Origin of the sequence: Methylobacterium sp. Leaf85, assembly GCF_001422125.1 — a bacterium.
In the GTDB taxonomy this organism is placed as follows: Bacteria; Pseudomonadota; Alphaproteobacteria; order Rhizobiales; family Beijerinckiaceae; genus Methylobacterium; species Methylobacterium bullatum.
This window is the reverse complement of the sequence record NZ_LMME01000003.1, coordinates 1-115,343: the sequence shown is the minus strand read 5'-3', so window position 1 is coordinate 115,343 and position 115,343 is coordinate 1. Positions and strand designations below refer to the sequence as shown.

95 protein-coding genes and 1 tRNA gene (1 of these 96 running past the window's edge) are annotated in these 115,343 nt (G+C 67.5%); 49 read left to right on the top strand and 47 right to left on the bottom strand.

Annotated features, from left to right (window positions below; genetic code table 11):
* On the top strand, positions 1-206 hold the 3' end of the coding sequence (locus ASF08_RS03910; RefSeq protein ID WP_018043134.1) for an ABC1 kinase family protein. Its footprint begins 1,429 nt before the window's first position; 206 of the gene's 1,635 nt are visible here — the last part of the coding sequence; its start codon lies off the left edge, out of view; its stop codon occupies positions 204-206.
* Between the two features lie 19 nt (positions 207-225).
* Here ASF08_RS03910 and ASF08_RS03905 read toward each other — a convergent pair whose 3' ends face one another.
* Complete coding sequence (locus ASF08_RS03905) at positions 226-525, bottom strand: HigA family addiction module antitoxin (protein WP_056141591.1); 300 nt, start codon at positions 523-525, stop codon at positions 226-228.
* A gap of 325 nt (positions 526-850) precedes the next feature.
* Here ASF08_RS03905 and ASF08_RS03900 point away from each other — a divergent pair, with 325 nt between their 5' ends.
* Together ASF08_RS03900 and ASF08_RS03895 are read left to right on the top strand one after the other, a co-directional pair.
* The gene (locus tag ASF08_RS03900) at positions 851-3,871 is read left to right on the top strand and encodes a penicillin-binding protein 1A (RefSeq protein WP_056141588.1); all 3,021 of its coding nucleotides are present in this window, start codon (positions 851-853) and stop codon (positions 3,869-3,871) included.
* Positions 3,872-3,913: 42 nt separating this feature from the next.
* Entirely contained in the window at positions 3,914-4,981 is a 1,068-nt protein-coding gene (locus ASF08_RS03895) for a hypothetical protein (RefSeq protein WP_056141585.1), read from the top strand.
* Between the two features lie 10 nt (positions 4,982-4,991).
* Here ASF08_RS03895 and ASF08_RS03890 read toward each other — a convergent pair whose 3' ends face one another.
* Positions 4,992-5,198 (bottom strand): hypothetical protein, encoded by a 207-nt coding sequence (locus ASF08_RS03890; RefSeq protein ID WP_018043129.1) that lies wholly within the window; start codon positions 5,196-5,198, stop codon positions 4,992-4,994.
* Positions 5,199-5,436: 238 nt separating this feature from the next.
* On the opposite strand from ASF08_RS03890, the gene ASF08_RS03885 reads away from it, so the two are divergent.
* From ASF08_RS03885 to ASF08_RS03860, 6 genes are all read left to right on the top strand, one after another.
* Complete coding sequence (locus ASF08_RS03885) at positions 5,437-5,685, top strand: hypothetical protein (protein WP_026175816.1); 249 nt, start codon at positions 5,437-5,439, stop codon at positions 5,683-5,685.
* A gap of 399 nt (positions 5,686-6,084) precedes the next feature.
* The gene (locus tag ASF08_RS03880) at positions 6,085-6,888 is read left to right on the top strand and encodes a Crp/Fnr family transcriptional regulator (RefSeq protein ID WP_056141581.1); all 804 of its coding nucleotides are present in this window, start codon (positions 6,085-6,087) and stop codon (positions 6,886-6,888) included.
* Positions 6,889-7,153: 265 nt separating this feature from the next.
* Complete coding sequence (locus ASF08_RS03875) at positions 7,154-9,055, top strand: PAS domain-containing sensor histidine kinase (RefSeq protein WP_056141577.1); 1,902 nt, start codon at positions 7,154-7,156, stop codon at positions 9,053-9,055.
* A 342-nt stretch (positions 9,056-9,397) separates the two neighbouring features.
* Positions 9,398-12,388, top strand: a complete 2,991-nt coding sequence (gene uvrA / locus ASF08_RS03870) for an excinuclease ABC subunit UvrA (RefSeq protein WP_056141574.1) — start codon at positions 9,398-9,400, stop codon at positions 12,386-12,388.
* A gap of 497 nt (positions 12,389-12,885) precedes the next feature.
* Positions 12,886-13,854 (top strand): transporter, encoded by a 969-nt coding sequence (locus tag ASF08_RS03865; RefSeq protein ID WP_056141572.1) that lies wholly within the window; start codon positions 12,886-12,888, stop codon positions 13,852-13,854.
* A gap of 218 nt (positions 13,855-14,072) precedes the next feature.
* On the top strand, positions 14,073-14,645 hold the full coding sequence (locus ASF08_RS03860) for a fasciclin domain-containing protein (RefSeq protein ID WP_082473040.1): 573 nt from the start codon (positions 14,073-14,075) through the stop codon (positions 14,643-14,645).
* Between the two features lie 133 nt (positions 14,646-14,778).
* Here the strand turns inward: ASF08_RS03860 and hflX are convergent, their stop codons facing one another.
* The 4 genes from hflX to ASF08_RS03840 all read right to left on the bottom strand — a co-directional run bounded on the left by hflX (position 14,779) and on the right by ASF08_RS03840 (position 20,442).
* A complete protein-coding gene (hflX, locus tag ASF08_RS03855; protein ID WP_026175814.1) occupies positions 14,779-16,188 on the bottom strand; it encodes a GTPase HflX in 1,410 nt (469 codons plus the stop codon).
* A 144-nt stretch (positions 16,189-16,332) separates the two neighbouring features.
* A complete protein-coding gene (gene hfq, locus ASF08_RS03850; RefSeq protein WP_009866358.1) occupies positions 16,333-16,587 on the bottom strand; it encodes an RNA chaperone Hfq in 255 nt (84 codons plus the stop codon).
* Positions 16,588-16,753: 166 nt separating this feature from the next.
* Positions 16,754-18,124 carry a nitrogen assimilation response regulator NtrX gene (gene ntrX / locus ASF08_RS03845; protein WP_056141569.1) on the bottom strand — a complete coding sequence of 457 codons (1,371 nt, stop codon included), beginning with the start codon at positions 18,122-18,124 and terminating at the stop codon, positions 16,754-16,756.
* Positions 18,121-20,442 (bottom strand): sensor histidine kinase NtrY-like, encoded by a 2,322-nt coding sequence (locus tag ASF08_RS03840; RefSeq protein WP_056141566.1) that lies wholly within the window; start codon positions 20,440-20,442, stop codon positions 18,121-18,123. The genes ntrX and ASF08_RS03840 overlap by 4 nt, the downstream gene beginning before the upstream one ends.
* A gap of 234 nt (positions 20,443-20,676) precedes the next feature.
* On the opposite strand from ASF08_RS03840, the gene ASF08_RS03835 reads away from it, so the two are divergent.
* The 3 genes from ASF08_RS03835 (at position 20,677) to oxlT (ending at position 24,540) form a co-directional block, all read left to right on the top strand.
* A complete protein-coding gene (locus ASF08_RS03835) occupies positions 20,677-22,275 on the top strand; it encodes a gamma-glutamyltransferase family protein (RefSeq protein WP_056141563.1) in 1,599 nt (532 codons plus the stop codon).
* A gap of 52 nt (positions 22,276-22,327) precedes the next feature.
* The gene (locus tag ASF08_RS03830) at positions 22,328-23,203 is read left to right on the top strand and encodes a class I SAM-dependent methyltransferase (RefSeq protein WP_056141561.1); all 876 of its coding nucleotides are present in this window, start codon (positions 22,328-22,330) and stop codon (positions 23,201-23,203) included.
* 62 nt (positions 23,204-23,265) lie between these two features.
* Positions 23,266-24,540 carry an oxalate/formate MFS antiporter gene (gene oxlT / locus ASF08_RS03825; RefSeq protein ID WP_056141558.1) on the top strand — a complete coding sequence of 425 codons (1,275 nt, stop codon included), beginning with the start codon at positions 23,266-23,268 and terminating at the stop codon, positions 24,538-24,540.
* Between the two features lie 113 nt (positions 24,541-24,653).
* On the opposite strand, the gene ASF08_RS03820 is transcribed toward oxlT, so the two are convergent.
* The 7 genes from ASF08_RS03820 to dusB all read right to left on the bottom strand — a co-directional run bounded on the left by ASF08_RS03820 (position 24,654) and on the right by dusB (position 33,061).
* Entirely contained in the window at positions 24,654-25,034 is a 381-nt protein-coding gene (locus tag ASF08_RS03820) for an NUDIX hydrolase (RefSeq protein WP_338011738.1), read from the bottom strand.
* Positions 25,035-25,081: 47 nt separating this feature from the next.
* Positions 25,082-26,215, bottom strand: coding sequence for an MFS transporter (locus tag ASF08_RS03815; RefSeq protein WP_244474443.1), 1,134 nt, complete (start codon positions 26,213-26,215; stop codon positions 25,082-25,084).
* 683 nt (positions 26,216-26,898) lie between these two features.
* Entirely contained in the window at positions 26,899-28,626 is a 1,728-nt protein-coding gene (locus ASF08_RS03810; RefSeq protein WP_056141549.1) for a GGDEF domain-containing protein, read from the bottom strand.
* A gap of 171 nt (positions 28,627-28,797) precedes the next feature.
* Positions 28,798-29,409, bottom strand: coding sequence for a DUF6886 family protein (locus tag ASF08_RS03805; RefSeq protein ID WP_082473038.1), 612 nt, complete (start codon positions 29,407-29,409; stop codon positions 28,798-28,800).
* Entirely contained in the window at positions 29,406-30,869 is a 1,464-nt protein-coding gene (gene ntrC, locus ASF08_RS03800) for a nitrogen regulation protein NR(I) (protein ID WP_056141548.1), read from the bottom strand. The genes ASF08_RS03805 and ntrC overlap by 4 nt, the downstream gene beginning before the upstream one ends.
* 9 nt (positions 30,870-30,878) lie before the next feature.
* A complete protein-coding gene (locus tag ASF08_RS03795; RefSeq protein WP_018043113.1) occupies positions 30,879-32,018 on the bottom strand; it encodes a two-component system sensor histidine kinase NtrB in 1,140 nt (379 codons plus the stop codon).
* A complete protein-coding gene (dusB, locus tag ASF08_RS03790; RefSeq protein ID WP_056141544.1) occupies positions 32,015-33,061 on the bottom strand; it encodes a tRNA dihydrouridine synthase DusB in 1,047 nt (348 codons plus the stop codon). Before dusB ends, ASF08_RS03795 begins: the two co-directional genes overlap by 4 nt.
* A 134-nt stretch (positions 33,062-33,195) precedes the next feature.
* Here dusB and ASF08_RS03785 point away from each other — a divergent pair, with 134 nt between their 5' ends.
* Positions 33,196-34,485 (top strand): bifunctional 2-C-methyl-D-erythritol 4-phosphate cytidylyltransferase/2-C-methyl-D-erythritol 2,4-cyclodiphosphate synthase, encoded by a 1,290-nt coding sequence (locus ASF08_RS03785; protein ID WP_056141541.1) that lies wholly within the window; start codon positions 33,196-33,198, stop codon positions 34,483-34,485.
* A complete protein-coding gene (locus ASF08_RS03780; protein WP_056141539.1) occupies positions 34,482-34,991 on the top strand; it encodes a CinA family protein in 510 nt (169 codons plus the stop codon). Before ASF08_RS03785 ends, ASF08_RS03780 begins: the two co-directional genes overlap by 4 nt.
* 201 nt (positions 34,992-35,192) lie before the next feature.
* Here ASF08_RS03780 and ASF08_RS03775 read toward each other — a convergent pair whose 3' ends face one another.
* The 4 genes from ASF08_RS03775 to ASF08_RS03760 form a co-directional block, all read right to left on the bottom strand.
* Positions 35,193-35,453, bottom strand: coding sequence for a PepSY domain-containing protein (locus tag ASF08_RS03775; RefSeq protein ID WP_056141536.1), 261 nt, complete (start codon positions 35,451-35,453; stop codon positions 35,193-35,195).
* A gap of 223 nt (positions 35,454-35,676) precedes the next feature.
* Positions 35,677-36,132 carry a type II toxin-antitoxin system RatA family toxin gene (locus ASF08_RS03770; RefSeq protein ID WP_056141533.1) on the bottom strand — a complete coding sequence of 152 codons (456 nt, stop codon included), beginning with the start codon at positions 36,130-36,132 and terminating at the stop codon, positions 35,677-35,679.
* 6 nt (positions 36,133-36,138) lie between these two features.
* Positions 36,139-37,107 carry a lipoyl synthase gene (gene lipA, locus ASF08_RS03765; RefSeq protein ID WP_056141717.1) on the bottom strand — a complete coding sequence of 323 codons (969 nt, stop codon included), beginning with the start codon at positions 37,105-37,107 and terminating at the stop codon, positions 36,139-36,141.
* Between the two features lie 104 nt (positions 37,108-37,211).
* Positions 37,212-37,502: a GlsB/YeaQ/YmgE family stress response membrane protein gene (locus ASF08_RS03760; protein ID WP_018043105.1), complete on the bottom strand. Its 291-nt coding sequence runs from the start codon at positions 37,500-37,502 to the stop codon at positions 37,212-37,214.
* A 371-nt stretch (positions 37,503-37,873) separates the two neighbouring features.
* On the opposite strand from ASF08_RS03760, the gene ASF08_RS03755 reads away from it, so the two are divergent.
* Positions 37,874-39,085 (top strand): SDR family oxidoreductase, encoded by a 1,212-nt coding sequence (locus ASF08_RS03755; protein ID WP_244474442.1) that lies wholly within the window; start codon positions 37,874-37,876, stop codon positions 39,083-39,085.
* 88 nt (positions 39,086-39,173) lie between these two features.
* Positions 39,174-40,520, top strand: coding sequence for a PQQ-dependent sugar dehydrogenase (locus tag ASF08_RS03750; RefSeq protein WP_056141526.1), 1,347 nt, complete (start codon positions 39,174-39,176; stop codon positions 40,518-40,520).
* A gap of 435 nt (positions 40,521-40,955) precedes the next feature.
* Here ASF08_RS03750 and ASF08_RS03745 read toward each other — a convergent pair whose 3' ends face one another.
* From ASF08_RS03745 to ASF08_RS03710, 8 genes are all read right to left on the bottom strand, one after another.
* Positions 40,956-41,189, bottom strand: a complete 234-nt coding sequence (locus tag ASF08_RS03745; RefSeq protein ID WP_056141524.1) for a hypothetical protein — start codon at positions 41,187-41,189, stop codon at positions 40,956-40,958.
* Positions 41,190-41,301: 112 nt separating this feature from the next.
* A complete protein-coding gene (gene lpdA, locus ASF08_RS03740; RefSeq protein ID WP_056141521.1) occupies positions 41,302-42,741 on the bottom strand; it encodes a dihydrolipoyl dehydrogenase in 1,440 nt (479 codons plus the stop codon).
* Between the two features lie 9 nt (positions 42,742-42,750).
* Positions 42,751-43,200, bottom strand: coding sequence for an endonuclease domain-containing protein (locus tag ASF08_RS03735; protein ID WP_082473037.1), 450 nt, complete (start codon positions 43,198-43,200; stop codon positions 42,751-42,753).
* 172 nt (positions 43,201-43,372) lie between these two features.
* Positions 43,373-44,782, bottom strand: a complete 1,410-nt coding sequence (locus ASF08_RS03730; RefSeq protein ID WP_056141519.1) for a pyruvate dehydrogenase complex dihydrolipoamide acetyltransferase — start codon at positions 44,780-44,782, stop codon at positions 43,373-43,375.
* Between the two features lie 43 nt (positions 44,783-44,825).
* Positions 44,826-45,116 carry a DUF5076 domain-containing protein gene (locus ASF08_RS03725; protein ID WP_018043098.1) on the bottom strand — a complete coding sequence of 97 codons (291 nt, stop codon included), beginning with the start codon at positions 45,114-45,116 and terminating at the stop codon, positions 44,826-44,828.
* Positions 45,117-45,258: 142 nt separating this feature from the next.
* Positions 45,259-46,704 carry a pyruvate dehydrogenase complex E1 component subunit beta gene (locus tag ASF08_RS03720; RefSeq protein ID WP_018043097.1) on the bottom strand — a complete coding sequence of 482 codons (1,446 nt, stop codon included), beginning with the start codon at positions 46,702-46,704 and terminating at the stop codon, positions 45,259-45,261.
* Between the two features lie 136 nt (positions 46,705-46,840).
* Positions 46,841-47,926: a pyruvate dehydrogenase (acetyl-transferring) E1 component subunit alpha gene (pdhA, locus tag ASF08_RS03715; RefSeq protein WP_056141516.1), complete on the bottom strand. Its 1,086-nt coding sequence runs from the start codon at positions 47,924-47,926 to the stop codon at positions 46,841-46,843.
* Positions 47,927-48,060: 134 nt separating this feature from the next.
* Positions 48,061-48,372 (bottom strand): FtsB family cell division protein, encoded by a 312-nt coding sequence (locus ASF08_RS03710; RefSeq protein ID WP_026175812.1) that lies wholly within the window; start codon positions 48,370-48,372, stop codon positions 48,061-48,063.
* 114 nt (positions 48,373-48,486) lie between these two features.
* On the opposite strand from ASF08_RS03710, the gene ASF08_RS03705 reads away from it, so the two are divergent.
* Positions 48,487-49,422, top strand: a complete 936-nt coding sequence (locus ASF08_RS03705) for a LysR substrate-binding domain-containing protein (protein WP_187273487.1) — start codon at positions 48,487-48,489, stop codon at positions 49,420-49,422.
* 64 nt (positions 49,423-49,486) lie between these two features.
* Positions 49,487-49,939: a manganese-binding transcriptional regulator MntR gene (gene mntR / locus ASF08_RS03700; protein WP_056141711.1), complete on the top strand. Its 453-nt coding sequence runs from the start codon at positions 49,487-49,489 to the stop codon at positions 49,937-49,939.
* Between the two features lie 116 nt (positions 49,940-50,055).
* Here mntR and ASF08_RS03695 read toward each other — a convergent pair whose 3' ends face one another.
* From ASF08_RS03695 to ASF08_RS03680, 4 genes are all read right to left on the bottom strand, one after another.
* On the bottom strand, positions 50,056-50,652 hold the full coding sequence (locus ASF08_RS03695) for a hypothetical protein (RefSeq protein ID WP_156629437.1): 597 nt from the start codon (positions 50,650-50,652) through the stop codon (positions 50,056-50,058).
* Between the two features lie 455 nt (positions 50,653-51,107).
* Positions 51,108-52,409 carry a type III PLP-dependent enzyme gene (locus ASF08_RS03690; RefSeq protein WP_056141508.1) on the bottom strand — a complete coding sequence of 434 codons (1,302 nt, stop codon included), beginning with the start codon at positions 52,407-52,409 and terminating at the stop codon, positions 51,108-51,110.
* Positions 52,402-53,892 (bottom strand): AMP-binding protein, encoded by a 1,491-nt coding sequence (locus ASF08_RS03685; RefSeq protein WP_056141505.1) that lies wholly within the window; start codon positions 53,890-53,892, stop codon positions 52,402-52,404. The genes ASF08_RS03690 and ASF08_RS03685 overlap by 8 nt, the downstream gene beginning before the upstream one ends.
* A 54-nt stretch (positions 53,893-53,946) precedes the next feature.
* Positions 53,947-54,216 carry an acyl carrier protein gene (locus tag ASF08_RS03680; protein WP_238254079.1) on the bottom strand — a complete coding sequence of 90 codons (270 nt, stop codon included), beginning with the start codon at positions 54,214-54,216 and terminating at the stop codon, positions 53,947-53,949.
* A 274-nt stretch (positions 54,217-54,490) separates the two neighbouring features.
* On the opposite strand from ASF08_RS03680, the gene aqpZ reads away from it, so the two are divergent.
* Complete coding sequence (gene aqpZ / locus ASF08_RS03675) at positions 54,491-55,231, top strand: aquaporin Z (protein WP_056141500.1); 741 nt, start codon at positions 54,491-54,493, stop codon at positions 55,229-55,231.
* A 475-nt stretch (positions 55,232-55,706) separates the two neighbouring features.
* Here the strand turns inward: aqpZ and ASF08_RS03670 are convergent, their stop codons facing one another.
* Both ASF08_RS03670 and sseA read right to left on the bottom strand, forming a co-directional pair.
* Positions 55,707-56,567, bottom strand: coding sequence for an urease accessory protein UreD (locus ASF08_RS03670; RefSeq protein WP_056141497.1), 861 nt, complete (start codon positions 56,565-56,567; stop codon positions 55,707-55,709).
* Positions 56,568-56,595: 28 nt separating this feature from the next.
* A complete protein-coding gene (gene sseA, locus ASF08_RS03665; protein ID WP_056141496.1) occupies positions 56,596-57,444 on the bottom strand; it encodes a 3-mercaptopyruvate sulfurtransferase in 849 nt (282 codons plus the stop codon).
* A 186-nt stretch (positions 57,445-57,630) separates the two neighbouring features.
* On the opposite strand from sseA, the gene ASF08_RS03660 reads away from it, so the two are divergent.
* From ASF08_RS03660 to yciA, 6 genes are all read left to right on the top strand, one after another.
* The gene (locus ASF08_RS03660) at positions 57,631-57,873 is read left to right on the top strand and encodes a hypothetical protein (protein ID WP_027174009.1); all 243 of its coding nucleotides are present in this window, start codon (positions 57,631-57,633) and stop codon (positions 57,871-57,873) included.
* Between the two features lie 2 nt (positions 57,874-57,875).
* Positions 57,876-58,229 carry a hypothetical protein gene (locus tag ASF08_RS03655; protein WP_056141493.1) on the top strand — a complete coding sequence of 118 codons (354 nt, stop codon included), beginning with the start codon at positions 57,876-57,878 and terminating at the stop codon, positions 58,227-58,229.
* Positions 58,230-58,519: 290 nt separating this feature from the next.
* Positions 58,520-60,013, top strand: a complete 1,494-nt coding sequence (locus ASF08_RS03650; protein ID WP_018043082.1) for a DEAD/DEAH box helicase — start codon at positions 58,520-58,522, stop codon at positions 60,011-60,013.
* Positions 60,014-60,177: 164 nt separating this feature from the next.
* Complete coding sequence (locus ASF08_RS03645) at positions 60,178-60,363, top strand: YegP family protein (RefSeq protein ID WP_018043081.1); 186 nt, start codon at positions 60,178-60,180, stop codon at positions 60,361-60,363.
* Between the two features lie 179 nt (positions 60,364-60,542).
* The gene (locus ASF08_RS03640; RefSeq protein ID WP_056141709.1) at positions 60,543-60,842 is read left to right on the top strand and encodes a hypothetical protein; all 300 of its coding nucleotides are present in this window, start codon (positions 60,543-60,545) and stop codon (positions 60,840-60,842) included.
* A 172-nt stretch (positions 60,843-61,014) separates the two neighbouring features.
* A complete protein-coding gene (gene yciA, locus ASF08_RS03635) occupies positions 61,015-61,428 on the top strand; it encodes an acyl-CoA thioester hydrolase YciA (RefSeq protein ID WP_056141490.1) in 414 nt (137 codons plus the stop codon).
* An 18-nt stretch (positions 61,429-61,446) separates the two neighbouring features.
* Here the strand turns inward: yciA and ASF08_RS03630 are convergent, their stop codons facing one another.
* Positions 61,447-62,595 (bottom strand): zinc-binding metallopeptidase family protein, encoded by a 1,149-nt coding sequence (locus ASF08_RS03630; protein ID WP_056141488.1) that lies wholly within the window; start codon positions 62,593-62,595, stop codon positions 61,447-61,449.
* Between the two features lie 372 nt (positions 62,596-62,967).
* On the opposite strand from ASF08_RS03630, the gene ASF08_RS03625 reads away from it, so the two are divergent.
* Genes ASF08_RS03625 through ASF08_RS03615 form a run of 3 tightly spaced genes read left to right on the top strand, consistent with a single transcriptional unit; the run spans position 62,968 to position 69,691 of the window.
* Positions 62,968-66,237 carry a transglutaminase family protein gene (locus ASF08_RS03625; protein ID WP_147833298.1) on the top strand — a complete coding sequence of 1,090 codons (3,270 nt, stop codon included), beginning with the start codon at positions 62,968-62,970 and terminating at the stop codon, positions 66,235-66,237.
* Positions 66,234-68,777, top strand: coding sequence for a circularly permuted type 2 ATP-grasp protein (locus ASF08_RS03620; RefSeq protein ID WP_056141474.1), 2,544 nt, complete (start codon positions 66,234-66,236; stop codon positions 68,775-68,777). Before ASF08_RS03625 ends, ASF08_RS03620 begins: the two co-directional genes overlap by 4 nt.
* A complete protein-coding gene (locus tag ASF08_RS03615) occupies positions 68,774-69,691 on the top strand; it encodes a transglutaminase family protein (RefSeq protein ID WP_056141471.1) in 918 nt (305 codons plus the stop codon). Before ASF08_RS03620 ends, ASF08_RS03615 begins: the two co-directional genes overlap by 4 nt.
* A 250-nt stretch (positions 69,692-69,941) precedes the next feature.
* On the opposite strand, the gene nikR is transcribed toward ASF08_RS03615, so the two are convergent.
* Positions 69,942-70,460, bottom strand: coding sequence for a nickel-responsive transcriptional regulator NikR (gene nikR, locus ASF08_RS03610; RefSeq protein WP_200931822.1), 519 nt, complete (start codon positions 70,458-70,460; stop codon positions 69,942-69,944).
* 102 nt (positions 70,461-70,562) lie between these two features.
* Between nikR and ASF08_RS03605 the strand changes: the two genes are divergently transcribed.
* The 10 genes from ASF08_RS03605 to atzF all read left to right on the top strand — a co-directional run bounded on the left by ASF08_RS03605 (position 70,563) and on the right by atzF (position 83,921).
* Positions 70,563-71,579 (top strand): ABC transporter substrate-binding protein, encoded by a 1,017-nt coding sequence (locus ASF08_RS03605; RefSeq protein WP_082473034.1) that lies wholly within the window; start codon positions 70,563-70,565, stop codon positions 71,577-71,579.
* A 68-nt stretch (positions 71,580-71,647) separates the two neighbouring features.
* Positions 71,648-72,709, top strand: coding sequence for an ABC transporter permease (locus ASF08_RS03600; RefSeq protein WP_244474441.1), 1,062 nt, complete (start codon positions 71,648-71,650; stop codon positions 72,707-72,709).
* Positions 72,706-73,647, top strand: a complete 942-nt coding sequence (locus ASF08_RS03595; protein WP_056141467.1) for an ABC transporter ATP-binding protein — start codon at positions 72,706-72,708, stop codon at positions 73,645-73,647. The genes ASF08_RS03600 and ASF08_RS03595 overlap by 4 nt, the downstream gene beginning before the upstream one ends.
* A gap of 271 nt (positions 73,648-73,918) precedes the next feature.
* A complete protein-coding gene (locus tag ASF08_RS03590) occupies positions 73,919-74,695 on the top strand; it encodes a creatininase family protein (RefSeq protein WP_056141464.1) in 777 nt (258 codons plus the stop codon).
* Between the two features lie 17 nt (positions 74,696-74,712).
* Positions 74,713-76,086: a type III glutamate--ammonia ligase gene (glnT, locus tag ASF08_RS03585; RefSeq protein ID WP_056141460.1), complete on the top strand. Its 1,374-nt coding sequence runs from the start codon at positions 74,713-74,715 to the stop codon at positions 76,084-76,086.
* A 230-nt stretch (positions 76,087-76,316) separates the two neighbouring features.
* Positions 76,317-76,778: a cupin domain-containing protein gene (locus ASF08_RS03580; RefSeq protein ID WP_238254073.1), complete on the top strand. Its 462-nt coding sequence runs from the start codon at positions 76,317-76,319 to the stop codon at positions 76,776-76,778.
* Between the two features lie 96 nt (positions 76,779-76,874).
* Entirely contained in the window at positions 76,875-77,684 is an 810-nt protein-coding gene (locus ASF08_RS03575) for an urea amidolyase associated protein UAAP1 (RefSeq protein ID WP_056141457.1), read from the top strand.
* Positions 77,685-77,698: 14 nt separating this feature from the next.
* Positions 77,699-78,334: an urea amidolyase associated protein UAAP2 gene (locus ASF08_RS03570; protein ID WP_056141454.1), complete on the top strand. Its 636-nt coding sequence runs from the start codon at positions 77,699-77,701 to the stop codon at positions 78,332-78,334.
* Positions 78,334-81,996, top strand: a complete 3,663-nt coding sequence (uca, locus tag ASF08_RS03565) for an urea carboxylase (protein ID WP_056141451.1) — start codon at positions 78,334-78,336, stop codon at positions 81,994-81,996. The genes ASF08_RS03570 and uca overlap by 1 nt, the downstream gene beginning before the upstream one ends.
* 125 nt (positions 81,997-82,121) lie before the next feature.
* Positions 82,122-83,921, top strand: coding sequence for an allophanate hydrolase (atzF, locus tag ASF08_RS03560; RefSeq protein ID WP_056141448.1), 1,800 nt, complete (start codon positions 82,122-82,124; stop codon positions 83,919-83,921).
* A gap of 9 nt (positions 83,922-83,930) precedes the next feature.
* On the opposite strand, the gene ASF08_RS03555 is transcribed toward atzF, so the two are convergent.
* A complete protein-coding gene (locus tag ASF08_RS03555; protein ID WP_056141445.1) occupies positions 83,931-84,965 on the bottom strand; it encodes a GNAT family N-acetyltransferase in 1,035 nt (344 codons plus the stop codon).
* A gap of 577 nt (positions 84,966-85,542) precedes the next feature.
* Here ASF08_RS03555 and ASF08_RS03550 point away from each other — a divergent pair.
* Positions 85,543-86,085, top strand: a complete 543-nt coding sequence (locus tag ASF08_RS03550) for a sigma-70 family RNA polymerase sigma factor (RefSeq protein WP_018043062.1) — start codon at positions 85,543-85,545, stop codon at positions 86,083-86,085.
* 181 nt (positions 86,086-86,266) lie between these two features.
* On the opposite strand, the gene ASF08_RS03545 is transcribed toward ASF08_RS03550, so the two are convergent.
* Positions 86,267-86,342: transfer RNA gene (locus ASF08_RS03545), tRNA-Ala, on the bottom strand.
* 112 nt (positions 86,343-86,454) lie between these two features.
* Between ASF08_RS03545 and ASF08_RS03540 the strand changes: the two genes are divergently transcribed.
* Both ASF08_RS03540 and ASF08_RS03535 read left to right on the top strand, forming a co-directional pair.
* Positions 86,455-86,757: a YggT family protein gene (locus ASF08_RS03540; RefSeq protein WP_018043061.1), complete on the top strand. Its 303-nt coding sequence runs from the start codon at positions 86,455-86,457 to the stop codon at positions 86,755-86,757.
* A gap of 50 nt (positions 86,758-86,807) precedes the next feature.
* On the top strand, positions 86,808-87,854 hold the full coding sequence (locus tag ASF08_RS03535; protein WP_056141443.1) for a MaoC family dehydratase: 1,047 nt from the start codon (positions 86,808-86,810) through the stop codon (positions 87,852-87,854).
* A 9-nt stretch (positions 87,855-87,863) separates the two neighbouring features.
* On the opposite strand, the gene ASF08_RS03530 is transcribed toward ASF08_RS03535, so the two are convergent.
* The gene (locus ASF08_RS03530; protein WP_056141441.1) at positions 87,864-88,667 is read right to left on the bottom strand and encodes a TSUP family transporter; all 804 of its coding nucleotides are present in this window, start codon (positions 88,665-88,667) and stop codon (positions 87,864-87,866) included.
* A 61-nt stretch (positions 88,668-88,728) separates the two neighbouring features.
* Positions 88,729-89,265: a L,D-transpeptidase gene (locus ASF08_RS03525; RefSeq protein ID WP_051074377.1), complete on the bottom strand. Its 537-nt coding sequence runs from the start codon at positions 89,263-89,265 to the stop codon at positions 88,729-88,731.
* 1,067 nt (positions 89,266-90,332) lie between these two features.
* Between ASF08_RS03525 and ASF08_RS03515 the strand changes: the two genes are divergently transcribed.
* Together ASF08_RS03515 and ASF08_RS03510 are read left to right on the top strand one after the other, a co-directional pair.
* A complete protein-coding gene (locus tag ASF08_RS03515) occupies positions 90,333-91,514 on the top strand; it encodes an efflux RND transporter periplasmic adaptor subunit (protein ID WP_018043056.1) in 1,182 nt (393 codons plus the stop codon).
* A 3-nt stretch (positions 91,515-91,517) separates the two neighbouring features.
* Positions 91,518-94,679 carry a multidrug efflux RND transporter permease subunit gene (locus tag ASF08_RS03510; RefSeq protein WP_056141434.1) on the top strand — a complete coding sequence of 1,054 codons (3,162 nt, stop codon included), beginning with the start codon at positions 91,518-91,520 and terminating at the stop codon, positions 94,677-94,679.
* A 146-nt stretch (positions 94,680-94,825) separates the two neighbouring features.
* Here ASF08_RS03510 and ASF08_RS03505 read toward each other — a convergent pair whose 3' ends face one another.
* Both ASF08_RS03505 and ASF08_RS03500 read right to left on the bottom strand, forming a co-directional pair.
* Positions 94,826-96,508 (bottom strand): acyl-CoA dehydrogenase family protein, encoded by a 1,683-nt coding sequence (locus tag ASF08_RS03505; RefSeq protein WP_018043054.1) that lies wholly within the window; start codon positions 96,506-96,508, stop codon positions 94,826-94,828.
* Positions 96,509-96,698: 190 nt separating this feature from the next.
* Complete coding sequence (locus ASF08_RS03500; protein WP_056141432.1) at positions 96,699-97,598, bottom strand: DMT family transporter; 900 nt, start codon at positions 97,596-97,598, stop codon at positions 96,699-96,701.
* Positions 97,599-97,766: 168 nt separating this feature from the next.
* Between ASF08_RS03500 and ASF08_RS03495 the strand changes: the two genes are divergently transcribed.
* Positions 97,767-98,651 carry a YihY/virulence factor BrkB family protein gene (locus tag ASF08_RS03495; protein ID WP_056141417.1) on the top strand — a complete coding sequence of 295 codons (885 nt, stop codon included), beginning with the start codon at positions 97,767-97,769 and terminating at the stop codon, positions 98,649-98,651.
* A gap of 123 nt (positions 98,652-98,774) precedes the next feature.
* Positions 98,775-99,602 carry a transglutaminase-like domain-containing protein gene (locus tag ASF08_RS03490; RefSeq protein ID WP_056141414.1) on the top strand — a complete coding sequence of 276 codons (828 nt, stop codon included), beginning with the start codon at positions 98,775-98,777 and terminating at the stop codon, positions 99,600-99,602.
* Positions 99,603-99,648: 46 nt separating this feature from the next.
* Here ASF08_RS03490 and ASF08_RS03485 read toward each other — a convergent pair whose 3' ends face one another.
* On the bottom strand, positions 99,649-101,430 hold the full coding sequence (locus ASF08_RS03485; RefSeq protein ID WP_056141411.1) for a glucan ABC transporter ATP-binding protein/ permease: 1,782 nt from the start codon (positions 101,428-101,430) through the stop codon (positions 99,649-99,651).
* Between the two features lie 278 nt (positions 101,431-101,708).
* On the opposite strand from ASF08_RS03485, the gene ASF08_RS03480 reads away from it, so the two are divergent.
* Both ASF08_RS03480 and ASF08_RS03475 read left to right on the top strand, forming a co-directional pair.
* On the top strand, positions 101,709-102,482 hold the full coding sequence (locus ASF08_RS03480) for a motility protein A (protein WP_018043049.1): 774 nt from the start codon (positions 101,709-101,711) through the stop codon (positions 102,480-102,482).
* 21 nt (positions 102,483-102,503) lie between these two features.
* Complete coding sequence (locus ASF08_RS03475; RefSeq protein ID WP_056141408.1) at positions 102,504-103,334, top strand: OmpA/MotB family protein; 831 nt, start codon at positions 102,504-102,506, stop codon at positions 103,332-103,334.
* A gap of 13 nt (positions 103,335-103,347) precedes the next feature.
* On the opposite strand, the gene ASF08_RS03470 is transcribed toward ASF08_RS03475, so the two are convergent.
* Positions 103,348-103,845 carry a CAP domain-containing protein gene (locus ASF08_RS03470; RefSeq protein WP_018043047.1) on the bottom strand — a complete coding sequence of 166 codons (498 nt, stop codon included), beginning with the start codon at positions 103,843-103,845 and terminating at the stop codon, positions 103,348-103,350.
* A 36-nt stretch (positions 103,846-103,881) separates the two neighbouring features.
* Positions 103,882-106,524: a DUF3772 domain-containing protein gene (locus ASF08_RS03465; RefSeq protein WP_082473057.1), complete on the bottom strand. Its 2,643-nt coding sequence runs from the start codon at positions 106,522-106,524 to the stop codon at positions 103,882-103,884.
* Between the two features lie 676 nt (positions 106,525-107,200).
* Here ASF08_RS03465 and ASF08_RS03460 point away from each other — a divergent pair.
* A complete protein-coding gene (locus ASF08_RS03460; protein WP_018043045.1) occupies positions 107,201-107,749 on the top strand; it encodes an HNH endonuclease in 549 nt (182 codons plus the stop codon).
* Positions 107,750-108,124: 375 nt separating this feature from the next.
* Here ASF08_RS03460 and ASF08_RS03455 read toward each other — a convergent pair whose 3' ends face one another.
* The 3 genes from ASF08_RS03455 to ASF08_RS03445 form a co-directional block, all read right to left on the bottom strand.
* Complete coding sequence (locus ASF08_RS03455; protein WP_056141401.1) at positions 108,125-108,952, bottom strand: outer membrane protein; 828 nt, start codon at positions 108,950-108,952, stop codon at positions 108,125-108,127.
* A 218-nt stretch (positions 108,953-109,170) separates the two neighbouring features.
* A complete protein-coding gene (locus tag ASF08_RS03450; protein ID WP_056141699.1) occupies positions 109,171-110,028 on the bottom strand; it encodes an outer membrane protein in 858 nt (285 codons plus the stop codon).
* 226 nt (positions 110,029-110,254) lie between these two features.
* Complete coding sequence (locus tag ASF08_RS03445; RefSeq protein ID WP_056141398.1) at positions 110,255-111,106, bottom strand: outer membrane protein; 852 nt, start codon at positions 111,104-111,106, stop codon at positions 110,255-110,257.
* Between the two features lie 229 nt (positions 111,107-111,335).
* Between ASF08_RS03445 and ASF08_RS03440 the strand changes: the two genes are divergently transcribed.
* Positions 111,336-111,659, top strand: coding sequence for an MmcQ/YjbR family DNA-binding protein (locus ASF08_RS03440; protein WP_056141395.1), 324 nt, complete (start codon positions 111,336-111,338; stop codon positions 111,657-111,659).
* Here the strand turns inward: ASF08_RS03440 and glmM are convergent.
* Positions 111,656-112,996, bottom strand: coding sequence for a phosphoglucosamine mutase (gene glmM / locus ASF08_RS03435; protein ID WP_026175800.1), 1,341 nt, complete (start codon positions 112,994-112,996; stop codon positions 111,656-111,658). The genes ASF08_RS03440 and glmM overlap by 4 nt on opposite strands.
* Before the next feature lie 98 nt (positions 112,997-113,094).
* The gene (locus ASF08_RS03430; protein WP_056141392.1) at positions 113,095-115,173 is read right to left on the bottom strand and encodes a hypothetical protein; all 2,079 of its coding nucleotides are present in this window, start codon (positions 115,171-115,173) and stop codon (positions 113,095-113,097) included.
* Positions 115,174-115,343: the final 170 nt, after the last annotated feature.

Below are 115,343 nucleotides of genomic sequence, written 5' to 3'. Positions count from 1 at the left end.
AGATCGAGCTGAAGGGCATCGAGAAGCTCACCCGCGGCATCGAGCGCGCCGCCGCCCGCATCGCCGTGGCGCTCATCGTCGCCGCCTTCGCGACCCAGCTCGCCCCCCGCTTCATGGACCTCGGCACCCCGGCCTTCGTGACGGTGGGCGCGATGGTCTGCGTGATCGGAATCGGCTGGCTCGTGCTGCTGGGGCGGAACAAGTAGGCGGAGCTTCGGCTCCGCTCTACGGCGCCGGAGCGGTCTGGGGTCCGCAGGAGAGGATGGCGGAGTAGTCCATCGTCGCGCGTGCCTTGGATAGATCGTGCGCGTTCTGGAGGTTGAGCCAGAACCGGGGCGATGTGCCGAAGCGGACACCGAGCCGGATCGCCGTGTCGGCACTCACGCCACGCCGCTCGCGGATGATCTCGGACAGGCGGTTGGGGGGAACACCGATCTCGGCCGCGACCTGCCGGGCGGAAAGCCCGAGTGGGCCGAGGTAGTCTTCGGCCAGGACTTCACCCGGATGTGTGCGAATGCGAGACAAATCCGATCTCCTACGATTTTGCCTTTGCACGGAGGGGCGGCGCCTTAGGCTCGACGGATTTCACCCCGGAACACGGACCTTCCCGGTGGGGTTCCAAAGGCACGGGACGTCAAGCATCTCCTTAAATCAGCCGCGTTGTATGGCCCATCTCGGCTGCAGGATGACGCGCTTCCCTCCCCCTTGTGGGGAGGGATCGAGGGTGGGGTTGGCTCCGGACAGGTCTCACCATATTCGGCACCACCCCCACCTCCAACTCCTCCCCACAAGGGGGAGGAGAGTGCCTCGACCGACCCTGCTTGATTGAAACTCCGGTGCCCGCTCCTCGATGAACATCATCCTGATCAAGCTGTTCGCGACGGCGCTGACGCTCAGTCAGGTGACGACGCGGCCGGATGCCGTGAAGACGCAGTTCGATCCGGTGGCCGACAAGGCCCAGGTGGTGCAGATCCTGCGCGACGGTTGCGCCCATATGCGGAAAGCCTTCGACATCGAGGACATCAACCTCGACGAGCTGATCTCCACCGCCATGGAGGACCCCTCGGCCATCGCCGGTGCCTCCGCGCCGAAGCTCCTGCACGGGCTCGATATCGGCGAGCTCAACACGAGCTACCGCCAGTTCTGCAAGGGCGAGAACCCGGCGAACTCGCCCTTCGACGCGGCCGAGGTCATCGCCTTCTACAACAAGGCCGTGTCCGATCTGCCCTCGGCCCAGGACCTCAAGGACCGCAAGCTGCCCGGCGCCAGCCTGATCCTCGACGGGGCGGGCAAGCGCTACGCCGAGGCGTTCGAGGCCACCGGGCGCCGCCTCAGCGTGCCGATCTCCGACGTGCCGGTGATGGTGCAAAAGGCGTTCGTGGCCGCCGAGGACAAGCGCTTCGAGACCCACAAGGGCATCGATGAGCGCGGCGTCATCCGGGCCTTCATCGGCAACCTCGCCTCGCCGGGCCGGCCGGCCGGCGGCTCCACCATCACCCAGCAGGTGGTCAAGAACCTGTCGGTGGGCGACGACGTCACCTACGAGCGCAAGATCCGCGAGATGATCGTGGCCTCGCGCCTGGAGCGGATCCTCGGCAAACCGCAGATCCTCGAACTCTACCTCAACGGCATCTATCTCGGCCGCGGCTCCTACGGGATCGAGATGGCCGCGCGCAGCTATTTCGGCAAATCGGTGGGCCAGCTCACCGTGCCCGAGGCGGCGCTGCTGGGCGGCATGCCCAAGGGGCCGAACTTCTACAATCCGGACAAGTATCCCGACCGCGCCAAGGAGCGCCGCGCCTATGTCCTGGCGCGGATGAAGGACGAGGGCGTCATCACCGAGGCGCAGCTGACCGAGGCGGCCAACGCGCCCCTCGGGTTGAAGCCGATCGAGACCACGCGGCGGGATTCGGGGTTCTACTTCGTCGATCACCTCACCCGCGAGGCGCGCACCTTCGCGGGCATCGACTCGCTCACCTCCGCCTCCCACGTGGTCCGCTCCACCATCAATGCCGGCCTTCAGACCGCCGTGGAATCCGCCCTGCAGGACGGGCTCGCCAATTACGAGCGCGCCACCGGTCGCCAGCGCTACGAGGGGCCGGAATTCAACCTCGCCGACAGCATCGCCAAGCTCGGCGGGGCGACGCCCTCCGTGGAGGGATCGGTCCAGTCGGTGCCGCTCGTCGTCGGCGGCGAGGCGAGACCGAAGTCCGCGCCCGTCAAGCCCACGCCGGCGGCCGCTACCGGCCCGAAGCCGGTGGCGCAGAAACCCGTCTGGCAGCGCGCCCTGGAGAGCGCGCGGCCGGTGCTCTACGACGTGCATTGGCCGCTGGCCGTGGTGCTCGAATCCGGGCGCGGACCGGTGAAGGCGGGGCTCGCCGACGGGCGCATCGTCAGCCTCGATCCCGGCATCGCCAAGGGCCGGCTCCAGACCTACGACGTGGTGCGGGTGAAGCTGCGCGACCCGAAGGCCAAGGCTCTCCGCGCGGATCTGCGCGTGCGTCCCTCGGTCCAGGGCGCGGCCCTGGTGCTGGAGAACCGCACCGGGCGCATCCTCGCCATGGACGGGGGCTTCTCCTACCCGCTCAGCCAGCTCAACCGTGTGACGCAAACCGTGCGCCAGCCCGGTTCGACCCTGAAGCCGCTGACCTATCTCGCCGCCCTGAATGCCGGCCTCCAGCCCAATACCCTGGTGATGGATGCCGGCGTCACCCTGCCGCCCATCGGCGGCGTCGGCCAGTCCTGGAGCCCGAAGAACTACGATGGCGGCGGGTCGGGCGCGACGACCCTTCGGCGCGGCCTCGAATTCTCGAAGAACCTCGTCACCGCGCGCCTGCTCCAGGGCGGCATCGCCGACACCGCACCGGCGAGCCTCACCCGCATCTGCGACCTCGCGCTCGAAGCGCAGCTCTACGCCGAATGCGAGCGCTACTATCCCTTCGTCCTCGGCTCGCAGCCGGTCCGCATGGTCGATCTCGCCGCCTTCTATGCCGCCGTGGCCAACGAGGGCGCGCGGCCGGCGCCCTACGCGCTGGAGGCGGTGGAGCGCGACGGCAAGGTTCTCTACAAACGCGAGCCGAAGGAGCCGGTGCGGATCGGCTCGGCCGACAGGGTGGCCTTCTATCAGCTGAAGACCATGCTGCAGGGCGTCACCAACCACGGCACGGCGGCGGCCCTCGCCCGCTTCTCCAGCTCCATCGCCGGCAAGACCGGCACGTCCGAAAACGAGAACGACGCCTGGTTCGCCGGTTTCACCAACGAGATCACCATCGTGGTCTGGGTCGGCTACGACAATGCCGACGGCACCCGCCGGACCCTGGGACGCGGCCAGACCGGCGGGCATCTCGCGGTGCCGATCGCTGGCACGATCCTCCAGGCCGCCTGGGCCAACGGCGTGGCGCGCACCCCCCTCGCCCCGCCCTCCCCGGAGGCGAAACGCCTGCTCGCCGACCTGCCCATCGACCCTCGCAGCGGCGCGCGCGTCTCCGGCGGTGGCTTCATCGAGCATTTCCGGCTGAGCGACGGCCGCGTGGCCGATACGCAGTACCAGTTGCTGCCGCGCGAGGTGCAGACCGCCATGCGGCCGGATTCCGAGGACGGCGACACCAGCGGCCTCGACGACGGCGCCGACGTGGTGGGCGACCTGTACGGCAACCTCACCACGCGGCGCGAGCCCGAGCCGGATCTCTTCGACCCCTTCGGCGAGCGGCCGGCCCAGCCGCGCGGCCGCCGTGCTCAGGGGGAGGGCTACGAAGGGTCGCGGAGCCCGTCATGGCCGGGCACCCAGCGCTCGCCCTTCGGCGAGGACGAGCCGCCCCGCGCCCGGCGCCGCGATCCCGACTACCTGTTCGGCGACGACCCGCGCTACTGAGGCGCGGATCCCCTCCCCTCATCAGCAAACCGAGGCCCCGACGTGAAGACGCAACTTCCGGCGACACGTGTGCTTGCCCAGATCATCGCTCTCCTGCCCGTGCTGGCGCTTGGCGTCCCCGCCTCCGCGCAGGAGGGAATGAAGGTTCAGGTTCCCGCCGACCGGATCAAGGAGGTTCCCGCCATCGAGCCGTCGGGCCTTTCCGCCCTCAAGCCCGGCACGATCCTGTTCACCGACCACCGGGACAATCCGGCCAACCCCGAGAGCGGCCTGACGCCCTATCTCGAATGGCGAAAGCTGCGCCCGGCCGAGCAGGCGGCCCTGGCGCCCTACCCCGCCTATGCCGAGCCCGACTATACCGTGACGCTCAACGGCGTCTCGAAGCAGCGGCACGAGACCCTGAAGGTCTATGTGGCGCAGGGGCGGTTCGTGGTGGGAAAGCTCGCGGAGTCCATCGATCTGTCGGCCTTCGCCAATCTCGGCTTCGTGTCCAAGATGGACCCCGTCATCAAGCACAAGACCCTGAGCCCCGCCGAGGTGACGCCCACCAAGGATCCGGCCGCCGCCTTCGCCCGGCGCCCGGACCGGGCCTGGTGCGAGGGTGCCGCCGCCTGCATCGAATCCCGCTACGACCTCGAGGGCAAGCTGCCGCTGGGCGTGAAGCTCGCCAACAAGCTGGAGGACGGCGCCTCGAAGAAGGTAGCCGAGTTCGTCTCGTTCCAGAGCGAGTTGCGGACCCTGCCGGCGGCCGAGGCGGCCTCGCTCGCGGCGCTCACGCGGGTCGACACGCCGGTGGCCGGCGGCCTCGAACAGACGATCTTCTGGGTCAACCAGATCTTGCGCTTCGGCAAGTTCCTCGCCGTGTTCCAGCCGATGCCGAACGATCCCGGCAAGACGGTGGTGACGACCTACATGGCGCTGGCAATCAAGGCCGATGTCCTCGACCGCAAGCAGGAATACGCCCGCGTGCCGGTGCTGAAGAACCTGCTTCCGGCGCAGGTGCTCATGGGCAATTCGTCCTTCAACACCGGCACGTCGATCAGTGCCGGCCTGCCCACCTACGCCCGCAACCGCATGATCGCCTTCGCGGACGCCCTGGCGAAGAACTGAAGCAGGAGCCTCAGTTGCCGCGGCTGACGATGGAGGGCATCGACGGGGCGGTGTAGGCCCGGTTCACGTCGCGGCGGGTCTGGGTGCCGTTGGTGTCGTTGGAGCGGCGGTAATTCTCGGTGCTGAAGCTGTCCGAGAAGCCGCTGCGGTCGGCGCTGTTGCAGGCCCCGAGGGCACAGAACAGGCCGGCGGCGACGAGGAAGGCGGTGGGACGCATCGGAGGTTCCTGGGGTACTGATCCTGCTGGACCGATCGCCCCTGTCGTGGTGCCGGGGAGGTCGCCGCGTCAAGCACAAGGATAACGAAACGTCACGGCTTACCGGCAGAGTGATGTTCCCGCGCCACGAAAACGCTCACTACGCTTGACGACATTCGGGCATCGGAGGCGCAATCCTGCGGAATCGCCGCCCCTGGATCTGGTGCTCCGGCCCACCTTGGGCGACACATTGTCCGACATGAGCAACGTAGTCCCCTTCTCCCGCCCCCGCGCCGTTCCGGCGCCACAGATCAGCGACGTGGTTGCAGTCGCAGACGATCTGTTCGCCGCCCTGGAGCTGCTTCAGGGCGTCACCCATCGTGCCGCAGCCATGGGCCGTCCCCGCAGGGAGATGGAACTCACCGTCCGCAACCTGCGCGAGGCCGTCAGCGCCGTGGAGCGTGCGCTCGACTGCATCGGCGAAGGCGACGAGGCCGGCCAGGGCTGAGCCGAAACCGCTTCGGAGCGTGACGCGCTCGGGTGCCTCCTCGACCTGACGGGCGGGGCTACGGCATTCACATCGTTCGCGGGATGCGCCTCCCTGCCCTCCTCCCCAGCGGATCTCGGGCTTGCCCAAGATCCGTCGAGCTTTCGGGGAGGAGTTGGAGGTGGGGGTGGTTGGGTGACCCTCGGGTGCGGAGGCAAGCGGAGCCACCCCCACTCCTGACCTCTCCCCACAAGGGGGAGAGGGACGCGCTCTGCCTGCAAATGCAGATGTAGGAATGCCGTAGCGCGCGCCGAATTCCGCCGGGACGGTATATTTCTCTTCGCCTTCGTCCACTTGTGGACAGACGCTCCATTGATGATACGCTATGGCGCGAGACAGAAGGTGAACACCGCGTGTCCCATGCTCTCGACGACTGAGTCCTTCTTTGAAGGCAATCTCCTGCTGAAGGCTCTGTCCCCGGAGGATCGGGGACTGCTCGCGCCTCATTTCGAGCGTGCCGATGTTCGGCGTGGCGAGACCCTGTTCACCGTCGGAGCCAAGGTCTCGTTCATCTCATTTCCCTGCGAGCAGACGGTCATCAACCTCATCGTCTCGATGCGCGACGGGCGGAGCGCGGAAACCGCCACGATCGGGCGGGAGGGCGCCGTGGGCGGCGTCGTCAGCCACGGCAGCCTCCCGGCCTTCAGTACGGCCCTGGTGCAGATCGGCGGGCCGGTCCTGAGGCTCGATGCCGCCAAGCTGCAGGACGCCAAGCTCCGCTCGACCACCCTGCGCAACCTCTTCACCCGCTACGCGGACTGCCTTCTGGGACAGGTGCTGCAATCCGTGGCCTGCAACGCCCTCCACCCGATCGAGGAGCGCTGCCTGCGCTGGCTGCTGACGCTGCAGGACAGGATCGGCACGGAAACGCTGCCCGTCACCCACGAACTCCTGGCCAACATGCTGGGCGTCCAGCGGACCTATCTCACCCGGATCCTGCGGACCCTGCAGATCCAGGGGCTGATCGAGGTCGGGCGCGGCCGCATCACCATCCTCGACCGCGCCAGGATCCAGGAGGCGGCCTGCGAGTGCCACGGCGCCGTGGTGAGCCATTTCGAGACAGTGCTGGGGGCCGTCTACGATGCCGAGGGGCGGATGCTCTCCGTCGATCCTCCGACGCAGCCGGGCCAGGACGATTCCGTCCGTGCGGCGGAATCCGTCTGATTCCGGGATGGTGGAGCGCCGCGGGAGTGGACGAGGCGTGCCGCTCCGGTGGAGACTTGCCGGGCTCAGTCTCCGATCTCATATCCGTGACGGAAAGCGTGGGGGCAACTTGCGAAATCTGACGGCGAGACTTGTTCGCCGCAAGATCTGACCGCATCTGATGGAACGGCGACCGCCCGTGTCTGACCCGAATACGATGACCATTGCGAAAGTCCCGTCACCCCGCCGGGGGAGCCGTCGCGATCCTTCATCGCCGGTGCCGGCCATGGCCGTCGGCGACAGGCGGGACGGTGTCGGTGCGAATGCCGACGGCGACAAGCCGTGCCGTGAGCGGAACTCCATCGACGAGCGCTACCGGCTGGTGGCCAAGGCGACCAACGACGTCGTCTGGGACTGGGATCTGGAGCACGACGCCATCGTGTGGAACGAGGCGCTCGAGACGTCCTATGGCTGGCCGCCCGGCCATGTCGGCCCGGGCTCCGCCTGGTGGCTCGGCAACATCCATCCCGACGACAGGGGCGCGGTCTCCGCCGGCCTGAACGCCGTCTTCGAAGGGCGCTCGGACCTGTGGAGCCATCAATACCGCTTCCTGAAGGGCGGCGGTGGCTACGCGGACGTGCTGGATCGCGCGTATCTCGTGCGTGACGCTTCGGGCATCCCGCTGCGGATGGTCGGTGCGATGCTCGACATCACCGTGCGAACCCAGTTGGAGGCACAGTTCCGCGCGGTGTTCGAGGGCGCGAATATCGGGATCGTCCAGTTCGATCCCCGCAGCGTTCTGGCGCTCCGGGTCAACGCCAAGCTCTGCGAGATCTGGGGCGCGCCGGAATCCGAGATCGTCGGGTGCTCCCTCGCCCAATGGACGCCCGCCGAGGATGCGGGCGAGCGCGAGGCCCTTCACCGGCGCCTGGCCACCGGCGAGACCCTGCAGGACCGTTTCGAGAAGCGCTATCGCCGGCGGGACGGGCGGCTCATCTGGGCGCGGGTCAACCTGGTCTCGCAGACTCTCGGCGACGAAGTCCACGCCATGGCGATGATCGAGGACATCACCGAGGAAAAGCGCGCGGATGCACGCCGTGACGCGCTCTTGAGCCTCGGCGACCGCCTGCGCGAGCTGCGCTCGAACGCCGAAGTCGTGGCGATGACGGCGGAGATCCTGGGCCGGACCCTGGCCACGACGCGGGCCGGCTACGGCATGGTCGACCTGCCGGCCGGACTGGTGACGGTGGCGCATTCGTGGTCGTCCGACGGACAGGTCTTTCCGAGCCAGACCCTGCCGCTGGACGAGTATCCCGCCAGCATCGCCAGCCTGCGGCGCGGAGAGGTGCTCGCGGTGCCCGACCTCGCCTCCGCGCCCGAACTCGACACGGATGCGGCCCTCTACATCGCCCAGGGCGTCCGGGCGGTGATCTCCGTCCCCCTGCTCCGGCGCGGCCGCCTCGTCGGCGTGCTCTACGCGACGGAGGCGTCGCCGCGCGCCTGGACCCAGAACGAGATCGATTTCGTCCGTGACGTGGCGGAGCGGGCCTGGAGCGGGCTGACCCGGATCGAGGCGGACGAGCAGCAGCGCATCCTCAACCGCGAACTCAGCCATCGCATGAAGAACACCCTGGCGATGGTTCAGGCGATCGCCTCGCAGAGCCTGCGCAACGTCACCGACATCGAGGCTGCCAAGCATGCGCTCGCCGCGCGCCTGATCGCCCTGGGCAAGGCCCACGACATCCTGCTGACCGGACAGCGGGAGAGCGCGGAGATGGCGGCGGTGCTGACGAGCGCCCTGTCGCTGCACGACGACCAGCAGCCCGGCCGGTTCCACCTGTCGGGTCCCGACATCGTCATCGGCTCGAAGGCGGCGTTGTCCCTCGCCCTGATGATGCACGAACTCGCCACCAATGCCGCCAAGTACGGCGCCCTCTCCCGGCCTGACGGCCGCGTCACCGTGGCGTGGAGCGTGGTCGCGGCGGACGAGGACGACACGATCCACCTCACCTGGTCCGAGCGCGGCGGCCCGCCCGTGCAGCCCCCCACCCGGAAGGGCTTCGGCTCGCGCCTCATCGAGCGCGGCCTCGCCGGCGCGGTGGGCGGCGAGGTCTCCCTCGCCTACGAACCGGACGGCCTGGTGTGCCGGGTCATGGCGCCTCTGTCGGGGTTCCAGGGAAATTTCTAGCGGCGGAAAGCGTCCCGCTCGCGTGGCCGTTTCAATCGTGAAAGCTTCGCCGGGTTCCGGCCGGGGGCAAAATCCGACGCCGATATTGTAGCTGTACGCTTTTTGTTCTAGCTGGGTGACGGATATGCGTGGCGTGCGTCTTGCCCGCCCGGCCCGTGCGCCCGACATGGCGACCGGTGGCGGGGCCGTCGTCGTCGACCTCGCCGCATGACGTCCCGGAGACGATCGCCGCCGAGCGTCGTTGTCGACTGCCCGTTCCTGCAAGCCCTGCCGCCCAGGTCCTGCCGCCCAAGTCCTACCGCCCAAGTCCTGCCGCTCAAGCCCTGCCGCCGAAGAGACCCAATGGCCAAAGCAAAAGCCGCCGCCAAGACACCACGGGGCCTGAAGACCCAAGCCGCGCAGGCGCAGGAAGAGAGCGTCGAGGCGCGGATCGAGAAGCTGTTCGAGGGAAGCCCCGACCGTCGCGTCATCGCCGTGCGCGGCGCGCGCGAGCACAACCTCAAGAACATCGATCTCACGATCCCGCGCGACAAGCTCGTGGTCTTCACCGGCCTGTCGGGCTCGGGCAAGTCGTCGCTCGCCTTCGATACGATCTACGCCGAAGGCCAGCGCCGCTACGTCGAATCGCTCTCGGCCTATGCCCGACAGTTCCTCGAGATGATGTCGAAACCCGATGTCGATCAGATCGACGGGCTCTCCCCGGCCATCTCCATCGAGCAGAAGACGACGTCGAAGAACCCGCGCTCCACCGTGGGGACGGTGACCGAGATCTACGATTACATGCGCCTCCTCTGGGCGCGTGTCGGCATCCCCTATTCGCCTGCCACCGGCCTGCCGATCGAGAGCCAGACCGTGAGCCAGATGGTCGACCGTGTGCTGGCCCTGCCCGAGAAGAGCCGGCTCTATCTCCTCGCTCCCGTCGTCCGGGGTCGCAAGGGCGAGTACCGCAAGGAGATCGCCGAGTTCCAGAAGAAGGGCTTCCAGCGTCTTCGCATCGACGGCGAATACTACCCGATCGACGATGCGCCCAAGCTCGACAAGAAGCTCAAGCACGACATCGACGTGGTGGTGGACCGGCTCGTGGTTCGCGCCGACATCGCGGCGCGGCTGGCCGATTCCTTCGAGACCGCCCTGGAACTGGCCGACGGCATCGCGCTGATCGAATTCGCCGATCCGGCCGAGGGCGAGACCATCACCTTCTCGTCGCGCTTCGCCTGCCCGGTCTCCGGCTTCACCATCGCCGAGATCGAGCCGCGGCTGTTCTCGTTCAACAACCCGTTCGGCGCCTGCCCGACCTGCGGCGGCATCGGCCACGAGATGCGGATCGACCCCGAACTGGTGACCTCCGACGCCAAGCTCAGCCTCAAGCGCGGTGCCGTCGGCCCATGGGCGAAATCCACCTCGCCCTATTACGGCCAGACCCTCGACGCCCTGGCCAAACATTACGGCTTCAAGACCAGCGTGCCCTGGTCGGACCTTCCCGACACCGCACACAAGGTGATCCTCTACGGCTCCGGCCGCGAGTCGATCCGCTTTGCCTACAATGACGGCATGCGTGCCTACGAGGTGAACAAGCCGTTCGAGGGCGTCATCCCGAACCTGGAGCGGCGCTACAAGGAGACCGAAAGCGATGCGTCCCGCGACGACATCGCCCGTTTCATGAGCGAGACGCCCTGCGCCTCCTGCGGCGGCAAGCGCCTCAAGATCGAGGCCCTGGCGGTGAAGGTCGCCATGCAGGACATCGGCGACGTCACCGCGCTCTCCGTGCGCGAGGCGCATCGCTGGTTCTCCGAACTGTCGGAGAAGCTGACGCCGAAGCAGAACGAGATCGCCTTCCGCATCCTCAAGGAAATCCGCGACCGGCTCACCTTCCTCGTCGATGTCGGACTCGATTATCTCACCCTGGCGCGCGGTTCGGGCTCGCTCTCCGGCGGCGAGAGCCAGCGCATCCGCCTCGCCTCGCAGATCGGCTCCGGTCTCACGGGGGTGCTCTACGTCCTCGACGAGCCCTCCATCGGCCTGCACCAGCGCGACAACGAGCGCCTGCTCGGCACGCTGAAGCGCCTGCGCGACCTCGGCAATTCGGTGATCGTGGTCGAGCACGACGAGGACGCGATCCTCCAGGCCGATTACGTGGTCGATGTCGGCCCCGGTGCCGGCATCCATGGCGGCCGGATCATCGCCCAGGGCACGCCGGAGGAGGTGCTGAAGAACCCCGACTCCCTCACGGCGAAATACCTCACCGGCGAGATGAGCGTGCGGGTGCCCGCCGCCCGGCGCAAGACGAAGAAGGGCAAGCTCACCCTCGTCGGCGCGCGGGGCAACAACCTGAAGGACGTGAGCGTCGAGATCCCTCTCGGAACCTTCACCTGCGTCTCGGGTGTCTCGGGCGGCGGCAAGTCCACCCTGATCATCGACACGCTCTACAAGGCGGTGGCCAAATCCCTCAACGGCGCCATGGAGCACCCGGCCCCGTTCGAGCGCCTCGACGGGCTCGAGAATCTCGACAAGGTCATCGACATCGACCAGTCGCCCATCGGGCGCACGCCGCGCTCCAACCCGGCGACCTATACCGGGGCCTTCACGCCGATCCGCGACTGGTTCGCCGGATTGCCGGAGGCGAAGGCGCGCGGCTACCAGGCCGGCCGCTTCTCCTTCAACGTGAAGGGCGGGCGCTGCGAGGCCTGCTCGGGTGACGGCGTCATCAAGATCGAGATGCACTTCCTGCCGGACGTCTACGTCACCTGCGACGTGTGCAAGGGCCGCCGCTACGACCGCGAGACCCTGGAGGTGAAGTACCGCAACCATTCCATCGCCGACGTGCTCGACATGACCGTCGAGGAGGCGGCCGACCTGTTCAAGGCGGTGCCGACGATCCGCGAGAAGATGGAGACCCTGGCGCGGGTCGGCCTCGGCTACGTCAAGGTCGGCCAGCAGGCCACCACCCTGTCGGGCGGCGAGGCGCAGCGGGTGAAGCTGTCCAAGGAGCTCTCCAAGCGCGCCACCGGCCGCACGCTCTACATCCTCGACGAGCCGACCACCGGCCTTCACTTCCATGACGTCGCCAAGCTCATGGAGGTGCTCCACGAACTCGTGGACCAGGGCAACACCGTCGTGGTGATCGAGCACAACCTCGAGGTCATCAAGACCGCCGACTGGGTCATCGACATGGGACCCGAGGGCGGCGATGGCGGCGGCGTCGTGGTGGCCGAGGGGACGCCGGAGCAGATCGCCAAGTCGAAGGCGAGCCATACCGGCCGGTTCCTGCGCGATGTGCTGGCCCGCCGTCCCCTCGCCGAGGTCACCGCCAAGGGCCGGGACGCGGCGGAATAAGCAGCCCGCCCGGCCAAGGCCAAGCTCGATTCGACGGCACCTGGGAACGATGGCCCTGCTGCGGTGCACAGGCACCGGGCATGCGGGGATCGTGGTCCGCTGGCGATGCGCAAACTCCCGTCGTCGATTGCGCAATCGTCCTGCCGCATGGATCGGTCGCAACGGTTTGACTGATCAGCGTTATTTTGCAGACGCGTTGCTCAATGCGACGCCATGCCCGGCGGAATTCTGCTGAGAAAGTTAACAAAATCTTGCGCTGCACCGCGTCGAAATTGCGGCTTTTCCGCAACGGTTCGTTTGGAACTGCCTCGATCCGAAGCATTGGACTGTCAATCCGATCCGACCTGTAGAATAGTTCTCAGCGTTGAGACACGAATTCGGGCCGCAAGGGGGGCCCTACGCACTGGATGTCAGCAAGCCGCAACAATGCGGCACTCGGCACGATGGTTCGTAGGTCTGCGCGGCGAATGCCTGAAATCCTTGGGAAGGACGAGACAATGACGAAGAACTGGCTGGCCACCGGCGCACTGGCGCTGACCATGGGCATGACCGCCACGGCTTCCTACGCACAGACGACCACGATCCCCGGCGAGCAGGTCGGCCTCGCCACCGGCGCGCCGCTGCCCGAGGGCATCTACGCCCTGAACACCTTCGTGTTCCAGTCGCGTGACAACCCGTCGCCTCTCGATGTCGGCATCAACATTCCCGTGCTGGTCTGGTCGACCCCGCTGGTTCCGCTCGGCGGTCGCATCGAGCTCCTCGTGGCTCCCCCGACCGTGTTCGCCTTTGGCAAGCGCAGCGGCCCGGCTGGCCTGCGTGATCTCTCGATCAACGTCGGCACCTTCGTCGGCGGCATCTGGGCCTTCGACCTCGGCAACAACTTCGGCGTCAGCTTGCTCGGCGGTGCCTACCTGAACGAGTTGAACGGTGATCGTGGCGTCCTGCGCACGAATGCCGGCGGTCTCGTCGGTACTGGCACAGTATTGCCTCAGCTCTCGTCGAACACCTACCGCTTCGGCGTCGCCGGCAGCTACACCGGCGACGGCTGGAACATCACCGCCAACCTCACTGCCAACATCTACGACTCGCCCTCGTCCTTCGGCGGCGGTCGCGACTTCGGCACGATCTACTCCCTCTCCGACTCCCTCAACCTCGACCTGACCGCGACCAAGAAGTTCGGTAAGTTCGAGATCGGCGCCATCGCCTACGGCACCGTGAACTTCGATACCGGCGCCAAAGCCGCCGGCATCGTCAACGCTGCCCTCAACGATCGCGGCCGGTTCCTGATGGGTGGCCTCGTCGGCTACGACTTCGGCTTCGCCACCGCGCAGGTCTACGTTGCTCGCACCGTTGCCCGGAGCGCCGCCAGCTTCGACAGCACCGAGATCTCGGGCCGCCTGATCGTTCCGCTGTACTCGCCGACCCCGGTTGCCGCTGTCGCAGCCCCGATCATCCGCAAGTACTGATCTCGAGCTCAGCGGCGAGGGTCGTCCTCGCCGCCATGCGGATCACGAAAGCCCGTCCGACCTTCCGGTCGGGCGGGCTTTTGCTTTGGCGGAGGCGCTCGCGTTCCGCCATATCTCGCGCGAACACGGTTTTCCGCAGCGTTCCCGAAACTTTCCTCTTCCGGGCTCCGTAACGAGCGATGACCCCCGCGAAGGGGATAGCTCGAGAGGAACGCCCCATGACCAACACCCGTCGCCCCGTGGCCTCCACGTTCGCCGCCGTCGCCCTCGCCTTCAGCATGGGCGCCGCTTTCCCGGTGGCCGCGCTCGCCAAGAACCCGATGGTTGGCGGCGCTCCGATGTATGCGTCGAAGAACATCGTCGAGAACGCGGTCAACTCGAAGGATCACACCACCCTCGTCGCCGCCGTGAAGGCCGCCGGCCTCGTCGAGACCCTCGCCGGCCCCGGCCCCTTCACCGTCTTCGCGCCCACCAACGCGGCCTTCGCCAAGCTGCCGGCCGGCACCGTGGAGACCCTGGTGAAGCCCGAGAACAAGGCGACGCTGACCGCGATCCTCACCTATCACGTCGTCCCCGGCACCCTGACCGCCAAGGACCTCATGAAGATCGCCAAGGATGGCGGCGGTGAAGGCCAGATCAAGACCGTGCAGGGCACCCCGCTCGTGGTCCAGACCAAGGGCAAGGCCGTCTACCTCACCGACACCAAGGGCAACACCGCCAAGGTGACCATCGCCAACGTGATGCAGTCGAACGGCGTGATCCACGTCATCAACGGCGTTCTGCAGCCGTAAGACGTCTTTCTGGACCCGAAACTCATCCCCCGGCTCCCTTGGAGCCGGGTTTTTTTGTTGGGCCTCCGAAGCCTCCCGCGGTCGCGGATGGACGATCGCCCTTCCACTACTCCACCGGGAGGTCTCCCCCCTATCAGTCCGCGCGGCTGAGCTTGCGTGCGCTGGCGAAGCGGTTGAGGAAGCGCGGCTCCTTCTCCGGCGCCACGCGGATGGCGAGGTGGATCGTGCCCGCCTCTTCGGCGCGGCGATCGAGAACCTCGGCATTCTCGTAGAGCCAGTTGAGCGCCGCACCGTCCTCGGGCGCGAGGGTGACGGCGAAGGTGGAGCGGCGCTTGGCGATCCGTGCCTCGATCCGGCCCGACAGGGCCGCCAGGCCCTCGCCCGTGAGGGCGGAGACCAGGATCGGCACGTCGCTGTCCCGGTCGTTGCGCCCCTGGGCACTCAGGTTGAGGAGGCGCGTGCGCTCCGAATCGTCGAGCAGGTCGGCCTTGTTCCAGACCTCGATGATTCGCTCGGCCGTGGTTTCGATCCCGAGTTCGCGCAGCACGTCGCCGACATCCTCCGCCTGCGCCTCCGAATCGACGTGGCTCACGTCGCGGACATGGAGCAGGATATCGGCCTCGATCACGTCCTCCAGCGTGGCGCGGAAGGCGGCGATGAGGGCCGTGGGCAGCTCCGAGATGAAGCCCACCGTGTCCGAGAGGATCACCGTCTCCCCATGCGGCAGCTTCGTCGCGCGCGCGGTCGGGTCGAGGGTGGCGAACAGCATGTCCTTGGCCATCACCTCGGCCTTGGTCAGGGCGTTGAACAGCGTCGACTTGCCGGCATTGGTATAGCCGACGAGGGCGACGATCGGGTACGGCACCCGCGCCCGGCTCTCCCGGTGCAGGCCGCGCGTGCGGGTGACGCTGTCGAGCTCGCGCTCGATCTTCGTCATCCGCTCTTGGATCATCCGGCGATCGGCTTCGATCTGTGTCTCGCCGGGGCCGCCGAGGAAGCCGAAGCCGCCGCGCTGACGTTCGAGGTGGGTCCAGGACCGCACGAGGCGGCTGCGCTGGTAGGCGAGATGGGCGTGCTCGACCTGCAGCGTGCCCTCGCGGGTGGAGGCGCGCCGGCCGAAGATCTCCAGGATGAGGCCGGTGCGGTCGATGACCTTGCAGCCGAACGCTTTCTCCAGGTTGCGCTGCTGCACCGGCGACAGGGCGCAATCCATGACGACGAGGCCGATCTCCTCGGCCTTGATCCGGCCGGCGAGCTCTTCGACCCGGCCCTTGCCCAGATAGGTGGAGGGGCGGATGCGCGAGACCGGCGCGATGATGGCCTCGGTGACGTCCAGCTCGATGGCCACGGCGAGACCCGCCGCCTCGTCGATCCGCGCCTCGCTCGAGCGCGAGACGTCGGCCGGTCCGCCGCCCGTCCGGGGAGCGGCGGACCGGGTGAGATAGGGGCCGATCACCAGCGTATGGGTCGCGGCCGCGATCTCACCTTCGGGAGCGGCCATCGCCTGGAGCCGGGCTTCGCCCGGCGTTGTCATTTGCGTCATGAAATTCGGTTCGACCCTGTCCCCTGAAGATGAGGAGAATGGGCTTTTGCCGACGTCAAACAAGGGCAGTCTTCGGTCCTCGTCCGATGTTCGGCGTCAAACGTCTCTCAACGTCTCGTCATGGGCAAGACTGCCGACGTCGCTTCACGCCTTATCGGGGGCCGTCTCGTCCGGCTCGAACAACTGAACCGGGTGGCCGGGCATGATCGTCGAGATCGCGTGTTTGTAGACGAGCTGCGAATGCCCGTCCCGTCGCAGGAGGACGCAGAAGTTGTCGAACCAGGTCACGACGCCCTGAAGCTTGACGCCGTTGACGAGGAAGATCGTGAGCGGGATCTTGTTCTTGCGGACATGATTGAGAAACGTGTCCTGCAGGTTCTGAGCGCGTTCGCCCGCCATTTTTTATTAATCCTTCTTAAGAACCTGCCGCCCGCCGTGACTGGCGGGTTCTTGTTGGTTCGAATGCGTAGCAGACCGGTGAAAACAGACAACCTCGACTATTACACGGTCATTGTCACGCACATGCAAGGGGCACGCACATGTAAGGCGAAGGTCGCCCAGGCCTTCAGGGTCCGATGCCGAGCGACTTCAGTTTGCGGTGGAGGGCCGAGCGTTCCATGCCGATGAACTCGGCGGTGCGCGATATGTTTCCGGAGAATCGTGCGATCTGCGCGATCAGGTATTCGCGCTCGAAGATTTCCCTCGCCTCGCGCAGGGCCAGGCTCATCAGCTTCTCGCCCCCCGCGCCGTTCGGCGTCGTCGGAACCAGGGCGCCGATCTCGGTGGGGAGCATCTCGGAGGTCACCTCCTGCTCCGGGTCGGTATGGGTGAGGATCATCAGCCGCTCGACGTTGTTGCGCAGCTGGCGGATGTTGCCCGGCCAATCGTGCGATTGCAGCACCGCCATGGCGTCCTCGGCGATGCGCCGGCGGGCGAGGCCGGTGGCGGCCGAGATCTGCTCCATGAAGAAGTTGATGAGTTCGGGCACGTCCTCGCGCCGCTCGGACAGGGACGGCACCCGGATCGGCACCACCGAGAGGCGGTGGAACAGGTCCTCGCGGAATCGGCCGGCGGCGATCTCCTCGGCGAGGTCGCGCGAGGAAGAGGAGATGATGCGCACGTCCACATGGACGCGGGTGGTGCCGCCTACGCGCTGGAAGTTCTGGTCCACCAGCACGCGCAGGATGCGGTTCTGGGTCTCGCGCGGCATGTCGGCGATCTCGTCGATATAGAGGGAGCCGCCATGGGCCTCCTCCAGGGCACCGACCCGCCGGGCGCGGCCCTCGCCGGCCTCGACGCCGAACAGTTCCGCTTCCATGGTCTCGGGCGTGATCATCGCCGCGTTGATGACGACGAAGGGACCGCTGGCGCGGGACGAGGAGGCGTGGAGGGTCCGCGCCGAGAGTTCCTTGCCGGAGCCCGGCGCGCCCAGGATCATCACCCGCGCATTGGTGGGGGCGACCCGCTCCACCGTCTGGCGCAGCTGGTTGACCGCCACGGATCCGCCCACGAGCCGGCTCGCCTGGCCGGAACGCGCCTTGAGGTCGCGCACCTCGCGCTTGAGGCGGGAGGCTTCGAGGGCGCGTTCGGCCACCAGGACCAGCCGGTCGGCCTTGAACGGCTTCTCGATGAAGTCGTAGGCGCCCGCCTTGATGGCGGCCACCGCCGTCTCGATGTTGCCGTGGCCCGAGATCATCACCACCGGCAGGTCGGGATGCCCGAGCTTGATCTGGTCGAGCACCTGCAGCCCGTCGAGGCGCGAGCCCTGCAGCCAGATGTCGAGGAACACGAGGTGGGGGCGGCGCGACTCGATGGCCGCCAGCGCCTCGTCGGAGCCTCCGGCCGTGCGGGTGCGGTGACCTTCGTCGTCGAGGATGCCGGCGACGAGGTCGCGGATGTCGGCCTCATCGTCGACGATCAGGATATCGGCGCTCATGACGTCATCTCCGCGATTGGGGGTGCCGTCGGTGCGGCAACCTTCTCAGCCTGCGCGGAGGGTTTCCCCTCCGTCGTCTTGTCCCGCGTGTCGAGGGGAACGCGCATCCGCACGCATCCGCCCCTGCCCGTGGGGTTGTCGTTCAGTTCGATGCCGCCGCCATGCTCTTCGAGCACCTTGCTGACGATGGCGAGTCCGAGGCCGGTGCCGCCCTCGCGGGTGGTCATATAGGGCTCGAGCAGCCGCTGGCGCCCCTCGACGGGGAAGCCTTTGCCGTTGTCGGTGATCTCGATCACCGCGAACCCCTCCTCGACGAGGAGGCGCAGATCGACCCTGCCCTTGCCGAGTTCGGCCTCGGGCACGGCGGAGACGGCCTCCACCGCGTTCTTGAGGATGTTGGTGATCGCCTGCGAAAGCAGCCGGATGTCGAAGGCGGCGTGCAGGCGGTCCTGCCCGGCCTCGGTGAAGGCGAAATCCATGTCCGGATGCGCCACCCGCATCATGAACAGGTTCTGCTTGGCGATCTCGCTGAGATCGTTCCGGGCGATGGCCGGTTTCGGCATCCGCGCGAAGGACGAGAACTCGTCTACCATGCGCTTGATCTCGTCCACCTGGCGGATGATCGTCGCCGTGCACTGGTCGAAGACGTCCTTGTCGGCGACGATGACCTTGCCGTATTTGCGCCGGATGCGTTCCGCCGAGAGCTGGATCGGGGTCAGCGGGTTCTTGATCTCGTGGGCGATGCGGCGGGCGACGTCCGCCCAGGCCGAGGTGCGCTGGGCCGTGACGAGGTCGGTGATGTCGTCCAGCGTTACCACGAAGCCGCGGGCGCCCCCTTGAGCCTGCTCGCTGGTGACGCGCACGGTGACCGTGCGCTCGCGCCCGCCGCGGGTCAGCTGGATCTGCTGCTGGAGGGCGCGCAGGCGCCCCTCTCCGCCCTCGGGCAGGATGGCCTGGAGCTCGGGCACGGCCTGGACCAGCGGCTTGCCGATGATCGCATCCGCCTTGAGCCCCAATGTGCGCTCGATGGAGGGGTTGGCGATGGTGACGAGGCCGGCCGCGTCGACGCCGATGACGCCCGGCGAGACCCCGGCCAGAACCGCTTCGGTGAACCGGCGGCGCCGGTCGATGAGTTCGCTCGCCGCCGTCAGCCCATCGTGCTGGCGGCGCAGCTCCTGGGTCATCTTGTTGAAGCTCTCGCCGAGATGGGCGAGGTCGCCGTCGCTCTTGCGTGCCGGGACCTGGGCATAGAAATTGCCGGAGGCGACCTGATCGGCCGCGTTGATGAGCCGGCGGATCGGCGCCACGAACCGGTTGGCGAAGTTGAGGCCGAACCAGACCGCCGACAGCAGGGCGATCAGCGCGATCAGCACGAAGATCGAGGCGAAGCTGATCTGGATCGAGCGCTTGAGGGAATCGTAGGTGAGGTACTCGGCGGCCGCCGCCCGCGAGACGCCGGGGAAGTCGACGGCGAGCTGGCTCACCTGGCGCTGCACCAGCAGCACGGCCCCGTCATAGGCCGGCATCCGCAGCAGGGCGGCGAAGACCCTCCCCTCGCTCGGCCTCAGGCAGATCGTCTCGTTGGATTTGGCGGCCTCCTCGAAGGCCGCGGCGGAGGGCAGCCTGCGCTCCTTGAGGACATCGATCTTCGCCCGTGCCACGAGTTCGTTCGGTCCGCGCATGATCTCGGCGACCGGCAGTCCCAGCGCTGTCGCCCGCGTGGTGAGGAAGTTCTCGAACCACTCCCTGTTCACGTCGAAATTCGGCCGTGCCCGCGTGAGGTCGTCCGCGAGGATGCGGATCTCGCGGGCGAGCGACTGGCACTGATTCTCCTGGTAGGCATCGGCCACCTCGACGGATTTCAGCACCACGTCGCGGACGCGGTCGGTGAAGCCCAGCGAGAGCCCGCGATCGATCGTCACCGCCGCCACGACGGCCAGCAGCACGGTGGGCAGGATCGCGATGAGGCTGAACAGGCCGACGATGCGGGTGTGCAGGCGCGCCACCGCCGCATTGGCCCGGCGCGCATGCAGGAAGACCCGCGCCTCCCAGGCGATGATGACGAACAGGCTGAGGACCAGGAAGACGTTGATGCCCAGCAGCGTCAGGCCGATCGTCGGCGTCGGCGTCACCCGGATCACGCCGGCGAGGATCAGGAAGGTCGCGATGGCCGAGATCAGGGCCGTGGCGACGACGAGCGCGCCGATCCAGCCGGGGCCGCGCGGTGCCGCCCGGATGGTATGAGGTTCGGCCTCGCCTTCCCGTGAGACATCGTCTCCCGGGGCGGCCGATTGTTTGGAACGTCGAAGCCACGCCATGGCTGATGCGTCGCCACAACAGTGTGGCGAAATTAATACGAATCGGGCCATCGTGTCGGTGGACCCCATGGGCGCGGCACGCGCCGCGACGGCGCCTCACGCCGTGAAACCGATGGCACCGCAGCGATCTGCGACCGTTTCTTGCTTGGAAATCTCTCGGTCGACCGGCCGAGAAAATACATTATTCTCCAAGCCTCTCCTCAATCCTCCAAGCCTCCTCACACCGAGTTCGCGATGCCCGAGACGCCCGTCTATTCCTCCGCCGCCGTTGCCGCGCCTCACCATCTGGCCGCCACCGCCGGGCAGACCGTGCTGGCGCAGGGCGGCAACGCCATCGAGGCCATGGCGGCCATGGCGGCCACCATCGCCGTGGTCTACCCGCATATGAACGGCATCGGCGGCGACGGGTTCTGGCTCGTGCGCGAACCGGGCGGGCGGGTGCGCGGCATCGAGGCCTGCGGCCCGGCCGGGTCCCTCGCCACGGTCGAGCGCTATCGCAGCCAGGGCCACGAGACGATCCCCTCGCGCGGGCCGGATGCGGCGCTCACCGTGGCCGGCGCCATCGGCGGCTGGCGTCTCGCCCTCGACCTCGCCAGGGCGCTGGGCGGCCGGCTCCCCCTCGAGACCCTGCTGTCGGATGCGATCCGCCATGCGCGTCAGGGCTGCGCGGTGTCGCCCTCCGAGGCCCGCTATGTGCCGAAGGAGATCGACACGCTTCACGACCAGCCGGGTTTCGCGCAGACCTTCCTCGACGGGGGCAAGCCCTTCGCCGCCGGCGCCACGCGGCGCCTGCCGGCCCTGGCCGATACGCTCGAACAGCTGGCCCATGCCGGGCTCGACGATTTCTACCGGGGCGACCTCGGCCGCGAGATCGCCGCCGACCTCGACCGTCTCGGCGCGCCGGTGACGCGGGCCGACCTCGAAGCCTATGCGCCGCGGGAGCGGGCGGCCCTGTCGCTGCGCCGTCGCGACGCGGTGCTCTACAACTTCCCGCCGCCCACCCAGGGCCTCGCCGCGCTCATCATCCTCGGTATCTTCGACCGGCTGAACGTGTCGCGTCCCGAGAGCACGGCGCAGTATCACGGGCTGATCGAGGCGACGAAGCGCGCCTTCGCCATCCGCGACCGCACGGTCACCGATTACGACCGGCTGAGCGTCGATCCGGCGAGCTTCCTCACCCCGGAGCGCCTCGACCGCGAGGCGGCCCAGATCGACATGCGCCGCGCCGCCTCCGTGCCCCTCCGGGGACCGGGCGACGGCGATACCGTGTGGATGGGCGCCATCGACAAGGACGGTCTGGCCGTCTCCTACATCCAGTCGATCTACTGGGAATACGGGTCGGGGATCGTCCTGCCGAAGACCGGCATCCATTGGCAGAACCGCGGCACCTCGTTCTCCCTGGAGAAGGGTGCGGTGAACCCCCTGGAGCCGGGGCGCCGGCCGTTCCACACCCTGATCCCCGGATTGGCCGCCTTCGACGACGGCCGCGTGATGTCCTACGGCAGCATGGGCGGCGACGGGCAGCCGCAATTCCAGGCCCAGATTTTTTCGCGGTATGCCGACTATGGCATGAGCCCGGCCGAGGCGGTGGACGCGCCCCGCCTGCTCTACGGCCGTACCTGGGGTGCCGAATCCCTCAGCGTGAAGGTGGAGGACCGGTTCGATCCGGCCTGCATCGCCGAGCTGCGCTCCATGGGCCACGAGATCGAGGAACTGGGCGGTTCCTACATCGATTCCCTCGGCCATGCCGGCATGCTGGTCCGTCATCCCGGCAACGGGCGGATCGAGGCGGTCCACGATCCGCGTTCGGATGGCGGCTCGTCCGGCCTGTGAAACGGGTCCCCGCCGGGGACCGGACGATCGAGATCCAGAGACCGGAAGGTTCATGATGGCGGATGGCGCGATCACCCAGCGCGACTACTGGAACGGCGAGGTCGGCGCGCGCTGGGCGCGCAACCAGCGCAGGATCGACGCGGTCTTCGCGCCCCTCACCGCCGCCCTGTTCGAGGCGGCGTGCCTTCGGGTGGACGGCTCGGCGCTGGATATCGGCTGCGGCGCCGGTGACTGCGCCATCGCCGCCGCGCGCCGGCTCGGCCCGAGGGGACGCGTGGTGGCGGCCGACCTCTCGGCCCCCCTGCTCGCGGTGGCGCGCGAACGGGCCGGGATCGAGGCCCCCGCCCTGGCGCCGATCGCATTCATCGAGGCGGACGCCCAGACCCACGATTTCGGCGATGCCGCCTTCGAGCAGGCGATCTCCCGCTTCGGGGTGATGTTCTTCGACGATTCCGGCGCCGCCTTCGCCAACATCCGCAAGGCCCTGGTCCCCGGCGGACGCCTGACCTTCCTGTGCTGGCGGCGGATCGAGGACAATCCCTGGATCACGGTGCCGAGGAACCTCGTCCTGCCCCTGGTGCCGGAACCCGAACCCGGCCCCGCCGACGCGCCGGGGCCGTTTCGCTTCGCCGAGGCGGAAACCCTCAACGCGGTGCTGGCCCAGGCCGGCTTCCTCGACATCACGCTCGAGGCGATCGACCGGCCCCTCACCCTCGCGAGGTCCGGCGACGGCACCGCCCGAGATGCGGCGGAGGCCGCCGCGGATTTCGCCACCGAGCTCGGCCCGGTTTCCCGGCTCCTGCGCGATCAGCCCGCGTCGGTCCGTGCGGACGCCCTGAAGCGGGTGAGCGACGATTTCGCGGAACGGGCCGTCTCCGGCGCCGTGTCCCTGGATGCCGGCTGCTGGCTGGTTTCCGCGCGGCGCTGAAAGCCGGGCCGTGCAATCTGGTATACACTTTGCTTCTCCGTGCCCGCAGCATGGAGTGCATAATGGATACGAATCTTTCCCGGCAGCGCTGGATCCAGCTCGGCCTCGGCCTCGTCGCCATGATGGCGATTTCCAGCCCGCAATACGTCTGGACGCTGTTCACCAAGCCGCTGATCGCGACGACGGGCGCGAGCCTGCCGCAGCTGCAATGGACCTTCACGATCCTGATCGTGCTGCAGACCTTCTTCTCGCCCGTCCAGGGCTACCTGATCGACCGGTTCAGCCCCAAGCTGATGATCGCGCTGGGCGCCATCCTCTCGGGCCTCGGCTGGGTGCTGGCCGCCCGCGTCGACACGCTCTGGGGCGTCTACGCCACCTACGGCCTGTTCTGCGGTCTCGGCACCGGCATCGTCTATGTCGGCATCGTCGGCCTGATGGTGAAGTGGTTTCCCGATCGCCGGGGCTTCGCCGTAGGCGTGGTCGCCGCCGGCTACGGCATGGGCGCGATGCTGAGCACCTTCCCGATCAGCGACATGCTCACCGCCTCGGGCTACCGCCACACGCTGACGGTGTTCGGCATCGTCCTCGGCGCCGTGGGCGCGCTGGCCGCCCTCGGCCTCAGGGCTCCCCGCGCCGACGAGGTCCTGCCGGCCCCGGCCCGCAACCTCTCGACCTGCGTCCACGACACCGCCCCGAAGGAGATGCTGAAGACGCCGCTGTTCTGGCTGATGTTCGCGATGATGACGATGATGTCCACCGGCGGCCTGATGGTGGTGGCGAACTTCGCCTCCTTCGCCCGCGACTTCGGTGTGGCCGACGCGATCATCTTCGGCTTCGTGGCCCTGCCCTTCGCCCTGACCTTCGACCGCATCACCAACGGCCTCACCCGGCCCTTCTTCGGCTGGGTCTCGGACAAGATCGGCCGCGAGAACACGATGGGCATCGCGTTTGCCGCCGAGGCGGCGGCCATCGCCCTCCTGCTGGTCTTCCGCGAGAATCCCTATGCCTTCGCCCTGCTCTCGGGCGTCGTGTTCTTCGCCTGGGGCGAGATCTTCTCGCTGTTCCCCTCGATCCTCACCGACACATTCGGCACCAAGCACGCCACCACCAATTACGGCTTCCTCTACATGGCGCAGGGCATCGGCTCGCTCTTCGGCGGACCGATCGCCGCCTGGATCTACCTGGTCCAGGGCTCCTGGCTCCCGGTCTTCGCCATCATCATCACCCTCGACGTGCTGACCGCGATCCTCGCCTATTTCGTCCTCAAGCCCATGCGCCGGAACTGGCTCGGCCTCGGCGAGACGCGCGCCATGTCGGCCAAACCCGCCATGGCCTGACGCTCACGTCCCGACCCTCGCGGCCGGGTCGATCTTTCTAAGCGCGGACGGGGAAACCCGCCCGCGCTTCGTCGTATGGCGCCCATCGATCCGTCTGTTCGATGGATCGAGATTTACAATTTCGACAGTCGCATTCGCCGGGCCAGCGGCATGACCTCGTTGCACGTCAGGGGCGCGAGCTTGATCGTTGGCAGCATCGTTTCGGAAGCCCAGACGACCTCTTCGATTTCGGCTGCGGGAGAGACGTGCTGGTCGAGGAGGAAGCCGTAGAGTTCGGCGTCCACCCAGTGTCCGTCTTCGTTCGCGGCTTCCGCGACGAAACGGCCGAGATGAAACGCTTCGGGCGGAAGCTCCACACCGAGCTCTTCCTTCAGCTCTCGCCCTAAAGCCGCGCGCGGGGTCTCTCCCGGCTCGATCTTTCCTCCCGCCTGCATGAAGAACACGGACCCTCGCTTTCGGACGAGGAGCGTCCTGCCTCGCGAATCGAAAATCAAAGCTGCCGCGATGCGAATGACGGGCGCTGTGTCGGGCGGGAAGTTCGTCAAATCGGCTGTCTCCTCCGTCCTTGCGGTATCAGGGCGAGGCCCAGGGTCAGCATCGCGCCGATCCCGGCACCGAGCATGACGGTGAAGGGCCCCCATCGATCGAGCAGGACGGATCCCGCCACGGCGCCGATGCCGATCGCCGTGTTCAGGACGGCCGTGTGAACGGCTGCCGCTGGCGTCGCCAGCGGACCCGCCGCCTTCAGAATCCAGGTCTGCAGCGTCGCGAACAGCATTGAGATCGCCGCGCCCCAGACCACGAGGCATGCTCCGACGCCGGCAAGACCGAGGGCCGTGCTCGACGTTCCCATGAGGATCAGGGCCAGTCCCATGGCCGTGAGCGCACAGAGGATGACCTCGTGCAGGAAGCGATCGATCAGCAATGCGCCGAGAACGCTGCCGAGAAGCCCTGCCGCACCGAAGGCGAAGAGGAAGATCGGGACCGTCGTCGGCACGATGCCCGGAAGCGCCGCGATGAACGGTTCGGCAAAGGTGTAGGCCGCGAAATGAACCGCCCCGATCAGCGCGGTGATGGCGTAGATCGGGCGGAGTGTCCGCTCACTGATGGCATCGGCGAGCGTCGCCTCCCGGCCGCTCGCCGAGGTCGTCAGGTTCGGAAGCGTCACCACCATCGAGAAGGCCGTCAGCAGACCGAGCAGCCCGAGCGCGCCGAACGCGCCGCGCCATCCCATCACCTGCCCCGCCATGTTCACCGCCGGAACACCCATGACCGTGGCGACGGAAATGCCGCCGAAGACGATGGAGGTCGCCAGCCCCGTTCGATGAGGCGGGGCGATGTCCATGGCGAAGGCGGCGACCGTCGCCCAGAAAATGCCGTGTGCCATGGACCCGACGAAGCGGGCGAAGAACAGCGCTTCCAGGGACGGCGATAGGAGCGCGATCGCGTCCGAGGCGGCGATGACGAGCATCAGTCCGATCAGGAGAGCCTTGCGCGGGACGCGTCCGACGAGTGTCGGCGCGAGAAGACCGCTGAGGGCTCCGAACCAGGCGTAGAGGGTGACGGTGAGACCGATGGTGGCCTGGGCTTCCCCGAGATCGACGGCCATCTGCGTCATCAGCCCGATCGGGGCGAATTCGGTCGAGACCATCGTGAACGCGGCGATGCCGAGCACCGAGATCGAAGCCCATGTTCGGAAAGGAGAGCGAACACGATCCTCAGCCAAACGTTCTCTCCTCAGACAAACGTGTCAGGCGACCGAATAATGATTTTTTTGAACTTTATCGAGTGGCGTCCTGGGCACACTCAGTAAGCGTTTGTCGTCGATCGTTCGACTGATTAATTCAAAAATCGTATTTGACAATTTTCAGTAAAATCGTTCAACAGAAGAGAAATAAATAGAATCTTGAAGTAATTTTACATATTTTATTTTGAAATATGATGAGTCATAATTAATGATTGATCCGTTTAGTCTGCGAGATATCCGGCAAGTCATGACACATGATGCCGCGGACCATCATTCTTGGGACAGGGGCCGTCATCCACCCACGACAGACGTCCGCCTTACAACCCAACCATCACCTCACTGCACGCGAGCACCCGCGATCGGCTTCGGCGGTTCGCCCTTCGGAGCCACCCGGTCCTGCGTGTTCCCGAGACGGATGCCGCTCGCATGCAGGGTGGAGCGCCTGATCGCGGCCGGGGCCTATCTCCTCCAGGGCTCCTGGCTCGCGGTCTTCGCGATCCTCTCTCTGATCGACCCCGAGCAGGCCCCGGGACGATCCGCGCTCGGGCCGCTTGGCGATACGGAGAGGATGTCCGGGTTGGGGCGAGCCCTCGCCGAGTTGCGTCGAAAAATTATCCGGCCGCGACGCGAAGATGCGCCTGTGGGCTGGCCGGCCCTTCGCGGTCGGCACGCCAGCCCGATTGAACCGGAGCGACCGCGACCTGGTTTCGTCCGCCGTGCTTGGCGCGATAGAGGGCCGTGTCGGCTGCCTTGACGAGGTCGGCGCTGTTGCTCGACGTGCTCGGAAGGGAGGACACGCCCAGCGATGCGGAAACCTTCGCACCATGGCCTCCGGACAGAGCCTCTATCCGTTCCCGGATCTGTTCTGCCTTGAGCGCTGCATCCTCGAGGCTGCAATCGGGGAGAAACACGATCATTTCCTCGCCACCGTAGCGACAGGCGACATCGGTCTCCCGGAGCGCTCCGACGATCGCTGCCGCAGCCTCCCTCAGAACCGCGTCCCCCGTCGCATGGCCGTGCTCGTCGTTGAGACGCTTGAAGTGGTCGAGGTCGATCATGATCACCGAGACCTTCCGCCCCTCGCGCTCGGCGATGCGGACATATCGGTCGAGACTGTCTTCCATGTAGCGTCGGTTGTAGAGGCCCGTCAGCGGATCGCGGAGCGCCTGGTTGCGCAGCTTCTCGCGCAGCGCGATGTTGGACAGGGCGAGCGACATCGCGTCCCCGAGCGCCGAGCTCAGCGGCAGGATGGCAGCCAGGCGTTCCTCCGCGCCCGAACCCTGCGCGAAGACCTGAAGAAGGCCGAGATTCTCGCCCCGCGCGACCATCGGGATTTCGAGGGCGGCGAGACCGGAGGCATGGTGCTCACAGCAGAGGGCTCTGGAGCCGCTGCGGTTGATGTGCGGCTTGCCGCGCTTCATGGCCCAGCACTGGTTGATCGCGATCACTTCCGGCGGGGGCGATCCATCCTCGCACGCCCAGGAAGTCGAGAGGACGAGGCGGTCCCGTGAGTTGTTGAAGACGTAGAGCGCGCCGCTGAAGCCGCCGATCAGTTCGCCGGCGGTGGCTCGGAGGACCGCGTTCGCATCGTGATGGTCGGTGGCGCTCTGGAGCATGTCCGTCATCGCGAACAGATGACCGATCTGTGTTCTGGACGCGTCCATGTCGGCGATGGCCGTCGCCCGGGCCTGGGCATCTCGCGCGCTCGACCGGAATGCGAAGATCATGATTCCGGCAATCAGAATCTGCGAGAGCAACACGATGCTCTTGCCGATCTCGATGCGCGTCTCGTGATCGGCGAAGTGCGAGTTCCAGTCCGCCAGGAAGGCATCGAACGCGCGACGCATCGTGCCGATCAGAGCGGCACTCCTGCGTTCCTTAAGCAGGGACTGGGCCGCCTCCAGCCTTCCGGCCCGGACGAGTTCGAGAGCGTCCGTCCAGATGGCTTCGAGCGACTTGATGCTGGCGTCGGCGGACGTGCTGGTCCCGTCGGGCATCCTGAGGAAAGGATCGAGGCGAGCCAGATGCGTATCGCGGCGGCTATGGAGCGATTCGAAGGCGCGGCTGTACTCGCTGTATTCGGTGTCCCGGTCGCCGAGGGCTCTGTTGAGGACGTAGGCTTCCGCGCCCATGAGCGCTTCCTGGGCGATGCGCATCTGCCGCCCGCCCTCGCGCAGGTCGATGAGAGCCTGCTGGTGCCGGTTGGTGTAGAAGAAGCCCGAGAGCACGATCGTGATCATGACCACGACGAGACCGACCTGAGTGGCAAGGCGATGCCGGCCATTGCCGCGCCGGGTGCTTGCCGTCGCAACACCCGCTTCGCGCTCACTCAGTGCCATTGCCGGTCCTACGATATCGGAACCGACACGGATCGGCACGCGGGAGACAGAAAGGCACCAACCTCCTGTCTCCGCGTGAACGAAGATGGCTAAGAGATTGGTTTTTTGAGCCGCTGCATTTCGGGGGACGGTCCGGGGTTCGCTCCCGCTCGGCCATGGCGGAGCGTCCCCTCACCGCACACGAGCATCCGCGATCGGCTTCGGCGGCCCGCCCTCCGGAGTCACCCAATCCTGCGCGTTCCTGAGGCGGATGCCGCTGGCGTGGAGGGTGGAGCGCCAGATCGGCGCGAGCGGCGTGAGGCGAGGAAGGGTGCGAAGCTCCAGGCCCGCCGCCGCCATCGCACCGGGCAGGTCCCGGATCGTGTCGTGGCCGGTGGGGACGACCGGGCTCTTCGAGACCCAGGTGCCAAGCTCGCCGGTGGGTTCGAAGGTCTCGGGCGGCATGCGGTAGCGTTGAATCGCGGCGGTGGCGATCCGCTCCGCCCAATCCTCCTCTACATAAGCCACGGCGCGGCCGGTGACGTCGCCGAACCACCTGCGCCGGTCCTCCGTCGAGGTCCCATCGGTGGGCCAGATCACGATCCGGGGGCAGTCGCGCGGGAACAGGTAGAGCAGGCTGTGGGCGTCATCGATCGCCCAGACCAGGGGGCCGTTCAGCCAGGCCCCCGCCTGTCCGCGATCCACGCCGACGCGGACGGGGCGCGGCGCGAAGACCCGGATGGCCGGGTCTTCGCCAAAGTGGAACAGATCCTCCGGTTCGCCGGACGTGTCGCGCGGGCTCACCGCGCGTTGCGGAAGACCTGAAGGTCGAGGTCCCGCACCTTCTTGCGCAGGGTGTTGCGGTTGACGCCGAGCAGTTCCGCCGCGCGGATCTGGTTGCCGCGGGTGGCGGCCAGGGCCGCGCCGATCAGCGGGCCTTCGATCTCGCGCAAGATGCGGTGGTAGAGGCCGGGCGGGGGCAGCGTGTCGCGATAGCCGCTGAAATACTCGGCGAGATGGCGCTCCACCGCCCCGGAAAGGGTCTCGTTGTCGGCCCCGCCCGATTTCCTGGCGACCGAACCGTTGGCCTGCGGCTGGGCGAGGGGCAGCGTATCGAGCTCGGCCTCGATCACCGGTCCGGTGATCGTCTCCTGCGGATACAGGGCGGCGAGGCGGCGCACGAGGTTCTCGAGTTCGCGCACGTTGCCGGGCCAGCGATAGCGCTTCAGGCGCTCCATCGCTTCGCCGTCGAGCTGCTTGCGGCTCAGGCCCTCCTTCTCCACGAGGATGAAGAAGTGGCGGATCAGGTCGGGCACGTCCTCCGAGCGCTCGCGCAGCGCGGGCAGGCGCAGCGGCACCACGTTGAGCCGGAAGAACAGATCCTCGCGGAAGATGCCCTGCTGGATCGAGACGCGCAGGTCCTTGTTGGTGGCCGCGATGATGCGGACATTGGTCTTGATCGGCACCCGGCCGCCCACGGTGGTGTATTCGCCCTGCTGCAGCACGCGCAGGAGGCGGGTCTGGGCCTCCATCGGCATGTCGCCGATCTCGTCGAGGAAGAGCGTGCCGCCTTCCGCCTGCTCGAACCGGCCGGCCGAGCGCGAGAGCGCGCCGGTGAAGGCGCCCTTCTCATGGCCGAACAGCTCGGATTCGATGAGGTCGCGCGGGATCGCCGCCATGTTCACCGGCACGAACGGCCCGGAGCGGCGACGGCCGTAATCGTGCAGCGCGCGGGCCACCAGCTCCTTGCCGGTGCCCGACTCGCCGGTGATCATCACCGTGAGGTCGGTGGGCATCAGGCGGGCGAGCGCCCGGTAGATCTCCTGCATGGCCGGCGAGCGGCCCACCAGCGGGATGTCCTCGTTGCCGGGATCGGCGCCGGGGGCGGGCGTGCCGCGCGGTCGCGACAGCGCCCGGCCGACGATGGCGATGAGCTCTTTCAGGTCGAAGGGCTTGGGCAGGTATTCGTAGGCGCCGCGCTCGGAGGCGCGGATCGCGGTCATGAACGTGTTCTGCGCGCTCATGACGATGATCGGCAGTTCCGGCCGGACGCGCTTGATGCGCGGCAGCAGGTCGAACACGTTCTCGTCCGGCATCATCACGTCGGTGATGACGAGGTCGCCCTCCCCTTGCGCGACCCAGCGCCAGAGGGTGGCGCAGTTGCCGGTGGAGCGGACCTCGTAGCCGGCCCGCGACAGGGCCTGGTTGAGGACGGTGCGGATGGCGGCGTCGTCGTCCGCGACGATGATGTGGCCGTTGGGCATGACGCGACTCTATTGCTCCGCGGCCGACTCGCGCCCGTCACGGGCGCTCGACATGGGAAGGAGGAGACGGAAAGTGGTGCGGCGCGGCACGGGATCGCATTCGACGATGCCACCGTGATCGCCGATGATCTTGGCCGCAAGTGCAAGTCCGAGGCCGGACCCCTGCGCTTTCGTGGTCACGAACGGGTCGAACAGGTCGGGCAGGAGCTCGGCCGATACCCCCGGCCCGTTGTCCCGCACCGCCACTTCGATGGGCAGGCTCACCCGTTCCCGCGTGCCGGGCACCTGCATCTTCAGCCCGGTGCGGAAGGCGGTGGAGAGGGTGATCTCGCCGTCTACCGCATCGGCGCCGATGGCCTCGGCGGCGTTCTTCACCAGATTGAGGATGACCTGGATCAGCTGGTCGCGATTGCCCAGGACCGGGGGCAGCGACGGGTCGTAGGTCTCGACGAAGCGGATGTGCCGGGCAAAGCCCGACTGGGCCGAGCGCTTCACCTGATCGAGCACGCCGTGGACGTTGACCGGTCCGCGCTCCACCGGGCGCTCGTCGCCGAACAGCTCCATCCGCTCGACGATGCGGACGATCCGGTCGGATTCGTCGCAGATCAGCCGGGTGAGCAGGCGGTCGTCCTCGGTGCCCGATTGTTCGAGGAGCTGGGCCGCCCCGCGGATGCCCGCGAGCGGGTTCTTGATCTCGTGTGCCAGCATGGCCCCCAGCGCGATCATCGAGCGCGCGGCGCCGCGATGGGTGAGCTGCCGGTTCATCTTGTCGGCGATGGTGCGCTCCTGGAGCATCATCACCACCGCATCCTCCTCGTCGCCGAGGGGGGTCGCGAAGACGTCGACGTTGCGCTCCAGGCCGGAGCGCGGCTGGACCAGTTCGACGCCGTATTCGCTGACGCTCGCCTTGCGGCGGCGCACTTCGGCCACGAGGGCGCTGATCGGGGACGAGAACGGGATGATGTCGCGCAGGTGCCGGCGCTGCATCAACCGCGCGGAATGATCGAAGAACGTCTCCGCCGCGTGGTTCACATGGAGGATGCGGTCGTCGGCGCCGATGGTGATGACCGGCAGCGGCAGGGCGTTGATCACCGCCTCGCTCGTGGGCGGGGCGATGGTCCGGCCGCCATGTTCCTTGTCCGCGCTCACGCTGCCTCCTCGGTGACCAATGGTACGCGCGGGTGCCGCATCGCCCTCGACAGGAGGTCCGCTGCGATGGCCGGATCGGTGGTGGTGAGGAGCCGCGTCCGGTCGTCGGGGCCGAGCGCGCCGGACCCGTCCACGTAGGCCGCCAAGTGCTTGCGCGCGTGGCGCACGCCCATGGCGGGGCCGTAGAGCGCGAGGAGCCCCTGGTAATGCTCCAGGGCGAGGGCGGCCTTCTCCTCGGCGCCGAGGGAACGCGGTGCCCGGCCGGCGAGACCGGCGGCGATCTCGCCCACCAGCCAGGGACGACCCAGGGCCGCGCGGCCGATCATCAGCCCTGCGGCGCCCGAGGCGGCGAGGCAGGCCCGCGCCCCGGCGAGATCGACGACGTCGCCATTGGCGATGACCGGGATCGAGACCGCGTCCACCACGGCGCGGATGGCGGCCCAATCGGCCTGGCCCTTGTAGAATTGCTGCCGGGTGCGGCCATGCACGGTCACCGCCGCGAGGCCGAGCCCCTCGGCGCGCCGGGCGAGATCGGGGGCATTCAGGCTCGCATGGTCCCAGCCGAGGCGCATCTTGACCGTGACCGGGATCGCCACCGCCGCGCGGACGGCGGCGAGGATGCGCGTGGCCCCCTCGATGTCGCGCATCAGGGCGGAGCCCGCCTCCCCGCCGGTGACGGTCTTGGCCGGGCAGCCCATGTTGATGTCGATGACATCGGCGCCATTCGCCTCGGCCAGGCGTGCGGCCTCCGCCATCGATTCGGGCACGCAGCCGGCGAGCTGGACCACGTGGGGATCGACCCCGCCGCCCTCGGCCCGCAGGCGCGCCTCCTCCGCCCCACGGGCGAATTCGGCCGCCGCCACCATCTCCGAGACGACGGCGCTTGCACCCAGACGCCGCGCGATGCGACGCATGTGCAGGTCGGTGACGCCCGACAGGGGGGCGAGCAGGACCGGCACCGAAGCCGCGGCGCCTGCCTTCTCGCCGGCCTGCCCCTGGCCATCGCCCGAGCGCAGAACGCTCAAATAATCATCAGCTTTCATTGTGCCCAACAAATAGACAATCGCCGGGGCGACGCAAGCGCCTTGCGCGATTTGATTTCAGGCTATGCCCCGCTTAAACGACAGACCACCCCAGCCATCCACGCTACCTCGAACTGATGCGGGAGCACTTTTCCATGTCCGGCACCGCCTGGAACGCCGCGGTGGTCGTCGCAGCCGGCCGCGGGATCCGCATCGGCGGTGACGTTCCCAAGCAATATCGCAGCGTCGGCGGACGCGCGGTCCTCACACGGACCCTCGCCGCACTGGCGGCCCATCCCGACCTCGCGGTGATCCAGCCCGTGATCGCCGCGGACGCGGCCTCGTTCTACCACGCCTGCGTCGCGGAACTCGACCCCGTTCTGCGCGCCAAGCTCGCGGCCCCCGTCGAGGGCGGCGCCACGCGCCAGCAATCCGTCAGGTCTGGTCTCGAAGCCTTGGCCGGTCTCGAAGCCTTGGCCGGGAGGTCGGCGGTGACGGGCGCGCCGGGCCTCGTCCTAGTCCACGACGCGGCCCGCCCGCATGTGGACGAGGCGCTGATCGACCGCGCCCTCGTCGCCGGTCGTGACCACGGCGCGGCGGTGCCCGGCATCGCCGTCACAGATACGATCAAGATCGTCGAGGATCTCGGGACGGGGATCGGCCGGGTGCGCGAGACCCCCGCACGCGAATCCCTGCGCGCCGTCCAGACCCCTCAGGCCTTCGCCTTCGCGCCCCTCCTCGCCGCCCACCGCAAGGCGGCGGAGGCGGATCTCCACGGCTTCACCGATGACGGGGCTTTGGCCGAATGGGCCGGGCTCGACGTGGTGGTGTTCGAGGGCGACCCGCGCAACCGCAAGATCACCCAGCCCTCGGACCTGATCGAGGCCGACCGCGGCTTTTCCGGCAGCGATGCCCTGCTCTCCGAACCAGAGACCGATTCCATGACGACCTACGTGACCCGCCTCGGGACCGGCTTCGACGTTCACGCCTTCACCGAAGGCGACCATGTCTGGCTCGGCGGCGTGAAGATCCCCGCCGATCGCGGCGTGCTGGCCCATTCCGACGGGGACGTGGCGCTGCACGCCCTCACGGACGCCCTCCTCGGGGCGATCGCGGATGGCGACATCGGCACGCATTTCCCGCCGAGCGACGAGCAATGGCGCGGCGCCTCGTCCGACCGCTTCCTAGCCCATGCGGTGAAGCTCGTCCGCGACCGGGGCGGCCGGATCGACCATCTCGACATCACCGTCCTGGCCGAAGCCCCGCGCATCGGCGCCCATCGCGAGGCCATCCGCGCCCGCATCGCCGAGATCTGCGGCGTGAAGCTGAGTTCGGTCTCCATCAAGGCGACGACCACCGAGAAGCTCGGCTTCGTCGGCCGCGCCGAGGGACTCGCGGCCCAGGCGGCGGCGACGATCCGCCTGCCGGAAGACGACGCGGCGTGATCGACGACCCGGCGCTCCTCGCTCGCGCCGAGGCGCTGGTGGCGGCCTATGCCGCCGCCGGGCTTCGCGCGGCCTGCGCCGAATCCTGCACCGGCGGCCTCGTCGCCGGGCTGCTCACGGCCGTGCCCGGCTCCTCGGCGGTGGTCGAGCGCGGCTTCGTCACCTATTCCAACGACGCCAAATCCGAAATGCTCGGTGTGCCCGCCGACCTCATCGCGACCCACGGGGCGGTGAGCAAATCCGTGGCCCGCGCCATGGCGGAGGGGGCGCTCGCCCATTCGCACGCGGATGTGGCGGTCTCGATCACCGGCATCGCCGGCCCGGGCGGCGGCAGCGAGGCCAAGCCCGTGGGCCTCGTGCATTTCGGCCTCGCCCGCAGAGGCGCCGCGACCCGGCATATCGAACGCCGCTACGGCAATCTCGGCCGCACCGAGATCCGCCGCCTCGCTGTGGCAGAGGCGCTGGAGCTGTTCGGCAGGGCCGTGGAGCCGGTCGGTAGGGACTGAGTCGCCTATTTTAGGTTTTTTCCAAGGCTCTGCCTCATCCTGAGGTGCCGCGGAGCGGCCTCGAAGGAGGGCTCCAGGGATCGCGCGAACACTGGAGGGCTCCTTCGAGGCCCGCTGACACGGGCACCTCAGGATGAGGTGCTCTGGTTGGATGATCTGCTTCAGCGTGAGATTCGCTGAGGAATCCGATCAAACCGGCTCTCAATCGGCGACTTCGCCGAGGATCGCGCCCGTCTTCGGATCGGCATCGAACTTCATCTTTTGGCCGTTCTTGATGCCCTCGCCGTCCCAATGGCCGTCATCGGCCTCGAGCTTCGTGATCTCGGTGTAGCCCTCGGCCATCAGCGCCTTCTTGACCTGATCGACCGGCAGCCAGTCGGGGCCGGGCTGGTCCGCTACGGCGAAGCCGGCAAGGCCCGCATTCAAGGCGAGGGCGAAGGCGAGAATCGGGATCGGTCTCACGGGGGTGTTCTCCGGTGGCGTTGCGCACCTGTATCTAGGGCCCCGCCCGGCATTGTCCGCCCGTCTTATCTACGGCGCCACACATCTCGCGGGCAGCACGGATCCCCTCTCCTTTCAGGAGAGGGAGCCCGTCGCGCCTCATGTCGAACCCTCAAGGGTAGAGAAACGGCCGTCGAGCAGATGTGTGGATCCAGTAGCCTGTCAGAGAACGGGCACCGGCGCGTCAGGCGGCGCCGTACACCCGGTCCGCCCTGCCCTCGAACGCATCGGTGAACTTGCGGAAGGCGCGGTCGAACATCGTGCCCATGAGGAGGCCGAGGGTACGGCTCTTGAACTCGTATGTGATGAAGAAGTCGACGTCGCAGCCGCTCGGCGACCTCTCCTTGAAACCCCAGCGGTTCTCGAGGTGCCGGAACGGCCCGTCGATATATTCGGCGACGATCTTCAGGTTCTGCGGATCGAGGGTGACGCGGGTGGTGAAGCGCTCGCGGATCGCCTTGTAGCCCACTCCCATCTCGGCCACGAGGATCTCGGTGCCGTCCGGGCCGGGCTGGCGGCGCAGGACGCGCAGGGATTCGCAGAGCGGCAGGAATTCCGGATAGCGTTCCACGTCGGCCACGAGGTCGTACATCTGCTGCGGCGAGTGGCGCACCGCGCGGTTGATCCGGAAGGAAGGCATCGGCCCTCAGGCGTTGGCAGGCGCGAGGCGAGCGAGCCGGGCGGCCTTCAATCGTGAAAAATCCTCGCCCGCATGGTGCGAGGAGCGGGTCAGGGGCGTCGCCGAGACGAGGAGGAAACCCTTGGAATAGGCGGTGGTTTCAAGGGTCTTGAATTCGTCGGGCGGGACGAAGCGCTTCACCTCGTGGTGTTTCTTCGTCGGCTGCAGGTACTGGCCGATGGTGAGGAAGTCCACATCCGCCGAGCGCAGGTCGTCCATGAGCTGGACGATCTCGTTCCGCTCCTCGCCGAGGCCGACCATGATGCCGGACTTGGTGAAGATGGTGGGGTCGAGCTCCTTCACCCGCTGCAGCAGCCGCACCGAATGGAAGTAGCGCGCGCCGGGGCGGACGGTGAGGTAGTTGCCCGGCACCGTTTCCATGTTGTGGTTGAACACGTCGGGCCGCGCCTCCACCACCAGTTCCAGCGCACCGTCCTTGCGCAGGAAATCGGGGGTGAGCACCTCGATCGTGGTGGCCGGGCTGCGCTCGCGGATGGCCCGGATGGTGCGGAAGAAATGCATGGCCCCGCCATCGGCGAGGTCGTCGCGGTCCACCGAGGTAATGACCACGTGGTGCAGGCCGAGCTTGGCCACGGAATCGGCGATCTTGGCCGGCTCGTCCCCGTCGAGGGCGTTGGGCAGGCCGGTGCGCACGTTGCAGAAGGCGCAGGCCCGCGTGCAGGTGTCGCCCATGATCATGAAGGTGGCGTGCTTCTTCTCCCAGCACTCGCCGATATTGGGGCAGCCCGCCTCCTCGCAGACCGTGACGAGGCCATGCTCCTTCACGATGGCGCGGGTGGCGTTCCAGCCGGGCGAACCCGGTGCCTTCACCCGGATCCAGTCGGGCTTGCGCTGGATCGGGTTGTCCGGGCGATGCGCCTTTTCCGGGTGCCGGGGGCGCTGGTCGTTTCGCAGGAGGTCGAGGACGACGGCCATGGCATACCGGGCAAGCTGCGCCGGCAACGGGCCGGCGCTCGGTTCGAAAGGTAATGACTCGGCTCCCGCATCGCAAACGATCGGGAAACGATCCGCCGAACCTGTCAGTAGCTCATGCCGCGCCCGCGGATGGCCCTGTAGATGGTGATGATGATCACCGCCCCCGCCGTGGCCGAGAGCAGGTTGCGCCAGAAGCCGTAGACCGGGATGTGGAGCTTGGCGGCCAGATAGTTGCCGAGAAGACCGCCGAGGATGCCCATCGCGATGTTGGCGAAGAGGCCCATATTCGCCGAGGTGAACTGTTCCGCGAGCCAGCCCGCCAGGGCGCCGATGACGATCGCCATGAACAATCCCACGCCCGGTTGCCCCAGCGCACCGTAGACTTCTCCATTCATACCCGTCGCTCCTTCGCAAGGAGCGGGGCGTGCCGGTCGCCCCGCTATGGGTCCTACCTGTGACGCTCTCCCCCGCAGCGCAAGTCGCGGCGGCATGGAACTGGGCGGGGACTGCGACGCCGGATCGCCCGCGACGGTGCCGACCGTTCGGCGTGAGGAACGTCCGCTCCTGGCGCGATACCCGGCCTGAGCAAGAACGATGCGGAAAATTAATTATTAATTTTAACTATATTCTGAACAAGCTTCGTATAGATCCGTAAAATTCTACGTATTGATTTCCGTCGACTTGTCAGCATCTCGTTAACGTTCTCTTAACTCTCTTTGGGTTGCCGCGACGTCGTTTCGGATACGCGGCCGTTGGAGCGAGTGCCGTGAGTCGAATTCTTTTGACGGGTGCGACGGGGCTCATCGGTGGTGCCGTCCTGCACCGTGCCCTGGCGATGAAGACGGATACCGAATGGGTCTGCCTGGTGCGGGCCTCGGACGAGGAGGCCGGGCGTCAGCGCATCGCGGCGCGTCTCGGGCGCTTCACCAATGCCCTGAACGCCCAGCGTCTCGCGCAGCGTGTGGAGATCGTCGCGGGGGATTTCACCCATGCCGACACGATCGCCGATCCGCGCCTCGATGCGGTGACGCAGGTTCTGCATCTGGCCGCCGACACGTCGTGGTGGGCGCAGGAAAAAGTCCACCGGACCAACCATGACGGCACCCTGGCCCTGGCCCGGCGCGCGGCGCGGATGCCGCGGCTCGACCGTTTCCTCCATGTGAGCACGGCGATGATCTGCGGAGGCCAGCCGCCCGCGACGGTGGACGAGACGCGCTACCCCGACGCGGAGGCCATCCATCTCGTGCCCTACAGCGCCTCGAAAGCCGCGGCCGAAATGTCGCTGGCGTCCCATTTCGCCGACCTGCCCCTGGTGGTCGCACGCCCCTCCATCGTGCTCGGCCACACCACGCTGGGCGCCCGGCCGGGTTCGAGCATCCTCTGGGTGATCCGCGCCTGCGACCGGCTGCGGCTCGTCGCCGGCTCCCGCGACGGGACCGTCGACATCGTCCCCACCGATTGGGTGGCCGACACCCTGGTGGAGATGCTCGCGAGGCCCGCCCTCGCCCACCGGACCTACCACCTCTCCGCCGGCACCTCGAGCCGCACCCGCTGGAGCGAGCTCGGCCGCACCCTCGACCGCGTCGACCCGGCCGAGAGCCCGCGCCACTACGAGGAATTCTCCGCCCGCGACCGGGCGACCCTCCACAGGCGCTTCACCGAGGTCTTCGGCATGGACGAGGCGATCAAGGTGGCGATGTTCCGGGCGCTGCAGGCCTATTACCGGTTCTGCGAACTCGACGTGACCTTCGACAACACCCGCCTCCTGGCTGAGGGCTTCGCCCCTCCCCCCGCGCTCTCGCAGTATATCGGCCGCTGCGTCGAGACCTCCGGCGAGATTGTCGACCAGTTCCGGGAGGATTTCGGCGGATTTGCCGGAGCGCCCATGCGGGGCGAGCAGACCGCCCGTCCGAGGCCCTCCCAGCCCGATGGCGTCACGAACCGGACCGTGGCGAGACGCGGATCCGCCCCGGGCTGATCGCTCCCTTGCCGTAGCCAAATCTCATCTCGCCCATATAACCTGAGCGAAGGGCGTCCGGCTCGGGCGCGGATCCAGGGTCACCACCATGCGGAAACGATCGAAGCTCGGCCTTGCGGCCTTGGGCGTAGCGCTTCTTGGCGGAGCGGCGTTCCTCCGCTTCGTCGTCTACCCCGAGAAGGCCAGTCTCGAAGCCTCGGCCGGCATAGGACCCAACCCCACCCTGCCCGCGCCGAACCCGACGCTGATGCCCACCGTGAACATCGCCCGCGTCGCCCGCTGGGAGAACGGCGCCAAGCCGAAGGCGGCGGCGGGGCTTCAGGTCGCGGCCTACGCGGGCGGGTTCGACCATCCGCGCTGGATGTACCTCCTGCCCAATGGCGACGTGCTGGTGGCGGAGGCGAACAAGCCCAAGACCGACGACCCCTCCACCGGCATCGCCGACTGGGTCGCCGACAAGGTGAAGAGCATGGCCGGCGCCGGCGTGCCGAGCCCGGACCGGATCGTCCTCCTGCGCGACACGAACGGCGACGGTGTCGCCGAGGCGCGCCACGTCTTCCTCTCCGGCCTGCATTCGCCCTTCGGCATGGCCCTGGTGGGCAGCGACCTCTACGTCGCCAATGCCGATGCCTTGGTGAAGGTGCCCTATGCGCCGGGCCAGACCGAGATCGCGGCCAAGCCCGAGACGGTGGTCGCGCTGCCGTCCGGCATCAATCACCATTGGACGAAGAACGTCATCGCGAGCCCGGATGGTACCAAGCTCTTCGTCACCGTGGGCTCGAACAGCAATGTCGGCGAGAACGGTCTCGACAAGGAGACGGGCCGCGCCGCGATCTGGGAATACACGATCGCCACGAAGCAGATGCGCGAGTTCGCCACCGGCCTGCGCAACCCCAACGGCCTCGCCTTCGAGCCCACCACCGGTGCGCTCTGGACGGCGGTGAACGAGCGCGACGAGATCGGCAGCGACCTCGTGCCCGACTACGTCACCTCGGTGAAGGAAGGCGGCTTCTATGGCTGGCCCTACAGCTACTGGGGCAAAAACGTGGACGAACGGGTGTCGCCGCAGAAGCCCGACCTCGTCGCCAAGGCCATCGCGCCGGACTATGCGGTGGGCACCCACACCGCGTCTCTGGGCATCGCCTTCTCCAACGGATCGACCCTGCCGGAGGCGTGGACAAGCGGCCTCTTCGTGGCCCAGCACGGCTCATGGAACCGCCGCCCGAAGAGCGGCTACAAGGTGATCTACGTCCCCTTCAAGGACGGCAAACCCACCGGCCAGCCGGTGGACGCGCTCACCGGCTTCCTCGACGCCGACGAGAAGGCGCAGGGACGGCCGGTGGGCGTGATCCTCGACAAGACCGGGGCGCTGCTGGTGAGCGATGATGTAGGGAAGGTGATCTGGCGGGTGAGCGGGGTGTCGCGGACACAGTGATGGCGGCTAATGTAAAGAGCAACGACCGCTGTTTCAGACCTCGTAACTTGGTTGATTGAACTTACTAGCGGATGCTCGTGCCAGAGCGGGTCGTCTCAGCAGACCACCTCATCCTGAGGTGCCCTTTGCTTGAGCAAGGGGCCTCGAAGGAGCCTCCAGATGCCGATGCGATACCTGGAAGCCTCCTTCGAGGCCGCTACGCGGCACCTCAGGATGAGGTAAGGCTTTGGAAATACAAATCAAACAGGCTCTCAAAGCCCTCCGTTGCAGTGGGGGAGCACCATGGAGGCCGGCCAGACATGCCGAGTCGCCCTGCCCCTGCCCCTGCCCTACGCATCCTTGTCGTGGGTCAATCGCAACTCGGCCGAGGCTGACAGGCGGGGCATGCGCCGGCGGGTGCGCGCTTCGAGCGATGTGGTCGGCTTAACACGCGTTTCAGCCCCTGAGGCCGGAGCGGACATAGCCCCGCGAAATCAACCGGCTGGTCTCGCGCGCCCGGCGCTCGGCCTGCATCAGGTCGGACAGGGCGTCGGTGATGGCGCAGCGGAGGGCGATCTGCGCGTCCCCCGCCGTGCTGGTGAGATAGGCCTGGGCGATCTCCTCCACCGGGCAGTGAAGGCCCGGCGCCGCCGTATCCTCGTTCCTGATCCTGGTCAGCGTCTTCGGCATGGCCCGTCTCCGACTCGCGTTGAGAACGAAGACAGAACACGCCACGAGGGTTAACGGATCCTTAACGGGGTCGATAGAAGCCTGTGGACATCCGCGAGACGGGTGTCCGGGCTCAGCTGTGGATCACCTTGCCGTAGGCGTCGAGCACGCTCTCGTGCATCATCTCGCTCAAGGTCGGGTGCGGGAAGACCGTGTGCATCAGGTCTTCCTCGGTGGTCTCGAGGTTCATGGCGACGACGTAGCCCTGGATCAGTTCGGTGACTTCCGCTCCCACCATGTGGGCGCCGAGCAGCTGGCCTGTCTTGGCGTCGAACACCGTCTTCACCAGCCCGTCCGGCTCTCCCAGGGCGATGGCCTTGCCGTTGCCGGCGAAGGGGAAGCGGCCGACCTTCACGGAGAAACCCTGCTCCTTGGCCTTGGCCTCGGTGAGTCCGACGCTGGCGATCTGCGGATGACAATAGGTGCAGCCGGGGATCTTGGCCTTGTCCATGGCGTGGGTGTGCAGCCCCTTGATCGTCTCGACGCAGAGCACGCCCTCGTGCTCGGCCTTGTGGGCCAGCATCGGCGGTCCGGCGACGTCGCCGATGGCGTAGATGCCCGGCACGTTGGTCCGGCCGAGGCCGTCGGTGACGACGATCCCGCGCTCGATGCCGATGCCGAGCTTCTCGAGGCCGAGATTCTCGATGTTGCCGACGACGCCCACCGCCGAGATGAGCTTCTCCGCCGTCAGCTGCTGGCTCTTGCCGTCCGTCGTCTCGATGGTGGCGGTGACGGAATCGGCCGCCTTCTCCACCTTCGTCACCTTGGCGCCGGTGAGGATCTTGATGCCCTGCTTCTCGAAGCGCTTGCGGGCCAGCCCGGCGATCTCGGCATCCTCCACCGGCAGGATCTGCGGCAGCAGCTCGATCACCGTCACCTCGGCGCCCATGGTGCGGTAGAACGAGGCGAACTCGATGCCGATGGCGCCCGAGCCCATGACGAGCAGGCTCTTCGGCATCGTCTCCGGCACCATGGCTTCGTAATAGGTCCAGATCTGCTTCTTGTCGGGCTCGATGCCGGGGATCGCGCGGGGGCGGGCGCCCGTGGCGACGATGATGTGCTTGGCCGAATAGGATCCGGCGGCGAGCGCCCCCTTCGGCGCGGGCGCGCGGCTCGTCTCCTTCACCGTGACCTTGCCGGGTTCGTTGCCCTTGGCGGCCGATTCGATGACGGCCTCGCCCCAGATCACGTCGACCTTGTTCTTCTTGAGCAGCATGCCGACGCCGCCGTTGAGCCGGGTCGAGACGCCGCGCGAGCGCTTGACGATGGCGGCTGTATCGAACCCGACCTTCTCGGCCGACAGCCCGTAATCCGAGGCGTGCTGCATGTAATGGTAGATCTCGGCCGAACGCAGCAGCGCCTTCGTCGGGATGCAGCCCCAGTTCAGGCAGATGCCGCCGAGATGCTCGCGGTCCACCACCGCGGTCTTGAACCCGAGCTGCGCCGCCCGGATCGCGGCGACGTAGCCCCCGGGGCCGGCGCCGATGACGAGGATGTCGTAGGTGTTGGACATGGCGCGCTCCTACTCCCCTCCCCCTTGTGGGGAGGGGCCGGGGGTGGGGGTGGTTCCGCCAGACTGGCGGGCGACGGACGAGGCAGTGGCGAGGGCGGCGAAGACCGTGTCGAGGACGGTGTCGATCCGCTGCATCACATCGGCATTGGTGAATCTGAGAACGCGGAAACCTTGATCTTCGAGAGCGAGCGTGCGGGTCTCATCGTAAGCGGCAGCGTGGTCGTGGCTATGCTGCCCGCCATCGACTTCGACGATCAACCGTGCCGACAAGCAGCAAAAATCGGCGACGTACCGCCCCAGTGCAACCTGACGACGGAAATGCGAACCTTCGATCGGAAGGCGATCCCTCAGGTGCCGCCACAATCGCCTCTCCGCATCTGTCGACGTTCGGCGGAGGCTCTTCGCATTCAGTGCGGCGCGCGGAGAGACAGAGTGCCGAGGCGGTTCCTTCCATGGCATCGGCCGTCGCCTCCCGTGAACCCCACCAAGCTCGCGCACCTCCCTCCCCCTTGTGGGGAGGGATCGAGGGTGGGGGTGGTTCCACCGGACTCCGCAGTGGGCCACCCAGTCACCCCCACCTCCAACTCCTCCCCACAAGGGGGAGGAGGGCCAGTTCAGCCTTCCACAACGATCAAACCAGCATCCCCATCGGGTTCTCGATCAGGTTCTTGAAGGCCGAGATGAGTTCGGCGCCGAGCGCCCCGTCGAGCACGCGGTGGTCGCAGGACAGGGTGGCGGTCATCACCTGAACCACCGCAGGCGCGCCGTCCTTGACCACGACGCGCTTCTCGCCGGCGCCCACCGCCAGGATCGAGGATTGCGGCGGGTTGATCACCGCCGTGAAGTGCTTGATGCCGAACATGCCGAGGTTCGACACCGAGGTGACGCCGCCCTGGTACTCTTCCGGCTTCAGCTTCTTGGCCCGCGCCCGGCCGGCAAAGTCCTTCATCTCGTTGGAGATGGTGGAGAGCGTCTTCTGGTCGGCCTTGCGGATCACCGGGGTGAACAGCCCGCCGTCGATGGCCACCGCCACGCCGACCTCGGCGTTGTTGAAGCGCAGGATCCGGTCCTCGGCCCAGACCGCGTTGGCGGCGGGCACGCGCATCAACGCCAGGCCCATCGCCTTGATGACGAAGTCGTTCACCGAGAGCTTGAACAGCGGCTTGCCGTCCTTGGTGGTGCCGGCACTCTTGTTGAGCTGTTCGCGCAGGGCCATCAGCGCATCGAGCTCGCAATCCACCGTGAGGTAGAAATGCGGCGCCACCTGCATCGCCTCGGTGAGGCGCTTGGCGATGGTCTTGCGCATGCCGTCGAGGGGAACCTCCTCGAACGTGCCCTTCTGGTAGAATCCGCGCACCTGATCGGTGGTGAGCCCCTGTGCGGCGGCCTTTGGTGCGGGCGTTGGCGCGGCGGGAGCCGGAGCGGGCGCCGGCGCTGCGGCGGGGGCGGCTGCCTTCGGCGCGCCGGCCTTGGCCGAGCCGCTGGCGATGGCGGCGCGGACGTCGCGCTCGATCACGCGGCCATGCGGGCCGGAGCCCGAGACGGCGGACAGGTCGATGCCTTCGAGCTTGGCGATGCGGCGCGCCAGCGGCGAGGCGACGATGCGGCCGCCCTGCCCGGCCTGCGGCGCGGCATCCGGCTTGGCGCCGTCCGGCGCCGCGTCGACCCGCGCGTAGGATTTGTGGCCGTCGCCGGGGGTGGTGTTCAGTGCGGGCGTGTCGCTTTTGGGCGCATCGGCCTTGGGAGCCTCCGCTTTTGCGCCGCCATCGCCCGCGGTCCCGACGGTCTTCGGGTCTTCGCCCTCGGAGGCGATGATGGCGATGAGGTCGTTCACCGGCACGTCGGCGGTGCCCTCGGCCACGACGATCTTGGCCAGAATGCCCTCGTCGATGGCCTCGACCTCCATCGTGGCCTTGTCGGTCTCGATCTCGGCGAGGACATCGCCGGATTTGACCGCGTCGCCCTCCTTCTTGAGCCACTTGGCGAGGTTGCCCTTCTCCATCGTCGGCGACAGGGCGGGCATCAGGACGTTGATGGGCATCGGTGTGAATCCTGATCGTCAGCGGATGGGCGTGGCGGGGCGGTCAGTTGAGTGTGCCGCCGGGCGGCAGGTCGGGGTCGAAGCTCTCGGAATCGAGACCGGCGCGGATGCGCTCGAACGCCTCTTCCTCCGACATCTCGGTCTCCAGCGCGTAGACCCGCGCGGCCTGACGGGCGAGGTCGATGAGAAGGCGGCCCCAGGTATAGGGATCGTCGAAGGAGCGGCGCAGGGCCACGCTCACCGCGCCGTCCACCACGCTGGCGCGCACGACCTCGATGCCGCCATTGTTCAGGGCGTCGGGGGGAGCGGAGAGTTCCTGGAACTTGTCGGTCATGGTGCTGCTCTACTCTCCTCCCCCTTGTGGGGAGGAGTTGGAGGTGGGGGTGGTTGGGCGACCCTCGACGTGCGGAGGCTGGCGGAAGCACCCCCACCCTCGATCCCTCCCCACAAGGGGGAGGGAAGTTGGCGTGGTAGGCTCACCGATAGCAAACCGCCTTCACCGCCTGGATCACCTCGGCGACGTTGGGCAAGGCGAGCTTTTCGAGGTTGGCGGCGTAGGGCATCGGCACGTCCTTGCCGGTGACCCGCAGGACGGGGGCGTCGAGGAAATCGAAGGCGTCGGCCATGAGGCGGGCGATGATCTCCGCGCCGATGCCCGATTGCGGGAAGCCCTCCTCGACGGTGACGCAGCGGCCGGTCTTCTTCACCGATTCCACGATCGTGTCGGTATCCATCGGGCGGAGCGTGCGCAGGTCGATGACCTCCGCGTCGATCCCCTCTTCGGCCAAAGCCTGCGCCGCCTTCAGCGCGTAGGTCATGCCGATGGAGAAAGAGACGATGGTCACGTCCTTGCCGGTGCGGTGGATACGCGCCTTGCCGATGGGGAGCACGAAATCGTCGAGCTTCGGCACCGGGAAGCTCTGGCCGTAGAGGATTTCGTTCTCGAGGAAGATCACTGGGTTCGGATCGCGGATCGCGGCCTTGAGCAGGCCCTTGGCATCTGAGGCCGTGTAGGGCGCGATGACCTTGAGGCCGGGGACGTTGGAGTACCAGGCCGAGTAATCGTGGCTGTGCTGAGCGCCGACGCGGGCGGCGGCGCCGTTGGGCCCGCGGAACACGATGGGACAGCCGAGCTGGCCGCCGGACATGTAGAGGGTCTTGGCCGCCGAGTTGATGATGTGGTCGATCGCCTGCATGGCGAAGTTGAACGTCATGAACTCGACGATGGGGCGCAGGCCGGTGAAGGCGGCGCCGGCCGCGATGCCGGCGAAGCCATGCTCGGTGATCGGCGTGTCGACCACGCGGCGGGCGCCGAATTCCTGCAGCAGGCCCTGGGTCACCTTGTAGGCGCCCTGGTACTCGGCGACTTCCTCGCCCATCACGAAGACGGAATCCTCGCGGCGCATCTCCTCGGCCATGGCGTCGCGGAGCGACTCGCGCACGGTCATGGTCACCATCTCGGTGCCGGCGGGGAACTCTTCCATCACCGGCGCGGGCGCCTTGTTGGTGATGACGGCCGGCGCGGCGGGAGCGTTCGCCTTGTCGTCGCCGGATTTCGCCGTGGCGGCCGGTGCCGAGGCCTGGCCCTCGGCCTGCATCGTCGGCGTGGGGGCCGATTGCGCCGGGGCCGAAGCCTCGGGCTTCGAACCGCCGCCCGCCGCCGCCGCGGCCACGTCCTCGCCCTCACCGGCGATGATGGCGATCGGCGTGTTCACCTTCACGCCCTCCGTGCCTTCCTCGATGAGGATCTTGGCGAGGATGCCCTCGTCGATGGCCTCGACTTCCATCGTCGCCTTGTCGGTCTCGATCTCGGCGAGGACATCGCCGGATTTGACCGCGTCGCCCTCCTTCTTGAGCCACTTGGCGAGCTTGCCTTCCTCCATCGTCGGAGACAGCGCGGGCATGAGGATGTCGGTCGCCATGAGGTTTTTGATCCGTAGGTTGGCGGGCGGCCTTCTGGAGAGGAAGCGGCGGCTTCTCGGTCCCTCGCTGTGGCTCTCCCCGTGCCGTCATGGCACGGGAGATGTCCCGGGTGGGGGGAGCGTCGCGAGGTCGGCCTTAAGCGCGGGCTTCCAGCAGGATGTCGGTCCAGAGCTCGGACGGATCTGGCTCGGGATCGTGCGTGGCGAACTCGGCCGCGTCGTTGACGGTCTCGCGGACCTTGGCGTCCGTGGCCTTGAGGTCGGCTTCCGGCACCCCGTGCATCTCGATCAGGCGCTTGCGCACCATCTCGATCGGGTCGTGCTCGTCGCGCATCTTGGAGACTTCGTCCTTGGTCCGGTATTTCGCCGGATCGGACATCGAGTGGCCGCGATAGCGGTAGGTCTGCATCTCGAGGATGTAGGGGCCCTGGCCGGAGCGGGCATGCTCCACCGCGCGGCTCGCCGCCTCGCGGACGGTGCGGACGTCCATGCCGTCCACCTGCTCGCCGGGGATGCCGAACGAGATGCCCCGCTTGGAGAAGTCGGTCTGCGCCGAGGCGCGTGCCACCGACGTGCCCATGGCATAGCGATTGTTCTCGATCACGTAGACCACGGGCAGCTTCCACAGCTGAGCCATGTTGAAGCTCTCGTAGACCTGGCCCTGATTGGCCGCGCCGTCACCCATATAGGTCAGGCTGACCTTGCCGTTCTTCTTGTAGGCGTCCGCGAAACCGAGGCCGGTTCCAAGCGAGACCTGTGCGCCGACGATGCCGTGGCCGCCGAAGAACTGCTTCTCCTTGGAGAACATGTGCATCGAGCCGCCCTTGCCGCGGGAATACCCGCCGCGCCGGCCGGTCAGCTCGGCCATCACGCCCTTCGGGTCCATGCCGCAGGCGAGCATGTGGCCGTGGTCGCGGTATCCGGTGATGGTCTGGTCGCCGTCGACCGAGGCCATCTGCATGCCGATGACGACAGCTTCCTGGCCGATATAGAGATGGCAGAACCCGCCGATGAGGCCCATGCCGTAGAGCTGGCCGGCCTTCTCCTCGAAACGCCGGATCAGCAGCATCTCGTGATAGGCGTGGAGGTCTTCCTCCCGGGTGAACTGGGGCGTGTTCGGTGCGGGAGCATGCGTCGAGGCGTCTCCGCCCCCCGTCCCCAACTGAGCCGAACCCTTGGCCGAATCGGCTTTCGCCTGACCCGCTTCGTTGGCGGCATCCATCGGCTTTCCTCCCGTGAACGGCTTTTCTGGAACCGTTTCTAGGACAGGGTTTTGCGGAAAGCGAGGCCGTCCCGTCGACAGATCGGCCGAGTTGTCAGGCAGAATGCGACGGGAAAAACGCGATCGGGGTACGATCAGGGATTGATGATGACGACATCGTTCGCGTGGACCCGGCCGAGGACGATGCGGGCGCGTTCCTCCAAGAGATCCCGGTCGATCTGCTCGCTGCGCAGGAGCGCCACCCGGTGCTCCCAGATCGCCCGGTCGGCCTTGGCGGCGTTCAGTTCCTGCTTCAGACCGTAGGCCTGAATTTTCAGAGCGCGCTTGGCCTCCAGGCCGCGGTTGCCGCTCTCGGCCTGATGCACGAAATAGCCGACCACGAGCGCGGACACGGCGTAGAGGCCGAGCGGCATGAGGACGGAACGGACGCGGCGACGGACAACCATGTCCGAACCATCGCGCCACAGGGTTAAGGATGTGTTGCCGATGCCGGTCTCTTTCCCCATGCCCACCTGCTTCATGCCCGCCTGCCCCATGCCCGCCTGCCCCATGCCCGCCCGATGATGCGGTTCGACCTCGTCGATCTCGGCCTGTTCCGCCACGTGGCTGAGGCGGGGTCGATCACGCACGGGGCGGCGCGCGCCAACCTCGCGCTCGCGGCCGCGTCGAGCCGGATCCGGGCGATGGAGGTCTCCCTCGGGGCGGCCCTCCTCGGCCGGAGCCGCCAGGGCGTCGTCCTGACGCCGGCCGGGCGGGCGCTCCTCGCCCATGCCCGTTCCCTGCTGGAGGGCGTCGACCGGATGCAGGGGGATCTCGCCGCCTATGCGGGCGGCGCGATCGGCCAGATCAAGGTCCTGTCGAACACCCACGCGCTCACCGAATTCCTGCCGGAGGCCCTGAGCGCCTATCTCGCCCTCCATACCGGCGTGAGCGTCGATATCGTCGAGCGGACCTCGGACGAGATCGTCGGTCTCGTGGCGGAGGGAGCCGCCGATCTCGGCATCGTCTCCGGCACGGTGGATACCGGCACCCTGGAGACCCACCCGTTCCGCCAGGACAGGTTCGTGGCGGTGATGCCCTCCGGCCATCCGCTGGGGGAGCGGGACGGCGTGCTGTTCGCCGATGTGCTGGATTACGACCTCGTCGGCCTCGATCGGGCGAGCGCCATCACCCGCTTCCTCGCCGACAAAGCCATGCGCACCGGGCGGCCGCTCATGCGGCTGCGGGTCCAGCTGCGCGGCTTCGATGCGGTGTGCCGGCTGGTGGAATGCGGCGTCGGGCTCGGGATCGTCCCCGAAACCACCGCCCGGCGCGCCGCGCGCTCCATGGGCCTCGATATCGTGCCGCTCCTCGACCCCTGGGCCGCGCGCGACCTCACCATCTGCCTGCGATCCCTCGAAGCGCTGCCGGTTTTCGCCCGGGAATTCGTCGCTCACCTGCGCGTGGGCGCATCACGGCCCGGTTTAGGGCTCCCCTCGGGGGCCGGCCTTGGCTAAACACGGCTCGGGAACGGAATGGTCCGTATCCGTGACACCGATGAAGCAAGGGGTGCCCGGCATCATGCAGGATTCGTCGCGATCCATGCCCGACGCCCCTCTGGTCGATCCGGACGTCCATGTGGAGAGCTTCCGGCAGGCCCGCGAGGCGCGCCGCCTCGAACTCGTGGAAGATTATGTGGAGCTGATCGCCGATCTCATCGGCGATGGCGGCGAGGCGCGGCAGGTGGATATCGCCGCGCGCCTGGGCGTCGCCCAGCCCACCGTCGCCAAGATGCTCAAGCGCCTCGCCGAGGACGGCCTCGTGCAGCAGCGGCCCTATCGCGGCGTGTTCCTCACCGAGAGCGGTCGCATGCTCGCGGCCCAGAGCCGTGAGCGCCATCGCATCGTCGAGCACTTCCTCTGTGCCCTCGGCGTCAGCGCCGAGACCGCGCGGCGCGATGCGGAGGGGATCGAGCATCACGTCAGCGCCGAGACCCTCGAGGCGTTTCGCGACTTCACGGAGCGCAAGGGCTGAGCGGAACCAGGCCCTGAGCGGGCTCGCGTTGGCACGCCAACGCTTCAGGCGGCTTGGCTCCTCGATGTGTCGCAGGTTCTTATCGCAGAACCGCGGACCACTTCCGCGAAACCCGCTCAGGGTTTTCGCGCCGAGACATGCCGCGTCGAACGGCTCGACGGCAGCGACAAGGTCGTCTCGCGTTCGCGCGAGGGACGGGCGAGCCCGCCGATGTCCCCCCATCCGCCCAATCCGGTCGACCTCGTAAGGAGCGGGGATGCCTGGATGACGCCATCCGCGACGGAGAGGTGGCCGGTGGCGACGCCGCGGATCATCTCGGGGGCGTGTTGCCGGGCGGCGATCCCGTAGAGGGATATGCCCTTGCTGCCGGGAGCCAGGAGCGTGCCGAGGGCGCCCTCCGGCGGGTCACCGGCGAGACGCGTGATCCCCCTGCCGGAATCGAGCACGGCCGCCGCCGCCTCGATCTCGCCGAACGCCAGGAGCTTGCCGGCGCGGGTGATGCGCACCTCGTAGCCGTATCCGTCCCGGTCCCGATACAGGCGGGTCAGGCCGAGCTGAAGCGATTCGCAGATCATCTGGACGTGGTCGCGCGCATAGTCGTCGCTCGTCATGACGGTCGAGAAGACCTCCGGGCCCGTCTGCGTGCTGGCCACGATGTGCTTGAGAAACTCGAGCTTGGTCGATTTCTGCCTGACGGCGAGACCCCGTCTCAATCGGTCACCTCCCGCATCGCGTCCGAACGCCGCGGATTCTAACGCGGCGAGGGTTTCCGTTCCGTTGCGAAACTCGGTGGCTCTCGGCGGATCGGCATGCCGATGCCAGCCTGCTTCGGTCATGTTCGAATCGATTCGTCAACGGATGCCGATGCCCACGTGGATCATCCAATCAGACCACCTCATCCTGAGGCGCCCGCGTCAGCGGGCCTCGAAGGAGGCCTCCAGAACCCGGCGCGCGAACTGGACCCCTCCTTCGAGACCTCCGCTTCGCTGCGGCGCCTCAGGATGAGGATTCTGCCGGGATGAGAATGGCTTGACGAGGCCGAAGTTCGCCTTCTCCCACCCGACCACCTCAGGATGAGGTAAGCCACTGGAGACACAATTCAAAATGGATTTGGGGCGATGCCGTGGCTCGTCAGGAGCCGGCTGTCCCATGAAGGCTTGCCGCGTCGTCAGTCCGCCGGCCGCCGCGCCGCGCCGACCTCGCGCGCCCTGCCCTCGTCCACCAGGAGTTCCGCCGGTCGCGGATGGCTGAGAAAGCCGGTGGGGCTCGCCGTCAGCCCGTAGGCGCCCGATTGCAGGACGGCCACGAGGTCGCCCGCCGTGAGGTCCGGCAGCGGCGTGGTGCGGGCCAACATGTCGAGGGGCGTGCAGAGCGGGCCGACCACGGCGCAGGGCGAACGCGGGCCGCCCCGGTCCACCACGCTCGTCACGGGGTAATCGCGTTTGACCACCTGACCGAGATTGCCGGACGCCGCGAGATGGTGGTGCATGCCGCCATCGGTGATGACGAAGCGGCTGCCCCGCGAGACCTTCACCGCCCTCACCCGCGCCACATAGAGGCCCGCCGGCCCGGCGAGGAACCGTCCGGGTTCGAGCACGATCCGCGCCTCCCTGAGGCGGGGATCCGACGTCACACGGGCGATGAGCGCCGGCATTCCGTCGCGGATGGCGTCGAGGTCGAGGGCGGCGTCGGTGGAGAAATAGGGAATGCCGAGGCCGCCGCCGAGGTCTATCGTCTCCAGCGGCCGGGCGATCCGGTCGGCTACCCGCTCCGCCAGGGACAGTCCGTAGGCCCATTGCGACAGGAGGGTCGCGGCGACGAGCCCCTGCGTCCCGGCAAAGAGGTGGATGCCGGAGAGATGCAGGCGCGGCTCGGCTTCCACCGCATCGACGACGGCCTCGAGTTCCTCCTCGTCGAAGCCGAAGGGCGAGGGCTTTCCGCCCATCCGCATGGCGCCCCCCTGCGCATCGGGCCCCGGATTGATCCGGATCGCCACCCGCTGGACGGTGCCGTGGCGCTCCGCGGCCTCGGCCACGCGCCTCATCTCCTCGCCGTTCTCCAGATGGATCTCGCCGATCCCGCCGGCGACCGTCGCCTCGATGTCGGCGTCGCTCTTGCCCGGCCCGGCGAACAGGATGTGGCGCGGATCGACACCGGCCGCCCAGGACGCGGCGAATTCCGCAGCCGATGCGATCTCGGCCCCCGCCCCCTCGTCACGGAAGACGCGGATGATCGCGGGGGCCGGGTTGGCCTTCACCGAGTAATCCACCACCGCGAAGCCGGCGACCGCCCCCGCGAGGTCGCGATAGGCGCGGCGCAAGAGGGCGGCGTCGTAGACGAAGAACGGCGTGCCGTGGGTCTCGGCGAGGCCGCGAAGATCGAGGCCGCCCACATGGAGCACGCCGTCGCATCGCGAAAAGTTGGCGGCGACGAGGCGGTCCGCGAGGCTGTCGCCGATCGGGTCAGACATAGCTCGTCCGTTCCGCCACGAGGCGCTTGTAATCGACCTTGCCGTTGGGCGTCGTGGGCAGGGCCGGGACGGTCTCGACGGCGCGCGGAACCATGTGCGGAGGCAGCGTCCGCCGCACGGCCTGCAGCACCTCGTCCGGAGCGGGGCCGCTCCCGGCCGGCACGGCGACGGCGTGGATGCGCTGCCCGAGGCCGGGATCGGCCAGACCGATCACCGCCACCGCCCGGAACGCGCCGGTCTCCATCAGCGCCTCCTCCACCTCGGTGGGGCTCACGCGGAAGCCGGCGCTCTTGATCATCGCGTCCTCGCGGCCGAGGAAGCGGAAATAGCCGCCCTCGTCCTCCACCACGAGGTCGCCGGAGCGGCAGACGAGGGTGCCGTCCTGCGGGCAGCGCGGGTCCGGCACCAGGACGCGGGCCGTATCCTCCGGCCGGTTCCAGTAGCCGAGGGACACGGTGGGACCGCGATGGTGGAGGATTCCGGGCTCGCCGGGCCGGGTCCGCTTTCCGTCGGCATCCACGGCGAAGATCTCGGTCTCCGGGATGGCGCGGCCCATGGAGCCCGGCCGTGCGTCGATCTCGCCCGGAGGCAGGTAGGTGGAGCGGAAAGCCTCGGTGAGGCCGTACATCAGCACGATATCGGTGTGCGGGAGCGCCCTGCGCAGGCGCGCCACGGTATCCTGCGGCACCGCGCCGCCCGAATTGGTGAGGATGCGCAAACACGACAGATCCGCCTTGCCGAGCCTCGGCGCCGCGCGGGTCAGCAGGGTCCAGAGGGTCGGGACGCCGGCCAGGATCGTGATCCGGTGATGTTCGATGGCCCGCACCACCTCGTCGCCGAAGCGGAACTCGAGGAGGACGAGGCAGGCGCCCTGCTCGACGCTCGTGAGAAGCTGGTTGAGGCCGTAATCGAACGAGAACGGAAGGACGGAGAGGATGCGGTCCTCGGGCGCGATCGCGAGATAGCTGCGCACGATCCGCGTGCCGGCCAGGAGATTGGCGTGGCTGAGCATCACGCCCTTCGGCAGCCCGGTGGAGCCGGACGTGTAGAGGATCGCCGCGAGGCCGGGCGGCGGAGCGGTGACGGTGTCGGGGGCGAGTCTGACGATCAGCGGGTGTGCGAGCCCTCCCCCCTCTGCGGGGGGAGGGTAGAGGGTGGCGTCGGTGACGAGGAACCGCGCCCCGCAATCGGCCAGGATATGCCGGACCTGACGCGGGCGCAGGCTCGGATGGATCGGCACGACGACCGCCCCGACCCGGCCGACGGCGAAGATCGCCACGCATTCGGAGATGGATTTCGGAAGCAGGATGGCGATCCGGTCGCCGGGTTCGGCGCCGTCCTCGCGCAGCCTCCGAGCCAAATGCTCGACCTCGGCCCGCAACCCGCCATAGCTCAGCCGTTCGTCGCCGGAGACCAGGGCGATCCGCTCGGACGCGCAGGCCGGACCGTCGAGGAGATCGGGTAGCAGGGCGGGCGCCGGCATGGGGCTAAGCGGGTTCGGCAAAAGGGGTCACCGGTTTTGCGTCCTCGGACCCGCTCAGGGCTGCGCCCCGACCCGCTTGGCCTCGACGAAGGCGGCCAGGGCGTCGACGCTCTCGAAATGCGCGAGCGCGAAGGCGTCCTCCTCGATCTCGAAGCCGAACCGGTCGCCGAGTTCCATCATCAGGTCGAGCACGCCGATGGAATCGAGGGCATCGCTGGTGACGAGGGAGGTCGACCCGGTCACCGCACCCGGCGCGAGGCCGGGATTGCGACCGGCGATGAAGGCGAGGATCGCCTCGCGCGCGGCGGCATGTGTCTCGACCACGTTCCGGTCCCCCATCGGCCGTCCCGTCGGCCGTCGCCGCCCATAGCGATGTCGGCCGGGCAAGTCCATGAGCCCCTCCCCGAAGCGGCCTTCGGGCGGTAAGCAACCTGCACAATAACGGCGTCGCCCATCGGCCGGTCCGATCGGATACGCCCAATGAGCGATTGCCAGGGGGCGTGGCGAAATCTAGGTTCTGCGCGTCAAGACCAAGGATAAAGCCGATTCTCGTGGTGTGAATACATGAGAATTCCTCCTGCATTCGAGCGGGGCTGCCATGACACATGACACGATCCGGCGATCGACGGCCGAGTTTTTCGGGACGTTCTGGCTCACCTTCGGAGGCTGCGGCGCGGCCATCGTCTCCGCATCCTACCCCGCCCTCGGCATCGGCTTTCTCGGCGTGGCCCTCGCCTTCGGGCTCACGGTGCTGACCATGGCCTATGCGGTGGGGCATATCTCGGGCGGCCATTTCAACCCGGCCGTCACCCTCGGCCTGTGGTCGGCCGGACGCTGCGCCGACCATCACGTGGTCCCCTACATCGTGGCGCAGGTCGTCGGAGCGGTGTTCGGCGCGGGCGTGCTCTACCTCATCGCCTCCGGCAAGGCCGGATGGGTGCCGGGCGGTTTCGCCTCGAACGGCTACGGCGAGCTCAGCCCGGGCAAGTACGGATTGCTCTCCTGCTTCCTGGTGGAGGCCCTCGCGACCTTCTTCTTCCTGTTCATCATCATCGGAACGACGTCGAAGGGCGCGGCCACCGGGTTCGCCGGCATTCCCATCGGCTTCGCCCTGGTCCTGATCCACCTGATCTCGATTCCGATCACCAACACCTCCGTCAACCCGGCGCGCAGCAGCGGCCCGGCCCTGTTCGCGGGCGCGGAGGCCATGGGGCAGCTCTGGCTGTTCTGGCTGGCGCCGATCCTCGGTGCGGTCACGGCGGGCGCCATGGCGCGCTGGCTCTACGAGCCGGACACGCTGATCGAGACCACGATCGTGGAGAAGCGGTCGGCGGCGTGAGGGGCGACCGGCCGAGCGGTTGGGCCGTCGGGGCCGAGGTCCGCCCTCTCCCACCCGACGATCTCATCCCGGGGCGCCTTGAAGCGGCCTCCATGACCCGGAGTGCCCGCTGGAGCCCTCCTTCGAGGCCTTCGCTTCGCTCCGGCGCCTCCGGATGAGGATTCTGGTGGGATGAGAATAGGTTGACCGAGGCCGACATTTTCCTCTTCCCACCCATCCACCTCATCCTGAGGTGCCCGCGCCAGCGGGCCTCGAAGGAGGCCTCCAGAACCCGGATTGCCAGCTGGAGCCCTCCTTCGAGGCCTCCGCTTCGCTCCGGCGCCTCAGGATGAGGATTCTGGTGGGATGAGAAGGGGTTGACCGGGGCCGACATTTTCCTCTTCCCACCCATCCACCTCATCCTGAGGTGCCCGCGCCAGCGGGCCTCGAAGGAGGCCTCCAGAATCCACGGCGCGAACGGGAAGCTCCCTCCCCTCTAACTCTGCCAGACCCGCGGCATCGGCATGCCCCGGTAAGCCACGAGGAGGCGCGCGGCCGTCGCTCGCAGGGCGTCGGGGGCGGCGCTCAGGAATCGGGCAACGAGGTGCCCGTTCCAGGCACTGGCGGCGATGTCGACCCCCGGTGACGCGAGCGCGTCCACGTGGCTGCGGAACGCCTCCAGCCGCGCCTCGGCATCGGGCGAGACGTCGAGGAGTGTCGCCATGGCCCGGGCGCCGCCGCCGAGGGCGGTCCGCTCCAGCAGGGCCGTGATCGGACCGTCGAAGGCGAGGGATTCGGCATAGGCCAGACGCCCGCCCCGGCGGATGCACCACGCATCTCGGAACAGGCCGGAATCCAGGCGCTCGTGCCGGGCGGTGCGCCCGAAGACGACGGCCTCGAAAGCGAGCAGCCGCGCATCCGGGGCGAGATCGGCCTCGAACCGCCGCTCCAGCCGCGCCCGGTCGAACAGGATGGTCTCCTGCGGCAGCCAGTCGAGGCGTGCCCCCTCGGCGAGCACCGCCCGCGTGCCCACATGGCTCGACGGTCCGTCGGATTTGTAGATCTTCTCGGCGGCGGTGGTGGTGAGGACGAGATGGGCGCCCGGGCCGATCTCCGCCTCGACCCGGAACCCGTCGCCGCAGGCGATGCCGCCCGCCGTGTTCAAGAGGACCGCCTCGCAGGCCCCCGCGGCGTGGCGCGGAAGCCGCAGGCGAAGCGGCCCGGCCTCGGAGAGGTCGGCCACATGCGTGCCGATCCCGTGGCGGACGACGCGCACGCGGACGCGCCCGTCGGAACGCTGCCGCGCCGGCGCCGCATCGGGGGACGGCACGGCGATACTTAATCCATCATGGGCCACGCGCGTGCGGGCTCGGTCGTTCGCCGCCTCAGGCCGGTCCCGTGGCGACGGGCCGCGCGGGGTCGACGCCCCATTCGGACCAGGAGCCGTCATAGAGCGCGCGGGGGGGATGACCGAGGGTATCGAGGGCCAGCGCGACGATGGCCGCCGTCACGCCCGAGCCGCAGGTGGTGACCACGGGGCGGGCCGGATCGACGCCGGCATCGGCGAAGACCTTGCGCAGGGCATCCGCGTCCTTCAACCGGCCGTCGGCCTGGAGCGCGGAATAATGGACGTTGCGCGCGCCCGGCATGTGGCCGGGGCGCACGCCGGGGCGCGGCTCGGCCTCCTCGCCGCGAAAACGCGGGGCGGAGCGGGCATCGACCACCTGGGCCGAGCCGGTCTCGAGGGCGCGGGCGACGTCGGCGGCATCGGCCACGGCCCCGTGGTCGAGGCGCGCGGAGAAATGGCGCCGGTCGCGGCGGGGGCCGTCGCCATCCTCGGTGGGACCGCCGGCGGCGAGCCAGGCCGGAAAGCCGCCCTCCAGGATCTGCACGTCGCGCACGCCGAAGGTGCGCAGCATCCACCAGACGCGGGGCGCGGAGAACAGGCCCATCCCGTCATAGACGACGATGTGCATGCCGTCGCCGATGCCGAGCTCGCGCATGCGCGAGGCGAAGACCTCCGGCCGGGGCAGCATGTGCGGCAGGGGCGAGGTCTCGTCGCTCATGGCGTCGATGTCGAAGCGGATCGCGCCGGGGATGTGGGCGGCCTCGTATTCGGCTGCGGCATCGCGCCCCTGGGCGGGCAGGTACCACGACGCATCGAGCACGATGATGCCCGGCGCGCCGAGACGCTCCTTGAGCCAGCCGGTCGTGACGAAATGCGAAGGCGCCATGTCTGCTCTGTCCGATCATAAGGAGGTCGACGCCACTCAACCACATCCGCCCCCGGCTTGCACAGTCGCAGGCTCGCCGGGGCGGCACCTTGCGCACGCCCCATCTTGCACAGGCGCCACGTTGAGGCGAAAGCTCCCCGCAATGACCAGCCATCGCCACAGACGTCATCCGGAGGCCGCCCGATCGTGACTCCGCGCGAGACGTTCCACATCGAGATCCTCGGCTCCGACGACGAGGGCGAGGACCGCGTGCGCCAGCGCCTGTCGATCCGTGCCAGCGGGGCGGAGAGCGCCACGGAGCGCGCGCTCCTCCTGTTCGCGCGGGCACGGGCGCCGCAGCGCTCCGGCGGACCGGCCGAGGCGGTGCGCGTCATCGACGGGGCCGGGACGGAGGTGTTCCACCGGACCCGCTTCGACGAGACCGCCTGACCATGCGCCTCCTCGCGGCCCTCGGCGCGATGCTGCTGTTCGCCGGCCTGTTCGTGCGCAGCTACACCGTGCCTCCGGCTCCCGACCGGCGGGGCGGCACCACCTTGGCCCTGGCCTATCCCAACCGCGCCCTGTTCGGCAGTCCGCGCGGCGATTGCGTCGGCACGCCCCCGGACGAGGTGGTCATCGCCTGCCTGATCGGCTCCGTGTCCCGGTTCCGCGCCGAATCGATGCCCCTCGTCCAGCTCCCCTTCTGCGGCACCTGCTACGGCCTGTCCCAGAGCATCGCCGCCCTCGGCCGCGACGAGACGGCGGTCCGGGCCAAGCTCGATCAGATGGCGCGCTACGGCTGGTAACCCCCGCGCCCGGCGAATGGCTCGGGCACCACGTTGACTTCGCAGGCGCGAAAGCGCATATCGCAGTCGCAGCGTCAGCGGCCGTGACAGGTTCGCTTGAGAGGGCTGCGTGACGGATCGCCGATTGCGCGTCAGCGCGGCCCAAGCGACCTGAGCCCCTCTCTTCAACGTGCATGCACCCGGATCGCCCCATCACGCGGGCGGCCTCCAGCTCAACGGACCAGCCCCTTCGACAAGACGGCCATCGTTTCGGTGCTGTCCGGCCGGTCCCGCTGCCTGAAAGTCTACCCTTGACCCAATTCACCGATTTCGGCCTCGCAGAGCCCGTTCTGCGCGCCCTGGATGAGGCCGGCTACAAGACCCCGACCCCGATCCAGGCCCAGGCCCTCCGCCCCGCCATGGAAGGCCGCGACCTCTGCGGCATCGCCCAGACCGGCACCGGCAAGACCGCGGCCTTCGCGCTGCCGATCCTGCATCGCCTCGCCCAGAACCCGCGCAAGGCCATCCGCCGCGGCTGCCGCGTGCTGGTGCTCTCGCCCACCCGCGAGCTCGCCAACCAGATCGCCGAGAGCTTTTCCGACTACGGAAAATACCTGTCGTTCACCAACACCGTGGTGTTCGGCGGCGTGACCATCTCCCGCCAGGAGAAGGCGCTCGCCAACGGCGTCGACATCCTCGTCGCCACGCCGGGCCGCCTCATGGACCTCATCGAGCGCCGCTCGCTGACCCTCGAAGCCGTCGAGATCCTCGTCCTCGACGAGGCCGACCAGATGCTCGACCTCGGCTTCATCCACGCCCTCAAGCGCATCGTGAAGATGCTGCCGAAGGAGCGCCAGAGCCTGTTCTTCTCGGCCACCATGCCGAAGAACATCGCGGGCCTCGCCGACCAGTATCTCCGCGACCCGGTGCAGGTCGCCGTCACCCCCGTGGCGACCACCGCCGAGCGCGTCACCCAGGAAGTCATCTTCGCCCATACCGGCGCGAAGCAGGCCCTGCTCAACCACATCCTGCGCGACCCGAAGATCGAGCGCGTGCTCGTCTTCACGCGGACCAAGCACGGCGCCGACCGCGTGGTGCGCGGCCTGGAGAAGGTCGGGATCAACGCCTCCGCCATCCACGGCAACAAGTCGCAGCCGCAGCGTGAGCGGGCTCTCGCCGCGTTCAAGGACGGGTCCTGCCGGGTGCTGGTCGCCACCGACATCGCCGCCCGCGGCATCGATGTCGAGGCGGTGAGCCACGTCATCAACTACGACCTGCCCAACGTGCCCGAGAGCTACGTCCACCGCATCGGCCGCACCGCGCGCGCCGGGGCGAACGGGCTCGCCATCTCGTTCTGCAACGACGAGGAGAAGGCCTACCTGCGGGATATCGAGCGCACCACGCGCCAGAAGATCCCCGTCGGCGCCTTCCCCGAAGGCTTCAACCCGCCGACCCGCCAGGAGGCCGCCGAGGCCGCCCAGGCCGAGGAGCGCCGTCCGGCGCCCCAGGGCCAGCGTCCCGGCCAGCGCCAGGGCCAGCGTCCCGGCGGCGGTCGTCCCGGCGCCGGTGCCCGTCCGGGCGGCGGTCGCGGTGGCCAGCCCGCCGGGCAGGCCCGGTCCGGCCGTCCCCAGGAAGGCCGCGGCGATCGTCCGTCGGACGGACAGGGCCGTGGCCCCCGTCCCGACCAGCGCGGCGACAACCGCGCTCCGCGCCAGGGCGAGCGCCCGCGCAGCGGCGGCGCCGGCAGCAATGCCGGCGGCGAAGGCCGTGCCATCGGCTGGCTCGATCGCTTCCCGCGTTCCTGATCTCACTTAACGCTTCGACGGTCGGGTTCGCCCGGCCCGACGCCGCCCCGGATCGTCCGGGGCGGCGTTGTCGTGTCCGGGCTCGCTGCCGGGACGGGATTGCCGACGGGCGATTCCGCGCCATCTGACCCTATGGCGGTCATCGCCGCGAGGGAGGCGTGGACATGCGTTTCGAACTCTACCGGGATTCGGGTGGCGAGTGGCGCTGGCGCCTCCGTGTCACCAACGGCAACGTCATCGCCGATTCGGCCGAGGGTTATGCCCGCCGGGAAGATTGCGAGCACGGCATCACCCTGGTGAAGGGCTCGGCCGAGGCCAGCGTGGTCGACATGACGCTGAAGATCGCCTGACCCGTCCACCCGGCCCCGCTCGGGCGAAGGCCGTTCGCCACAAGGCTAACCGTTAAGCTTGCCGGCAGGGGGCATGAAACGGTTTGCCGATTCCGTGCGTTCGGCTGACGGCCAAGCATGCATTCCCGCGCGTGCCGTCGTATCATCACCGTCGTTCGATCATCCGAGGAGTCATGAACGTGTTGAGGAAACTCCTTCTGGCCGCATTGCTGGCCCTGGGCTTCGCCGCCCTGGCCCCCCAGGGCGCTTCGGCCGCGCCCATCGGCCCGGTTCCCGCCCTTCAGAGCGAGGCCGCACCGGCCGTCGTCGAGAAGGCGCAGTATTACTACCGCCGGCCGTATTACCGTCGCCCGTTCTACGGTCGCCCCTATTACGCCCGCCCGTATTACCGTCGTCCGTACTTCGCGCCGCGTCCGTTCTACCGTCGCCCGTACTACGCCCCGCGCCGGTTCTACGGCCCGCGTCGCTTCTACTACTAAGTCGGCCACGCCGGCCGGTTTCGAGGCCCGGTCGTCCCCTTCGGGACGGCCGGGCTTTTTCTTGACCTGACGCCACCTCTCGGCCGATGCAGGAGGCCAAGCCGCGCCTCGGACGAACCAAGGCCGCGCCTCGGACGAACCAAGGCCGGCGGCGATCAGGGTGGAGACCGCAATGGGCGAGACCAGCGACCCGCGTGGGGACCTCACGGTGCGCACCATCGCGATGCCGGCCGACACCAACGCCAACGGCGACATCTTCGGCGGCTGGGTGATGTCGCAGATGGACCAGGCCGGGGGCATCGCCGGCGTCGACCAGGCGCAGGGCCGCGTGGTCACGGTGGCGGTCGATGCGATGACCTTCATCCGCCCGGTGCGGGTGGGCGACGTGCTCTGCGTCTATACCCGGGTGGAGAGCGTCGGCCGCACCTCCATGAAGATCCAGGTCGAGGCCTGGGCCCGGCGCTTCCGCACCAAGCTGCGCGAGAAGGTCACCGAGGCGACCTTCACCTTCGTGGCCATCGACGACGACGGCCGCCCGCGCCGGCTTCCCAAGCCGGAGCCGGAGAGTTCTTCGCCGGAGTCGTGAGGCCCTGAGAGGCGGGCATCAAACGTTCGGAGGGGCCACGCGCTGGCGCAGGCCGGTGATGACGGCCTTCAGGACGTCGGAATCGACTTGATGCCCCGTGGCCGAACGGACGGCGTCGACCCGGTCGTGGACGAAGGCGAGCTTGGCGATGACGGCCGGGGTCAGCTTGAAGGGATAGAGCGCCGGCTGCCCCATGCTCCGGCTGAGGGAATTCACCGCATAGGTCAGTGGCAGCCAGACCGAGACCAGCCGGTCGAGGTCGGGGGACTGGTATGGATCGAAATCGATCACCACGGCCTCCGGCGCGCTGCTGCGCAGGCGCGGCCGCAGGTGGAGCTCGAAGGCGCTCGCCGTCTCCACCGTGTCGACGATGTGGAGGTAATGCGCCCAGGTCTCGGCGAAATCCTCCCACGGGTGGCTGGTGGCGTAGGCGCTGACGTAGGATTCCTGCCAGTCCGGCGGCGCGCCCTGGGCATAGTAGCGCTGCAGGGCCATTCCGTAGCTGGCGCGCTCGTCTCCGAACAGGTCGCGGAACGCCCAGATGCTCGGGTCGTAGCGGACCAGGACGTTCCAGAAATAATGCCCGATCTCGTGGCGGAAATGCCCGAGAAGCGTGCGGTAATACTCGCCGAACAGCATCCGCCGGCGCTCGCGCTCGACGTCGTCGGCCTCGGCGATGTTGAGGGTGATGAGGCCGCTGCGATGCCCGGTGAGGACGGGCGGGCCGACGCTGTAGCTCTCGGCCGGATCCACCAGGAAATCGAAGGCGAGGCCCGTGGCCGGGTTCTCCTCCCGCGTCATCAGCGGCAGGTCCAGGCGCAGGAGCGAGTAGAACAACCGGTGCTTGGCCGCCTCGATCTGGCGCCAGCGGGTGAGGTTCCAGTCGAGGGTCAGGTCCGGGACAACGCGGTTGTGCCGGCAGGAGGTACAGTAGCGGTCCGCGCTGTCCTCCGGCACCAGCCAGTTGCACGCGTGGTAATCGGCATTCGCGCAGAAGCGGTACTTTTGGGCCGGGTCGGCATAGGCGTGCCAGACCGAACCGGAGGGTTCGAGGGCCGACATCTCATGCGACTGGCAGACATAGCCGAGCCGCCGCTGGCAGCTGTCGCATTCCGTGCTCTCGAAGCTCACCGGCTGGTCGCAGGCCTGGCACTGAAAGACCTTCATCGGGCGGCCGCGCCCGCCGGACGGACGCCGCGGAGGGCGAGCGGGAGCGCGTCGCGGCGGCGTCCCGCGCCACGATGCACGGAATTTGCTTCACGCCCGGCGACGGGCCGCATCGCCACGCCGTATGTCTGAACTGCCAGGGCCAAGATCCTCACGCGATGAACGTCTTCGCCTTCCACCACCCGGTCGGGCAACGTCGCTGTAGACTAGCACCGAATTCGACTGCCGTCGGCGCTGTTCCCGGCCTATGGTCATTCGGCCTCGAAACGCCGATGACAGCCGGGATGCGCTTCGGCGATGCGCTCCGGCTTCCCGCCGCCGGCGCGCGTTCATCGCGCGCCCGGCACCACGTCTGAACCAGCGGGAGTCCCCGTGTCCATCAAAGCCGCCCTCCACCACGTCACCCACTACAAATACGATCGGCCGATCCAGCTCGGACCGCAGGTGATCCGCCTGCGCCCCGCGCCGCATACGCGCTCGTCCGTGCCGGCCTATTCCCTGAAGATCCTGCCGGAGAACCACTTCATCAACTGGCAGCAGGACCCGAACGGGAACTGGCTCGCCCGGCTGGTCTTCCCCGAGCGGACCACCGAGCTGAAGATCGAGGTCGATCTGATCGCCGAGATGGCGGTGATCAACCCGTTCGACTTCTTCGTGGAGGACTACGCCCAGACCCGCCCCTTCGCCTACGAGAGCGACCTCACGGCGGAGCTGAAGCCCTATCTCGTCACCGACGACGCCACGGGACCGGAGATCGACGCGCTGCTCGAGCGGCTGCCCGAACAGCCCAACACCGTGCTCTTCCTCGTGGCCCTCAACGCCATGATCGCCTCCGAGGTGACCTACGGCGTGCGCATGGAGCCGGGCGTCCAGACGCCGGCCGAGACGCTGACCCTGAAGAGCGGCTCCTGCCGCGACTCCGCCTGGCTCCTGGTCCAGGTGCTGCGCCGCATCGGTCTCGCAGCACGGTTCGTCTCCGGCTACCTGATCCAGCTCATTCCCGACACGACGGCGGTGGACGGCCCGGCCGGCACCTCCACCGACTTCACCGACCTGCACGCCTGGGCCGAGGTCTACCTGCCGGGCGCCGGCTGGATCGGCCTCGACGCCACCTCCGGTCTCCTCTGCGGCGAGGGCCACATCCCGCTCGCCGCCACCCCGCACTACCAGTCCGCCGCGCCGATCTCGGGCCTCGCCGAACCCGCCGAAGTGGAGTTCGGCTTCGAGATGACGGTGACCCGTGTGGCCGAGGCGCCGCGCATCACCAAGCCCTTCTCCGAAGAGGTCTGGGCCAAGATGGATGCCCTGGGCGAGCGGATCGACGTCGATCTCGCCGAGCAAGACGTGCGCCTGACCATGGGCGGCGAGCCGACCTTCGTCTCCATCGACGATTTCGAATCGGCCGAGTGGAACGCCGCCGCCGTGGGGCCGACCAAGCGCGGCCTCGCCGACAAGCTGATCCGGCGCCTGCGCACCCGCTTCGGGCCGGGCGGCATGCTGCATTACGGCCAGGGCAAGTGGTATCCGGGCGAGAGCCTGCCGCGCTGGGCCTTCGCCCTGTACTGGCGCCGGGACGGCAAGCCGATCTGGAGCAATCCCGACCTCGTCGCCAAGGAGGACGGCCCGCGTGACGCCACCTCCAGCAAGGCGAAGGCGCTGATCGACGGCGTCGCCAAGCGCCTTGGCCTCGAAACCTACGTGTTCCCCGCCTTCGAGGACCCGATCTACTGGGAGGAGAAGCGGGAGGAGCTGCCGATCAACGTCACCACCTCGGACGCCAAGTTCCCGAACCCGGAGACCAATGCCCGCATCGCGCGGGTGTTCGACCGCGGCCTCGGCGAGGCCGCCGGTTATGCCCTCCCCCTGGCGAGCCTGCCGCTCGGCAAGGACGATCCCGACGACCGCCGCTGGATCTCGGAACCCTGGCAGTTCCGCCGCACCCACGCCTTCCTGACGCCGGGCGATTCACCGGTGGGGTATCGCCTCCCCCTGAGCTCGCTGCCCTTCGTTCCGCCGGAGCACTACCCCTACTACCAGCCCCAGGATCCGCTTGAGGAGCGGGGCGCCCTCCCCGAGGGTCATCCCGGCACGAAGACCGAGAACGGTTCGGGCGTCACCGGCGTCGCCGTGCGCACGGCCCTCGCCGTCGAGCCGCGGGACGGGGTGCTGCGGGTGTTCATGCCGCCGCTGCAGCGGGTGGACGAGTATCTCGAACTCATCGGCCATCTCGAGGCCGTCGCCGCCGAGCTGAAGCAGCCCCTGCATATCGAGGGCTACGAGCCGCCGTTCGATCCGCGCCTGAACGTCATCAAGGTCACGCCCGATCCGGGCGTCATCGAGGTCAACGTGCATCCCGCCACCTCCTGGCGCGAGGCCGTGACCATCACGAGCGAGCTCTACGAGGATGCCCGCCAGATCCGCCTGGGCGCGCAGAAGTTCATGACCGACGGCCGCCATACCGGCACCGGCGGCGGCAACCACGTGGTGCTGGGCGGCGCGACGCCCAACGATTCGCCGTTCTTGCGCCGGCCGGACCTGCTGAAGAGCCTCGTGCTCTACTGGCAGCGCCACCCCTCGCTCTCCTACCTGTTCGCCGGCCTCTATATCGGCCCGACGAGCCAGGCCCCGCGCATGGACGAGGCTAGGCACGACGGGCTCTACGAGCTCGAAATCGCCATGGCGCAGGTGCCCAAGCCCGACGAGCCCAACATCCCGCGCTGGCTGGTGGACCGGATCTTCCGCAACATCCTCGTGGACGTCACCGGCAACACCCACCGTTCCGAGATCTGCATCGACAAGCTCTACTCGCCGGACGGCCCCACCGGCCGCCTCGGCCTCTTGGAGTTCCGCTCCTTCGAGATGCCGCCGGACCCGCGCATGAGTCTGGCCCAGCAACTCCTGCTGCGGGCCATCGTCGCCTGGGCCTGGCGCGAGCCCCAGGAAGGCGGCTGTGTCCGTTGGGGCACGGGCCTGCACGATCGCTTCATGCTGCCCCACTTCCTCTGGACGGACTTCCTCGGCGTGCTGGAAGACCTCCGCCAAGCCGGTTACGACTTCGACCCGGCGGCGTTCCAGGCGCAGTACGAGTTCCGCTTCCCCGTCTTCGGCACGGTGGAGCAGGGCGGCGTCAAGCTGGAACTGCGGCAGGCACTGGAGCCCTGGCACGTGCTGGGCGAAGAGGGGACGATCGGTGGAACGGTGCGGTACGTGGACAGCTCGGTGGAGCGTCTGCAGGTCAAGGTCGAGGGCTTCGTGCCCGGCCGCCACATCATCAGCTGCAACGGCCGGCGCCTTCCGATGACGAGCACCGGCACGGTGGGCGAAGCGGTGGCGGGCCTGCGCTTCAAGGCGTGGCAGCCGGCCTCCTCGATGCATCCGACGATCCCCGCGCATTCGCCCCTCACCATCGACATCCTCGATGCGTGGAGCGGACGCTCGATCGGCGGCTGCCGCTACCATGTCAGCCATCCCGGCGGGCGCAACTACGAGACCTTCCCGGTGAACACCTACGAGGCCGAGGGGCGCCGTCTCGCGCGCTTCCAGGCCCACGGCCACACCCCCGGCAAGGTCGAGATGCCGGTCGAGGAGATCAGCCGCGAGTTCCCGCTCACCCTCGATCTCAGAACGCCAGCACCCCGATGACCCAAATGGCCGAGGCGCAAGCCGGAGGAACGGCGTCGCATGTCGCGCGCTGGACTTCGGACTACCGGCCTCGGCCCGGAATCCCGGACGAGTTCGCGGGGCCGGACGGGCCTCGCGAAGGCGTTTCCGAAGGGCCTTGCAAAGGGGCCTGGCCACGCCTGCTCGACCGCCTCGGCGCCCTCAGCGGCGCCGAGATCACCGCCCGCTTCGCCTCGGCCGAGCGGCACATCCGCGATACCGGCATCTCGTATCGGATCTACGGCGACCAGCGCGAGCATGCCTGGCCGCTCAGTTCCCTGCCCCTGGTGATCGAGGGTGCCGAATGGCGCGCCCTCAGCGCCGGCATCGTCCAGCGGGCCGGGCTGATGGAATCCATCGTCTCGGACATCTACGGCCCCGGCCGGATGGTGTCGGAAGGGGTGCTGCCGGCCGCCCTGGTGGCCGGTGCGCCGGAATTCCTGCGCCCGCTCTCGGGGGTGACGCCGCCGGGCGGGCGCTGGCTCAAGCTCTATGCCGCCGATATCGGCCGGGGGCCGGACGGGCGCTGGCGGGTGCTCGCAGACAGGACTCAGGCCCCCTCCGGCCCCGGCTACGCGCTGGAGAACCGGATGGTGCTGACCCGCGCCTTCCCGGACCTCTATGCCGACCTTCATGTCGAGCGCCTCGCCCCGTTCTTCCAGGCGTTTCGCGACGGGCTGGTCATGGGCGCGCAGCGCAGCGACCCGCGCATCGGCCTGCTCACCTCCGGCCCCTTGAGCTCGACCTATGTGGAGCAGGCGGCGCTGGCGCGCTATCTCGGCCTGCTGCTGGTGGAGGGCGACGATCTCGTGATGCAGGACGGAGTGCTGCACGTGCGCACCGTCTCCGGCCTCAAGCGCATCGACGCCCTGTGGCGGCGCATCGATTCCGACTATCTCGACCCGCTCGAACTCAACCCGGCCTCGCGCCTCGGCGTGTCCGGCGTGCTGGAGGCCCTGCGCGACGGCAGCCTCGTCGTCGGCAACATGCCGGGTTCCGGCATCCTGGAATCGGGGGCGCTCGGGGCCTACCTGCCGCGCATCGCACGCTACTTCCTCGGCACCGACCTCAGCCTCCAGGGGCCGAAGAGCTGGTGGTGCGGCGATCCCGAATCCCTGGCCCATGTGCGCGACAACCTCGAACGGCTGGACCTGCGGCCGGTGGCGACCCCGACCAAGGGCATGGGGCGCGACGCCATCCTCGGGCCGCACGCCATCGTCGCCGAGCGCGAGCGCGTGGTGGCCGCCCTGCGCGACCGTCCGTTCGACTACGTGGCGCAGGAGCACGCCCCCCTCTCCACCATGCCGGGCTGGGAGCCCGGCCCCGACGGGATGCGCCTCGTGCCCCGCCCCTTCGTGCTGCGCGTCTTCGCGGCGGCGACTCCCGACGGCTGGCGGGTGATGCCCGGCGGCTTCTGCCGCATCTCCGAGCGGCCCGACGTGAACCCGATCGAGATGCGGGCCGGGATCAAGTCGGCGGATGTGTGGGTGCTCTCGGACGGCCCGGTGGAGCCCGTCTCGCTGATGCATCCGGGCGCCCCGCGCGTGCGCCGCATCGCCGGCCACCTGCCGTCGCGGGCGGCCGACAACCTGTTCTGGTTCGGCCGCTACGTGGAGCGGGCGGAGGCGGTGATCCGCCTCGTCATCGCCCATCTCGGCAGCGTCGGGAACGCGGTGATCGCCGACATGGCCGGCACCGAGAGCGCGCCCACCGCTCTCCGCATCCGCGCCCTGCTGGACGAATGGGGCGCCATCGAAGCGCCCGACCTGCCGACGGCGAAACTCGCGCAGGAGGCCCTGAGCGGGCGGGCGACCTACGGGTCGGCCTTGTCGCACAGCCTGTCGGCGCGCCACAACGCGGCCTCCCTGCGCGAGCGGCTGTCGAGCGAGGCCTGGCGCGCCCTGGCCGATCTGAAGGACCTCCTCGACCTCGACGAGGCCAGGGAACTGGCCGAGGCCGAGCTCCTCGGGCTGGCGGAGCGGGCGCTCGGCCACATCGCCGCCCTGGCGGGGCTGGCGCAGGAGAACATGAACCGCACGGCGGGCTGGCACTTCGTCGATCTCGGCCGCCGGATCGAGCGGGCGATCAACACCTGCTCCTTCGCCGCCCGTTTCGCGGGGGACGAGGCGACCGCCGAGGATCTCGGCGTCATGCTGTCCCTCTGCGATTCGCACGTCTCCTTCGGCGCGCGCTACATGCAGGGCGTGGCCATCGACCCGGTCCGCGACATGGTGCTCCTCGATCCGTTCAACCCGCGCTCCGTCGCCTTCCAGATCGAGGCGATCTGCCGCCATCTCGCCGACCTGCCGGCGCTGCGCGTCGACGGCCTGCCCGAGTCGCACCGGCGCCTCGCCCAGAAGCTCGCCGCCGAATTCACCACGGCCGAGGCGTCGGAACTCGACGGCGCGGCCCTGGCCCGCCTAGAAAACACCTTCGAGGGCCTCGCCGACGCGATCGTCACCCGCTACTTCCCCAACGGACCGCATGCCATGCGGCCGGAAAAGCTGGTGGGGCTCGCGTGATCTATACGCTGCGCCACCTCACCACCTACCGCTACGGCAAGCCCGTCCGCTACGCCCGCTGCGCCCTCAGGCTGCAGCCGCGCGACGGAGAGGGGCAGAGCGTCCTGTCGAGCGAGTTGACGATCTCGCCGACGCCGCGGACCCGCACCGTGCGGCGCGACTATTTCGGCCTCGACGTGGTGACCTTCCTGATCGACTCCCCACATAGCGAGTTGCGGGTGGAAGCCCTCTCGCGGGTCGAGGTGAAGCGTCCGCCGCTGCCGGAGCCGGAATCCGGCATGCCCTGGGAGACGGTGCGCGACACGGCGATCTCCGGCCGCTCGATGGCGCCCGACGCCCCCGTGCATTTCGTGTTCCCCAGCGTCAGGGTTCCCCTCGACCCGGACGTGACCGACTATGCCCGGGCCAGTTTCACCCCCGGCCGGAGCGCCTATGGCGGAGCCGTCGACCTGATGCGGCGCATGCGTGCCGACTTCACCTTCGACGCCAAGGCGACCACCGTACACACGCCGCTGGCCGAGGCCTTCGCCCTCAGGGCGGGGGTGTGCCAGGATTTCGCGCATATCATGATTGCCGGCCTGCGCGGCCTCGGCCTGCCCGCCGCCTATGTCAGCGGCTACATTCGCACTATCCCGCCCGCCGGCCGGCCGCGCCTGCGGGGCGCCGATGCCAGCCATGCCTGGGTCTCGGTCTGGTGCGGGGATGGCTGGATCGGCCTCGATCCCACCAACAACATCGGCGCCTGCGACGATCACATCGTTGTGGCGCGGGGCCGCGACTACACCGACGTCTCGCCCATCGACGGCATCGTCTCCTCCTCCGGCCCGCAGAAGCTCAAGGTCGAGGTGGACGTGATCCCCGACGGCGAGGCCATGCCGGAGGCGGCGGGCGAGCCGGAGGCTGAAACGGCCTGAATCCGGGCCTCGAAGGAGAGGTCCAGTTCGCGCTCCGAGTTCTGGAGGCCTCCTTCGAGGCCGCTTCGCGGCGCCTCAGGATGAGGTGGTCGGGTTAGGAGAAGGCAAACCTCGGCCCCGGCAACCAATTCTCATCCCACCAGACTCCTCATCCTGAGGTGCCGCAGCGAAGCGAAGGCCTCGAAGGAGGCATCCAGATCACACAACGCTGCTGGAAGCCTCCGTCGAGGCGGTACCGTCGGGCGAAGCCTCAGCCGCTCCCCTCCCCCTGGAACGGATGGATCGGCGGGATCAGCGCCGCGGCGAGTTCCAGCCGGCCGGAGATGACGCCGCGCTCGGTGATCATCGTGTCGGCGATGGTCTGCAGCGTCGCCGCCGGCCCCTGGACCAGCACCACTTCGAGGGTCTGGTTGTTCATCAGGTGGACGTGGAGCGAGGAGATCACCTCGGCGATGTAGCGCCGCTGAAGGTCGGCCAGACGCTGCTGCACGCCCGGCGCGAGATGATCGTAGAACAGCGTGATCGTGCCCACCATCACCCGGTCGCCGACCTTGTGCCGGTGCTCCACGAGCGAGCGGTGGAGGATCGTCGCCACCGCCTGGGAGCGGCTGGCGAAGCCCCGCTCCCCCACCATGGTGTCGAGTTCGCAGAGCAGGTCCTCGGACAGCGACAGGCTGATCCGGCTCACCGGCTTGCGCCGCCCGCCCGCGCCCTCCTCCGGGACCGCCCCGTCATCGGCACCCATCTCGGTCTCGTCGCCACCGGCCATCGGGCCTCTCCTCCATGCCGGGCCGAACCTGGCACGTCTCTTGTATGGGTGAAACGCAATCGGTATTACGATTTCCAGCGATCGTACTACGCGGTTCGGAGAATGCAGATGCACCTTTCCACGATCCTGACCGCCGGACGCAAGGCCATCACGGGCTGCGCCCTCGCCCTGGGCCTCCTCACGGCCTCCGCCTCCATCCCCGTGGCGCACGCCGCCGAGCCCCTGCGCATCGGCTACAGCGACTGGCCCGGCTGGGTGGCCTGGCAGGTCGCCATCGAGAAGGGCTGGCTGAAGGAAGCCGGTGTCGACGCGAAGTTCGAGTGGTTCGACTACTCGGCCTCCATGGACGCGTTCTCCGCCGGCAAACTCGACGCCGTCACCTGCACCAACGGCGATGCCCTGGTGATGGGCGGCAACGGCGCCAAGAACGTCATGATCATGCTCACGGATTACTCCAACGGCAACGACATGATCGTCGGCAAGCCCGGCGTGAAGGCACTGGCCGACCTCAAGGGCAAGAAAGTCGGCCTCGAAGTCGGCCTCGTGGAGCATCTCCTCCTCATCAACGGCCTGACCAAGCTCGGCCTCAAGGAGACGGACGTCACCCTGGTCAACGCCAAGACCAACGAGACCCCGCAGGTGCTCGCCTCCGGCGACGTCTCGGCCATCGGCGCCTGGCAGCCCGTCGCCGGGCAGGCGATGAAGGGCGCGGCCGGCGCCAAGCCGCTCTATACCTCCGCCGACGAGCCGGGCCTGATCTACGACGTGGTCACCGTCTCGCCGGCCAGCCTGTCGGGCCGCCGGGCCGAGTGGATCAAGTTCGTCGGCGTGTGGAACAAGGTCGTCGCCTATATCCAGGACCCGAAGACGCAACCCGACGCCGTGGCGATCATGGCGGCCAAGGTCGGCATCGACGCGCCCACCTTCACCCGCTTCCTCAAGGGCACCAAGCTCCTCACCCTTGCCGAGGGCGCCAAGGTGATGAAGGATGCCGACGGGTTCGGCTCCCTCTACGGCTCGAGCCGCTACGCCGACGCCTTCAACGTCAAGTACGAGGTCTACAAGACCGCCCAGGACGTGAAGAGCTACATCGACCCCGCGCTGACCGACGGCAAATGAGCGCGGAGATGCGCCAGGGCGTGGAGCGCACGTCCCCTCCCCCATGTGGGGAGGGGACAGGGGTGGGGGTGGCTTCGCCAGCCTCGGCCGCGGTGGCTCACCCGACCACCCCCACCTCCAACTCCTCCCCACACGGGGGAGGAGGGGCCCGCGTCCCGTCTCCCATCTCCCCGCGCCGCCGCTCCTGGGTCGGCGTGGCCCGGCCGCTCTCGCCGCGCCGGCGGACGAGCCTCGCCATCCTGTCGTTCCTGATCCCGCTCCTCGCCTGGGCGGCGGTCTCCTACGTGCCGTTCCTGTGGCATCCCCTGGTGGAGGTGACCGATCCCGGCGACATCGCCTGGATGGAACCGGGGATGCGCGTGCCGAAGGCCGCCTTCGCGGAGGAGGTCGCCTCGGCCAAGACCGCCGGCACCGCGGAGCCCGCGGGCAGGCCCGCCAACCCGGTCTACCTCCCCGCCCCGCACGAGGTGGCAGAAGCGTTCTGGACCTCGCTGACGGCCCAGCCGACCCAGCGCGACGCCATCCGCCTGCCCTTGAGCCTGTGGCACTCGATCCAGATCATCGCCCTCGGCTTCCTGCTGTCGTCGCTGATCGGCGTGCCGCTGGGAATCCTCTGCGGCGCCCAGCCGACTTTGGCGCGCCTCACCGAGCCGGTCATCGAGTTCGTGCGCTACATGCCGGCCCCCGCCTTCGGCGCGCTGATGGTGGCCATCCTCGGCATCTATGACGGGCCGAAGATCGCGATCATCGTCATCGGCACCTTCTTCCAGCAGGTGCTGGTCATCGCCAACACCACCCGGCGGATCGAGCCCCTGCTGATCGAGGCGGCGCTGACGCTCGGCGCGCGGAATCTCCGCCTCATCCGCCGGGTGATCGTGCCGGCGATGCTGCCGCAGCTCTACCGCGACCAGCGTATCCTGCTCGGCTGGGCCTGGACCTACCTCATCGTCGCCGAACTCATCGGCACCTCGTCGGGCATCACCTTCTTCATCACGCAGCAGGCCCGCTACCAGCATTTCGACAACGTCTACGCCGCGATCCTCATCATCGGCCTCGTCGGCTCGGCCACCGATCTCGCCCTCGCCTGGCTCGGCCGCCGGCTGTTCCCCTACGACAGGAGCGAAGCGTGAACTCGGTCTCTCCCGTCGCCTCTCCCGTCGTCCTGCCGATCGAGGCCTGCGACTACCGCACCCAGTGCGAGCCGGTCCGTGCCCGGTTCGAGAAGCTGAAGAGCCGCGAGGTCGCCCTCCGGGTCGAGAAACTGACGAAGACCTTCCGCAAGCCGGACGGCGGCACCACGGTGGCCCTGAAGGACATCGACCTCGTCACCCACCGGCGCGAGTTCCTCTGCGTCGTTGGCCCATCGGGCTGCGGCAAGTCCACCTTCGTGCGCATCCTCGCCGGGCTCGAGACTTCCACCTCGGGCGTGGTCAGCGTCGAGGGCGTGCCGGTCTCGGGGCCGGGGGCCGACCGGGGCATGGTGTTCCAGGGCTACACCCTGTTCCCCTGGCTCAGCGTGCTGCGCAACGTCGCCTTCGGACTGGAGGAGAACGGCACGCCGCGTCGGGAAGCGGAGCGCGAGGCCCGGCAATGGCTGGCGCTCATCGGACTGGAGGCCTTCGCCGACAGCTACCCGCACCAGCTCTCCGGCGGCATGAAGCAGAGGGTCGCCATCGCCCGGGCGCTGGCCACGCGGCCGCGCATCCTGCTCATGGACGAGCCGTTCTCGGCCCTCGACACCCAGTCGCGCGCCCGGATGCAGGCCTATCTCATCGAGATCTGGAAGAAGATCGACATCACCATCGTATTCATCACCCACGATCTCGACGAGGCGGTGCACCTGGCCGACCGCATCCTGGTGCTCAGCGCCCATCCGGGCGAGGTGGCCGAACTCATCGAGGTCCCGGTGCCGCGCCCGCGCAGCCACAACCAGGCGCTCACCCCGGAATTCCGCGCCACCCGCGCCCGCCTCGACGCGCTGATCCACCCGCCGAAGGACGAGGCCGAAGAAAGCGTCGCCCCCGACGTGGTGACGCGCATGACGTCTGCCGGGGACGAGGTGGAATGATCGCCCGCGCTTGTTCTCCCGGTGTCGTGCGCATCCCCCTCTCCCCGCTCGCGGGGAGAGGGCTTCCTGCCCCCTTGCCGGGGCAGGAAGCGAGGCGGCAGCCGACGGTGAGGGGGCGGTTCCGGTTGAGCCTCATCCGTCGACACCCCCTCACCCTCGCTTCGGCTTCGCCTGCGCTACCCGCCGGCACGACGGGGTGCCTGCGGGCCTCTCCCCGCCCGGCGGGGAGAGGGGGCCGCGACCACTTCCTCGTCCTTCAGGCATCCCGGCCATGACCGCCCCTTCCCCCCTCCTCTGGGCGAACCGCACCTGGGACGAGATCCCCGGCGACCTCGCCGCCGTCGCCCATGCCGCGATCCTGCCGGTGGGGGCCACCGAGCAGCATGGGCCGCATCTCGGCACCGGCATGGATTTCGTCCTGGCCGAGGCCCTGACCCATGCGGTCTCGGCGCGGACCCGCGTGCCGGTGCTCCCCACCCTGCCCTATGGCTGTTCCCTCGGGCACAGCCGGCGCTGGCCGGGCACCATCACCCTCGATCCCGTGATGATGACGCGGCTCGTGGCCCAGATCGGCACCTCGGCCTACCAGTCGGGCGTCCGCCGGCTGTTCATCGTCAACGCCCACGTCACCAACGCCGCGCCCCTGCGCTGTGCCCTGGAGATGCTGCGCGCCGCCCATGACGACCTCATGGTCGCCCTGGTGAATTCCGCCACGGTGAGCGAGCGCGTCCGCGCCGCGCATTTCGCCGATGCCGACGACTGGCACGCCAACGCCGCCGAGACCGCGCTGATGATGGCGGTGGCGCCCGATCTCGTGCGCCCGGACCGCATCGCCGATGCGGACGATCCCGACCGGACGGAGGGGCTCGTCTTCTCCCATCCGGTCAACCGGACGAGCCTGAACGGCGTCACCGGACGTCCCTCGCAGGCGAGCCTCGAAGACGGGGAGCGTCTGTTCGGCTGGATGGTCGAGGACCTGTCCGCCCTCGTCCTGCGGGGCCTCTCCGAGACCCCGCCGCTGCCCCATTCCTTCTCCGTTTCCGCTTAAAACCAAGGAGCCGCCCGATGGCGCATGCCACCGAAATCGATCCCGCCATTGCCAAGCTGCAGGACGACCTGCGCGCCAAGGGCGTGAAATACGTCATCGGCGCCTATGTCGACATCCACGGCGCACAGAAGGCCAAGGTGGTGCCCGTCGACCACCTGCCGCAGATGGCGGCGGGGTCCGAGCGCTATACCGGCTATGCCCTCGACGGGCTCGGCCAGGCTCCGAACGAGGACGAGCTCGCCTCGGTGCCGGACTTCTCGCAGCTGATCCAGCTGCCCTGGGAATCGAAACTGGCCTGGTGCCCGGCCGACCTCACCTTCCAGGGCCAGCCCTACCCGCTCTCCACCCGCGTTGCCCTGAAGTCCGTGCTGAAGGATGCCGAGGCCATGGGCTTCGGCTTCAACCTCGGCATCGAATGCGAGATCTTCCTGCTCAAGCAGGAGGCGGACGGCTCGCTGCACACGCCGATCCCCGACGATAAGCTGGTGAAGCCCTGCTACGACGTGCGCGGCTTCGTCGACAACTTCACCTGGCTCGACAAGGTCGCCACCACGATCAACGATCTCGGATGGGACCTGTATTCCTTCGACCACGAGGATGCCTGCGGCCAGTTCGAGTTCGATTTCAACTATGCCGACGCCCTGACCATGTGCGACCGGCTCACCTTCTTCCGCATGATGGCCAAGCAGTATGCCAAGGAAGAAGGCCTCATCGCCACGATGATGCCCAAACCCTTTGCAGATCGCACCGGCAATGGCGCGCATTTCAACATGTCCCTCTCCGACAAGGAGACGGGCAGGAACGCCTTCGCCTGCGACCCGAAGGACGATCCGCGCGGCCTCGGCCTCACCGAGACCGGGTACCACTTCATCGGCGGCGTGCTGAAGCACGGGCGAGCGCTCTGCGCCGCCTTCGCGCCCACCGTGAACAGCTACAAGCGCCTCGTGCGCCAGGGCTCCATGGCCGGTTTCTCCTGGGCGCCGGTGTTCAACTCCTACGGCTCGAACAACCGCACCAATTCGGTGCGCGTGCCCGCCGGCGGCGGACGCTGCGAGAGCCGTAACGCGGACGGCGCGGTGAACCCCTACCTCGCCGCCGCCCTGGTCCTCGCGGCGGGTCTGGAGGGCGTGCGCGAGCGCATCGATCCGGGGGCTCCCAACGAGGACAACCTCTACGACCTCACCGACGCCCAGCGCGCCGAGCGCGGCATCGAGTTCCTGCCCCAGACCCTCGCCGAGGCGGTGGACGCCTTTGCCGCCGACCCGTTGGTGGAGAAGACCCTGGGCAAGGCGCTCCGCGACGAGTTCATCCGCTACAAGCGCGCCGAGTGGGAGGAGTATCACCTCACGGTCAGTGCCTGGGAGATCGAGCGCTACAGCCATCTGTTCTAGGCAGGCTCAACAAACGTGGTCGCCGGTTTTGCATCGTGACACCGGCGACACGTCAAAGGCCCGGGCGTGGTGAAGCATTGGCGTGCCGATACGAACCTTGCTTGTCGTTAACCCTCACTCGAAGCGGATTCTCAACACACTCATGCTTCTCTCCCGCTGTCATTATTGGTATTCGCAAGGGTGGCTGGGATTCGGCCGGCCGCGGATGCGGTTGCGGGGGAGATGGTTCGGTGGAGATTGCGCGACTGCTTCATACGTTCGGCGGTCCGTTGCTCGCCCTGTTCGGCGGAATCGGCGCGCGGTCGATGGGGACGCTCGTGACCGGCATGGGCAGCGGCGTCCGGACCGTGGATTTCGCCGGGTCGCCCCGCCCCTGCAAGCCCTACCGGCCGGACCCGGGACGGATCGTCTCGGGCGATCCGGCCCAGACGGTGAGCGTCGCCTACCAGAGCGACGACGGTCTCTTCTCGGCCGGAACCTGGACCTGCCAGCCGGGCAAATGGCACATCGAGTTCGCCCAGAACGAGTTCGTGCACATCCTCGAAGGGGTGGTGGTGGTCACGGACGGGGACGGGCTCGCCAAGACCTACCGGGCGGGGGACGCCTTCGTCTCTCCCGCCGGTTTCTCCGGCACCTGGGACGTCAGGGAGCCGGTGCGCAAGTACTTCACACTCGGTGGTCCGCCGGGTTAAGCAGCACCCCTAACGACGCATGCCCGCCGGGACGACCCGGCCGCGCCAGGGCTGTTTTTCCGGGACGACCCGGAGAACAGCCTTGAGGAGACGGGCATGACCGACACAGCCAGCATCATCGCCGAGAATCGGCGCCGCTACGAGGAACTGAAGGCGCAAGGGCAGGGGCATGCCCCGCGCGCCCTGCCCCCACCCTCTTCGCGGGACTTGCCCCTCGACGAGGCGGCGATCCTCCACACCGAGACCATTCCCGGCGGCTGGTATCGCACCTTCGAGCTCAATGCCGGCGAAGCCCTGCGGATCGGCCTCGATCATGGCCCGTCCAGCGTCGCCCTCGTCGCCTGGAACGCCGCCGAGACCTCGGAACGCCTGAACTACGCCGACACCGTGAAGGTGCAGTGGACCGCCGCCCTCCAGCGCGGCCGGGTGCTGTTCTCCGACATGGGCCGGGTGATGCTCTCGCTCATCGAGGATTCCTGCGGTGCGCACGACGCGCTCGTCGGTGGTTCCAACGCCGAATCCAATGCCGCGCGCTACGCGGGCGGCCCCCATCGCAACACTCGCGACAACCTCGTCCTCGCCGCCCTCAAGGCGGGGCTCGACCGGCGCGACATCCCCGCCTGCATCACGCTGTTCGCCCCCGTCTCCGTGGGCGCGGAGGGGCGCTTCGCCTGGAACGAGGCCGGCCGCCGTGCGGGCGACTTCGTCGATCTGCGCGCCGAGCTCGACCTCCTCGTCACCCTCTCCAACTGCCCGCACCCCCTCGACCCGAACCCGGATTACGCGCCCAACCCCGTGGTGGTGACCCGCTTCCGGGCGCCCGTCCCGGCGGCGGACGATCTCTGCCGCAACGCCACGATCGAGGCCGTGCGCGGCTTCGAGAACAACGCCGCCATCGGCTTCTGACGGGGGGACGCACCATGACCGACGACACCCAGCTTCTCCTCGACGAGGTCTTGCTTGACGAAATCGTGCCGGCCCAGGCGCCCTGGTCCGGCCTCGTGCGCAAGGGCCAGATTCTGCGCATCACCGACACCGACGGCTGCCAGGCGGTGGACACCCTGTTCTACCGCGCCGGCGACATGGGCGAGCGCTATTCCTCGCAGGACACCCTGCGCGTCCAGGGCTCGGCCTACGTGACGACGGGCACGCGCCTCGTCTCCAACGAGGGCCGGGTGATGGCCACCGTCACCGCCGATTCCTGCGGCCGGCACGACACCTCGGCGGGGGCCTGCTCCTGCGAGGCCAACACCGTGCGCTTCGGCCACGCCACCCGCTATCTCCATGCCTGCCGCGAGAATTTCGCCCTGGAAGTCGCCAAATACGGTCTCTCCAAGCGCGACATCCCGCCCAACATCAACTTCTTCATGAACGTGCCCATCGAGCAGAACGGCGAGCTCGCCATCGTCGACGGCGTCTCCTCGCCGGGCGACTACGTCGAGGTCACGGCGGAGATGGACGTGATCTGCGTGATCTCGAACTGCCCGCAGATCAACAACCCCTGCAACGGCTTCAACCCGACGCCGATCCACGTCTCCATTCGGGACGCGCGCTGATGTTCGGCAAGATCCTCATCGCCAATCGCGGCGAGATCGCCCGGCGGATCGCCCGCACCTGCCGGCGCATGGGTGTGGCCTCCGTGGCCGTCTTCTCGGATGCCGACCGGTTCACCCGCGGCGTGCTGGAGGCGGACGAGGCCGTCCGCCTCGGCCCCGCGCCGGCGGCCGAGAGCTACCTGAACGTCGAGGCCGTGATCGCCGCCTGCAAGGCGACGGGGGCGCAAGCCGTCCATCCCGGCTACGGATTCCTGTCGGAGAACGTGGCCTTCGCCGAGCGTCTGGCGGCCGAGGGCATCGTCTTCATCGGCCCGAAACCCGAACACCTGCGCGCCTTCGGCCTCAAGCACACCGCCCGCGACCTCGCGCGGGCCAGCGGCGTGCCCCTCCTGCCCGGCACCGGCCTGCTGCCGGATCTCGACGCGGCGATCGCATCCGCCGAGACCATCGGCTACCCGGTGATGCTCAAGAGTACGGCGGGCGGCGGCGGCATCGGCATGCGCCTCTGCGCCTCGGCCGACGAGCTCCGCGAGCACTATACCAGCGTGGAGCGCACGGCCCGCGCCAGCTTCGGCGACGCCCGCGTCTATCTCGAACGCTTCGTCGGCGAGGCGCGCCATGTGGAGGTGCAGATCTTCGGCGACGGCGCGGGCCGCGTGGTGGCGCTGGGCGAGCGCGACTGCTCGCTCCAGCGCCGCAACCAGAAGGTCATCGAGGAGACCCCCGCGCCGGGCCTGTCGGATGCCGTGCGCGAACGCCTCCACGCGGCCTCGGTGGCCTTGGGGACGAGCGTCGCCTACGCCTCGGCGGGGACGGTGGAGTACATCTACGATCCCGTCCGCGAGGATTTCTCCTTCCTCGAAGTGAACACCCGGCTCCAGGTCGAGCATCCGGTCACCGAGGCGGTGTTCGGCATCGATCTCGTCGAATGGATGATCCGCCAGGCGGCGGGCGAGGACGTGATCGCTGCCGCCGGCCCCCTGGTCCCGCAGGGTGCCGCCATGGAGGCGCGGCTCTATGCCGAGATCCCCCACGCCAATTTCGCCCCGAGCGCCGGCCTCCTCACCGAGGTGCGCTTCCCCGCCGAGGCCCGGATCGACGGCTGGATCGAGACCGGCACCGAGGTCACGACGAACTACGACCCGATGCTCGCCAAGATCATCGTGACGGGCGAGGATCGCCCGGCGGCGCTCGCCGCCTTGCGCCAGGCCCTCGACGACAGCGCGGTGTCGGGGATCGAGACCAATCTCGATTATCTGCGCGCCATCGCCGGTTCCGAGCTCTTCGCCTCGGGCCGGGTCGCCACCACGGCGTTGCGCGACTTCCCCTATGCGCCGCGCAGCATCGAGGTGCTGGTTCCCGGCGCGCAATCGAGCCTGCAGGAACTGCCCGGCCGCATCGGGCTCTGGCATGTGGGCGTGCCGCCGAGCGGACCGATGGATGCGCGCTCGTTCCGCGACGCCAACGCCCTCGTGGGCAACCCGCCCGATACCTGCGCCCTGGAACTCACCGTGTCCGGGCCGACCCTGCGGTTCCACGCCGCCGCCACCGTGGCCCTCGCCGGGGCCGCGATGACCACGCGCCTCGACGGGGTCGAGCAGCCTCACGGGAAGGCTTTCGCGGTCGAGCCCGGCCAGACGTTGAGCGTCGGCGCCATCGCCGGCCCCGGCCAGCGCAGCTACCTCGCCCTGCGCGGCGGTTTCGCCGCGCCGGTCGTCCTCGGCTCGCGGGCGACCTTCGCGCTCGGCGCCTTCGGCGGCCACGCCACCGGCGTCTTGAAGGCCGGCGACGTCCTCCACCTCGGCGATGCGCCCGAGGTCGAAGCCTCGATGCCCGAGCCTGCGCCCCTCACCCATGCCTGGGAGATCGGCGTGGTCTACGGGCCGCACGGCGCGCCGGACTTCTTCCGGGACGAGGACATTTCGGACCTGTTCTCAGCCTCTTACGAGGTTCACTTCAACTCGGCCCGCACCGGCGTGCGCCTCGTCGGCCCGACCCCGCTCTGGGCGCGCAGCGACGGCGGCGAGGCGGGGCTGCACCCGTCGAACCTCCACGACAACGCCTACGCCATCGGCTCCATCGACTTCACCGGCGACATGCCGATCCTCCTGGGGCCGGACGGCCCGAGTCTCGGCGGCTTCGTCTGCCCGGCGGTAATCGCCCGCGACGAGCAGTGGAAGATGGGGCAATTGCGGCCGGGGGATACGGTGCGGTTCACGGCGGTGGAGCGGGCGGGGGACGATTCCTTCGTCCTGTCCCAACCACATCCTCATCCTGAGGCGCCGGAGCGTAGCGGAGGCCTCGAAGGAGGGCTCCAGAGAACGCCGCGCCCCCTGGAGGCCTCCTTCGAGGCCGCTTGCGCGGCACCTCAGGATGAGGTCGTTGGATTGGGGGGAGGGAAAGATCGCGCCGGCTCGCCCATCCTCGCCACCGACTCCTCCGGTCCCGTGCCGGTGGTCTACCGCCGCCAGGGAGACGACAACCTGCTGGTCGAATACGGGCCGATGGCCCTCGATATCGGCATCCGCCTGCGGGTCCACTTGCTGGCCGAAGCGGTGGCCGAGGCGCGGTTGCCCGGTCTCATCGACCTGACGCCGGGTATCCGCTCGCTCCAGATCCATTACGACGGCACCACGCTGCCACGCTCCCGCCTCCTCGGGCAGTTGCGCGAGATCGAGGCCGCCCTGCCCGCCGTCGAGGACGTCACGGTGCCGAGCCGCGTGGTCCATCTGCCCCTGTCCTGGAACGACCCCCAGGCCGAACTCGCCATGCGCAAGTACCAGGAGCTTGTGCGCCCCAACGCGCCCTGGTGCCCGTCGAACATCGAGTTCATCCGCCGCATCAACGGCTTGGAGTCGGAAGCTGACGTAAAACGCATCATCTTCGATGCGAGCTATCTCGTGATGGGGCTGGGCGACGTCTATCTCGGCGCGCCGGTGGCGACGCCGGTGGACCCGCGCCACCGCCTCGTCACCACCAAGTACAACCCCGCCCGCACCTGGACGCCGGAGAACGCGGTGGGCATCGGCGGCGCCTATATGTGCATCTACGGCATGGAGGGGCCGGGCGGGTACCAGCTCTTCGGCCGCACCATCCAGATCTGGAACACCTGGCGGATGACGAAGGAATTCGTCCCCGGCCATCCCTGGCTGCTGCGCCCGTTCGACCGCATCCGCTTCTTCCCCGTGAGCCACGACGAGCTGACGGAGGCGCGCGCCGCCTTCCCGCACGGGGCCTACCCGCTGACCATTGAGGAGGGCACGTTCTCCTATGCCGAGCACCGGGCCGAGCTCGCCCGCAACGCCGTCGAGATCACGCAGGCCAAGCTGCGCCAGCAGACCGCCTTCGAGACCGAGCGGCAGCGCTGGCAGGATGAGGGGCTCGACAGTTTCGTCGCCGACGAGGGCGCGCCCGTGGGCGAGGAGGATGCGGTGCCGGCCGGCCATGTGGGCGTGCCGACCACCGTGCCGGGCAATGTCTGGAAGGTGCTGGTCGAGGAAGGCCAGAGCGTCGCGTCCGGCGAGACGGTGGCGATCCTCGAATCGATGAAGATGGAGATCGCCGTGTCCGCCCCGGTGGCGGGAATCGTGCGTGAGGTCCGGGTGAAGCCGGGCCGCACCCTGCGCGGCGGCGATCTCGTCGCCATCCTCCAGGAGATCTAAGCAGGTTCGCGTTAGCAAGCCAACGCGAACCTGCTTAGGCCATTGAAATGACGCAGGTTTTGTTTCGCAAAACCGGTCACCACTTTTGCGAAACCTGCTGAGGGCAGGTGAGAGAGCCGACCGACATGCTGCCGACCATCCTCGACCTGTCGACCCTGCGCGCCCTTTACGCGTCGGGCCGTGCCACTCCCGTCACCGTTGCTGAGGCCGTCGCCGAAAGGATGGAGGCGTCGACGGACCCCGCCATCTTCATCACCGCCCTCGACCGGGAGGCATTGGTGAGCGCGGCGCGGGACCTGATGGCGCGCCACCCCGAGCCGAACTCCCTGCCGCTCTGGGGCGTGCCCTTCGCGGTGAAGGACAATATCGACGTCGCCGGCCTGCCGACGACGGCGGCCTGCGCGGCCTTCGCCTACGATGCGAAAGCGGATGCCGAGGTGGTGGCGCGCCTCAAGGCGGCGGGTGCGTTCTGTACGGGTAAGACCAATCTCGACCAGTTCGCCACCGGCCTCAACGGCACCCGCTCGCCCTACGGCGCGCCGCGCAGCGTGTTCAGCGCCGCCCATGTCTCGGGCGGGTCTAGCTCCGGCTCGGCCGTCGCCGTGGCGGCGGGGCTCGCAAGCTTTTCGCTGGGCACCGACACGGCCGGTTCCGGCCGCGTGCCGGCGATGTTCAACAACCTCGTGGGGATCAAGCCGACGCCGGGCCTGTTCAGCACGACGGGCCTCGTCCCCGCCTGCCGCAGCCTCGACTGCATCAGCATCTTCGCGGCGACCGTCGGCGACGGTCTCGCGATCCGCCGCATCGCGGAAGGTTACGATGCCGCCGATCCGTTCTCGCGGCGGGCGGTGCCGCATTCCCTCCCCGCCCGGGGCCTGCGCTTCGGCGTGCCGATTCCGGCCGAACGCGAGTTCTACGGCGATGCCGAGCGCGAGGCGCTCTACGATGCGGCCATCGCCCGCCTCGAAGCGCTGGGCGCCGTGGCGGTGCCGTTCGATTACGCGCCGTTCCGCGAGATCGCGACCCTGCTCTATAACGGGCCGTGGGTCGCCGAGCGCCTGGCCGCCATCGCCGGGTTCTTCGCCGGGAACGCCGACGCCCTCGACCCGAGCGTGAGGAGCATCGTCGAGTCCGCCAAGGGCTACAGCGCCGTCGACGCGTTCGAGGGGCGCTACGCGTTCGAGGCCCTGCGGCGGCGCACCGAGGCGACCTGGGCGGAGGTCGACATCCTGCTCCTGCCGACCTCCCCCACCACCTACACGGTGGAGGAGATGCGGGCCGACCCGATCCGCCTCAACAGCCATTTCGGGCATTACACCAACTTCGCCAACCTCCTCGGCCTCGCCGCGATCGCGGTGCCCGGAGGCTTCGGCGCCGATGGATTGCCCGGCGGCGTGACGCTCGTCGGCCCCGGCTTCAGCGACGAGGCTTTGGGCCACTGGGCCGACGCGCTCCACCGCGCGGCGGAGTGCGGAATGGGGATCGCGCGCGGCGCGACCCTGCCCGAGGCGAGCCGGGTGCCGGCCCCGGAGGCGGACGAGATCGCCATCGCGGTGGTGGGCGCCCATCTCACGGGCCTGCCCCTCAACCACCAGCTCACCGATCTCGGCGGCAGGAAGCTGCGGGCGGCGCGGACCTCGGGCGCGTACCGCCTCTACGCCCTGCCCGGCACCCGGCCGGCCAAGCCCGGCCTGGTCCACGAGCCGGGCTTTGCCGGCGGCGGGCTGGAGGTCGAGATCTGGGCCCTGCCCCCGGCGGGCTTCGGCCGCTTCACCGCCGCGATCCCCGCCCCCCTCGGCATCGGCAAGCTCACCCTGGAGGACGGCTCGGACGTCTCCGGGTTCTTGTGCGAGGCCCATGCGGTGGCGGGCGCCGAGGACATCACAGTCCACGGCGGCTGGCGCGCCTATCTCGCCTCCCGCTGACGCGGCCCGTCAGGGCGCGGGCTGCGATCCGGCCTCCGGCGAAGCGGGAATCCCGCCCGCCGGCGACCACAGCCGCTCGCAGAAGAAGCGCTCGCGCAGGAGCATCACCAGGGCCGCGCGCTTGTGCGGGAAATCGAAGGTCTTGATCCGCGCGAAGCCCGACCGTTCCAGGTTGCGCAATTGCTGGACATGGTCGGCCTTGGGCTCGCCGACGATCCGCTCCGTGCGCGGGTCGTCGAGGAAGAGCGCGTGCATGAGCGAGGGCAGCCAGGCCGAGATGTAGGCCTTCCCGCGAAACCGGCTCTCGCCGATCAGGACATGCCAGCCGCGATCGTAATCCTGCACGTCGTAGAACGGGGCGAGGCGGTTCTCCTTGGCCCAGTAGATCTCGAAATAGCCGAACGGCTCGCCGCCGATCGTCCCGATCAGCGGGATCATGTGCGGATCGGCGATGAGGCCGGCGAGATAGGCCTCGTGCTTGTCGCGCGCGCCGGCCTCGCCCCAGGCGGCATCGACCACCGGATCGTTGAACCAGCGATGCAGGGTATCGACGTCGTCGATTGTGGCGGCGCGGAACGCTACGGCCTGTCCGAGCCAGGGGATGAAGCGGGAATAGATCACGCCCTTGGGCTTCGGCGGCCGTTGCGGATGGCGCTTGCCGCCGCTCATCACCGGCCGCGCCGGAAAATCGCGCGCTGCGAGGTTGGCGAGCCAGGGCTCGGGGCGCTGCCACAGCATCGTCGGATCGACGCCGAGGCCGTCTCCCTCCCGCACGGCGAGGCCGCGTTCCATCAGCGGATCGGCGAGGCCGGCGAAGCTCGCGGGATCGAGCCCGATCCACCAGGCCTCGGGATGGGTCGCCGAGACCATCTCGAAGGCTGCCGTGACACTGGCGAGGACGTCTCTCGGGTCGGGTCTCACCGGCTCCTCGATGGAGAGATGCGGGCCGGCTCCCCCCTTGAGGCGCAGGCGGAGACCGACCCGGCCTTCCGCCACGACGCTGAGCCGGTCGCCGTCGCGATAGACTTCGAGGGGACGGCCCATCGCCTCGCCGCATCGAAAGGGTGCTGTCGTCCGGAGCATCGCGTCTCGTCGTTGGCTGGAACAGGCATCCGCGAGGCGGGACGCCCTTTTGGGTGAGGACGACCGGCGGCGCGGTAAATTTAGTGGCGCGCACGAAACTCCCGCCGATCGCGCGCGGCGCGGCCGGACGACCCGGCACCGTCCGGTCCGCGTCCTCACCTCACACGGTCTATCTAACGCGTTGCGGGTAAGGTATTCTCGATACAACCGATCACGATCCGAAGATGTCGCCGCTCATGCAATGGATGATCCGCGGCCATGCAAAGCCGCGATTCGGGCGGGTGCGGTGTCTTCCGGCAGCATAAGTCCTTCCCAGCGAGCCTAAATCTCCACCAAACCGTGATTCTCGACTATCCGATACGAGTTTAGAAGACTTCTAATTCAAATATTTTCTGACAAAAGCGCCCTTGTAAGTCTGCGAAATTTCCCACTTTAGCCTCGTTATCTGAGGTGGGGGTGGCACTTGCCCGGCTGTTTGGCGCGGCGGGGTGGCTTCGCCCGGTTTCGTCCTGGCCTGCACATTCGAAGAAGGTCGTCCATGGGACAACGACATACGCACGAGACGCGCCGCGACATCGACGCTCCGCTCCTGGCCGTTCTCGTCGCCGAACAATCGGGCCTGGTCGCCTACGCGACGCAGATCCTGCACGATCGCTCGGCGGCCGAGGACGTGGTGCAGGAGGTGGTGCTCAAGCTTTGCGAGGAGCCGGCCGCCGACCTGCGGCAGGGCCGCCGCATCGAGGCGCCGGTGCCTTACCTGCGGCGGATGGTGCGGAACGCCGCCATCGACTGGGCGCGCCGGACCTTGCGCGAGCGCTGCCGCTTCGTGCCGGACGAACTGGCCGAGGCCGTCGCCGCTCCCTGCGCCTGCCCTCAGGATCGTCTCGAACAATGCCAGGCCCTGAAGGCCGCCCTGGCCGCACTGGAGACGACGTCGGAGCGCACCCGCCGGGTCTTCCTCGCCCACAGGATCGACGGCGTGCCGCAGACCGTCCTCGCCCGCGAGAACGGCGTCTCCCCGACGCTGGTGAATTTCATGATCCGCGACGGCACGGCCCTGTGCCGATCCGCGGCGTCCTGAGCAGGTCTCGCACCGGTACGGGCCACCGCCATCCGGCAGGGGACGCTTTCAGGGAAAGGGGGGTCGGATGGCGCTCGAAGCGACGTCCGATGGCGGTTGAAACCACCGTCTCGTGGCGGTGGCGATGACGCGCGCCACGATCGTCACAAGATCGTTGTTCACCAGGGACTTGAAAGAAACCTGGTGGAGCTGAGCGGGATCGAACCGCTGACCTCCGCAGTGCGATTGCGGCGCTCTCCCATCTGAGCTACAGCCCCGTTCCGAGGTGCCGGCCTTGTAGGCGCGCGTACCTCGACCTGTCAATTCCGGAATTCCCGACGTTAGACCCGAGCCTGACAAGGCGGGGCGAACGAGGACATCAGACCGCGCATGTATGCTCTTCTCTGGCTCTTCGACACCGTCGTGCAGCTCTTCATCTATGTGCTCATCGCCAGCGCCGTGCTGAGCTGGCTCGTGGCCTTCAACGTGGTCAACGTGCGCAACCCGATCGTCTCCCAGATCGGTGAGGTGCTGTATCGGCTGACCGAGCCGGTCCTTCGCCCGATCCGCAGCATCCTGCCCAATCTGGGCGGCATCGACCTGTCGCCGATCGTCCTCGTGCTCCTGCTGCTCTTCGTGAGCCGCCTCCTGCACGAGGTCATTCCGCCCCAGACCGTCGTCTATGGCGGCTGAGGCCGCGCCGCGCTGAAGGCACAAGAAACACTCCGAGGGACGACCAAGAGATGAAGACCAATCCCGGCCGATTCTTCGAGGATTACCGCCTCGGCGAGACCATCCGCCATGCCACACCACGCACGGTGACGAGCGGTGACGTCGCGCTCTACACATCGCTCTACGGGCCACGCTTCGCGGTGCAGTCCTCGGATGCTTTCGCCAAGGCGATCGGCTACCCGCAGAGCCCGCTCGACGACCTGCTCACCTTCCATGTCGTGTTCGGCAAGACGGTGCCGGACATCTCCTTGAACGCACTCGCCAATCTCGGCTACGCCGAGGGCGGCTTCCGCCGGCCGGTCTATCCCGGCGAGACCCTGTCCACGGTCTCCGAGGTCATCGGCCTCAAGGAAAGCTCGAACCGCCAGACCGGCGTGGTCTACGTCCGCTCCACCGGGTCCGACGCCAACGGCGAGACGGTTCTGAGCTATTGTCGCTGGGTGCTGGTGAAGAAGCGCGATCCCGAGGCGAAGATCGAGCAGGAGCACGTCCCGACCTTCGCCAAGGTCGTCGATCCGGCCGATCTCGCCGGCGCCCTGCCGCCGCTGAACGTCGGCGCCTACGATCTCGACCTTGCCGGCTCTCCGCACCGCTTCGGCGATTACGTGGTCGGCGAGAAGATCGACCATGTCGATGGCATGACCGTCGAGGAGGCCGAGCACCAGATCGCCACGCGCCTCTACCAGAACACCGCAAAGGTGCATTTCGACGGATTCGCTGCGAAGGATACGCGCTTCGGCCGGCGCCTGATCTATGGCGGCGTCGTGATCTCGCTCGCGCGCGCGCTCAGCTTCAACGGCCTCGGCAACGCCTTCGCGCTGGCTGGCATCAATGCCGGACGCCATGTGGCACCGCTCTTTGCCGGGGATACCGTCTATGCCTGGAGTGAAGTGCTTGAAGCCGCAGAGCTTCCCGGCCGTTCCGATATCGGCGCCCTGCGCCTGCGTACCGTGGCTACCAAGAACCAGCCCTGCGGCGCCCACCCGGACAAGACCGGCGACGGCTACGACCCCGCCGTGATCCTCGACTTGGATTACTGGGCCTTCATGCCGCGCTGACGCCCGCTCTCAGCTCCCGGCGAACAGTCCCATCACGGCTTGCCGCAGCGGGTTCTCGGGGTTCGACAGCAACCGGATCGCCATCGCGCAGGCGATGGTGACCAGCAGCGGCCGGATCAGCTTCGCACCGAGGCGGATCGCCAGGATCGAGCCGATCTGTGCCCCGATGAAGGCTCCGAAGGCCATGGCGATGCCGATGGTCCAGACCACATGGCCCGAGGCCGCGAACAGGGCGAGGCTGCCGAGGTTGCTGGCGGCATTGGCGAGCTTGGTATGGGCGGTGGCGCGCACCACGCCGAGGCCGAGGAGCGTCACGAACCCGATCATGTAGAACGCGCCGGCGCCCGGGCCGAACACGCCGTCGTAGAAGCCGACGGCGGGCGCCCAGGTGAGCGCGAACAGGCCGGGCCGCATCCGCGCCGCCGCGTCCTCGCTGCTCATCCGCCGGGCGAAGGCGAAATAGAACGCGATCCCGATCAGCAGCACAGGAACGGCCGCGTCGAGGACGGGGCGCGGCAGTAAGCTGACGCAGAGCGCACCGCCGATCGAGGCAAGACCGGCGGCGAGCGCGATCTTCCAGGCCGCCGGCCAATGGATGTGGCCCCGTCGCGCGAAGGCGATGGTCGATGAGACGGCCCCCGCACTGCCCTGAAGCTTGTTGGTGGCGATGGCGCTCACCGGATCGAGCCCGGAGAGGAGCAGGGCCGGCACCGTGATGAGGCCGCCGCCGCCCGCGATGGCATCGACACACCCGGCCGCCACGGCCACCGCGAACAGGCCCGCGACGAGGCTGATGTCGACACCGAAGATCATTCCGTTCTCTCCTCCGTCCGGTCGCGACCGACCGGATGCCGGCGGGAGGCGGATGGGTCTTTTAGTTGCGCACGATCACCTTCGTGCCGACCTTCACCCGGTCGTAGAGGTCGACCACATCCTTGTTGGTCATGCGGATGCAGCCCGACGAGACGGCGGCGCCCATGGTCTCCGGCTCGTTGGAGCCGTGGATACGGTAGAGCGAGGAGCCGAGATACATCGCCCGTGCGCCAAGGGGGTTGTCCTGGCCGCCGGCCATGAAGCGAGGCAGGTCGGGCCGCCGCGCCAGCATCTGCGCCGGAGGGCGCCAAGCCGGCCATTCCTTCTTCATCGTCACCGACTTCTGGCCGGACCAGGAGAAGCCCTGACGGCCCACCCCGACCCCGTAGCGCACAGCCTGGCCACCGCCGAGCACATAGTAGAGCCGCCGCTGACTCGTCGAAACCACGATGGTGCCGGGCTTCTCCGCCCCCTTCCACGCAACCGTCTCGCGCGGGATCGCCTGCTCCTTGAAAATGTTCATGAAGTCGGCGATCGGCCCGCTGTCGAACGGGTTGCCGGCGCTGGCGCCGCCGCACGTGGCGAAGCCCATGCCCATCGCGAGAACCGTGGCGGCGAAAAGGGAGCGCGTGCCCATTGTAATCGTCTCCGTCCGGACCTGGACAGGCGGCGCGTTGCACCCCGTCTCCCATTCCGGCGAGGTCCAGCCTCGATGAGCCGGACTTCAGATGATCGGGCCGGCAGACTTGGCCGGATGGTTAAGGACGGTCAACCCGCTGCGATGCGAACGGAATATGCTGTGGGATTGGAGCAACGGCTGTGATTCGAACTGCCATTCGACTGTTTGACAGAATGTCGCAGGTTATTGCGTTGCGGGAACTTTCGCACCACCCTCAGTTTCGTGACCTCATCGCCGACCAGTTCCGCCGCTGCCCCTCTGGAGGCAGGATGCTTCGCTTCGACCGCCCCGCAAGGGCAGGCGGTTATCCGTCTGCGCTCGGCGCTGTCGACCATGCTGGTGTTGCTCTCCCTGCTCGTGATGGTGCTTTCGAGCCTCCCGCAAGGGTTGTGGGCCGGTGGCGTCGGGGCGCCGGTCTCGAGCCAGTGGCCCGATGGTTTCACTAGCCAGGGCGAAGCGCCTTCGACCGGTTCCGCATCGCATCTGGAGATCGACGACGCTGTGACGCCGTCCTCCCTATCTGGATCGCGGCTCCTCGGTGAAGCCTTGGAGCCGGCCTTGCGAGGTCGTTCCGCCCTGTCGCTCGGGATCAGCGCGGATGCACCGCTCTACCGCCCTCCCAGGACTACGGCGTGAGAGCTTGGCCGCGGCGTTTTGACCACCCGGCCGCGTAGATCGTCCTTTTACCGGCTCGCGTCGCGCGATCGCCAAGATTGTGAACGATTTCTGAAGCCGTGATGTGTGTGGTCGGCCCCTAGTCGGCCGACGCATGCCCAATGACGCCATGGCCGCCTCGCGTGGCCCAGCGATTGCCACGGTGCCGAAGTCGCTTCGCGGATCTTCGCCCGGGACTTTAGTGTCAGAGCTGCCAATCCGCCGGGCGGGTTGCGATCGACCGCGTATCGCACAGGAGCGAAATCATCGTGACGTCTACTGCCCTCCGTACCCGACGTGTCTGGCCGGCCTCCCTGGCTGCTGCCTCCGTCATGGTCGCCCTGTCCGCCTGCAATCAGAAGCAGCAGGCCGCGGCTCCGGTTCCGAGCCCACCCGCCGAAGTGAGCATCGTCACCGTCCGCGAGCAGCCGATCCCTTATCTCCGCGACCTCCCCGGCCGCGTCGCGCCCCTGCGCATCGCCGAAGTGCGTTCCCGCGTCTCCGGTCTCGTGGTCAAGCGCACGTTCGAACAGGGTAGCTTGGTCAAGGAAGGCGACATCCTCTACAAGATCGATCCCGCCCCGTTCGAGGCGGAACTCGCCAGCGCAGAGGCAGCGCTCGCCCGCACGGAGGCCGCTCAGGTTCTCGCCGGCCAGCAGGCCGACCGACTCGAGCAGCTCCTGTCCCGCCAGACCGCAAGCCAGGCGCAGTACGATAGCGCCTATGCCGGCCTGAAACAGGCCCAGGCCGAAGTCGCCGGCGCCAAAGCCGCCCGCGACCGGGCCAAGCTGAACCTCAACTATACCGACGTCCGCGCCCCGATCTCCGGCCGGATCGGCCGCGCTCTTCTCACCGAGGGTACGCTGGTGGAGCAGGGGGCCACCGCCAACCTCGCCACGATCCAGCAACTCGATCCGATCTACGTGGACATCACCCAGTCCGTCGGCGAGCTGAACAAGCTCCGCAGGGACCTCGCCAGCGGCGAACTCTCGCGCCTGTCCAACGACACCGCCAACGCGCATCTCATCATGGATGACGGTTCTCTCTACGGCTCGGCCGGCAAGGTGCTGTTCTCCGATGTCACCGCCGATCCGAGCACGGGGCAGGTCACCCTGCGCGTGCTGTTCCCGAACCCGCATGACGAGCTGTTCCCGGGCATGTATGTCCGCGCCCGCATCAAGCAGGGCATCGACGTCGATGCCATCGCGGTGCCTCAGCAGGCGATCCAGCGCACCAATGACGGCAAGGCCGAGGTCTGGGTGGTCGGCAAGGATGACAAGGTGATGCTCCAGCCTGTGGAGGTCGGACCCGTCGTCGATTCCCAGTGGGTCATTCGCGACGGGCTCAAGTCCGGCGACCGCGTCGTCGTGGAGGGCGTCCAGAAGATATCGGTCGGTTCGTCGGTCAAGACCGTCGAGATGAAGGTGGCTGCCCAGGCGGAGGCCAAACCCTACGATACCGATCTCGACGACAAGTCGGCCGCCGCGCAGCCCGCTTCCGCTCAGGTGCGCTGAACCATGGCCCGCTTCTTCATCGATCGCCCGATCTTCGCATGGGTCGTTGCGCTTTTCATCTGCCTCGGCGGGATCTTGTCGATTCCGAGCCTGCCGGTGGCGCAGTATCCCGTCATCGCTCCGCCCTCGATCGCCCTCTCCACCTCCTATCCCGGAGCGTCGGTCGAGAACCTCTATACCGGCACCACCCGCCTCATCGAGGATGAGCTCAACGGCGCGGCCAACATCCTCAGTTTCGAATCCGCGAGCGATGCGTTCGGCGTCATTGAAATCACGGCGCAGTTTCAGCCGGGCACGGATTCAAGTCTCGCGGGCGTCGAGGTTCAGAACCGCCTCAAGCGCGTCGAGGCGCGCCTGCCGGCCGAGGTACGCCAGCAGGGCACGCTGGTGGAGGAAGCCTCAGCCGCGACACTGAACATCATCACCCTGATCTCGCCCGACAAGTCGATGGACGAGATCGCGCTTGGCGACTTCCTCATCCGCAACGTCATTAACGAGATCCGCCGTATCCCCGGTGTGGGTCGCGCAACGCTCTACTCCACCGAGCGCAGTCTCCGCATCTGGATCGATTCCGACAAGCTGCGCGGCCTGTCCCTGAACGCGTCCGACGTCTCGAAGGCGATCACCAACCAGAACGTCCAGATCGCATCGGGCGCCGTCGGCGCCATGCCGAGCCCAGCCTCGAACACCGTCAACTTTCCCATCATCGTCAAGGGTCAGATGACGGCGCCCGAGGAATTCGGCGCCATCGTCCTGCGAGCCAACCCGGACGGGTCGAATGTGCGCCTGCGCGACATCGCCCGGATCGAGCTCGGCGGTGAAGATTACAAGTTCACCACCCGGCTGAACGGCGGTGAGGCGGCAGGTATCTCGGTGACCCTGGCGCCGGACGGCAACGCCCTCGAGACCGCTTCCGCCATCCGCGCGAAGATGGAGGAGCTGTCGCAGTTCTTCCCGTCCAACGTGCAATGGGACATCCCCTACGACATCACGCCCGCCGTCGAGGCCTCGATCAAGAAGGTGCTGATGACGCTGGTGGAGGCCGTCATCCTCGTCTTCGTGGTGATGTTCCTGTTCCTCCAGAACATCCGTTACACCCTGATCCCGACCATCGTCGTTCCGATCGCCCTCATGGGGACCTGCACGGTGATGTTGCTCGCCGGCTTCTCGGTGAACGTGCTGACGATGTTCGGCATGGTGCTGGCCATCGGCATCCTCGTCGACGACGCCATCGTGGTCGTCGAGAATGTCGAGCGCATCATGAACGAGGAAGGGCTGTCTCCGAAGGAGGCGACCCGAAAGGCGATGAGCCAGATCACCGGCGCCATCATCGGCATCACCCTGGTGCTGATCGCCGTCTTCATTCCGATGGCGTTCTTCCCCGGCTCGGTGGGCATCATCTACCGTCAGTTCTCCATTGCCATGGTGACGTCCATCGGCTTCTCGGCGCTTCTCGCCCTGACGCTGACGCCGGCTCTCTGCGCCACCCTGCTCAAGCCCATCGAGAAGGGCCACGGCCATTCCAAGGGCGGCGTGTTCGGCTGGTTCAACCGGGTCGTCGACCGCGAAACCGCGCGGTACGGCCGCGGCGTGGCAGGGATGATCAAGCGCTCGGGCCGGGTGATGATGGTCTACCTCGCCCTCGTCATCGGACTCGCCTTCGCTTTCGTGCGGATGCCGGAAGGCTTCCTTCCGGTGGAGGACCAGGGCTTCTTCACGGTCGATATCCAGACGCCTCCCGGCTCGTCCTTCAACCGCACCCTCAATGCCGTGAAGGCGGTGGAGGAGCACCTGATGGCCCAGTCCGGCGTCGCCACGGTGACGGTGGTCAACGGCTTCTCCTTCTCCGGTCAGGGCCAGGTGACGAGCCAGGCCTTCGTGACGCTGAAGCCCTGGGGTGAGCGCGATGCGGCCAACTCGGCGGCTGCCTTGGTGGAGGGGACCAACAAGGCGCTCGGCACCTATAAGGACGCCGTGATCCAGGCGCTTGAGCCGCCGCCGATCGACAACCTCGGCAACGCTTCGGGCTTCAGTTTCCGCCTTCAGGATCGTGCCCAGAAGGGCTACTCGGCCCTGATGGCTGCACAGGAGCAACTGCTCTCCCTCGCGAAGAAAAGCCCGATCCTGCAGAAGGTTTATGTCGAGGGGCTACCTCCGGCACCGCAAGCGGAACTCGTCATCGATCGCGAGAAGGCGGCGGCCCTGGGCGTCGACTTCGAGGAGATCAACAACACGATCCAGGTCAATCTCGGTTCGGTCTATACCAACGACTTCCCGAACCGGGGCAAGATGCAGCGCGTGATCGTGCAAGCCGAGGACAGCCAGCGCCTCAAGGCGGCCGACCTGCTGAATTACGGGGTGAAGAACAGCCAGGGCGCGATGGTGCCGATGTCGTCCTTCGCCGATCTCAAATGGAGTGTCGGGCCGGCGCAGATCATCGGCTTCAACGGCTACCAGTCGGTGCGCATCACCGGCGAGCCGGCAGCGGGCTACACCTCCGGCGATGCGATCGCCGAGATGGAGCGTCTGATGCAGCAGTTGCCCAAGGGCTTCGGCTACATTTGGACTGGCCAGTCGCTGCAGGAGAAGCAGGCCGGCAGTCAGGCGACGCTGCTGCTGGCCCTGTCGATCCTGATCGTGTTCCTGTGCCTCGCCGCCCTTTACGAGAGCTGGTCGATCCCGTTCTCGGTGCTACTGGTGATCCCGCTCGGCGTCATCGGTTCGGTGGCGGCGGTCTACCTGAGGGGCATGCCCAACGACGTCTACTTCAAGATCGGGCTCATCACGATCATCGGCCTCTCGGCCAAGAACGCGATCCTGATCGTGGAGTTCGCCAAGGACCTGTGGCGGCCGGGCAAGTCCCTGGTCGATGCGACCATCGAAGCCTCCACGCTCCGCTTCCGGCCGATCGTGATGACCTCCCTGGCCTTCATCTTCGGTGTGGTGCCCCTGGCCATCGCCTCGGGCGCGGCTTCGAAGAGCCAGCAGGCCATCGGTACAGGCGTGCTCGGCGGCATGATTTCCGCCACGATCCTGGCAGTCCTCTTCGTGCCGGTCTTCTTCGTCTTCGTCATGCGCCTGTTCAGGACGAAGCCGGTCGAGCACGAGCCGAAAGCGGCCGAGACGGGTTCGATTCCGTCGAGCCATCACGCTCCGGCGGAGTAGGATCGGTTCTTCTCCGCATACCGGGAGAGGAGCCTCGACATGAAAAAGGCCTGGAGCCGGGGAGAACCCGGTTCCAGGCCTTTTTTCTTGAGATACTCACTTGGCGGCCGGGCTGACTGCCCGGTCGCCGCCTCCTAACGGAAGGCTCAGGCAGTCTCGAGCAGGCGGCGGGCGATGACCTGGGCCTGGATCTCCGCGGCACCCTCGAAGATCGAGAGGATGCGCGCATCGCAGAGCACACGGCTGACCGCGTATTCCAACGCGAAGCCGTTACCGCCATGGATCTGGAGGGCATTGTCCGCTGCCGCCCAGGCGACGCGGGCGCCGAGCAACTTGGCCATGCCGGCCTCGAGATCACAGCGCTTGCCCTCATCCTTCTCGCGGGCGGAGAAGTAGGTGAGCTGGCGCGCGATGTTGATCTCCACCGCCATCATGGCGATCTTGTCGGCGACGCGGGGGAAGTTGATCAGTGCCTTGCCGAACTGCACCCGATCCTCGGCGTAGCGCAGGCCGAGGTCGAGGGCGTTCTGCGCCACGCCGATGGCGCGGGCCGCCGTCTGGATGCGGGCGGATTCGAAGGTCTGCATGAGCTGGGTGAAGCCCTTGCCTTCGACTTCGCCGAGGAGGTTGGCCGCCGGCACTTCGAAATTGTCGAAGGCGAGCTCGTATTCCTTCATGCCGCGATAGCCGAGCACGTGGATCTCGCCGCCGGACAGGCCGGCCACCGGGAAGGGATCCGCATCGGTGCCGCGCGGCTTTTCAGCAACGAGGAGCGACAGACCCCGGTGACCCTTTTCCTCGGGCTTGGTGCGCACGAGGCAGGTCATGATGTCGGCGCGGACCGGATGCGTGATCCAGGTCTTGTTGCCCGAGATCTTCCAGACGTCGCCGTCCTTCACGGCCTTGGTCCGGAGGGACGCGAGGTCGGAGCCGGTATTCGGCTCGGTGAACACGGCGGTAGGGAGCGTGTCGCCCGAGGCGATGCCCGGAAGGAAGCGATGCTTCTGCTCTTCGGTGCCGCCGCACAGGATCAGTTCGGCGGCAATCTCCGAGCGGGTGCCCAGCGACCCGACGCCGATGTAGGCGCGAGAGAGTTCCTCCGAGACCACGCACATGGAGATCTTCGGCAAGCCCATGCCGCCGTATTCCTCCGGAATCGTGAGGCCGAAGACGCCGAGCTCGGCCATCTTGGTGACGATCTCCATGGGGATGTAGGCGTTCTGGCTGTGCCACTCATGGGCGTGCGGCACGACTTCGGCGAGACCGAAGCGGCGCATCTCCGAACGGATCGCCTCCATGTCCTCGTCGAGACCGGATTTGCCGATGGTGGCAGAGCCGCCGTTATCGCGGATGCGTGCCACGAGTGCGGCACGGTTCTCAGGCGTGTTGCCCTCGGCGATCATGCTCTCGACGGCATCCGTCCGGAACTTCATGACCTCGCGGGCGGACAGCCCCAGCGAGCCGGTCGGACGCACGATCTCGCCCTGGCTCATGGGAATGCCGGAGAACATCTGGTCGAGATATTCTCCGATACCGATCTTCACGAGGAGCGCCTCCGTCTCCCCGAACTCACCGGTTTCGGTCAGGCGCGCCGCATAGGCGCCGAGTTCACGCACGCCCTCGGCATAGGTGGCGAGCCAGGCGAGGCCGTGGGCCGCATGCTGCTCGGCCTCGAGCTTCTCAGGCGAGATCTTGCCCTCGGCGGAGAGGACCTTCGCGCGAACTCGGCGGGTCGCCTCGGCGACGAGGGCCTTGGCGGCTTCGCCGGCGCCCTGGGCCAGTGTCAGGAGATCCTGCGGTTCGGTGGAGATGGCCGGGGAAGCGGACATGGTTCGAATCTCTCAAATTAGAATGAGGGTTGGCGCTCATTATAGGCAGGTTTGCCAAGTCTGTAGAGGCGTCTCGCCGCAGCGCGGCACTATCCCACCTGAATTCATTATTTCTTGCCGTGAAAAGCCTGGTTCTGCTCGGCAAAGCCAGGAGATCTGAATTTTATTGAGAGACGAATCAAAGAAAAACTCATCTTCGGCTGGCGACCGCGACCCCAATCGTGGCCACCGCCATGCCGGCCATCTGAATCGGGGCCAGTGTCTCTCCAAACAGGAGATAGGCCATCGCCGCCGAGACCGGAGGGACCAGGAAGAGCAGGGAGGCGACGCCGGCCACCTCGCCGCGCCGGATCAGGGCGAGAAGAAGCAGGATACCCGCCACCGAATTCACCAGGATCGACCACGCCAGTCCGCCCCAGAGCGGCAGGGACGCGTCGAAACGGCCGGTGCCGAACAGAAGCGCCGCCGGCACGGCAAGGAACGCGGCCCCGACGAACTGGATCGCCGCATTCGGCAGCAATTCGGCCTGCCCCGCATGGCTTTTCTGCCACAAAGTGCCGATGGTCATCGCCACCATGGCCCCGAGGCAGGCAACGAGAGGCAACGCCGGGATGCCGGACGCGTCCGCCGCACCGATCTTCGGGGCGAGCACGAGAAGCGCACCGGCAAAGCCCGTGGCGATCCCGGCCCAGCGACGCGGGCTGACGACCTCGCCGAGGAACGGTCGCGCCATCGCTGCCGTCAGAAGGGGCTGGAGACTGCCGACCAGGGCAGCGATGCCCGATGGCAGACCACGCTCCACCGACCAGAATACGCCGATGACGTAGATGCCCTGCATCAGCACGCCGGCCACCAGGGCATCGCGCCATCCCGCGCGGCTGCGAGGCCACCTCGCGCCGAGGCCGAAGGTGATGACGCCCAGAACGATGGCGACGCCGACGAGCCGGACGGCGACGAAGGTGAAGGCCTCCGCATGGGGCGCCACGAAACGTGCGGCGACGAAGCCCGACGCCCAGATCAGGACGAAGACCGACGAGACCACGGAAGCGGGCAAGGTGCGGGTTGGGGAAGCCGGCGTATCGACTGACATGACGGTGGCGCAGGCAACACACCGAACCGCTGAACACAAGCCGCACCGGTAACGGGCGGTACTGCATCGACCTGACGACCGACCCGGACGTTGCGCCGTCGCCCGGCCTCGCGTTTAGACAGTCTGTATCGTCGAGCCCCACAGATCACGAGAAGCGCCCCACCTGCCGTGAGCCGTCTCCGCAACAGCGCCAACATCGCCAGCCTCGCCGCCCAGCGCTTCGTCTCACATGACGGCTGGGCGATCGCGAGCCATATCGCTCTCTCGATCCTGACCTCGCTGTTTCCCTTCCTGATCCTGCTCGCGGCTTTGGCCGGCCTCCTTGGCACCAAGTCGCTCGCCGACGAAGCCGGCATCCTCATTTTCGATGCGTGGCCTCGCGAGGTGGCCAAACCCATTGCCGGGGAGGTTCACCGGGTGCTCACCGAGCAGCGCGGCGGCGTGCTCACCATCGGTGCTCTCCTTGCCCTCTACTTCTCGTCCTCGGGTGTCGAAAGCCTGAGGGTGGGGCTCAACCGTGCCTATGGCCTGCGCGAGACCAGGCCATGGTGGCTCACCCGCCTCGAATCGATCGGCTATGTCGTCTGCGGCGCCTTCGCCATGCTCGCCTTCGCCCTGCTGGTTGTCCTGGGGCCGCTGATCTGGCGCAGGGTCATCGACGTGGCGCCGGGGCTCGAGCCGTTGAGCCTCACTGTCGCCCTCGGCCGCATCGGCATCACCGCCTTTCTTCTCGCGGCGGTTCTCGTCATCGCCCACAAATTCGTGGCGGCTGGCCGCCGTCCGATCCTCTCGGTGCTGCCCGGCGTCGTGGTGACGCTGGTGCTTTGGTTCCTGGCCGGCCTCGGGTTCGGCTTCTACCTCGACCGATTCTCCACCGCTTACGCCTCCACCTATGGCGGATTGGCGACCGCGATGGTCTTTCTGGTTTTTCTCTACTGGCTCGCCGCGATGTTCCTGTTCGGTGGCGAAATCAATGGCACCGTCATTGCAGCACGACGCCAGCGGCTCCAGGCCCGGATGCTGGCGAGACAGGCCGAGGCGCGCCGGCACTGAAGCAGGGTGCCGCCGCCGGCATGCCGACATCCACCTGTGACCTTCGCGGCCTATGCCGAACGGTCTCGCGCGGGCATGAGGGCGGCAGGGCTGGCGCGATGGTCGGTCGGAGGTTCAAGGGTAATGCGCATCAGGTTCGGCTGCGAGATGGGCTACGACTTCGCCTATCCTACTCCGATGATCGTCCGGTTGACGGCGCATCCGAGCCGGTTCGCGCGCTCGACCGAGCCGGACCGTCTGGCCATCGGCCCCGAGACGCCGCACGAAGTGTTCATCGACGATTTCGGCAACCGGTGCTGCCGCCTCGTGGCACCGGCGGGGGCGGTGACCCTGTCGGTGGAGGGCTGGCTCGATGATGACGGCGATCTCGATCCGGTCGTGCCGCACGCGATCCAGCATCCCATCGAGGATCTGCCTCTGGAGGCCCTGCCCTTCCTGGTGGCGAGCCGCTACTGCGAGTCCGATCTGCTCTCGAACGAAGCGTGGCGCCTGTTCGGCGATGTCCCGCCCGGATGGGCCCGCGCTCAGGCGGTCTGCGATTGGGTCCACGGCCATATCAGCTTCGGCTACGGCTATTCGAACGTAGACCGCACCGCTGCAGATGCCCTCGCCGTGGGGCGCGGGGTCTGTCGCGACTACGCTCACCTGTTCGTAGCGTTCTGCCGTGGCCTCAACATGCCGACGCGTTATTGCACCGGCTATCTCAGTTTCATCGGCGAACCAGAGCCGCATGCGCCCGGGGATTTCGCCGCCTGGACCGAAGTCTATCTCGGCGGCGCGTGGCATGTCTTCGACCCGCGCAACAACGCTCCTCGTCGGGGCCGCATCCTCGTCGCCCGGGGGCGCGATGCGGCGGATGTTCCATTGACCCATACGTTTGGATCGAACGTGCTGACGAAGTTCCGGGTCTGGGCTGAGGAAGAGGCGGAGATCGAGACCTCCGTCGGATAGTTCCCGGAGTGGCCCCCTCCCCGACTCCGGGGGAGGGGCGTTCATCTTAGGCCGCGAGTGCGAGGGTGGGCTCGGAGGCGTCCGCACCGGCCATGAACTGCGCCCGGGCGAGGTCGGCGAAGCGGCCGTTCTCCGCGACGAGTTCCTCGAAGGTTCCCGATTCGACGATCCGGCCCTCGTGGAAGACGAGGATGCGGTCGGCGTTGCGAATCGTCGCCAGACGGTGGGCGATGACGAAGGTGGTCCGGCCTTCCATCACGGCCTCGAGGGCACCCTGCAACTTGCGCTCTGTGGTCGCATCGAGAGCCGACGTCGCCTCGTCGAGGATCAGCACCGGCGGGTTCTTGAGCAACGCGCGGGCAATGGAGAGGCGCTGACGTTCGCCGCCGGAGAGCGAGCGGCCGCGCTCGCCGATGATCGTGTCGAGACCGTCGAACTGGCGATCCATGAACTCCGTCGCCTGGGCGCGGTCGAGGGCGTCGAGCATCTCCGCATCGGTGGCATCGGGACGGCCGACTTGGAGATTCTCGCGGATCGAGCGGGCGAACAGCATCGGCTCCTGGAACACCACGCCGATGTTGTGGCGCAGGGAGGCGAGGCCGATATCGCGGATGTCGGTACCGTCGATACGGATCGCGCCGGTATCCGGGTCGAACGCACGGTGCAGCAGACCCAGTGTGGTCGACTTACCCGAGCCGGTGGTTCCGACGAGGGCGATGGTTTGCCCGGCCTGCGCCGTGAAGGAGACACTCTCCACGGCCTGGCGGCGCGGGGTGTAGGAGAAGCCGACCTGATCGAAGGAGACCTCGCCCTCGAAACGGGCCACCTGCATGGCGCCGGGACGATCGTGGACGGCCGGGGTCGTGTCCAAGATCTCGAAATACTCGGCGATCTTGGGCATCTGCTGGAACAGGCCGTTGATGCAGGTGGCGACCTGATCGAGACGGGCGACGAGCATGGTGGCAAGGCTCATGAAGGCCACCACTTCGCCGATCGAGGCCATGCCGTGCTGATGCAGGGCGATACCCGTGATGAAGATGGCCGTCATGGTCAGGGTGGCGGCGGCGCGGGTCGCGACATTGGCGAGCGCCCACCACGACAGGACCGGGATCTGGGCCGCGAGCAGGTTGCGAATGATGCCGTGCATGGCCTCCTTCTCCGCCTTGGCGCGGGTGAAGGACTGGATGACGGCCACGTTGCCGAGGGCGTCGGAGGCATGGGCGGCAAGGCCCGACTGGTAGGCCTCGACCCGGCCCTGCAGCATCTCGGTGCGGCGCATGACGAAGGTGGTGAGCACGGTGAACATCGTCACCAGTACGACCAGGATCGAGCCGAGCTGCCAGTTCACGAACAGGGTCATCGGCAGGAGGACGGCCAGGGACACGACGGCGACGAAATGATCGCGGAAGAAGCCGAGCCAGAGCCAGAACATGCCGTTCGATCCTTCCAGCATCGCCTTCAGGACGCGGCCGGAATGGTTCGAGGAATGGAAGGCCAGGGGCAGTTCCAGCACATGCTCGAAGTAATTCGCCATCGAGGCGAGACGATTGCGATGGGCCAGCCGGTCCGCATGCAGTGCGATGGTGACGCCAGCCGCGATGGTGAACAGGCCGAAGGCGACCCATGCGCCGATGAGCGGCGCCAGTGTCGAGAAGGCGTTACCGTCGCTCGTCAGATGCGTCAGCTGATCGATGATTCGCCCCATGAGCAGCGGCTCGGCGAAAGCCGCGACCGCGAGGGCCACATTGGCGACAGCGAGTAGGGCTGCCAAGCGCCGATCGGCGCCCAGTAGGCCCATGACGCGCGCATAGAGACGAACCAACGGCATGACGACGTGTGCTCCGATGCCAATCACGGCGCGGTCCCTTTTGCCGGAACCTTCGCCCTCAACCCTTCGCCTTCGACCCGGCCCCCATTCATCGGAGATCGCAAGCCATTCGGCGTGCTCGGCTTATCGCAAGGCCACCCTGAACGGCGAATGACAGGAATGCGCCGGGCGGACCGTTATCCTTTACGGTTCGTTCAGCGCGTCCGCCTAACTCTGGCCAAGTCGCTTTCCGCTCGGATGCTGTTCCGCGGTGCTGGGTAAGCCGACCAGGGTTCACCATGGATCTCGCAACCGGTATCGGGCTTCTCGGCGGCTTCGGTGTCGTCTTCACCCTGATCATGATCGATGGCGGCAACTTCGCCGCCTTTTTCGACAAGCACGCGGTCATCGTCATCTTCGGCGGTTCCACCGCGGCCACGATGATCCGTTTTCCGTTCGCCACGATGATGCATGGCCTGCCGATGGGCATGCGCTACGCCTTCACCATGCGGGCGATCAGACCGCGCGAACTCATCGAGGAGATCACCAAGATCGCCGATGTCGTGCGGAAATCCGGCCCGATGGCGCTGGAGAATATGGAGATCTCCGATCCCTTCCTGGCTCAGGGCGCCCGCTACATCGCCGACGGCTACGACCGCGAGTTCATCCGCGACACGATGGAGCGCGACCGCGACAACTTCCTCATGCATCTCGACGAGGGCTCGAAGATCTACCGCGCTTTCGGGGACTGCGCCCCCGCCTGGGGCATGATCGGCACCATTCTCGGCATGGTGACGATGTTCGCCAACATGTCGGACCCCTCCAAGCTCGGCCCCGCCATGGCGACCGCGCTGCTCGCGACTCTCTACGGCGCGCTGATTTCCAACATGATCGCGCTCCCGCTCGCCGACAAGCTGCACGTGAAGCTGGAGGAGGAGGACGTCTCACGCTCCCTCATCATCGACGGCATCCTGCTCATCCGCGACTCGAAGAGCTCGTCCCTCGTGCGCGAGATGCTGGTCGCTTATCTGCCGCACAACCACCGCGATGACCTCGCGGCGGAAGCAGCCTAGCGGGAAGAGGGGTAATCGGCCGTGGCCAGGAAGAAGCGCGGAGGCCATGGCGGTCACGGATGGTTCGTGACCTTCGCCGATCTCATGGCGCTGCTCATGAGCTTCTTCGTGATGATCGCAGCCTATTCCACCCAGGACCAGAAGAAGATGCAGGCCGTGGCCGGCTCCATGCGCGATGCGTTTGGCGTCAACAAGGAATCGCGCTTTTCCGGCATCATCGAGGTGAACGGCCTGCCAACGCCGGGGAATATCAAGAACCGCAGCGATATCGCGCCGGAACAAGCCACCGATCGGCCAAAGCCGCCGGATAACGACTCGAATGCCCCGGAAGGGATTCAGGACAGCGGCTATCCGGAAGCGTTCGGCCTTGCCGCCGCCAGTCTGCGTCAGGCGATGCAGGACATGCCCGAGATCTCGGAACTCTCGAAGAACATCATCGTCAATCCGACGCAGAAGGGCGTCGATCTCTCGCTTGTGGATCAGGACGGCAGCACGATGTTCCCACACGGGTCGAGCCGCCCGAACGATCGGACCCGGCGCCTTCTTGAGAAACTCGCCCCCGTCATTCGAAAGCTGCCCAACCGTATCACCGTCACGGGCTATACCGCCACGGACCGGCCCGGAACGCGCCCCCCTGCCCCGCCCTGGGAGCTCTCGGCCGGTCGCGCCATCAGCGTGCGCGAAATCCTCGCCAGCGCCGGCGTGCCCGACGATCGCTTCGCTTCGGTCTCCGGCAAGGCGGATACCGAGCCGCTCTTTCCGGACAACCCGTACCTGTCCTCGAACCGGCGCGTGACGGTGACGCTCATGGGCGAGCAGGCACCGACGCCGCGCTCGATGAAGCTGCCCTGAGAAGAGCGCGGGATCACTCGGCGACCAGCAGCGCCCAATAGACCTTGTATTTCGAATTGGGTGCATAGGCCGTGGCGATGCCCATGCGTGTCGCCCGAGGGGCCAGCATGACGGCGTTATGGGCGGGGCTGTCGCGCCATCCCGAGAAGGCCTCCGCCAAGGTGTGGTAGCCGGCGGAAAGATTGGCCTGCGCGCCCGCATAGCCGAGCCGCTGCACCGCGACCTTAACAGTCTGGGCTTGGCTCGGCTTGTCGGCGGCCGCCATCGCCGCCGCCTCGGCTTCAGCCAGACGCTGCAGGTCCGGGTCGATCCGTAGTGGGGCACCGCCGCTTCGCGCACGATAGGCCGAGATCATGTCACGCGCGGTCGCCGTATCGACCGATGCGCCGGAGGTGGTCATCGGCCAGTACAGGCTCGGGAGCGCACCGGTGGTCGGTGCTTCCTTGGCGCAGCCGGATAGCGCCAGACCGCCCAGAAGCGCGAGGCCGAAAACCCGGAATCCCATCGTCATCGTTCTGGCCCCGCCTTCATCGTCGATCGTGTCGGTCTACGACACCTCCGCAGGGCTCCTACGCCGGTTCGGTTCACGGGGCGTTGCCGAGCGCATCGGCTCGGCTTCCTCGTTCGCAGAAGGGCTGACCTGCCGGTCATCGACCTCCTCCGCCTGAGCCGGCCGATCCTGGCTCCGGTTTTGCGCGAACACGCCGGCGATCTGCCCGAGCGCGGTCTGGACCGGCTCCAGACCCTGGACGGTGACGACGCTCGATCCGGGGCCGAGAGCCGGGATGAACCCTGCGCCGGACAAGGCTTGAAACACGGAAAAGTTCAGGTCGCTCGTGACCTTCAGGCCCATGCTGACATCGACGATCATCGCGATCAGTTCGAATTCGAGGAAGGGATCGCCGATCTTGCGGAACACCACTCGCGGCGCCGGCTCCTTCAGCACGTCCGGATGGGCAGAGGCGCAGGCCACCAGCATCTCGGCGGCACGGACCGGATCCTGGTTGCGCAGGACGTTGACGGTGATGGTGACGCGGCCGGTGCGGTCGCCACGAACCCGGTTCTTCACGATACCCGAGATGAGGTTCGAGTTCGGCACGATCACCGCCGAACGATCAAAGGTCTGGATCTCGGTGGAGCGCACCGAGATGCGCTTCACGATGCCCTCGCTGTCGCCGATGAGCACCTGATCGCCGACGCGAATCGGTCGCTCCCACAGCAGCAGCAGGCCCGAGACGAAGTTGTTGACGATGGATTGAAGGCCGAAACCGATACCGACCGAGAGCGCACCGGCGACGATGGTCAGCTTTTCGAGGCTCAAGCCCAGATAGGAGAAGGCCAGCGCCAGGGCGATCAGGAATCCGCAATAGCCGGTGATGGTGGAGATGGAGTTGCGCAAACCGGCGTCGAGGTCGGTGGCCGGCAGGTAGGTCTGTTCCAGCCAGCGCTGGACCGCGCGCGTGATGACGACGCCGATGACAAGCAGCCCCACCGCATACGCGATGGTAGAGAGCGAGATCGTCACGTCTCCAACTTTGAAGCCGAAGAAGGCGCTGCGCACGGAGGTAAAGACATCGGTGGAATCGAGTCCCCAGGGCGCGAGCGCCAGCAGGGCGGCCACCAGGATCAGAACGACCCGGGCGAGCCCGGTCGACAGAACGGCGATCTGGTTGATCGAGCGCTTACGCAGACCGGTATTGGCCTGAAGCGCTGTGGCGAAGCGGGTCTCGTCCTTGAGCGTACCGCCGATGAATGTGTCGGCGCTGGAGATCAGGAGGTAGAGTAACGCGATCAGGCACGCCGTCCAGACCAACTGGTCGATGAGGAAGGCGGCGAAGGCGACATAGCCGACGAGGGGCGCGATGCCGATGACGATGACGGCTGCCCATCCGAGGAGACGCGCCGGTCCGCCGATCGTGGTGGTGGATTCCGGCGCGACGTAGGGACCGAAACACGCCTCCTCCTTGTCCGCCGTGTCGGCGAAGCGATGCAGGCCGATGGCGAGGATCAGGATGGTGGCGAGGGCGCCGATGCCACGGGTGGCGATGGAGATCGACAGGGCGGCGTAGATGCCGGAATTGAGCGCCTCGATGGACTTCACCACGGTGATCACCGTGGCGATGCCGACGGCGAGCCGCGTCAGCCGCGACGCGGTCGAATCGCTGAGCGGTGCCGGGCGCCAGGACGGCTTTTCCGGCGACAGTAGCGCATCGCACAGGGCTTCGACGAAGGCGATGAAGGCGAGGCCGCCGAGGATGGCGCCGGCCACCGGCATGAGTCGCTGCGGCAGCAGGTCCGTGGAATCGAGAGCGTAATAGACGGCGTAGCTTCCCACCACCGCCGGCACGGTGCCGAGGAGGAAGACGCGCCAGGCCGCCATCAGCTTCATGCGCTGAGTCGGATCGACCACGCTCTGGCTGCGCCGCCCGAGGCGCGGGGCGATGTTCCGGCGTCCGAAATACAGCGCCACGGAGATGCCCAGAGCTACCCCGAGCAGGAGGAGATTCCAGATCGATCCGTTGCGGCCGAACAGGCCGGCGATGTCGGTGACGGCGGCTTGCAGAGCCCGTATGTCGCGCGGGACATCGTCGGCGATACGCATCCAAAGGTCGGGATTCACCAGTGCCGACGAGCGCTCGAACAGGCCGCGGGTGAAAGCCGCCCTCCGCTTGTTGGTGATCTGGTCAATGATCTGGTCGCTCTGCACGAGGAGGGATTTCGCCAGCCGTTGTGTCTCGTCGATCTCAGCGACCGCATGTTCGCGCTCGACCCGCTCCTTGGCGACGTCCTCGCCCTCCTCGCCTTCCTTCGGCTTCGGCCCGAGCTGCGTCAGGCGCTCGCGGGCGGCTTCGAGGCGCGGGGTGGTGGCATCGATGATTTGACGGATTCGGTCTGCGATGGCGTCGAGGCCGTCGCGTGCTTTCAGCAGGTTGGCGGGATCGACGTTGCGGCCTGCGAGAAGCTTCTCGCGCTCGTCGAGATTGGCCTTGGCTTCGTCGAGCCGGTCGCGGACATTCTTGATCGCCTCCGACACCGCCTGTTTCGGTGCTGGCGGCTTCGCGGCCGGAGCGGGGGCTGTAACAGCGGGTGGGACGGCGGCGGGCGGCGGCTTTGCCGGCTCCGTCTGCGCGGGGGCGGCGGGCGCCGCCTGGGCCAGAACCGGAAGGGGATTCAGTAGGGAAGCACCCATCCACGCGGCAAGGAGCGCTGCATGTCGCATTCTGCCCTTCATGAATCCCAGTTCCATGTCGTTCCTTTCATCGGCTCAGAACGCCCGCCCCTCTGGCGTCGGCAGGCGGACCCCGGCGCGTGGGGCAGGCATTTTGCAGGCCCCGTATCCGGCAAGGGCCGTGGCCATCACGGGAGCGCCAGCGAAGGCACCTCACACGCCGCAAGCGGCCGCGGGTCAAAAGTCGGATCGTCGGATGGCCGATCAATGGGGCGAAAGGGTGCCGCAGACACATCATTCGCTGAGGCGGCCCGAAAGATTGTGGGCCGCGACGTCGGGGATCGACCGGGCAACCTTCACAAGCGTGTCATGCTGATATTAGACTACCGCGCAATGGACAGAGCCTTTTCGTATCGACGCGAGGAGGTGGCGTTGGCCGTCCATGTTGATGTGCCTCGCCACGAACCGGGCGTTCCCGCCCGATACGACCGCTTTTGGCTAAGCCCAGGCTGGTCCACCCTCCCCGATCATCTGTTCTCTTCGCATCCTGTGCCGGTCCGGCGACCGAGATTTGTTCCCCGGATGCCAAAGTCGAAGACCGAACTGCCGGGACCACCGATCTTTCATCATCCGGGGACGATGCCGCGCCGTAACGCGTTGCGTCGTCCCTTCGTCGATCCGTCAAGAGAGTAGCGCCATGCTGGATCTCCAAACGCTCGTCCTCAACGCGGATTACCGGCCGCTTTCGTATAATCCGCTGTCCTTATGGTCCTGGAAGGACGCTTTCACCGCCCTGTTCCTCGACAGGGTCACACTGGTGGCTAGCTACGATGTCGAGGCCCGCTCGCCGAGCCGCGCCCTGCGGGTCCCGAGCGTCGTCGCCCTCAAGAACTACGTGACCCTGGCGCGCAGTCCGGCCTTCACGCGCTACAACATCTACCTGCGCGACACCTTCTCCTGTCAGTATTGCGGACTTCGGATGCCCTCGGGCGGGCTGACCTTCGACCACGTCATTCCGCGTTCGCGCGGCGGATTGTCGAGCTGGGAGAATGTCGTAGCCGCCTGCTCACCCTGCAACCTGCGCAAGGCGAACCGCACTCCGGCGGAAGCGGAGATGCCGCTCCTGCATGAACCTCACCGGCCGACGCGGCATGAACTCCATCGTCGCCAGCCGGAATTCGATCACCGCGAATACCACCACACCTGGCTGGACTACCTGTACTGGGACAGCGAGCTCGAAAGCTGACGCCGGTCAGTCGTGGGAAAAGCGCGGTGGAGGTTCGTTGTAGACCGGTGCGTTGGGGTTGTGTGTGGGAACGAGACCAAGGACGACCGGCGGCTGGTAGATGGTCCGCGCAATGCGCGGTGCTGGTCGGTAGCAATGGTCGCGATAGGGAATCTGCGACGGCGGAAGGCTGCGATGGCGATCAACATCCGTGAGGTAACCATGTCCTACATGGACGCAGGATAGTCGGTCTCCCGTATCGGCATTCGGCCCAGAGACGAACGCGATAGCCGCAATGCCGACGACGATCGTAGATCGTAGCATGGCGCAATCTCTCGGAGTGAGGATGGGACAAGCGGCCAGGTGTCTTGAGTAGACTCCGGTTTCAGGGGAAAATTAGAACTTGATGCCGACCGCGCCACGAACAGTATTGACGTTTACTTTCACGTCTCCGAATTTCGCGAACTGCAGATATTGGTACTCACCGCGTACGAATATGTTTTGTGTAAGCAGGTAATCCCCGCCGATACCAAGCGCATATCCAAGGCTGTATTTCTCTTTGGTGGTGCCGCCGCTTTCGCTCAGGCCGCCAACCAGATTCGTTCGATTGATGTCCGAATATTCCCTGAGATCGACGCTCACGTCATTGCCGACTACGGCTCGACCTATCGCCAACCCGGCTGTCACGAAGGGCAGAAATGCTCCCATCGGATAACCCGCTCGCATGCGTATCGTCGCATAATCCTGAAGGCTGGCATGCGCGGCGGTGGAAATCCTGTAAATATCATAGGTTCCGTTGCTGAGCATCACGCGCCGGGTGAGGCTGTCCTCCGATCGTCCTTTCTGATTGACGCTGGTATAATCGACCTCCAGGCCAATGACTGCCTCGTCGAATTGATAGTTGTAGCCGGCAAAGCCTCCAATCCCGACATCGTGGGGCCGAGCAGGTTTCAGAGTATTGCTTCCCGAGATGCGATACTCGCTCTCGATAGCCGTGCTGCGAAGGATCTGCGCAAGATCCGATTGACCGGAGGATCCGAAATTCAGCGACGTCGTGGTGTATCCGGCATGGCCACCGAAATAGCCACCGTTCCAATCAATCTCGGCCGAGGCCGTCTCGTAATCCGGGCCTCGCAACACGCCATAGTCAAGGTCCGCAGCGTGGGCTGCTGGATGGCAAACGAGGGCAACGCCGGTGAGGAGTGCAAGGGTGACGGTACGCATCGAGGTCGTCCTCAGGGCTGCAGCCCGATTGTTCTTTCCGAACCTTGCATCGTTTCTAATACAGTAACGTTAATGGTCCGTTGCGGTCGGATTCGATGAATTACGGCAAGGTCTATTCTCGTGGTCGCACGACGAGAAAGCCCGCACGGCGCGGGCCGGGCGGGCTTTAAGCGTGTATGTGTAAGACACCCGAAGGTCCCGGCGCGCCGCGCCCTGCCCTACTCGTAGGGATTGCCGCTACCGTAACCGCCGCCCCCGAAGGCGGCGGCACCGCCGGCGAAACTGTAGCGCAGTCCGACGCGGACCTCGTTGGCCGAGATGTCCTTCAGGCGTGTGCCGAAGCCGAAATCGTCGAGGCCAGTCTTGGCGCGGCCGAGATTGACGTAACGATAGTTCGCGTCGATCGCGAAGCCTGCGCCGATCTCGTAGGAGACGCCTCCGGTCAGCGCCCAGGCCAGGGAGGTGACCGAACCGTTGCGACGCGCGGCAGCGGGGCGAGGGCCAACCACCGGGCTTCCGTCACAGAGCACGGGAACGGTGCAGGTCGTCTGGGTATAGGCGTTGCGGAAGTCCTTCTGAGCGATACCGATGCCGCCGCCGATGTAAGGGGTAAGCCCCCACCAGGTACCGAGATCCGCATAGACGTTCACGAGAGCCGTCAGCACGTCGAGCTTGCCGGCTTCGACGTTGTACCCGTTCGCGAAGTTCGAGCCCGACGAGTAGGTGCTGAAGCGGCTGGGCAGGCGCTGGTCGATGGTGGCGTCCATGCGCAGCCAGTTGTTGAAGCGGTAGCCGATGCCGCCGCCATAGCCGGGCTGATGGCTCAGGCGCAGCCGCACCAGGGGCGGCGTGCCCGGTTCGACCAGCGTCGCGTCCTTGGGGTGATCGAAATAGCTCTCGGTGAAATCTGCGCGCAGGTACCAACCGCTGCCGATCTGGACCGGGGCGGGAGCCGGCGGAGGTGGCGGCGGCGGCAGGAGGTCCGCGGCGAGGGTCGGCGCGGCAGTGCCGATCGCCAGTCCGGCGAGGATCACAGCGAGGGCTGCGGTGCGGTATGGGCGGGGCGGAGTCATCATGGTCCTCACGGAGGCATCGGCCGGAAAGCGCATGTTACGGATGCATGCCGGCGAGGGGGTCGACTGACCAAGATGATGAATTTAAAAGGTTATGATCGCCTTAACCCTAACGGCGCGTCAGCTGGAAAAGACAAATCGCGGCGGCGTTAACCCGGCGGTCGTGCGCGCACGAACGAAGACGGCGCGGGTACCGATCCGCGCCGTCTTCGTGGTGTCATTGATACATTCAGTATTTACGGACGATCGGTTCCGGCATCGGCTGATACTCGACCGCCGGAGCAACGGCGCCGCCGAGGATCCAGCGCATGCCGACCTTCACGTCATGCGAGGCGATGTCCTTCAGGTGGTAATCCGTCTTGCAGAAGGGCGGCGCGTCGCAGGTGATCGTGCCGGTCTGCGCCGAACCCATGTTGAGATAGCGATAGGCGAGCTCGAGCTTGAGGTTCGGCGTAATGGAATAGCCGAGACCGGCATGGGCCGCCCAAGCGAAACTGAGCTTCTGCTTCTCCGGACCCGAGCCAAAGCCGCCCTGATAAAGGCCTTGGCCGTTGTCGGTCACGCCGCCGAACATGTGGTGGGCAAAGCCGACACCTGCGCCCACGAACGGGGTGACGCCGTAATATGTGCCGAGATCGACGTAGCCGTTGGCCATGCCGACCACTGAGGAGAACTTCCCGGACGTGCGATTGATGCCGCCGCTCGGAGTCTCGGCCGCATAGAAAATCCATTTCGCTTCCGAGCGGTACTCGCCGGTGAAATCGAAGCGAAGCCAGGAATTGGCCTGATAGCCGATACCCGCGCCCACGAACGCCTGGTTGCCCAGATAATCCTTGAGGACATTGTACTTGTACGGGATCGGAGGGATGGTGACGTCCTTCGCGACGGTGTGGCCTTCGCCCAGAATACCGGCACCGGCGTCGCCGCGCAGATACCACGCCCCGCCGATCTCGACCGGCGGGGGCAGCGGCTCGGGCGGTAAAGTGGGAAGCAAGTCGGCGGCCTGCGCGAGGCATGGCGCTCCCACGCTCGCAAGGAGCGTGATCGAGCGCGCCAAGGCAGAAAGCTTGGAACGGCGCATAATGGATCCTTCAACTCGATCGTTCGGCTGAAGTGTGGGAGCACCAGCCTGGATGACGACCCCATCATCCGTCGGATGAGTTAAATCGCGCTTAACGTTAAACGTTAGCCTTTCCGAACCGTTAGAGTCCAAAGCCCTACTGCAACTTGCAGACGATATCGACGCGTCGCAGGACTTGCATTCGCGCTGCGTTTCCCTGGTTGTCGCGAGTCATGAGGCGGAGAAATCGATGCGTCCTGAAGACGTGCGCGCCCTGGCGCTAATGCTGCCCGGCGTGGAGGAAGGCGCCCATATGGGCCATCCGGATTTTCGCATCGGCGGGCGGATCTTCGCCACCCTCTGGATCGACGACGAACGCGTCGTTCTCAAATTTCCGGCCGAGCATCAGGCGCTCTTGGTCGAGGCGGAGCCGGACCTGTTCGACCCCGTTCCCGGCGCCTGGGGGCGGCGTGGCTGGACCAACCTGTCCCTGGATGGAGCGGATGAGGAGACGCTCAGAAGCGCTCTCCTCACGGCATGGCGCTACCTCGCGCCGGAGGCGTTGCGTGATTAGGCCGCGGCCTTGGCAACGGCGTCAACGATATCGTCCACCACTTCCGTGACGAGGCTACGGTCATCGCCCTCTGCCATCACGCGAATGACCGGCTCCGTGCCTGAGGGCCTGATGACGACGCGGCCGGTCTCACCGAGACGCTCGCGGCCATGGGCGATGGCGGTGACGACCGCATCCTGCTGCAGCGGCGCGCCGGAGCGGTAGCGCACGTTCTTGAGGATCTGCGGCAGCGGGTCGAAACAATGGCAGACTTCGCTCACCGGCCGCTCCTGGCGCTTGACCACGCTCAGAAGCTGGAGTGCCGCTACGAGACCGTCCCCGGTGGTGGCGTAATCCGACATGATGATGTGCCCCGACTGCTCGCCGCCGAGATTGTAGCCGTGCTCACGCATGTGCTCGAGGACGTAGCGATCACCGACCGCCGTGCGAGCGAGGCCGAGGCCGATCCCGCCGAGGAACCTCTCGAGGCCGAGATTGGACATGATCGTTGCGACGATGCCGGGCTGGGTCAGCCGGTCGTCGTCCTTCCAGGACCGCGCCACGACGGCCATCAACTGGTCGCCATCCACCGACTGGCCCTTCTCATCGACGATGAGAACACGGTCCGCGTCGCCATCGAGGGCAATGCCGATATCCGCCCGCAACTCCCGCACCTTGGCGGCAAGGGCCGCAGGTGCCGTCGAGCCGACATCGTGGTTGATGTTGAAGCCGTCGGGGTCGACACCGATGGCGATCACTTCTGCGCCGAGCTCCCAGAGAGTTTCCGGCGCGACGCGGTAGGCCGCGCCGTTGGCGCAATCGACCACCACCCGCAGGCCGTCGAGGGTGACGTTGCGGGGCAGCGTGCGCTTGGCGAATTCGATGTAGCGGGCGTGCACGCTCTCGATCCGCTTGGCGCGGCCGAGATCGCGCGGGCCGGCAAGCTTCTTGTGCAGCTCCCCGTCGATCAAGGCTTCGATGGCGCGCTCGACATCGTCGTTCAGTTTGAATCCGTCCGGGCCGAACAGCTTGATGCCATTGTCCTCGAACGGATTGTGCGAGGCGGAGATCATGACCCCGAGATCGGCGCGCATGGAGGGGGTGAGCATGGCCACGGCCGGCGTCGGCATCGGGCCGAGCAGCATCACGTCCATGCCCACCGATGTGAACCCCGCGACGAGAGCCGTCTCGATCATGTAGCCGGACAAGCGGGTGTCCTTGCCGATCACGACCCTGTGGCGGTGATCGCCCCGCTGGAACACCAATCCCGCCGCCTGTCCTACCTTGAGGGCGAGTTCAGGGGTGATCACCCCATTGGCGCGGCCCCGGATGCCGTCTGTGCCGAAATACTTACGCACGTTCTTCAATCCTGATCGTCACGGCCCGTCATAGCCGGTTTCGTTTCGCTGAATGGTATCGAAGCATGGCAAACGAATGGGGCTGCGTCCCAGTTCGGTCAAGCTTCGTCGCGGGTGAGGAGGCCGGTGAAGCCGGTAATGATCAGGGAAACGAGGACGGCGCCCTCGATCTGCTCTGCGATGCTGAAATAATAGAGCGCCACCCCTCGCCAGGTCGCCGTGTTCACCCGCCAAAACCGGTCCGTGCCGGCGTCGAAGAGCGGCATGAAGGTATCGAACGAATAGGCCAGCGGATCGAAGGCCGGGTAGAGGTTGACGAGCTTATCCCTCGCCTCGTCGCTGCTCGTGACGCCGGGCACGAAATCGGCCGCCGCCGTTCGGACGAAGATCTCTCCGTCCTGGCAGAGACGTGGCCCCGCTTTGCAGGATTCGAAGGCAGCGCCGGTATAGACGGCGGCCCAGACCACGATGACCACAACCGACCAGCCCACGGCCTTCCATGGATTGAACCCATAATCGGCCAGGACGTGCAGCAGCCAGTTGATGCAGCGCAGGAACCACCCGGTTTCACGCGCGTGCCGTTCGGCCACGCGGCGGGCGATTGCGATGCGGTGAGCATCCTCCTCGTAACCCTGGCTCGCCAGCACCTTGGCGAGATGGCGCCAAGGTTGTGGGCGAAGCCGAGTGAAGAGATCGTCGCGGGATTGCCCGCGGAGCCAGCGCTGCCTCGCCGTATGCGTCGGCAGCGAGGGCACTGCGTCGCCGTCTGGATTGTCTAGATGCTGGTATTCGAACCCGTCGAGGATGAGGTGATCGGCGTCGCGATCCTTCGCATCGCGAAACCTGTCAGGACCGAGACTACGGTGCAGAGGCACAGGAACTGGCCAGGCGGAGGCAAAATCCACATAGGTGCCCACCTTCAGCCGGGAGAGATCGACGATTCCGCGCGGGCGTCCGCATCCCGGATACCGCATGTCTGTGGCATCCGGCATGATCAGGTGCGAAATATTGGATTCGCTGAGATCGAGGGCAACGAAGCGCAAGGGATCGTCTTCAAAGCTCGCCACCCCATGCGCAGCTTCGCCGTAAGTGTCCTGGGCAATCGCGCTTGACAGGATGTGGCTGCCGGAGAGATCGAGGGAGCCGCGAATCTCGACCCCCGAGAGCAGGATCGCACCGGTGACATAGGCGTCGCGCCCTATGATGAATCGTCCCTTCGTCTCGATGCCTCGCCCATCGAGCGCACCGGACGGGCCACCCGTCAGAGTGCCTCCGCTGATCTCGAAATGATGCTCCACGGTTGCGCGGCTGAAATTGAGGCCGCCGTTGATCGTGCTGGGAATGGGGACGTTGTCAGGTCCGACTCCGCCGCGCAGGATGACGCTGCCAATACGGCTGCCCTGGGCATTGATGGCGGTACCGTTCGGTTGGTGGAATGTCGCCCCCTCGGCGGCAAACTGCGCGGCAATGTGAGCGCTAACGAGGTGGCAGGTGCCCATGATGGTCGCGCCATCGAGGAAGATCCCCGCTACCGTCATGTCCTGCACATCAATGGCATCGCCGGCGGGGTTGTCGAAGACCGCACCCACGGCAACGAATTGCCCTCGGATCGTCGCACCGAGGAAGCGGCACCCTCCCTTCACCGTCGCATGATTGAGGAAAGACCCAGCCATGGAACTGCGCTGGGCGTTGATCGCATCTCCATTGGGGTGATCGAACACGGCTCCGTCTGCCGTGAGTGTGCTGGCGATCGAGGCTCCGCTGATATCGCAGGTGCCGGTGAAGGTGGCATGCGAGATGAAGAGCGGTCCGGCAATTGTCACGCCTTGAGCCGACAAGCCGTTACCGATGCGGCTCTTCTCGAAAGACAATGTCCGCGTATGGCTGTTGCTGATGTCGATGCCGTCCGGAATCTCCGCATCGTCGATCCAGAGCGGTCTGACAAGGTAGCGGTCGGCACAGGCAAGGAGGCCCACGACACGGCCGCCGACGAGCCGCACGCCCTCGGGAGCCACGGGCCAGTCCGTTCTCTCGGCGCAGACGAGAGCCCGGATCACGCTGGCGCGGATGGCCTCCTCGGGGGCGAGCCTTAGGATGTCGCCTGCACGGCCGGCCTCGACGAGACGGTGTTCCGGATCAGTCAGTTCGCCGATCGCGTCCTGTGCCGCTTCGTGCATCGATAGTGGCGCCTGTCCGACGTCAGCACCTGTGGGACAGATTGAGGGTCTTCACGAACGGAGGATGGCTGGTTCATCGTAGCCCCTAAGGAGCGAAGATGAAGCAGACATCCGGACCGGCCAAGAAGCCGGCAGAAGCGGTGATCAAGGACATTCRGATCGGAAGAGCG

What these genes read in the sequence shown, in the direction of transcription:
- ASF08_RS03900 (WP_056141588.1), top strand. Translation starts at nt 851, where the DNA reads ATGAACATCATCCTGATCAAGCTGTTCGCGACGGCGCTGACGCTCAGT.
- ASF08_RS03890 (WP_018043129.1), bottom strand. Translation starts at nt 5,198, where the DNA reads ATGCGTCCCACCGCCTTCCTCGTCGCCGCCGGCCTGTTCTGTGCCCTC.
- ASF08_RS03885 (WP_026175816.1), top strand. Translation starts at nt 5,437, where the DNA reads ATGAGCAACGTAGTCCCCTTCTCCCGCCCCCGCGCCGTTCCGGCGCCA.
- ASF08_RS03880 (WP_056141581.1), top strand. Translation starts at nt 6,085, where the DNA reads ATGCTCTCGACGACTGAGTCCTTCTTTGAAGGCAATCTCCTGCTGAAG.
- ASF08_RS03875 (WP_056141577.1), top strand. Translation starts at nt 7,154, where the DNA reads ATGGCCGTCGGCGACAGGCGGGACGGTGTCGGTGCGAATGCCGACGGC.
- uvrA (WP_056141574.1), top strand. Translation starts at nt 9,398, where the DNA reads ATGGCCAAAGCAAAAGCCGCCGCCAAGACACCACGGGGCCTGAAGACC.
- ASF08_RS03865 (WP_056141572.1), top strand. Translation starts at nt 12,886, where the DNA reads ATGACGAAGAACTGGCTGGCCACCGGCGCACTGGCGCTGACCATGGGC.
- ASF08_RS03860 (WP_082473040.1), top strand. Translation starts at nt 14,073, where the DNA reads ATGACCAACACCCGTCGCCCCGTGGCCTCCACGTTCGCCGCCGTCGCC.
- hflX (WP_026175814.1), bottom strand. Translation starts at nt 16,188, where the DNA reads ATGACGCAAATGACAACGCCGGGCGAAGCCCGGCTCCAGGCGATGGCC.
- hfq (WP_009866358.1), bottom strand. Translation starts at nt 16,587, where the DNA reads ATGGCGGGCGAACGCGCTCAGAACCTGCAGGACACGTTTCTCAATCAT.
- ntrX (WP_056141569.1), bottom strand. Translation starts at nt 18,124, where the DNA reads ATGAGCGCCGATATCCTGATCGTCGACGATGAGGCCGACATCCGCGAC.
- ASF08_RS03840 (WP_056141566.1), bottom strand. Translation starts at nt 20,442, where the DNA reads ATGGCGTGGCTTCGACGTTCCAAACAATCGGCCGCCCCGGGAGACGAT.
- ASF08_RS03835 (WP_056141563.1), top strand. Translation starts at nt 20,677, where the DNA reads ATGCCCGAGACGCCCGTCTATTCCTCCGCCGCCGTTGCCGCGCCTCAC.
- ASF08_RS03830 (WP_056141561.1), top strand. Translation starts at nt 22,328, where the DNA reads ATGATGGCGGATGGCGCGATCACCCAGCGCGACTACTGGAACGGCGAG.
- oxlT (WP_056141558.1), top strand. Translation starts at nt 23,266, where the DNA reads ATGGATACGAATCTTTCCCGGCAGCGCTGGATCCAGCTCGGCCTCGGC.
- ASF08_RS03810 (WP_056141549.1), bottom strand. Translation starts at nt 28,626, where the DNA reads ATGGCACTGAGTGAGCGCGAAGCGGGTGTTGCGACGGCAAGCACCCGG.
- ntrC (WP_056141548.1), bottom strand. Translation starts at nt 30,869, where the DNA reads ATGCCCAACGGCCACATCATCGTCGCGGACGACGACGCCGCCATCCGC.
- dusB (WP_056141544.1), bottom strand. Translation starts at nt 33,061, where the DNA reads ATGAAAGCTGATGATTATTTGAGCGTTCTGCGCTCGGGCGATGGCCAG.
- ASF08_RS03785 (WP_056141541.1), top strand. Translation starts at nt 33,196, where the DNA reads ATGTCCGGCACCGCCTGGAACGCCGCGGTGGTCGTCGCAGCCGGCCGC.
- ASF08_RS03770 (WP_056141533.1), bottom strand. Translation starts at nt 36,132, where the DNA reads ATGCCTTCCTTCCGGATCAACCGCGCGGTGCGCCACTCGCCGCAGCAG.
- lipA (WP_056141717.1), bottom strand. Translation starts at nt 37,107, where the DNA reads ATGGCCGTCGTCCTCGACCTCCTGCGAAACGACCAGCGCCCCCGGCAC.
- ASF08_RS03760 (WP_018043105.1), bottom strand. Translation starts at nt 37,502, where the DNA reads ATGAATGGAGAAGTCTACGGTGCGCTGGGGCAACCGGGCGTGGGATTG.
- ASF08_RS03750 (WP_056141526.1), top strand. Translation starts at nt 39,174, where the DNA reads ATGCGGAAACGATCGAAGCTCGGCCTTGCGGCCTTGGGCGTAGCGCTT.
- ASF08_RS03745 (WP_056141524.1), bottom strand. Translation starts at nt 41,189, where the DNA reads ATGCCGAAGACGCTGACCAGGATCAGGAACGAGGATACGGCGGCGCCG.
- lpdA (WP_056141521.1), bottom strand. Translation starts at nt 42,741, where the DNA reads ATGTCCAACACCTACGACATCCTCGTCATCGGCGCCGGCCCCGGGGGC.
- ASF08_RS03735 (WP_082473037.1), bottom strand. Translation starts at nt 43,200, where the DNA reads ATGCCATGGAAGGAACCGCCTCGGCACTCTGTCTCTCCGCGCGCCGCA.
- ASF08_RS03730 (WP_056141519.1), bottom strand. Translation starts at nt 44,782, where the DNA reads ATGCCCATCAACGTCCTGATGCCCGCCCTGTCGCCGACGATGGAGAAG.
- ASF08_RS03725 (WP_018043098.1), bottom strand. Translation starts at nt 45,116, where the DNA reads ATGACCGACAAGTTCCAGGAACTCTCCGCTCCCCCCGACGCCCTGAAC.
- ASF08_RS03720 (WP_018043097.1), bottom strand. Translation starts at nt 46,704, where the DNA reads ATGGCGACCGACATCCTCATGCCCGCGCTGTCTCCGACGATGGAGGAA.
- pdhA (WP_056141516.1), bottom strand. Translation starts at nt 47,926, where the DNA reads ATGGATGCCGCCAACGAAGCGGGTCAGGCGAAAGCCGATTCGGCCAAG.
- ASF08_RS03710 (WP_026175812.1), bottom strand. Translation starts at nt 48,372, where the DNA reads ATGGTTGTCCGTCGCCGCGTCCGTTCCGTCCTCATGCCGCTCGGCCTC.
- ASF08_RS03705 (WP_187273487.1), top strand. Translation starts at nt 48,487, where the DNA reads ATGATGCGGTTCGACCTCGTCGATCTCGGCCTGTTCCGCCACGTGGCT.
- mntR (WP_056141711.1), top strand. Translation starts at nt 49,487, where the DNA reads ATGCAGGATTCGTCGCGATCCATGCCCGACGCCCCTCTGGTCGATCCG.
- ASF08_RS03690 (WP_056141508.1), bottom strand. Translation starts at nt 52,409, where the DNA reads ATGTCTGACCCGATCGGCGACAGCCTCGCGGACCGCCTCGTCGCCGCC.
- ASF08_RS03685 (WP_056141505.1), bottom strand. Translation starts at nt 53,892, where the DNA reads ATGCCGGCGCCCGCCCTGCTACCCGATCTCCTCGACGGTCCGGCCTGC.
- aqpZ (WP_056141500.1), top strand. Translation starts at nt 54,491, where the DNA reads ATGACACATGACACGATCCGGCGATCGACGGCCGAGTTTTTCGGGACG.
- sseA (WP_056141496.1), bottom strand. Translation starts at nt 57,444, where the DNA reads ATGGCGCCTTCGCATTTCGTCACGACCGGCTGGCTCAAGGAGCGTCTC.
- ASF08_RS03655 (WP_056141493.1), top strand. Translation starts at nt 57,876, where the DNA reads ATGCGCCTCCTCGCGGCCCTCGGCGCGATGCTGCTGTTCGCCGGCCTG.
- ASF08_RS03645 (WP_018043081.1), top strand. Translation starts at nt 60,178, where the DNA reads ATGCGTTTCGAACTCTACCGGGATTCGGGTGGCGAGTGGCGCTGGCGC.
- yciA (WP_056141490.1), top strand. Translation starts at nt 61,015, where the DNA reads ATGGGCGAGACCAGCGACCCGCGTGGGGACCTCACGGTGCGCACCATC.
- ASF08_RS03630 (WP_056141488.1), bottom strand. Translation starts at nt 62,595, where the DNA reads ATGAAGGTCTTTCAGTGCCAGGCCTGCGACCAGCCGGTGAGCTTCGAG.
- ASF08_RS03620 (WP_056141474.1), top strand. Translation starts at nt 66,234, where the DNA reads ATGACCCAAATGGCCGAGGCGCAAGCCGGAGGAACGGCGTCGCATGTC.
- nikR (WP_200931822.1), bottom strand. Translation starts at nt 70,460, where the DNA reads ATGGCCGGTGGCGACGAGACCGAGATGGGTGCCGATGACGGGGCGGTC.
- ASF08_RS03605 (WP_082473034.1), top strand. Translation starts at nt 70,563, where the DNA reads ATGCAGATGCACCTTTCCACGATCCTGACCGCCGGACGCAAGGCCATC.
- ASF08_RS03590 (WP_056141464.1), top strand. Translation starts at nt 73,919, where the DNA reads ATGACCGCCCCTTCCCCCCTCCTCTGGGCGAACCGCACCTGGGACGAG.
- glnT (WP_056141460.1), top strand. Translation starts at nt 74,713, where the DNA reads ATGGCGCATGCCACCGAAATCGATCCCGCCATTGCCAAGCTGCAGGAC.
- ASF08_RS03575 (WP_056141457.1), top strand. Translation starts at nt 76,875, where the DNA reads ATGACCGACACAGCCAGCATCATCGCCGAGAATCGGCGCCGCTACGAG.
- ASF08_RS03570 (WP_056141454.1), top strand. Translation starts at nt 77,699, where the DNA reads ATGACCGACGACACCCAGCTTCTCCTCGACGAGGTCTTGCTTGACGAA.
- uca (WP_056141451.1), top strand. Translation starts at nt 78,334, where the DNA reads ATGTTCGGCAAGATCCTCATCGCCAATCGCGGCGAGATCGCCCGGCGG.
- atzF (WP_056141448.1), top strand. Translation starts at nt 82,122, where the DNA reads ATGCTGCCGACCATCCTCGACCTGTCGACCCTGCGCGCCCTTTACGCG.
- ASF08_RS03555 (WP_056141445.1), bottom strand. Translation starts at nt 84,965, where the DNA reads ATGGGCCGTCCCCTCGAAGTCTATCGCGACGGCGACCGGCTCAGCGTC.
- ASF08_RS03550 (WP_018043062.1), top strand. Translation starts at nt 85,543, where the DNA reads ATGGGACAACGACATACGCACGAGACGCGCCGCGACATCGACGCTCCG.
- ASF08_RS03540 (WP_018043061.1), top strand. Translation starts at nt 86,455, where the DNA reads ATGTATGCTCTTCTCTGGCTCTTCGACACCGTCGTGCAGCTCTTCATC.
- ASF08_RS03535 (WP_056141443.1), top strand. Translation starts at nt 86,808, where the DNA reads ATGAAGACCAATCCCGGCCGATTCTTCGAGGATTACCGCCTCGGCGAG.
- ASF08_RS03530 (WP_056141441.1), bottom strand. Translation starts at nt 88,667, where the DNA reads ATGATCTTCGGTGTCGACATCAGCCTCGTCGCGGGCCTGTTCGCGGTG.
- ASF08_RS03525 (WP_051074377.1), bottom strand. Translation starts at nt 89,265, where the DNA reads ATGGGCATGGGCTTCGCCACGTGCGGCGGCGCCAGCGCCGGCAACCCG.
- ASF08_RS03515 (WP_018043056.1), top strand. Translation starts at nt 90,333, where the DNA reads ATGGTCGCCCTGTCCGCCTGCAATCAGAAGCAGCAGGCCGCGGCTCCG.
- ASF08_RS03510 (WP_056141434.1), top strand. Translation starts at nt 91,518, where the DNA reads ATGGCCCGCTTCTTCATCGATCGCCCGATCTTCGCATGGGTCGTTGCG.
- ASF08_RS03505 (WP_018043054.1), bottom strand. Translation starts at nt 96,508, where the DNA reads ATGTCCGCTTCCCCGGCCATCTCCACCGAACCGCAGGATCTCCTGACA.
- ASF08_RS03500 (WP_056141432.1), bottom strand. Translation starts at nt 97,598, where the DNA reads ATGTCAGTCGATACGCCGGCTTCCCCAACCCGCACCTTGCCCGCTTCC.
- ASF08_RS03490 (WP_056141414.1), top strand. Translation starts at nt 98,775, where the DNA reads ATGCGCATCAGGTTCGGCTGCGAGATGGGCTACGACTTCGCCTATCCT.
- ASF08_RS03485 (WP_056141411.1), bottom strand. Translation starts at nt 101,430, where the DNA reads ATGCCGTTGGTTCGTCTCTATGCGCGCGTCATGGGCCTACTGGGCGCC.
- ASF08_RS03480 (WP_018043049.1), top strand. Translation starts at nt 101,709, where the DNA reads ATGGATCTCGCAACCGGTATCGGGCTTCTCGGCGGCTTCGGTGTCGTC.
- ASF08_RS03470 (WP_018043047.1), bottom strand. Translation starts at nt 103,845, where the DNA reads ATGACGATGGGATTCCGGGTTTTCGGCCTCGCGCTTCTGGGCGGTCTG.
- ASF08_RS03465 (WP_082473057.1), bottom strand. Translation starts at nt 106,524, where the DNA reads ATGGGTGCTTCCCTACTGAATCCCCTTCCGGTTCTGGCCCAGGCGGCG.
- ASF08_RS03460 (WP_018043045.1), top strand. Translation starts at nt 107,201, where the DNA reads ATGCTGGATCTCCAAACGCTCGTCCTCAACGCGGATTACCGGCCGCTT.
- ASF08_RS03455 (WP_056141401.1), bottom strand. Translation starts at nt 108,952, where the DNA reads ATGCGTACCGTCACCCTTGCACTCCTCACCGGCGTTGCCCTCGTTTGC.
- ASF08_RS03450 (WP_056141699.1), bottom strand. Translation starts at nt 110,028, where the DNA reads ATGATGACTCCGCCCCGCCCATACCGCACCGCAGCCCTCGCTGTGATC.
- ASF08_RS03445 (WP_056141398.1), bottom strand. Translation starts at nt 111,106, where the DNA reads ATGCGCCGTTCCAAGCTTTCTGCCTTGGCGCGCTCGATCACGCTCCTT.
- ASF08_RS03440 (WP_056141395.1), top strand. Translation starts at nt 111,336, where the DNA reads ATGCGTCCTGAAGACGTGCGCGCCCTGGCGCTAATGCTGCCCGGCGTG.
- ASF08_RS03430 (WP_056141392.1), bottom strand. Translation starts at nt 115,173, where the DNA reads ATGCACGAAGCGGCACAGGACGCGATCGGCGAACTGACTGATCCGGAA.